Source organism: Eubacterium sp. AF17-7 (assembly GCF_003461285.1).
GTDB classification, from domain to species: domain Bacteria; phylum Bacillota; class Clostridia; order Lachnospirales; family Lachnospiraceae; genus Eubacterium_U; species Eubacterium_U album.
This window is the reverse complement of sequence record NZ_QTWU01000004.1, coordinates 57,672-172,220: the sequence shown is the minus strand read 5'-3', so window position 1 is coordinate 172,220 and position 114,549 is coordinate 57,672. Positions and strand designations below refer to the sequence as shown.

100 protein-coding genes, 1 tRNA gene and 1 riboswitch (1 of these 102 cut by a window edge) are annotated in these 114,549 nt (G+C 32.7%); of the genes, 6 read left to right on the top strand and 95 right to left on the bottom strand.

What is annotated here, in order from left to right; all coding sequences use genetic code 11:
• Nucleotides 1–102 precede the first annotated feature (102 nt).
• The gene (gene aroD / locus DWW96_RS06540; RefSeq protein ID WP_117909852.1) at nt 103–1,365 is read right to left on the bottom strand and encodes a type I 3-dehydroquinate dehydratase; all 1,263 of its coding nucleotides are present in this window, start codon (nt 1,363–1,365) and stop codon (nt 103–105) included.
• A gap of 406 nt (nt 1,366–1,771) precedes the next feature.
• On the opposite strand from aroD, the gene DWW96_RS06535 reads away from it, so the two are divergent.
• The gene (locus DWW96_RS06535) at nt 1,772–2,638 is read left to right on the top strand and encodes a shikimate dehydrogenase (RefSeq protein WP_117909851.1); all 867 of its coding nucleotides are present in this window, start codon (nt 1,772–1,774) and stop codon (nt 2,636–2,638) included.
• 191 nt (nt 2,639–2,829) lie between these two features.
• Here the strand turns inward: DWW96_RS06535 and DWW96_RS06530 are convergent, their stop codons facing one another.
• The 21 genes from DWW96_RS06530 to lgt form a co-directional block, all read right to left on the bottom strand.
• Nucleotides 2,830–3,345, bottom strand: coding sequence for a YqeG family HAD IIIA-type phosphatase (locus DWW96_RS06530; RefSeq protein WP_117909850.1), 516 nt, complete (start codon nt 3,343–3,345; stop codon nt 2,830–2,832).
• Nucleotides 3,346–3,434: 89 nt separating this feature from the next.
• On the bottom strand, nt 3,435–3,884 hold the full coding sequence (gene nrdR, locus DWW96_RS06525; RefSeq protein WP_022088197.1) for a transcriptional regulator NrdR: 450 nt from the start codon (nt 3,882–3,884) through the stop codon (nt 3,435–3,437).
• A gap of 62 nt (nt 3,885–3,946) precedes the next feature.
• Nucleotides 3,947–4,210 (bottom strand): PRC-barrel domain-containing protein, encoded by a 264-nt coding sequence (locus DWW96_RS06520; protein ID WP_117909849.1) that lies wholly within the window; start codon nt 4,208–4,210, stop codon nt 3,947–3,949.
• Nucleotides 4,211–4,389: 179 nt separating this feature from the next.
• Nucleotides 4,390–5,166: an RNA polymerase sporulation sigma factor SigG gene (gene sigG, locus DWW96_RS06515; protein WP_022088199.1), complete on the bottom strand. Its 777-nt coding sequence runs from the start codon at nt 5,164–5,166 to the stop codon at nt 4,390–4,392.
• Between the two features lie 99 nt (nt 5,167–5,265).
• The gene (gene sigE, locus DWW96_RS06510; RefSeq protein WP_243003032.1) at nt 5,266–5,967 is read right to left on the bottom strand and encodes an RNA polymerase sporulation sigma factor SigE; all 702 of its coding nucleotides are present in this window, start codon (nt 5,965–5,967) and stop codon (nt 5,266–5,268) included.
• Between the two features lie 90 nt (nt 5,968–6,057).
• Nucleotides 6,058–6,963 (bottom strand): sigma-E processing peptidase SpoIIGA, encoded by a 906-nt coding sequence (locus DWW96_RS06505; protein WP_117909848.1) that lies wholly within the window; start codon nt 6,961–6,963, stop codon nt 6,058–6,060.
• A gap of 166 nt (nt 6,964–7,129) precedes the next feature.
• The gene (gene pdxT / locus DWW96_RS06500) at nt 7,130–7,702 is read right to left on the bottom strand and encodes a pyridoxal 5'-phosphate synthase glutaminase subunit PdxT (protein ID WP_117909847.1); all 573 of its coding nucleotides are present in this window, start codon (nt 7,700–7,702) and stop codon (nt 7,130–7,132) included.
• A 60-nt stretch (nt 7,703–7,762) separates the two neighbouring features.
• Nucleotides 7,763–8,638, bottom strand: a complete 876-nt coding sequence (gene pdxS / locus DWW96_RS06495) for a pyridoxal 5'-phosphate synthase lyase subunit PdxS (RefSeq protein ID WP_117909846.1) — start codon at nt 8,636–8,638, stop codon at nt 7,763–7,765.
• A gap of 209 nt (nt 8,639–8,847) precedes the next feature.
• Nucleotides 8,848–10,134: a hypothetical protein gene (locus DWW96_RS06490; RefSeq protein WP_117909845.1), complete on the bottom strand. Its 1,287-nt coding sequence runs from the start codon at nt 10,132–10,134 to the stop codon at nt 8,848–8,850.
• Nucleotides 10,122–11,030 (bottom strand): ABC transporter ATP-binding protein, encoded by a 909-nt coding sequence (locus tag DWW96_RS06485; protein WP_117909844.1) that lies wholly within the window; start codon nt 11,028–11,030, stop codon nt 10,122–10,124. Before DWW96_RS06485 ends, DWW96_RS06490 begins: the two co-directional genes overlap by 13 nt.
• A complete protein-coding gene (locus DWW96_RS06480) occupies nt 11,030–11,407 on the bottom strand; it encodes a GntR family transcriptional regulator (protein ID WP_117909843.1) in 378 nt (125 codons plus the stop codon). The genes DWW96_RS06485 and DWW96_RS06480 overlap by 1 nt, the downstream gene beginning before the upstream one ends.
• A gap of 130 nt (nt 11,408–11,537) precedes the next feature.
• Nucleotides 11,538–12,656: a cell division protein FtsZ gene (gene ftsZ, locus DWW96_RS06475; protein ID WP_117909842.1), complete on the bottom strand. Its 1,119-nt coding sequence runs from the start codon at nt 12,654–12,656 to the stop codon at nt 11,538–11,540.
• 170 nt (nt 12,657–12,826) lie between these two features.
• Nucleotides 12,827–14,020, bottom strand: coding sequence for a cell division protein FtsQ/DivIB (locus DWW96_RS06470; protein WP_117909841.1), 1,194 nt, complete (start codon nt 14,018–14,020; stop codon nt 12,827–12,829).
• Nucleotides 14,021–14,042: 22 nt separating this feature from the next.
• Nucleotides 14,043–15,230, bottom strand: a complete 1,188-nt coding sequence (locus tag DWW96_RS06465) for a putative peptidoglycan glycosyltransferase FtsW (protein WP_117909840.1) — start codon at nt 15,228–15,230, stop codon at nt 14,043–14,045.
• A 39-nt stretch (nt 15,231–15,269) separates the two neighbouring features.
• Complete coding sequence (gene mraY / locus DWW96_RS06460) at nt 15,270–16,241, bottom strand: phospho-N-acetylmuramoyl-pentapeptide-transferase (protein WP_022088210.1); 972 nt, start codon at nt 16,239–16,241, stop codon at nt 15,270–15,272.
• Between the two features lie 115 nt (nt 16,242–16,356).
• Nucleotides 16,357–18,078: a penicillin-binding transpeptidase domain-containing protein gene (locus tag DWW96_RS06455; protein ID WP_347496334.1), complete on the bottom strand. Its 1,722-nt coding sequence runs from the start codon at nt 18,076–18,078 to the stop codon at nt 16,357–16,359.
• A 68-nt stretch (nt 18,079–18,146) separates the two neighbouring features.
• A complete protein-coding gene (locus DWW96_RS06450) occupies nt 18,147–20,132 on the bottom strand; it encodes a penicillin-binding protein 2 (protein WP_117909838.1) in 1,986 nt (661 codons plus the stop codon).
• A gap of 6 nt (nt 20,133–20,138) precedes the next feature.
• Entirely contained in the window at nt 20,139–20,624 is a 486-nt protein-coding gene (locus DWW96_RS06445) for a cell division protein FtsL (protein WP_117909837.1), read from the bottom strand.
• Between the two features lie 2 nt (nt 20,625–20,626).
• Nucleotides 20,627–21,562 (bottom strand): 16S rRNA (cytosine(1402)-N(4))-methyltransferase RsmH, encoded by a 936-nt coding sequence (gene rsmH / locus DWW96_RS06440; protein ID WP_117909836.1) that lies wholly within the window; start codon nt 21,560–21,562, stop codon nt 20,627–20,629.
• 30 nt (nt 21,563–21,592) lie between these two features.
• The gene (mraZ, locus tag DWW96_RS06435) at nt 21,593–22,018 is read right to left on the bottom strand and encodes a division/cell wall cluster transcriptional repressor MraZ (protein WP_022088215.1); all 426 of its coding nucleotides are present in this window, start codon (nt 22,016–22,018) and stop codon (nt 21,593–21,595) included.
• A 317-nt stretch (nt 22,019–22,335) separates the two neighbouring features.
• Nucleotides 22,336–23,256 (bottom strand): prolipoprotein diacylglyceryl transferase, encoded by a 921-nt coding sequence (gene lgt / locus DWW96_RS06430; RefSeq protein ID WP_022088216.1) that lies wholly within the window; start codon nt 23,254–23,256, stop codon nt 22,336–22,338.
• A gap of 231 nt (nt 23,257–23,487) precedes the next feature.
• On the opposite strand from lgt, the gene ychF reads away from it, so the two are divergent.
• Nucleotides 23,488–24,585, top strand: coding sequence for a redox-regulated ATPase YchF (gene ychF, locus DWW96_RS06425; protein ID WP_022088217.1), 1,098 nt, complete (start codon nt 23,488–23,490; stop codon nt 24,583–24,585).
• Nucleotides 24,586–24,859: 274 nt separating this feature from the next.
• On the top strand, nt 24,860–25,624 hold the full coding sequence (locus tag DWW96_RS06420) for a phosphatase (protein ID WP_243003029.1): 765 nt from the start codon (nt 24,860–24,862) through the stop codon (nt 25,622–25,624).
• A gap of 472 nt (nt 25,625–26,096) precedes the next feature.
• Here DWW96_RS06420 and hydE read toward each other — a convergent pair whose 3' ends face one another.
• The 35 genes from hydE to rimP form a co-directional block, all read right to left on the bottom strand.
• Entirely contained in the window at nt 26,097–27,143 is a 1,047-nt protein-coding gene (hydE, locus tag DWW96_RS06415; RefSeq protein WP_117909834.1) for a [FeFe] hydrogenase H-cluster radical SAM maturase HydE, read from the bottom strand.
• 14 nt (nt 27,144–27,157) lie between these two features.
• Entirely contained in the window at nt 27,158–27,811 is a 654-nt protein-coding gene (gene rpe / locus DWW96_RS06410; RefSeq protein WP_117909833.1) for a ribulose-phosphate 3-epimerase, read from the bottom strand.
• Between the two features lie 23 nt (nt 27,812–27,834).
• Complete coding sequence (gene rsgA / locus DWW96_RS06405; protein WP_022088513.1) at nt 27,835–28,719, bottom strand: ribosome small subunit-dependent GTPase A; 885 nt, start codon at nt 28,717–28,719, stop codon at nt 27,835–27,837.
• A 52-nt stretch (nt 28,720–28,771) separates the two neighbouring features.
• Nucleotides 28,772–30,796, bottom strand: a complete 2,025-nt coding sequence (gene pknB / locus DWW96_RS06400; RefSeq protein WP_117909832.1) for a Stk1 family PASTA domain-containing Ser/Thr kinase — start codon at nt 30,794–30,796, stop codon at nt 28,772–28,774.
• The gene (locus DWW96_RS06395; protein ID WP_117909831.1) at nt 30,789–31,532 is read right to left on the bottom strand and encodes a Stp1/IreP family PP2C-type Ser/Thr phosphatase; all 744 of its coding nucleotides are present in this window, start codon (nt 31,530–31,532) and stop codon (nt 30,789–30,791) included. The genes pknB and DWW96_RS06395 overlap by 8 nt, the downstream gene beginning before the upstream one ends.
• Complete coding sequence (rlmN, locus tag DWW96_RS06390) at nt 31,529–32,581, bottom strand: 23S rRNA (adenine(2503)-C(2))-methyltransferase RlmN (RefSeq protein ID WP_117909830.1); 1,053 nt, start codon at nt 32,579–32,581, stop codon at nt 31,529–31,531. The genes DWW96_RS06395 and rlmN overlap by 4 nt, the downstream gene beginning before the upstream one ends.
• Before the next feature lie 11 nt (nt 32,582–32,592).
• Nucleotides 32,593–33,945 (bottom strand): 16S rRNA (cytosine(967)-C(5))-methyltransferase RsmB, encoded by a 1,353-nt coding sequence (gene rsmB / locus DWW96_RS06385; RefSeq protein ID WP_117909829.1) that lies wholly within the window; start codon nt 33,943–33,945, stop codon nt 32,593–32,595.
• Nucleotides 33,935–34,663: a zinc metallopeptidase gene (locus DWW96_RS06380; RefSeq protein WP_117909828.1), complete on the bottom strand. Its 729-nt coding sequence runs from the start codon at nt 34,661–34,663 to the stop codon at nt 33,935–33,937. The genes rsmB and DWW96_RS06380 overlap by 11 nt, the downstream gene beginning before the upstream one ends.
• 2 nt (nt 34,664–34,665) lie before the next feature.
• A complete protein-coding gene (gene fmt / locus DWW96_RS06375; RefSeq protein WP_022088507.1) occupies nt 34,666–35,592 on the bottom strand; it encodes a methionyl-tRNA formyltransferase in 927 nt (308 codons plus the stop codon).
• Between the two features lie 85 nt (nt 35,593–35,677).
• The gene (def, locus tag DWW96_RS06370; RefSeq protein WP_022088506.1) at nt 35,678–36,151 is read right to left on the bottom strand and encodes a peptide deformylase; all 474 of its coding nucleotides are present in this window, start codon (nt 36,149–36,151) and stop codon (nt 35,678–35,680) included.
• A gap of 16 nt (nt 36,152–36,167) precedes the next feature.
• On the bottom strand, nt 36,168–38,399 hold the full coding sequence (priA, locus tag DWW96_RS06365; protein ID WP_158562657.1) for a primosomal protein N': 2,232 nt from the start codon (nt 38,397–38,399) through the stop codon (nt 36,168–36,170).
• A gap of 31 nt (nt 38,400–38,430) precedes the next feature.
• A complete protein-coding gene (folD, locus tag DWW96_RS06360; protein ID WP_117909827.1) occupies nt 38,431–39,273 on the bottom strand; it encodes a bifunctional methylenetetrahydrofolate dehydrogenase/methenyltetrahydrofolate cyclohydrolase FolD in 843 nt (280 codons plus the stop codon).
• Nucleotides 39,274–39,397: 124 nt separating this feature from the next.
• A complete protein-coding gene (locus DWW96_RS06355) occupies nt 39,398–41,068 on the bottom strand; it encodes a formate--tetrahydrofolate ligase (RefSeq protein WP_117909826.1) in 1,671 nt (556 codons plus the stop codon).
• A gap of 11 nt (nt 41,069–41,079) precedes the next feature.
• Complete coding sequence (locus DWW96_RS06350) at nt 41,080–43,755, bottom strand: DNA translocase FtsK (protein WP_117909825.1); 2,676 nt, start codon at nt 43,753–43,755, stop codon at nt 41,080–41,082.
• A 78-nt stretch (nt 43,756–43,833) separates the two neighbouring features.
• Nucleotides 43,834–44,706, bottom strand: a complete 873-nt coding sequence (locus tag DWW96_RS06345) for an undecaprenyl-diphosphate phosphatase (protein ID WP_117909824.1) — start codon at nt 44,704–44,706, stop codon at nt 43,834–43,836.
• 181 nt (nt 44,707–44,887) lie between these two features.
• Entirely contained in the window at nt 44,888–45,559 is a 672-nt protein-coding gene (locus DWW96_RS06340; protein ID WP_022088500.1) for an ATP-dependent Clp protease proteolytic subunit, read from the bottom strand.
• Nucleotides 45,560–45,688: 129 nt separating this feature from the next.
• Nucleotides 45,689–46,465 (bottom strand): phosphoribosylformimino-5-aminoimidazole carboxamide ribotide isomerase, encoded by a 777-nt coding sequence (gene hisA / locus DWW96_RS06335; protein ID WP_117909823.1) that lies wholly within the window; start codon nt 46,463–46,465, stop codon nt 45,689–45,691.
• Nucleotides 46,466–46,494: 29 nt separating this feature from the next.
• Nucleotides 46,495–49,665: an ABC transporter permease gene (locus DWW96_RS06330; protein WP_117909822.1), complete on the bottom strand. Its 3,171-nt coding sequence runs from the start codon at nt 49,663–49,665 to the stop codon at nt 46,495–46,497.
• A gap of 25 nt (nt 49,666–49,690) precedes the next feature.
• Nucleotides 49,691–50,389 carry an ABC transporter ATP-binding protein gene (locus tag DWW96_RS06325; RefSeq protein WP_022088497.1) on the bottom strand — a complete coding sequence of 233 codons (699 nt, stop codon included), beginning with the start codon at nt 50,387–50,389 and terminating at the stop codon, nt 49,691–49,693.
• Nucleotides 50,390–50,569: 180 nt separating this feature from the next.
• Nucleotides 50,570–51,850, bottom strand: a complete 1,281-nt coding sequence (locus tag DWW96_RS06320) for an aminotransferase class V-fold PLP-dependent enzyme (RefSeq protein ID WP_022088496.1) — start codon at nt 51,848–51,850, stop codon at nt 50,570–50,572.
• 63 nt (nt 51,851–51,913) lie between these two features.
• A complete protein-coding gene (murD, locus tag DWW96_RS06315) occupies nt 51,914–53,104 on the bottom strand; it encodes a UDP-N-acetylmuramoyl-L-alanine--D-glutamate ligase (RefSeq protein ID WP_022088495.1) in 1,191 nt (396 codons plus the stop codon).
• 4 nt (nt 53,105–53,108) lie between these two features.
• The gene (locus DWW96_RS06310; protein ID WP_117909821.1) at nt 53,109–54,482 is read right to left on the bottom strand and encodes a hypothetical protein; all 1,374 of its coding nucleotides are present in this window, start codon (nt 54,480–54,482) and stop codon (nt 53,109–53,111) included.
• Nucleotides 54,483–54,674: 192 nt separating this feature from the next.
• The gene (locus tag DWW96_RS06305; RefSeq protein ID WP_022088493.1) at nt 54,675–54,878 is read right to left on the bottom strand and encodes a hypothetical protein; all 204 of its coding nucleotides are present in this window, start codon (nt 54,876–54,878) and stop codon (nt 54,675–54,677) included.
• Between the two features lie 21 nt (nt 54,879–54,899).
• On the bottom strand, nt 54,900–56,366 hold the full coding sequence (locus tag DWW96_RS06300; RefSeq protein WP_147339813.1) for a hypothetical protein: 1,467 nt from the start codon (nt 56,364–56,366) through the stop codon (nt 54,900–54,902).
• A gap of 135 nt (nt 56,367–56,501) precedes the next feature.
• Nucleotides 56,502–58,586 (bottom strand): polyribonucleotide nucleotidyltransferase, encoded by a 2,085-nt coding sequence (locus tag DWW96_RS06295; protein WP_022088491.1) that lies wholly within the window; start codon nt 58,584–58,586, stop codon nt 56,502–56,504.
• Nucleotides 58,587–58,929: 343 nt separating this feature from the next.
• Nucleotides 58,930–59,196: a 30S ribosomal protein S15 gene (gene rpsO / locus DWW96_RS06290; protein WP_022088490.1), complete on the bottom strand. Its 267-nt coding sequence runs from the start codon at nt 59,194–59,196 to the stop codon at nt 58,930–58,932.
• A 262-nt stretch (nt 59,197–59,458) separates the two neighbouring features.
• Nucleotides 59,459–60,370 carry a bifunctional riboflavin kinase/FAD synthetase gene (locus DWW96_RS06285; protein ID WP_117909819.1) on the bottom strand — a complete coding sequence of 304 codons (912 nt, stop codon included), beginning with the start codon at nt 60,368–60,370 and terminating at the stop codon, nt 59,459–59,461.
• Nucleotides 60,371–60,393: 23 nt separating this feature from the next.
• Nucleotides 60,394–61,302, bottom strand: coding sequence for a tRNA pseudouridine(55) synthase TruB (gene truB / locus DWW96_RS06280; protein WP_117909818.1), 909 nt, complete (start codon nt 61,300–61,302; stop codon nt 60,394–60,396).
• A gap of 36 nt (nt 61,303–61,338) precedes the next feature.
• A complete protein-coding gene (locus DWW96_RS06275) occupies nt 61,339–62,304 on the bottom strand; it encodes a bifunctional oligoribonuclease/PAP phosphatase NrnA (protein ID WP_313958655.1) in 966 nt (321 codons plus the stop codon).
• Nucleotides 62,291–62,650, bottom strand: coding sequence for a 30S ribosome-binding factor RbfA (gene rbfA / locus DWW96_RS06270; protein ID WP_117909817.1), 360 nt, complete (start codon nt 62,648–62,650; stop codon nt 62,291–62,293). The genes DWW96_RS06275 and rbfA overlap by 14 nt, the downstream gene beginning before the upstream one ends.
• A 25-nt stretch (nt 62,651–62,675) precedes the next feature.
• Entirely contained in the window at nt 62,676–65,561 is a 2,886-nt protein-coding gene (infB, locus tag DWW96_RS06265) for a translation initiation factor IF-2 (protein ID WP_117909816.1), read from the bottom strand.
• Nucleotides 65,562–65,575: 14 nt separating this feature from the next.
• Nucleotides 65,576–65,884 carry a ribosomal L7Ae/L30e/S12e/Gadd45 family protein gene (locus DWW96_RS06260; protein WP_117909815.1) on the bottom strand — a complete coding sequence of 103 codons (309 nt, stop codon included), beginning with the start codon at nt 65,882–65,884 and terminating at the stop codon, nt 65,576–65,578.
• Nucleotides 65,877–66,152, bottom strand: coding sequence for a YlxR family protein (locus DWW96_RS06255; protein ID WP_022088483.1), 276 nt, complete (start codon nt 66,150–66,152; stop codon nt 65,877–65,879). Before DWW96_RS06255 ends, DWW96_RS06260 begins: the two co-directional genes overlap by 8 nt.
• A 15-nt stretch (nt 66,153–66,167) precedes the next feature.
• Nucleotides 66,168–67,379: a transcription termination factor NusA gene (gene nusA, locus DWW96_RS06250; RefSeq protein ID WP_117909814.1), complete on the bottom strand. Its 1,212-nt coding sequence runs from the start codon at nt 67,377–67,379 to the stop codon at nt 66,168–66,170.
• Between the two features lie 82 nt (nt 67,380–67,461).
• Nucleotides 67,462–67,935, bottom strand: a complete 474-nt coding sequence (gene rimP / locus DWW96_RS06245; RefSeq protein ID WP_022088481.1) for a ribosome maturation factor RimP — start codon at nt 67,933–67,935, stop codon at nt 67,462–67,464.
• Between the two features lie 373 nt (nt 67,936–68,308).
• On the opposite strand from rimP, the gene DWW96_RS06240 reads away from it, so the two are divergent.
• Nucleotides 68,309–69,496 carry an N-acetylmuramoyl-L-alanine amidase gene (locus DWW96_RS06240; protein ID WP_117909813.1) on the top strand — a complete coding sequence of 396 codons (1,188 nt, stop codon included), beginning with the start codon at nt 68,309–68,311 and terminating at the stop codon, nt 69,494–69,496.
• A 342-nt stretch (nt 69,497–69,838) separates the two neighbouring features.
• Here the strand turns inward: DWW96_RS06240 and DWW96_RS06235 are convergent.
• Nucleotides 69,839–69,910, bottom strand: a tRNA-Glu gene (locus DWW96_RS06235).
• A gap of 465 nt (nt 69,911–70,375) precedes the next feature.
• On the opposite strand from DWW96_RS06235, the gene DWW96_RS06230 reads away from it, so the two are divergent.
• Nucleotides 70,376–70,795, top strand: coding sequence for a CBS domain-containing protein (locus DWW96_RS06230; RefSeq protein ID WP_022088479.1), 420 nt, complete (start codon nt 70,376–70,378; stop codon nt 70,793–70,795).
• A 177-nt stretch (nt 70,796–70,972) separates the two neighbouring features.
• Here the strand turns inward: DWW96_RS06230 and DWW96_RS06225 are convergent, their stop codons facing one another.
• The 37 genes from DWW96_RS06225 to DWW96_RS06040 all read right to left on the bottom strand — a co-directional run bounded on the left by DWW96_RS06225 (nt 70,973) and on the right by DWW96_RS06040 (nt 114,308).
• On the bottom strand, nt 70,973–72,328 hold the full coding sequence (locus tag DWW96_RS06225) for an ATP-binding protein (RefSeq protein WP_117909812.1): 1,356 nt from the start codon (nt 72,326–72,328) through the stop codon (nt 70,973–70,975).
• Between the two features lie 4 nt (nt 72,329–72,332).
• The gene (locus tag DWW96_RS06220) at nt 72,333–73,004 is read right to left on the bottom strand and encodes a response regulator transcription factor (protein WP_022088477.1); all 672 of its coding nucleotides are present in this window, start codon (nt 73,002–73,004) and stop codon (nt 72,333–72,335) included.
• Nucleotides 73,005–73,107: 103 nt separating this feature from the next.
• On the bottom strand, nt 73,108–74,871 hold the full coding sequence (locus tag DWW96_RS06215) for a Na/Pi cotransporter family protein (protein WP_117909811.1): 1,764 nt from the start codon (nt 74,869–74,871) through the stop codon (nt 73,108–73,110).
• A 161-nt stretch (nt 74,872–75,032) separates the two neighbouring features.
• Complete coding sequence (locus DWW96_RS06210; RefSeq protein WP_117909810.1) at nt 75,033–75,266, bottom strand: hypothetical protein; 234 nt, start codon at nt 75,264–75,266, stop codon at nt 75,033–75,035.
• Between the two features lie 55 nt (nt 75,267–75,321).
• The gene (gene phoU / locus DWW96_RS06205; RefSeq protein WP_117909809.1) at nt 75,322–75,960 is read right to left on the bottom strand and encodes a phosphate signaling complex protein PhoU; all 639 of its coding nucleotides are present in this window, start codon (nt 75,958–75,960) and stop codon (nt 75,322–75,324) included.
• 101 nt (nt 75,961–76,061) lie between these two features.
• The gene (gene pstB / locus DWW96_RS06200) at nt 76,062–76,814 is read right to left on the bottom strand and encodes a phosphate ABC transporter ATP-binding protein PstB (RefSeq protein ID WP_117909808.1); all 753 of its coding nucleotides are present in this window, start codon (nt 76,812–76,814) and stop codon (nt 76,062–76,064) included.
• A 58-nt stretch (nt 76,815–76,872) separates the two neighbouring features.
• The gene (gene pstA, locus DWW96_RS06195) at nt 76,873–77,778 is read right to left on the bottom strand and encodes a phosphate ABC transporter permease PstA (protein ID WP_022088472.1); all 906 of its coding nucleotides are present in this window, start codon (nt 77,776–77,778) and stop codon (nt 76,873–76,875) included.
• A gap of 16 nt (nt 77,779–77,794) precedes the next feature.
• Nucleotides 77,795–78,688, bottom strand: coding sequence for a phosphate ABC transporter permease subunit PstC (gene pstC / locus DWW96_RS06190; RefSeq protein WP_117909807.1), 894 nt, complete (start codon nt 78,686–78,688; stop codon nt 77,795–77,797).
• Nucleotides 78,689–78,797: 109 nt separating this feature from the next.
• The gene (locus tag DWW96_RS06185; protein ID WP_022088470.1) at nt 78,798–79,715 is read right to left on the bottom strand and encodes a substrate-binding domain-containing protein; all 918 of its coding nucleotides are present in this window, start codon (nt 79,713–79,715) and stop codon (nt 78,798–78,800) included.
• Nucleotides 79,716–80,116: 401 nt separating this feature from the next.
• Nucleotides 80,117–80,770, bottom strand: a complete 654-nt coding sequence (fsa, locus tag DWW96_RS06180; protein WP_117909857.1) for a fructose-6-phosphate aldolase — start codon at nt 80,768–80,770, stop codon at nt 80,117–80,119.
• Nucleotides 80,771–80,874: 104 nt separating this feature from the next.
• A complete protein-coding gene (locus DWW96_RS06175; RefSeq protein ID WP_117909806.1) occupies nt 80,875–82,017 on the bottom strand; it encodes a 1-deoxy-D-xylulose-5-phosphate reductoisomerase in 1,143 nt (380 codons plus the stop codon).
• 282 nt (nt 82,018–82,299) lie between these two features.
• On the bottom strand, nt 82,300–82,986 hold the full coding sequence (locus DWW96_RS06170) for a triose-phosphate isomerase (protein ID WP_117909805.1): 687 nt from the start codon (nt 82,984–82,986) through the stop codon (nt 82,300–82,302).
• Between the two features lie 12 nt (nt 82,987–82,998).
• A complete protein-coding gene (locus DWW96_RS06165) occupies nt 82,999–83,520 on the bottom strand; it encodes a YjbQ family protein (protein ID WP_117909804.1) in 522 nt (173 codons plus the stop codon).
• 37 nt (nt 83,521–83,557) lie between these two features.
• Nucleotides 83,558–84,433 (bottom strand): class II fructose-bisphosphate aldolase, encoded by an 876-nt coding sequence (locus DWW96_RS06160; protein WP_117909803.1) that lies wholly within the window; start codon nt 84,431–84,433, stop codon nt 83,558–83,560.
• 81 nt (nt 84,434–84,514) lie between these two features.
• Complete coding sequence (locus DWW96_RS06155; protein WP_243003028.1) at nt 84,515–84,922, bottom strand: hypothetical protein; 408 nt, start codon at nt 84,920–84,922, stop codon at nt 84,515–84,517.
• 147 nt (nt 84,923–85,069) lie between these two features.
• A complete protein-coding gene (locus tag DWW96_RS06150; protein ID WP_117909801.1) occupies nt 85,070–86,425 on the bottom strand; it encodes a PTS transporter subunit IIC in 1,356 nt (451 codons plus the stop codon).
• Between the two features lie 65 nt (nt 86,426–86,490).
• Nucleotides 86,491–86,775 (bottom strand): PTS sugar transporter subunit IIB, encoded by a 285-nt coding sequence (locus DWW96_RS06145; RefSeq protein WP_117909800.1) that lies wholly within the window; start codon nt 86,773–86,775, stop codon nt 86,491–86,493.
• Between the two features lie 52 nt (nt 86,776–86,827).
• A complete protein-coding gene (locus DWW96_RS06140; protein ID WP_117909799.1) occupies nt 86,828–87,295 on the bottom strand; it encodes a PTS sugar transporter subunit IIA in 468 nt (155 codons plus the stop codon).
• Nucleotides 87,296–87,309: 14 nt separating this feature from the next.
• Complete coding sequence (locus tag DWW96_RS06135) at nt 87,310–89,340, bottom strand: BglG family transcription antiterminator (RefSeq protein WP_117909798.1); 2,031 nt, start codon at nt 89,338–89,340, stop codon at nt 87,310–87,312.
• Between the two features lie 280 nt (nt 89,341–89,620).
• A complete protein-coding gene (locus DWW96_RS06130; protein ID WP_117909797.1) occupies nt 89,621–94,048 on the bottom strand; it encodes a PolC-type DNA polymerase III in 4,428 nt (1,475 codons plus the stop codon).
• 3 nt (nt 94,049–94,051) lie between these two features.
• Nucleotides 94,052–95,110 carry a flavodoxin-dependent (E)-4-hydroxy-3-methylbut-2-enyl-diphosphate synthase gene (ispG, locus tag DWW96_RS06125; RefSeq protein WP_022088467.1) on the bottom strand — a complete coding sequence of 353 codons (1,059 nt, stop codon included), beginning with the start codon at nt 95,108–95,110 and terminating at the stop codon, nt 94,052–94,054.
• Between the two features lie 69 nt (nt 95,111–95,179).
• Nucleotides 95,180–96,478, bottom strand: coding sequence for an RIP metalloprotease RseP (rseP, locus tag DWW96_RS06120; RefSeq protein ID WP_022088466.1), 1,299 nt, complete (start codon nt 96,476–96,478; stop codon nt 95,180–95,182).
• 125 nt (nt 96,479–96,603) lie between these two features.
• Nucleotides 96,604–97,431: a phosphatidate cytidylyltransferase gene (locus DWW96_RS06115; RefSeq protein WP_022088465.1), complete on the bottom strand. Its 828-nt coding sequence runs from the start codon at nt 97,429–97,431 to the stop codon at nt 96,604–96,606.
• A 2-nt stretch (nt 97,432–97,433) separates the two neighbouring features.
• On the bottom strand, nt 97,434–98,168 hold the full coding sequence (locus tag DWW96_RS06110) for an isoprenyl transferase (RefSeq protein ID WP_022088464.1): 735 nt from the start codon (nt 98,166–98,168) through the stop codon (nt 97,434–97,436).
• A 120-nt stretch (nt 98,169–98,288) separates the two neighbouring features.
• Entirely contained in the window at nt 98,289–98,843 is a 555-nt protein-coding gene (gene frr / locus DWW96_RS06105; RefSeq protein WP_117909796.1) for a ribosome recycling factor, read from the bottom strand.
• 24 nt (nt 98,844–98,867) lie between these two features.
• Nucleotides 98,868–99,566, bottom strand: a complete 699-nt coding sequence (gene pyrH, locus DWW96_RS06100; protein WP_022088462.1) for a UMP kinase — start codon at nt 99,564–99,566, stop codon at nt 98,868–98,870.
• Between the two features lie 460 nt (nt 99,567–100,026).
• A complete protein-coding gene (locus tag DWW96_RS06095) occupies nt 100,027–101,466 on the bottom strand; it encodes a sodium:alanine symporter family protein (protein ID WP_022088461.1) in 1,440 nt (479 codons plus the stop codon).
• Nucleotides 101,467–101,591, bottom strand: a riboswitch (glycine riboswitch).
• A 144-nt stretch (nt 101,592–101,735) separates the two neighbouring features.
• Nucleotides 101,736–102,476 (bottom strand): LytTR family transcriptional regulator DNA-binding domain-containing protein, encoded by a 741-nt coding sequence (locus DWW96_RS06090; RefSeq protein WP_022088460.1) that lies wholly within the window; start codon nt 102,474–102,476, stop codon nt 101,736–101,738.
• A 189-nt stretch (nt 102,477–102,665) separates the two neighbouring features.
• Nucleotides 102,666–103,025, bottom strand: a complete 360-nt coding sequence (locus tag DWW96_RS06085; RefSeq protein ID WP_117909795.1) for a helix-turn-helix transcriptional regulator — start codon at nt 103,023–103,025, stop codon at nt 102,666–102,668.
• Between the two features lie 418 nt (nt 103,026–103,443).
• Nucleotides 103,444–104,742 (bottom strand): phosphopyruvate hydratase, encoded by a 1,299-nt coding sequence (gene eno / locus DWW96_RS06080; RefSeq protein ID WP_117909794.1) that lies wholly within the window; start codon nt 104,740–104,742, stop codon nt 103,444–103,446.
• 355 nt (nt 104,743–105,097) lie between these two features.
• Nucleotides 105,098–105,712: a YesL family protein gene (locus tag DWW96_RS06075; protein ID WP_022087835.1), complete on the bottom strand. Its 615-nt coding sequence runs from the start codon at nt 105,710–105,712 to the stop codon at nt 105,098–105,100.
• A gap of 12 nt (nt 105,713–105,724) precedes the next feature.
• The gene (locus tag DWW96_RS06070; RefSeq protein ID WP_117909793.1) at nt 105,725–106,753 is read right to left on the bottom strand and encodes a LacI family DNA-binding transcriptional regulator; all 1,029 of its coding nucleotides are present in this window, start codon (nt 106,751–106,753) and stop codon (nt 105,725–105,727) included.
• 121 nt (nt 106,754–106,874) lie between these two features.
• On the bottom strand, nt 106,875–108,365 hold the full coding sequence (gene malQ / locus DWW96_RS06065) for a 4-alpha-glucanotransferase (protein ID WP_117909791.1): 1,491 nt from the start codon (nt 108,363–108,365) through the stop codon (nt 106,875–106,877).
• 20 nt (nt 108,366–108,385) lie between these two features.
• The gene (locus DWW96_RS06060; RefSeq protein WP_347496333.1) at nt 108,386–109,312 is read right to left on the bottom strand and encodes a carbohydrate ABC transporter permease; all 927 of its coding nucleotides are present in this window, start codon (nt 109,310–109,312) and stop codon (nt 108,386–108,388) included.
• Entirely contained in the window at nt 109,312–110,238 is a 927-nt protein-coding gene (locus DWW96_RS06055; RefSeq protein WP_167553901.1) for a sugar ABC transporter permease, read from the bottom strand. Before DWW96_RS06055 ends, DWW96_RS06060 begins: the two co-directional genes overlap by 1 nt.
• Nucleotides 110,239–110,375: 137 nt before the next feature.
• Complete coding sequence (locus tag DWW96_RS06050) at nt 110,376–111,665, bottom strand: ABC transporter substrate-binding protein (protein ID WP_117909789.1); 1,290 nt, start codon at nt 111,663–111,665, stop codon at nt 110,376–110,378.
• Nucleotides 111,666–112,055: 390 nt separating this feature from the next.
• Entirely contained in the window at nt 112,056–114,308 is a 2,253-nt protein-coding gene (locus DWW96_RS06040; protein WP_117909784.1) for a glycogen/starch/alpha-glucan phosphorylase, read from the bottom strand.
• Between the two features lie 131 nt (nt 114,309–114,439).
• Between DWW96_RS06040 and DWW96_RS06035 the strand changes: the two genes are divergently transcribed.
• A protein-coding gene (locus DWW96_RS06035; protein ID WP_117909782.1) for an AraC family transcriptional regulator crosses the window boundary here: on the top strand, nt 114,440–114,549 show its start. The gene runs 772 nt beyond the window's last position; the window shows 110 of its 882 coding nt (coding positions 1–110); it begins with the start codon at nt 114,440–114,442; the stop codon falls past the right edge of the window.

Genomic DNA, 114,549 nt, shown 5'->3' with positions numbered 1-114,549 from the left:
TCTGTACTTATTTTTAGATATTTCATCTGTCTACTTGACAGGGAGCATATCAAAACCTATCGGATTTTCATTTTCTTTCTAATACTATATCTTTATCCTATGCTAAAAACTTATACGCTCTAAAATCTCACCACAGATTTCAACTCTGCTTTTTCCATCTGTTGCTATAGAAACCTGAGCTGCCTTTTGATATCTTTTTTCTCTGTCAGCAATCATTTTTTCTATATATTCTACTGTCATATGATTATTCAAAAGTGGTCTGTCTTTATTTTCGCATATGCGGTCATAAATAGTTTTCGGTTCTGCCGTGAGAAGTACTGTTCTTCCGCCTTCTTTCATTATTTCTATATTTTCATCTTTAAGAACAACTCCACCACCGCATGATACTATTTTTCCTGCATTAATTTGCATCTCTTCTAAAGCTTTTGTTTCAAGTTTTCTAAAATATTCTTCCCCATTTTTTTCAAATATATCACTTATAGACATATTTTCCTGTTCTTCTATGTATTTATCAATATCAACAACCGGCATTCCTGTAATATAGCCTAACGCATTTGATATTGTAGTTTTTCCCGTGCCCATAAAGCCAATCATAAATATATTTTTATCTTTGATATCATCACAATTAATACCTAATATATTTCTAACCTGTTTAATTGTCATTTGTCCCGGTGCTGATGTATTTACACCTGCCGCAAATGTTATTACTGAGCCTGTTGTCTTTCCACATACTCTTGTTACTGCGCCTAATTCTCCCATTGACATTGTAACTATAGGTGCTATCATTTTTTCATTTGCCTCAATAGAACCATATACGAGTTCCTTAACATCCTCTTCGCAACTTGGCATTACTGCCATTTTACATATATCTGCTCCAAGTTCTTCCATCGTCATTAATGTTTCCACTATCTTTTCTCTTGACGGCGTTTCATTAAAATGATGATTTGAACCAATTACTTTTGCTCCCGCCTTATGTATTTCCTCTATCATATCTAAGGCAATTGAATCTTTAGAGTAGGCTTCTACATCTATTAATTCAGCCAGTCCTGTCTTAGCTACCTGAACATTCAAATCATAATAACTGTTGTTTGAGATAAATTTTTTTCCACCTTCGCCATCTGTTCTGAAAGTAAAGATTAATGGTATATCTTTAATTACCTCACGCAAATCTATCAGCATATTCTCCACTTCATCAATATAAACGCTGTCAAAGAAATCACATCTCCATTCGATTATATCCGGATTCATCTCCACAACTTTTTTTGCCTGTTCTATCACTTCATCGTGATTTTCGCCTACTATCGGTACGCACACTTTGGGGTGACCGTCGCTAAGTTCAAGGTTTCCGACCTTAATTTGTTTCATTTTTCTTCTAATTCCTTTTTCGGAATTATTCCTCCTTTTACATTATTTGCCATCTGTTTAAATTACGGCATTTGACGTACATTATAACATATATGATTTTTATATAAAAGAGCAAAAATGTCTAAATGACATTTGCATAACTAACTAAAACTTTCTAAATGCTGTTTGTTATTGAAGTTATTTTACATTTACACGCAGTAATAGCGTATATCATTTAGAAAAATACCCGGCATTTATTAAAACCCACTTCCATTTGTTTTCAAATTTATGTATCATAATATATGGTGTTGAATTAATTCAGCATATATCAACTAAATTAGAATTATAAAAGTATCCAACAATAACCGTAATAAAGTTTATTGAACAAAAATATACCGGCTCAAATAATTACAACGGAGGTACTACAATGGAAAATATAAATATTACAGGGTCAACAAAACTTACAGGACTTCTTGGCAGTCCTGTTGCACATAGCAAATCACCCGCAATGCACAATGAAGCCTTTCGACTTTTAGGTTTAGATTATGTATATTTATGCTTTGATGTGGATGAAAATAATATGGAATCAGCAGTTGAAGGTCTACGAACATTAGGAGTTTCCGGATTCAACTGTACAATGCCTGACAAAATAAAAATGTGGGAATTATGTGATGATTTATCTCTTGCAGCAAAGTTAATAGGTGCTGTAAACACAGTTGTTAATCAAGACGGAAAATTTATTGGTCACAATACTGACGGAATTGGATATATGCAATCTGTTAAGGATGCCGGATTTGATATAATTGGAGGTAAAATGACATTAATGGGTGCCGGTGGTGCTGCATCTTCAATTCTTGTTCAGGCTGCAATAGATGGCGTGAAAGAAATCGATGTTTACAACAGACCCGGAACTAATTTTGATAAAGCTCAGATTTTAATTGACAAGTTGAATAAAGTTACTTCAGCTAAAGTTTCTCTCTATGATTTAAATGACGAAACTTCTTTAAAGAAGTCATTGGATTCAAGCACAATTTTAACTAACGGAACTTCTCTTGGTATGGCGCCAAATACCTACTCTTGTGTTATTAAAGACAGTTCCTTTTTACATCCTGAATTAATTGTTTCTGATATTGTTTATAACCCACTCGAAACAAAACTTATGAAAATGAGTAAAGAAATAGGTTGCCCTGTATTCAATGGTTTATATATGCTTTTATATCAGGGGGCTGAAGCCTTTAAGCTTTGGACAGGGAAAGAAATGCCTGTTAATGAAATCAAATCAAAGTTTTTTTAGAAATATTATCAATTAATTTTGAACAATAAATTTTAAAATGAATTATTTTATTCATTACGGATGATATAATTTTTTCAATATCATCCGTAATTTTTTTATTATTCAATAAAACAAATCTCACATTTTCAATATTTATATAATTTAGGGTTGTATAATCAATTTATCAGACTCATATAAACTTATGATTTATACTATTTACTCATATCGGTTTTAGACATTTTCTTTTTCCAACGCCATAAAATAAATTTTTCAGGAATTCTTTTTAAAACTATTTGAATTTCTTCTTTTTTATCGATTTTTTTAACCATCACACTCTGGATTCCTGTTCTGTTTGCGCCATACACATCTGTGAATATCTGGTCGCCTACAAATATTGTAGAATCTACATCTGTGTGCATTAATTCCATCGCTTTTTTATAGTTCCTAGTTGAAGGTTTATGTGCATCAAATATGTATTTTGACTTAACTGCATAAGCGAATGGCTCAACTCTTGGTTCCTGGTTATTTGAAATAAGACACGTATCAAGTCCTATTTTTCTTAATTTTTCAAAAAATTCAATACTCTTATCTGTAGCGGGATGTCCATGAGGAACTAATGTATTGTCAATATCAAATATCACTCCTCTTATCCCCTGTTTATAATACATGTCAAAATCTATATCTTCTACAGAATTTACATATTCATTTGGGTAAAATCTTTCAAGCATATTTTTCTCCTGCGTTCTATCTTTACTTAACTATGTTTCCACATCATCCAGATGCTCTAATTTAAAATATTTCTACATCATAAGATGCACTAATTTAAAAACTTCTTTAACTCATCCATAAATGTATTTACATCTTTAAATTCTCTATATACAGAAGCAAATCTTACATATGCAACCTGGTCTAATTCTTTTATTTTATCCATAACGATTTCACCGATCTCATTACTTGAAATCTCTTTTTCTTCTTTATTAAATATCTCTGCCTCTATTTCTTCAACCGTAGATACTATCTGATCATAAGATACAGGTCTTTTATGACATGAACGTACAATTCCCCTCTCTATCTTGCTTCTATCATAAGGTTCTCTGTTATCATCCTTCTTTATAACGATAAGCGGTATTGTTTCTACTTTTTCATATGTAGTAAAACGCTTACCACATACCTCACATTGTCTTCGGCGTCTGATAGAATTATTCTCTTCTGCCGGTCTTGAATCAATTACCTTTGTATTTTCTTCTCCACAAAATGGACACTTCATATTCTGCCTCCTAATACTTAATTCCAGTCATAAATTGATTATAAAAAGAATTAGTTATCTGGTCAAGACGTTTTGTACTTATGCTTTACATCATCTAAGTCTACACTAACCAAAATAATATCATCCCCAATCTGCTTTACACATTTTACAGGAATTATATATTCAAAATCGCTACATATAAGATTACAGAATTTTGTAGGCCCGGGCACAATCAGTGCTTCTATACATCCTGTGCAAATATCAAATTCCAAGTCTTCTACCGAGCCTATCATTTTACAGTCACAACAATTAATTACTTCTTTCTGTTTTAACTCACATATTCTCATTTTTGCTCTGCAGTCTTTTTTTTATTTTATGAGAAAAATTTATATTTTATGATTATATCTTATATAGTGTTTTATTATTTTAACTGATATATTATTTTGTATTTCCATGTCATCTATTTTTTTATCATTATTACATATATTGCCTTACATTTTTATCCCATATAGCGTTTTATCACTCCTTATCGCATATAATGCTTCATTGCCTTTATCGCATTTTTTTCAAGTCTGCTTACCTGTGCCTGAGAAATTCCTATTTCATCAGCTATTTCCATTTGTGTTTTTCCCTTAAAAAATCTTAAGTCTATTATTTCTTTTTCTCTTTCCGGTAGCCCTTTAATTGCTTCAGCAAGAGCTATTCTATCTACCCATTTTTCTTCTTTATTTTTTTTATCACTTATCTGGTCCATCACATACAAAGTATCTCCTCCCTGGTCATATACCGGGTCAAATAAAGATACCGGACTTTGTATTGCATCTAAGGCATATATAACTTCTTCAGATGTAGCTCCAATTTCTTTGGATATTTCACTTATGGTTGGTTCTTTATTGCTTGTCTTCATTATACGCTCTTTAGCATAAATAGCTTTATACGCTGTATCTTTTATCGACCTGCTTACTCTGATTGATGCATTATCTCTTAAAAATCTCTTTAGTTCTCCTGCAATCATAGGTACTGCATAAGTTGAAAACTTTACATTTAATGTGTCATCAAAATTGTCAACTGCTTTTATAAGTCCAACGCATCCAATCTGAAACAAATCATCCATATTTTCATTGCTTCCCGAAAATCTCTGAATAATACTTAGCACAAGTCTCAAATTCCCCTGAATGTACCTTTCCCTTGCTTCTTTGTTTCCTTTTTTTATCTCTTTAAAAAGTTCAGTTTTTTCTTCATTTGTCAGTAACGGTAATTGTGTCGTGTTTACTCCACTTATTTCCACTTTAAAAAGAGCCATATTTTCCTCCAAATCATTCAATTACTTCTTATCAACAAACAAATATTTGTCAATTTGTATTACATTTAAATGATTAACAAAAACACGGCTCTTTATACATTATTCATATTTTACAATTTCTTTTTTTAGTCGATTCATTATCTTTTTTTCTAATCTTGATATGTACGATTGTGATATTCCAAGAAAATCTGCGACTTCCTTCTGTGTCATCTCCTCCCCATCTTTATTATTTAGTCCAAATCTCATTTCCACTATTGATTTTTCACGTTTATTTAATTTTTCAATTGCTTTTTTTAACAGACTTTTCTCCACTTCATTTTCAAGTCCTCTTGATATAACGTCCTCATCTGTTCCAAGAATGTCCGAAAGCAAAAGTTCATTACCATCCCAGTCAACATTTAAAGGCTCATCTATAGATACTTCAAGTTTTGTTTTATTGTTTCTTCTCAAATACATTAGTATTTCATTTTCAATACAACGTGATGCATATGTAGCAAGTTTTATGTTTTTATCTGTCTTAAACGTATTTATTCCTTTAATAAGACCAATTGTTCCTATTGATATCAAATCTTCTACGCCTACCCCTGTATTATCAAATTTTTTTGCTATGTATACAACCAGTCTCAAATTATGTTCTATCAACATTCTTCTTGCTGATTCATCATTTTCATTTATTAATTTTTCTAGCTGTTTCGCCTCTTCTTCACCCTCAAGTGGAGCCGGAAGCACATCCGGTCCTCCGATATAATGTACTTCATTAGACTCATCTGAAAGTATCCATCTGGTAAGCACAGGAATCACATTTAAATTTTTAAGCAATTTTTCTCTCCTCTCTTTTATTTTTAATTGTGGACATGCATTGCAATTTCGCAATCATCTATTTACTTTGTTTCAAAATTGTGAGCGTGTATTACAATTCTCGCAATCGCCTATTTGTTTTTGATTTGTTTCACTATTATGTAGAATAAATTCAGAATTTAAAAGCATCTGATATTTTTTATCGTTATTAAACATTCCTTTATAAATTCCTAATACCGGATTTGAAATTTTCAAATTAATGTCTCTATTTTTAATTTCCATATAATCAACAGTAATTCCCGTCAATATTCCATTTTGACTTCCAACTGATTTGAATGGAATAAGAAAACATTTCTCATTTCCGGTTAAAATTTGTTTTATTACATTGTATTGCAAAACAGATACCGGTCTGCCTTTGTACGGTTCTCTTAAACTATTTCCTGTATCTTCTAAAGCGACTGTTTCTATCTTTGAATCGCCATTTACAATTCGTACATTATACAGATTTTTGCGGATCTTGAGTTTGTTTAGCATTTGATAAACTGCCACCTTCATTAACAGACATCCAATTACTATTCCAAACATCAGCATTAGTACATTTAATTTTTTGTGTTCCTGTGTTTTTGCCTGTGCCACTGTTTTCCCCCAAAAACTATAGCTGCTAAGCATTGATACCACCCCATTCAACACAAAAGTAACACAATATACAACAGTCAGCATTTTTATTCCAGATAACTTTCTGTTATTAAACGCAATTCCGGTCATTATGTATGGGACAACCAGCCATGTAAATAATATTTGCAACACTCCGTATTTTACTTTAAGCACTAATATTATTACACTGTAAGTTGCTCCAAATAAAGCTGCGATAACACATCTGATTGCTGTTCGTACCTCTATTTTTCCTTTAAAGTTAAGTATCTGTTTTGCAACAACTAAAATAATAAAATCCATTAGAAAGTTTATTGCAAAATACACGTCTACATATATTACATGCATCCTTCACCTCCAAATGGTAAAGCCATTATATACTTAAATCCCCGAAAAATTTGTCGAACTCTCGTGTAATAAAAAAATACATTTACAAAAAATGTAAATGTATTTTTCTTAAAACGTAAAATCTGATTTCATGACATCTTTAATCTTTAATAAATAAAAGTAAATTTTATTTATTATTTATTATCATATCTACGAAATATTTATGTATTTTATCACTCTCATTTAATTCAGGATGAAATGACATTGCTAACATATTATTGTATTTTACGGCTACAATTTTTTCATTTACCACAGCTATAATTTCTGTGCCACATTTAACTGCTTCCACATATGGAGCCCTGATAAATGTCATTGGGACCTTTCCTATCCCCTTCATTTCTTCTTCCGTATAAAAGCTGCCTAATTGTCTTCCATAAGCATTTCTCTTTACTTTTACAGGCAACAGTCCTAAATGAACTTTATCATCATTTGCTATTTCTTCAGCTAAAAGTATCATTCCTGCACATGTTGCAAGTACCGGAAGTCCTTTTTTTATTTTATTTTTTATTTCGTCTTCCATTCCAAGTTCTTTGATTAATTTACCCTGAACTGTACTCTCTCCCCCTGGAAGTATAATGCCATCAAATTCTTTATCCAAATCTTCTTTTTTACGAAGTTCAATGCATTCTACCCCTAACTTTTCAAGCATTTTTTCATGTTCTATAAATGCGCCCTGCACTGCAAGTACTGCAACTTTCATTGTATGCCTCCTTACATTTTAGTATCAGATATAATCTAAAATTTACATTTTAAAATTATATTATTCTCCTCTTTTTGCCATTAAAAGTTCAATTTCCTGCTCGTTAATTCCAACCATGGCCTCACCTAAATCTTCTGATAATTCAGCAAGCATTTCATAATCATTGTAGTTTGTTACAGCCTTTACTATAGCCTGAGCACGTTTCTTAGGATTTCCTGATTTAAATATACCTGATCCTACAAATACACCTTCTGCTCCTAACTGCATCATTAAAGCTGCATCTGCAGGAGTTGCAACTCCACCTGCTGCAAAGTTAACAACCGGAAGTCTGTGATTTTCATGAACATATAATACTAAATCATATGGAACTCTTAATTCTTTTGCTACTTCGTATAATTCATCTTCTCTCATTGATCCGATTCTGGCAATTTCCTGATTCATCATTCTCATATGACGCACTGCCTGAACAACATCACCTGTTCCAGGTTCTCCTTTTGTTCTAATCATTGAAGCACCTTCATTGATTCTTCTTAAAGCTTCTCCTAAATCCTTTGCGCCACATACGAATGGAACATTAAATTTTGTCTTATCAATATGGAATACATCATCTGCCGGTGATAACACTTCACTTTCATCTATGTAATCGATTTCAATTGCTTCTAAAATCTGAGCTTCAGCAAAATGACCGATTCTGCACTTTGCCATGACAGGAATTGAAACTGCTTCCTGAATTCCTTTAATCATTGCAGGGTCACTCATTCTTGCTACACCACCTGCTGCTCTAATATCTGCCGGAATTCTTTCAAGTGCCATTACCGCACATGCTCCTGCTTCTTCTGCTATCTTTGCCTGTTCCGGTGTTGTAACATCCATAATTACTCCACCCTTTAACATCTGTGCTAATTCCTTATTAAGTTCATATCTTTTATTTGCCATTTTTGCTCTCCTTATAATACCTTTATTTGTATTTATTTTTAGGATTACAAACGCGTCTGTAAATTCAACCTATTCTCTTTTATATTTAGGCTTCTAATTTGATATATCTTTTTTACTTTTACATAATACAAAAAAACTGATACTGTCTAAATATCCATTTTAGCATTTTTAGACAATACCAGTTTTTATTTATTACTATAATTTATGTTTTAATCCCATCCTACACTTTCTTCCTGCTCTATATTTTTTTCAGGAAGATATACATTTACTTCATAACTTGAAAAACAGTAATTTTCAACATCAGTATTATACGAATTAATATTGTGATTAAATATATTTGTATAATTACCTAAAAATACATCATTAGACAATATTAAATACATTTTATTTTTTCGTTTGCTTTTTATATAAAGTTTATTATTCTTTATGTATACATCAAATTCCAAATCTTCATATATATCCTTAACATTATCTTTAGGTATCTCCGGTGCATGTCTTACTATTTCTACATAAGGCTTGGTTTCTCCATTATCCGATGCTGAAACTGTATAACCATGTATCATCATTTGATTTTCAATGTCATCATCAATGCTAATCTTTACATCATTTGAAATGTTTAATTGATATCTTTTAGTTTCTACCGGATTATCATCATAAGTATTAACATTTTCAAAAGTTATATACGATATTCCCATAATTGCTGCCATCAGTACAATTCCAAATAATACTGCACTAATTGCTTTATTATCAATTTTTCTATCTTTAACATTTACTTCAAGCCAAAATCCCGCACTAAAACAAACAACTGATGTAATTAATATTTTACATATGTATAAGCATATATTATTTTCAACACAATAAAAGTTAATTACAGCCTTTGCTATATCAAAAATAATATTATTTTTCTGCCAAATAAAAACCGATACAAATAATGCAATTATTATTACAGAAGCTAATATACTTTTTCTAAATATTGTACTAATTAACTGCATAATACATATAATAAACACTATCAACATTATTCCTGCAATAAAAAATAGCAATACATTTTTTACTACCATTTCATCAACAATAACTAATTTATCATTATAATGTTCTATCAGTTTTGCTACTCCATATCCTAATACCATATTTATCATACATTGTGACAACCACAATATTCCTATTGTATTCATTGCTAAAAAATGGGATAAATATATGGTTTTACTATTACATGGATAACTATTCACATACCCTTTATAAAAAGAAGATGTATATGTCATTACCACTATAAATATAATAGGCAAAGCAATTGCAAACTTTCCGGACAGTCCCACATAATCGAATATTACATCCCTATTTTCTTGGTCAAAATTATATACCAAAAGGCTCAAGATCCAATCTATTTCCATGCAGAACGTTACCGGTATTATAAGCATCATTATTTGTTTTACTTTAAACATCCTGAGTCGTAATTTATACAAATCTAATACATTTTTACGCTCTATTTTTCCCATAATTTTTCTAAATCCTCTCCTAAATTTACAGTTGTCCTATACATATAAAATTCTTCTGCGGATAATCTTTCTGCGATAAGTCCCTTATCTTTAATATCATCCATAACCGCTTTACTGAAATCTTCTTCCACAACAGCCATATTATTAGTCTCACATAATTGTTTAAAAATAACTTTCTTATCTTTTACAAATTCAGTTACCTGCTGTCTTGTTCCTTTTACCTTAAATGCTTTATGTTTCATTTCATCTACATCGCCATTATAAAGAATCTGTCCAGCCCCAATCATACATATATTTGCAAGTATATTTTCCATCTCTGATAGCAAATGACTTGAAATTAATATTGTTCTTGGATATTCTATATAATCACGTAATATAATATCGTATATCTGTTTTCTTCTTACAGAATCCGCTCCCGATACAGGTTCATCTAAAATTGTAATTTCTGCTCTTGAAGCAATTGCACATATAAAATTAAATATTGTTGTCTGACCTTTCGACAAACGTCCTATCCTTTTGTTCTGTTCTATATCAAAAACATCCATTAACTTATTTGCAAAATTAATATCAAAATTCTTATACATTAATTTATGATATTGAAGTATATCTTTTAACTTTGATCTGCTCTCAGTATTATAAGTGCTTGATGCATAGATTATTTTATTAGCAGTCTCAATGTCAGTTGCCGGATCCCTGTCATCAATTAATACACTTCCTTCATCGGGACTGAGTTTTCCTGCTATAAGCTTCATCAATGTTGTCTTTCCTTCACCATTTCTTCCAACTATTCCAACTATTTGTCCCGGTGCTATGCTAACATTTAAACCATTGAATATCTTTTTACTTTTATATCCATATCCAAATTTCAGATTTTCTATTTTAATCTCATTACTCATTACTGCCCTATCTCCTTATATTTTTCTTCTATCAGCTCAATCACTTCCTGTTTAGACATCGATAATCTTTTTCCCCAGCGAACCAGGTCATCTACTATCTTAGTCATCTCTTCTTTTCGTTTTCTGTCTTCAACAAGTTTTTTAGCATTAACTGCAATGGTCATTGCCTGACCTCTTTTCTTAATTAAAATTCCTCTGTTGACAAGAAGATTTATTCCCTTTGCAGCTGTTGCCGGATTAACATGCAATTCCTTTGCCAAAACCAATTGTGAATAACATGATTCTCCTTCTTCGAGTTTACCTGATAAAATATCGTCTTCTATAGCATCTGCAATTTGAACATAAATAGGGACCATACTATTTTCATTAATATCCATTATGTTTCTCCTACTACATTACTCATATAATGTAGCATAGTTGTAGTGTAGTTATTTGTCAAGTTGAACGCAAAAAGAGACAGACCTATATCAAATACGAGTCTGTCTCTTTTATATATTTTAATCTAATTTATTTGTTCTGTAAGAAATCAGGAATCTTTAATTCTCTTGGTTCTACTGTTGGCTGTGGTTTTATCGGCTGGCTTGATGTAAATGGCTTAATTGTTGATGCACCTGATATTCCACCAAAAGGTCTTGTTGTTTTTCCTGTTGCAAATGGATTAGCTGTGATTGCACTACCCTGATCAATTCCTGTAGCCATAACAGTAATTGAACATTCATCAGGATATGTATCATCATAGCGAACACCAAAGATGATATTAGCATCTTCACCTGCTAATTCCTGAACATAACTTGCTGCTTCATTAGCTTCAAAGAGTGATACATCACCTGTAATATTAACGATAACGTGCTTAGCACCTTCAATTGTTGTTTCAAGTAATGGAGATGTTACAGCCATCTGAACTGCTTCGTTAGCTTTTTCATCACCACTTGCTGAACCGATACCGATATGTGCAATACCTGCATCTCTCATAACTGTCTGTACATCAGCAAAGTCAAGGTTAATTAATGCAGGTACATTAATTAAGTCTGTAATACCCTGTACTGACTGCTGTAATACTTCATCAGCTTTCTTTAATGCTTCAGGCATTGTTGTTCTTCTATCAACGATTTCAAGTAATTTATCATTAGGAATAACAATTAAAGTATCAACATTTTCCTTTAATCTTTCTACTCCTGCTAATGCATTGTTCATTCTTGTCTTAGCTTCAAATCTAAATGGCTTTGTAACAACACCTACTGTAAGTACGCCCTGTTCCTTAGCGATTCTTGCAACAACAGGTGCAGCTCCTGTACCTGTTCCACCGCCCATACCACAAGTAACAAACACCATGTCTGCTCCCTTGATTAACTGAGCTAATTCTTCAACATTCTCTTCTGCTGCTGCTTCACCAACTTCAGGCTTAGCTCCTGCACCAAGTCCCTTAGTTACCTTTTCACCAATCTGTAATGTTGTTGGTGCTTTACATCTCTTTAATGCCTGTGCATCTGTATTTACACCAATAAATTCTACTCCACCTATATTTTCATCTATCATACGGTTAACAGCATTATTACCTGCGCCACCAACGCCTATAACGATAATCTTTGCAACTGCTTCTGTTTCATTTGTTGTGATTTCTATCAAGAGCTTGTCCTCCTTCGTTTCATTTCATTCATTATTCTCGATACTCTAACTCAATTAGTATACAACAATGTAGACAAAAAATCTACTTCATTGCATATATTATATATAATATATTCGTTTGAAAAAAATATCAACAAATTTTTTTACAAAATAATAATATTTTTAAATTTTTACCGTTCAACTGCTGTAGTTTCTTCATTTGTTGCTTCATTTGTTGCTTCATTACTTACCGGATTACTATTATTTTGTGTTTCATCCTGATTTGTACTATCCACACTCTCACTTTCACTCTGGGATGATGTCTTAGTTTCATTTTCCTTTAAAGTATATCCGCTTCCATCTGTACTCAAAGACTTCATGTTAAGAGTTCCTTTATACTTAAGAAGTCCTCCATCAATCATATCACTCAAATCTATCATTTTTTCATTTAAGTCTCTGCCTTTTCCAAATTCAATTTTTACTTTCTTTATGTAAATAGAAGCCTGTCCATCTTCTGTAATTTCAATTTTCTTTACATTAAAGTTATATTTCTGAATTGCCTGGGAAACAGTCAGTAGCAAATCATATACATCTTCATCTTTAACTTCAAATTTTTCATACAATTTAGGATTATTAATTTCGATTCCAACAACATTTGGAATACCTTTTATTTTCTCGGTAGCTAATTTTTCTATAACACCGTCTCTGTCAAAATAAATATATATGCCATCTTTTTCCACATAACCAATTAGACTTTTTTCATATACCGATATTTGAAGTTTTGATGGTGACTTCATTTTGACATCATATTTATCTAAAAACGGAATTTCCACTTTTCCCATTCCGGTTTTCGCTTTTAACCAGAATACAAATGTATTTTTATTTTTTCCATCTTTAAATATGTAATCCGTCAATTCCTGCTGTGTGTATATTTCATTTCCTTTCATTTCTACGGAATTTAATTTAAAGCCAAAATATATAATGCAAAATACCGCTGCCACAACTGCAGAAATACTTAAAACAACTTTAAGCACCTTTCTTAAAGTTCTTGTTGCCTTTCTAAATCGCATTTTACGTATTCTTTTTTTACTTTCTTTTTGAATACGCCTTTCTTCTTTCTCCTCGTTCTTTCTTGCTCTTTCCTGTGCTTTTTTCTGCAGAATTCTCTCTTTTTCTTCTGCCTTTTTAGCCTGAAGTTTTTTCTTTCTCTGTTCCTGACGTCTTAGCTCTTCCTGACGTCTTTCATTTCTTTCTCTATTTTCTCTTTCGTTTCTTCGTCTTTGTTCGGTTCTTTCCGCCTGCTGATGATTTTTTATCTGCGTCTGATGTCGATGTTGACGCTGTTTTTTCATCTGCGCACGTTTTCTATCCATTTTTCTGCTCATAAAACTGCATCAACTCCTTTTCTTATTGTATTCTCTTAATCTGTTTTGAGACAGCTAATACAAGTGACATTTCATATAACAGGAACAATATTGATGTTCCTCCATAACTTATAAACGGAAGGGATACACCTGTGTTCGGGATTGAATTTGTTACAACCGCTATGTTAAGCACTACCTGAACTGATATTTGTGCCATAACACCAACAACCAATAATGACGAAAATAAATCCGGTGCATTTCCTGCTATAATTCTCATTCTTCTTATTATAAATGCAAATAAAACAATAATTGCAACTGCTCCAAACAATCCTAATTCTTCGCATACAATTGAAAAAATCATATCATTTGCACTTTCAGGAACAAAACCAAGTTTCTGTGCACTCTGTCCTAATCCTTTACCAAATAATCCTCCTGAACCTATGGCATACAATCCCTGAAGCACCTGAAATCCACCATCAGCCGCATTATCTTCTGGATTTAGCCATACCGAAATACGATTCAATCTAAATCCATCACCATGTAATGTTAAATATGCTCCCATTGGAATTGCTGCTAATGCTACAAGAAATATCGCCTGTTTAACAAATTTCTTTGGCACACCTACTACTAAAATCATAATAGCCGGTATTGTTGCAATTATAATGGCTGAACTTAAGTTAGATGTTAATACCATGATTGAAAGTGTCGCTACAATTGTATAACTATATACGCGCCATATGTTTCTGTAATCCTTTAACGCCTTTTGTGAACATTTTGACAACAGACTTGCAGTAAGCACTATAACCGTAAATTTTACAAATTCTGCCGGCTGGAAAGAAAATATTCCATATCCTAACCATCTTTTTGCACCATTTCTTTCGATTCCAAGAGGTGTTGCCACAACCATTACAACACAAACAATAGAAACTATGTACATTGGCATTGCCATTCTATTCATAAGTGTTATAAAAAACTTTGAATTTTTTATAACAAACCAACCTACAACCCCTCCTGCAATAGTAAATATAATTTCTCTTTTTACATAATAACTTGCATCGCCTTTAGCTAGCTGAGCCGAATAGGAACTTGCACTATAAAGTAATACAAATCCAAGGCAAATCAAAAAAATTAAAACGCATAAAAGGCTATAGTCAAAATAATTTACAGATTTCTTTTCTTTTTTAGTTTTAACAATTTCATCTTCTGAAACTGAATTGTACTCTGTTTTCATATTTACTCCTTTCTAAGCGTTTTAATTTATATTGTCATTTTATAATGCTACATATCCTAAAAGGCATAATACTGCTGTTATAACTGTAAATGCTGCAACTATCTGTGTTTCCATATATCCACATTTTTCAAAATGATGATGTATTGGTGTCATTTTGAAAATTCTTCTTCCCTGACCATATATTTTCTTTGTTATTTTGAAATATGTAACCTGCATCATAACTGTTACTATTTCCATGAGATAAATAAATGCAACTATCAAAATAAATAATGGCATTTTCATCATATATGCTGTTGCAGCAACAAATCCGCCAAGTGCTAAGGAACCTGTGTCTCCCATAAATACTCTTGCAGGATATACATTGAATAATAAGAATCCCATTAATGCACCTGCTAAAGCTGCTGTAACTGGTGCTATTCCACTATTTGTTCCTATTGAAACCACCATGAAAAATACTGCTATCATTAATGTAACACTTGTGGCCAATCCATCTAAACCATCTGTAAAATTAGCTCCATTTACAGTTCCTAATACAACGAAGAACAGCATTGGTATAAACAACCATCCCATGTCAACTGTCTGACCATGTGTAAATGGAATTATAATTTCTGTTCCCATTCCTGAATATTTTACCATATAAAATGCGAATATTGCTGTGATAACAATTTCACACAACATTTTCTGTATCTGATTTAAGCCTTCATTTCTCTTCATAACTACTTTAATGAAGTCATCTAAAAATCCTACAATTCCAAATCCTATTGTTACAAATAATATTGGAACAATCTTTGGATAATCTTTTATAAAAAACAAAGATGTTACGATTAAACTAAATAAAATAATCATTCCACCCATTGTAGGTGTTCCTGCTTTGCTTTTATGACTCTCCGGTCCTTCTTCTCTAATATACTGTCCAAATTTTACTTTTTTTAATATTGGAATTACTATAGGGCATAAAATTATGCTAATAACAAATGACATAATTATTCCAAAAATAATATTTGTATCCATTTTTTCTCCTCTTTCTGTTTTTTTATAATTATAATCACTTCTTTACAAATAGAAAAGCGATTTAATTTACGTGCATTAAATATATATCACATTTTTAATAAGTATGCATTATATTTTATTTAACAACATACGGTAAAATATTCTCATATAGTTGTTTCATTAACGGTCCAACTACTGTTCCTCCATAATATACTCCTTGCGGTTCATCAACAATTATCATCGCAATAACCTGTGGATCATTAGCAGGTGCAAATGCCATAAAAGATGCTATATATTTTCTGGCACTTCTTGGAAGTTTCTGCGATGTGGCGGTCTTTCCACCTATTCTATATCCTTCAACCTGTGCTTTATTTCCCGTTCCTTCAGCAACCACTTTTTCCAAAATATATTTCATTTTTTCTGAAACATCTTTGCTTATTACATTTTTCTTTTCATTATATTTTAATTTTTTAACTGTTTCATTGTTTTCATTTCGAATTTCAACACCAAAATGTGGAGTTACCAAATTACCTCCATTTACTATGGCACTTGCCGCAGTCAAAAACTGTACAGGTGTAATCTGAAACGACTGGCCAAATGACATTGTTGCTAATTCAACATTCCCTACATTTTTCTGTTTATGAATAATTGTTCCTGCTTCGCCAGGCAAATCAATTCCGGTTGTTTTTAAAAGTCCAAGCTTATCCATATAATTATAAAACTTTTTTACTCCAACTCTTAATCCAACATTTACAAATACCGGATTGCACGAATTCATGGTTCCATGTACAAAATCCTGACTTCCATGCCCGGTAGTCTTATGGCATCTTATCCTTCTGTCATCTACAACTACAAATCCCGGACAATTAAATGTCGAATCCAAACTTACAAGATTTTCTGACAAAGCCGCGGTTGCCGTAACAATTTTAAACGTAGAACCCGGCTCATATGTGTCATTTATGCATTGATTTCTCCACATATTATTAAGTAAATCCTGTTTTGATTTTCCGGAAGTATCATTTGAAAATTCTTCTGTAAGAGAATATGGATTGTTCAAATCAAATTCCGGTGCATTTACCATGGCCATTATTTCTCCGTTTTTAGGATTCATAACTATCACCGAAACATAATTTGCCTGCTTTGCTCCTAATGCATTGTAAGCTATTTGCTCACAATATTTTTGAATATTTATATCTATTCCTGTAACCAGATTATAGCCGGGTACAGGTTCAACTCTTTCTTCTAATGCTGTATCTAACTCTATTCCCCTTGAGTCAGTAGGCGTTAGAATGAGTCCGTCCTTGCCCTGAAGATATTTGTCATATTTAACCTCAAGTCCTACAATGCCCTGATTATCCGCTCCGGTAAATCCTAACACTTTTGATGCCATCGAAGAATAAGGATAATACCTTTTGTAATCTTCGTCAACCTTTACGCCGTCAAAATCATAGCTTCGTATTTTATCTCCTATTTCTTTATCCACATTGGACTTTATTTTTTCTCTTACACTTACTTTTTCTACTTTTTTTCTTACTTCTTTTTCTTCTAAATCCAGTTCTTCACATAACATCTTAATTACTGCGTCCGTATCTCTAATCTGTCTGTGAATTACCGAAATCGTACATACAGTTTTGTTAGACGCAATAACATTATTATTTCTGTCTAATATTTTTCCTCTGGCAGCTTTAATTCTACGTTCTCTTTCCTGCACATCCAAAGCTTTCTGAGAATAATATTCACCCTTAACTACCATTATATATACAAGTTTTCCAAATACCCCTAACATCATTATGTATATTATGCAGACATATATAAGCATCATTTTACGTTGCTTGGTTCTTACTTTACCCAGTTTCATAAATAACCATTTTTTTAATGATTACTACTAATATATTCTGTCATTTTAAACATATTCTGTATAAATAATTATTCTTCACCTGTATAATCATTTTGATTTTCTGTCTGTGTTTCTACAGGCATATCCTCCTGTGTTATTCCCTGAGAATAATTATCCTTTATATCACTCTTTTTTGTATTTGTTATATCCTTATCTTTTCCTGCATCTTCAGTCTGAGAAACACCCATATATGGAAGTACCTGTTTCATAATATATGTCCAAAATTCTGTACTAAACGCTGTGGACTGTGTATCCTCTTTTGGAGAATCCATGATTGTATAGCATACTACCTCAGGATTTTCAACAGGTGCACATCCTAAAAATGAAACGATATATTCTCCTGGAATTCTTCCTGTCTTTCCATCTGTATAATGCTTTTCTGCTGTACCTGTTTTACCACCAATTGTATATCCCGGAATAGCTGCTGTTTTACCTGTTCCGTCTGTAACTACAGCTCTTAACGCTTCTTTTATAAAATCAGAAGTTTTATCAGTTACTGTTTCCTTTACTAAAGTCTTTGAATAATTATCAATTAATTCTCCATCCTCTGAAACAACTTCTTTTACTACATGTGGTTCGTAATAATTTCCGCCATTTACTAAAGAAGAAAATCCTGCAACCATTTGAATCATGTTTACATTGATATTCTGTCCAAATGAATTAGTAGCTAAACTTGATGCACCCATATTACTATCATATACAAGTCCTCTTGTTTCACTTGGTAAATCTATACCTGTTTTCGCACCAAATCCAAATCTTCTCTGATATTCAACTAATTTTTTTGCTCCTAAATCAAATCCGATTCTCATAAGAGCATCATTACATGAATATGCCAATGCCTGTTTTGTTGTGATTGTTCCATGTCCTGAAACATCATGACATCTAATAGTAAATCCACCTACAACTTCATATCCATCACAAAAATATGTGCTGTTTCTTGTAGTTTTTCCTTCTTCATATGCCGCAGCAATAGTAAACGGTTTAATTGTTGAACCCGGTTCAAATGAATCACTTACACAAAAGTTTTTCCATCTTGAATTAAGTGCATCAGAAATTTCTTTTTCTGAAAGATTTTCCTGTTCCTGTTCTGTGTATTTAAATGATAAATCCCATGGTTCATTTAAATTAAACGTTGTATTATCAGCCATAGCAAATATTTCACCTGTATTAGGGTCTGCTATTACTGCTGCAAGTCTCTTTGGCTGATATTTTTTCATATATTTCTTTATTGCTTTTTGAACAATTCTTTGTATATTCATGTCTATAGTCGATACAACTGTATCTCCATTAGTAGGATCCTTAATTACAGTCTCCATACTGTTATCTGAATTTACATATCCATATTCTCGTCCGTTAAGCCCTGAAAGTACATCATTATAACTTGATTCAATTCCAATATTCGCACTTCCATCTTTATTAACAAATCCTAAAGTGCTGCATGCTAATGAATTATACGGATACATTCTCTTATATTCTTCTTCAAACCATACACCCTTTACATAAGATATTTCCTTTGCTTCTTCTTTTGATGGTTCTTCCTTATTAATATAATCCTTATACCCTTCTATATCTTTGTATTCTAACTGCTTTAATACTACCCAGTAACTGTTATCTTTTCTTTCTTTTATGCCTTTTGTAAGTTCATCTTTATTCAAGTCAAAATATCTTGTCAAAACATTTACTGTTGGTTCAAGATACTTTTTGTTGCTAAGAATTACCTTTGAATCAATCACAAGATTGTATACTTTAACGCTTGTCGCTAACACATTTCCATTTCTATCTAAAATGTCTCCTCTTTTATAAGGAAGTGTCTTGCTTGTATAACCTTGCTGTGCCAATACCTTAATTGAATATTCATCTCCTTTTGCCTTTGTCAAATATCCAATTCTTATACATAACGCAAATAAAGCTAGGATGATTAATACAAATACAATCGCTAGCTTTTTCTGCATTCCTTTATTAAATTCTGCTCTCTTATATGACCGTCTTGCCGGTCTTCTTCTATTTTCTACCATAATCTTTTATTCTTTCGGAATATCTCCATACTGCACGGTATAACCGCTATCGCTTGATTTGTAGAAAACTATCTGCTCATCTGTAGCCTGCGTCATACCCATTTCCTGTGTTGCCTTTTTATAAATGTTGTTTGTATCCATACAACTGTTTATAGAATAATTTAATGAGTCATTTTGTGAAGCTACTGTGCTAATGTCTGTTTTTAATTTTGAAATTTCACTTCTTGTTTGAGAAATTTCTGACTGTACATATAAATATCCAAAGCACATTGCAAGACATACCGCAAATACTCCTGTAAGGAAAAATACATATGAACCATTCATATGTAATGCTCTTTCCCTTTCTCTTATTTGTCTTTCTGACTCATATACTCTTTTTCCATCTTTATATACTCGTCTTGTTCTCTCTGGAACTATTTCTTCTTTTCTAACTGTATTTCCGTCTATATATGCATTACTACGATATCCGTACTCCCTTTTTTCCTGTTTCATTGCTATCGCCTTTCAAATATTCTTAGTTTTGAGCTTTTTGCTCTCTTATTCACCTCAATCTCCTCTTCAGAAGGGATTATAGGCTTCCTTGTAATAACCTTTCCTTTTGATACTTTTCCGCAAACGCACACCGGAAAATTAGGTGGGCATATACAAGGATTTTCATTTTCCTTAAATTTAACTTTTACTATTCTGTCTTCTAATGAGTGGAACGTTATTATACAAATTCTTCCACCCGGTTTTAAATGATCAATCATTGTATCTAGCGACTGACTCAACACTTCTAATTCTCTGTTTACTTCAATTCTTATTGCCTGAAATGTCTTCTTTGCAGGATGTCCACCTTTACTCTGTACTTTCATAGGTATCGCACCCTTTATAATGTCACTTAATTCTTTTGTTGTTTCGATTTTCTTTTCTTCTCTCGCTTTTACGATATGCTTTGCAATATTCTTTGCAAATTTGTCTTCACCATAATCTCTGATTATTCTGTAAAGTTCCATCTCGCTGTATTCATTAACAACACTGCTTGCTGTTCTGCTTTGTCTTGTGTCCATTCTCATATCAAGTGGAGCATCTGATTTGTAAGAAAATCCTCTTTCCAAATTATCAATTTGATATGAAGAAACGCCTAAATCCAATACGATTCCATCAACTTTTTCTACATTCAAATCCTTAAGTATTGTGTCTATCTCACAATAGTTGCTTCTTACTAATGATGTCTTGTCTTCAAATTCACTTAATCTTTTTCTTGCTGCTTCTAAGGCTTCTCCATCCTGATCAATTCCTATGAATCTACCTTTATTCGACAGACGCTTGCATACTTCATATGCATGTCCGCCTCCGCCTAATGTTCCATCTACATATATTCCGTCTGGTTTTATATCTAAGCCATCAATGGTTTCTTCTAAAAGTACTGACACATGTTTGAAATCCATATGACCCCTCTTTTCTAATTGTTTTATATTCTATATTCCAAGTTCTGACATGTGCTCTGCAATTTCATCCATGTCATCATATTCTGTATTTTCTGCCCATTTATCCGGATTCCAGATTTCTATTCTTTTTCCTGCGCCTACCCATACTATATCTTTTTCAAGTGAGGCATATGCCCTTAATTCTGCAGGTATTAAAACTCTTCCCTGTTTATCAGTCTCAAGGGTTGCTGCCCCCGCGAGGAAAAATCTAACAAATTTACGGACATTTTTGTCTGTTAATGATAGTGACCCAATTTTTTCAGCTAATATATTCCATTCACTTTCTGTAAACCCGAATATACACTGGTCTAATCCTTTGGTAATTACAAACTTCTCCCCAAGTTCTTCTCTAAACTTGGCAGGGACAATTGCTCTACCTTTTGTATCAACTTTTTGATTGTATTGTCCCATTAACATTGAAATCACCTACTTTTTATGGTTTTTTGCTAATTTTTAACCACTTTCAACCACTTTTCTCCACTTTGTGCCACTCATAAGGCTATTTTAGTACAAATATGGGCTTTCTGCAATACTTTTTTTGCTGTATTTGCCATACATTTCTTACAAATTAGTTTTCTTATACAAACTATGCGAAACACGCTTTGCGATTTTCTCAAGTTATCGCGGCAGTCGCCAAGGTCTCACGCAAGCATGGACTTTGGCTCGTTGCTCGTGTAAATAAAAAGCTTCGCCTAAAATAAGACGAAGCTTTTTAAAATAATTACTATTCACTTTTATATTTCAATTTCCGATGTGTCATCAACATCCTTTTTTAATTTATTTCTCATATAAATAGCAAATGCTATTCCTACTATTACAAGTATTAAAGATAATACCTGTGAAACAGGCCATCCTGTAACCGGCATTATAAGTTGGTCAGAACGTAGTCCCTCAATAAAGAATCTTCCTGTTCCATACCCGATTATATACCACAAAAATACCTCTCCATTATATTTCTTCTTATCTCTAAATATAAGTAATATAATTAATAGTACCAGATTCCAACATGATTCATATAAAAATGTAGGATGAACCTGAATGTATCCTATCTGTTCCAATGTTTTGCCAAACATTTTCTCCATTCCTTCTCTTACGGAATCCGGAACCTGAGTTATACTATAATGACTGTCAAAATATATTTTCATTGCGAATGGATTTTTACCTGATGCAACTCCTCCGAACGCTTCTCTGTTAAAGAAATTACCCCATCTTCCAAGTATCTGTCCAAGTATTAATCCTAACACTGCCGTGTCCATTACTCTTGGCATTGACATTTTTTTAATTCTCGTATATACAAAACACGTAATTATTGCTGCAATTATTCCACCATATATTGCAAGTCCTCCACCTCTTATATTTAATATCTGTCCCGGATTTTTCTTATAATAATCCCAACTGAATATTACATAATAAAGTCTTGCTCCAATAACGCTAAATATAATTGCATATATTGCGAAATCAATATAGTCATTTGGATCCTGTCCTGTTCTCTTTGCTTCTGCACACGTAACAATTATTCCTAATATCATACCTGTTGCTATTATCATTCCATAATAAGCAATATCAACTCCAAATATCGAAATACTTTTTCCAACATTATTAAGTTTTATTCCCAAATTGGCAAATTCAATGCTGGTTGCTAAAATACTATTCATATAACTTTCCTTCTTATTCTTTTTATATTCTTATTGCTATTTTCCTATTAATTAATATCATTTTTAATCTAGGCTTTTTTGTCTTCTACGATTATATCTTTGACAATATTTAATGTCAATGTTTACCGCTCTTTTGCCTTCTTTGTTTTAACTGCATTTATTCTTATTTTCAAATTTATAAAAGTATGCTAAACTATGATGTGGTAATACCAAAGAAACGGAGGATTTCATATGAAGTTAGGTATTGTAGGCTTACCAAATGTAGGCAAAAGTACTTTATTTAATTCATTAACAAAGGCCGGTGCAGAATCAGCAAATTATCCTTTCTGTACTATCGACCCTAACGTTGGTGTTGTTGCAGTCCCTGATGAGAGACTTAACAAGTTAGCTGCTTTATACAACTCAGCTAAAGTAACACCTGCAGTTATTGAATTTGTTGACATAGCAGGATTAGTAAAGGGTGCTTCTAAAGGTGAAGGTCTTGGAAACCAGTTCCTTGCCAATATCCGTGAGGTTGACGCAATCGTACATGTTGTAAGATGTTTTGAGGACACAAATGTTATCCATGTAGACGGAAACATTAATCCTTTAAGAGATATTGAAACTATTAATCTTGAATTAATCTTATCTGATGCAGAAATTTTGGAACGTCGTATCGCTAAGACAACAAGAGGTGCAAGAAATGATAAGACTTTAGCTAAAGAACTTGATTTCTTACAGAGATTAAAAGCTTATCTTGAAGCAGGAAATCTTGCAATCGGATTTGATACTGATGATGAAGATGAACAGGCATGGATTAAAGAATATAATCTTTTAACATACAAACCTGTTATCTTTGCTGCAAATGTTTCTGAAGATGATTTAGCTGATGACGGTGCTTCTAACGAGCACGTTGCTGCTGTAAGAAAGTTTGCTGCTGAGAACAATTGCGAAGTTTTTGTAATCAGTGCTGAAATCGAACAGGAAATTTCTGAATTAGATGATGACGAAAAGCAAATGTTCCTTGAAGACTTAGGATTAAAGGAATCAGGTCTTGATAAACTAATCAAAGCAAGTTATTCTCTTCTTGGTCTCATCAGTTATTTAACATCAGGTGAAGACGAAACAAGAGCATGGACAATCAAGAAAGGTACAAAAGCTCCACAGGCTGCTGGTAAAATTCACACTGATTTTGAACGTGGATTTATCAAAGCCGAAGTTGTAAATTATCAGGATTTGCTTGACTGCGGTTCTTATTCAAAAGCAAAAGAAAAAGGTCTTGTAGGCCTTGAAGGAAAAGACTATATTGTAAAAGATGGAGATGTAATTCTTTTCAGATTTAATGTATAGCATTATCAATAAGACCATTTGTTTATCAGATGGTCTTATTTTTATATATAGAAATTCAATCTTTACATTTACCTTTCAATTTGGGATGAATGTAAAACTTAACGAAAGAACGCTCGCGCTGCTTGCCGCTCGTAGCAGTTCTAAATATTCAGCACATATTCTAACTTTGAAAACTGCGTTTTCAGCCAGAATATGCACTGAATATTTGAACCGACGGCGACAAATGCTCTTTCTTTTAAGTTTTACATTCATCCCAAATAAAAACAAATTAATTATGCAATACATATTATCAGGAGATTATTATATGAAAGAAATTAAATTAGATGTTCACACACATACATTAGCCAGTGGGCACGCTTATGGTACAATCAACGAAATGATTAAAGAAGCATCCAATCGTAACTTGGATATTTTAGGCATAACAGAACACGGTCCCGGAATTCCTGGTGCATGCAATCCATTCTACTTTTTCAACATAAAGGTAGTTCCACGTATGCAATATGGAGTTAAACTTATGCTTGGTGCTGAGATTAATATACTTGACTACAAAGGAACCTTAGATTTAAATCCTGAACATATTAAACATTTAGATTTAAGAATAGCGGGAATTCATTTTCAATGTTACAAACCGGGAAGCATCGACGAAAATACTACTGCAATAATCAACGCAATAAAAAATCCTGACATTGACATAATCAGTCATCCTGATGACGGACATTGCCCTTTAGATTACGAAGCTGTAGTAAAAGCAGCTAAAGAATACCATACCTTATTAGAGCTCAACAATAATGCCCTACGTAGTTCTTCCCGTTTAAATGTAGCACAAAATCAGGAGACTCTAATGAAATTGTCAATGAAATATGATGTACCTATGATATGTGGTAGCGACGCTCACTACATGAATGACATTGCAAACTATACTTGCATCGAACCAATTATTAAAAAAGTAAACTTTCCTGATAAACTCATAATCAATTACGACACGAAAAAATTCGAAGATTACATAAATGAAAATACCAAAAACAGATTATACCATTAATTTAAAAATTATAATGCAAATGATGTCAAGGTCACAATATGAGCAAAGAGTGGGATAATTCCCACGATATGCGAATATTGGGTAGGATTGTGGAAGTGCATAGCACGGAATAATCCATAGGCATCAATGTTTGGTGCTTTTGCCCCCCAACATCATATAAATTGATATAACAAAATTTATAATGACTATAAAACTAATAAACTAAATTTGCGATGGCTATAAAACTTAAAAGAAAGAGCATTTGTCGCCGTCGGTTCAAATATTCAGCGCATATTCTGGCTGAAAACGCAGTTTTCAAAGTCAGAATATACACTGAATATTTAGAACTGCTACGAGCGACAAGCAGCGCGAGCGTTCTTTCGTTAAGTTTTACAGTCATCGCAAGGTAAGTTAATTGGTTTGGAACGCTACGAGCGGCAAGCAGCGCAAGCGTTCTTTCGTTAAGTTTTATAGCCATCGCAATACAAGTTAATTATTGTATTCTGCTGTTTCCAATATCAGTTACTATATGATATCCCGTAGATTCCACCCTTAAATTAAGACAATTTCTACACTGTGCCGATTCTTCTCCCGTACAAATCTTATTATCATACAACTCATATTTTTTTCTAACTCTTACAGGAGACAAATTAGGCATTACAACATTTGCTCCTGCCTTTAATCCTAATTCTCTTCCATTTGGGTCTATCGTTCCAAGAGCCGTTGTAGCCGGTAGTAAAACTTTAGGAAATAATAATCTGATTATTGCAAGTAATACTAACGTCTGTTGCAATGATCCATTTTTTTGATTATTAAATGGTGTATTTTTATGAGATAAATATGGTCCTATTCCAATCATATGCGGTCTTAAATCCTGCATAAACCTTAAGTCTTCAACCAAATTATCAGTTGTCTGGTAAGGCGAACCTACCATAAATCCTGTCCCTACCTGATATCCAATTTTTCTAAGACTGTATAAACATTCTTTTCTATTTTCAAGACTCATGTTATATGGATGTAATTTTTTATAATGTACTTCATTTGCAGTCTCATGTCTAAGCAAATACCTATCTGCTCCCATATTCCACCAATATTCGTACTCATCATAAGTTCTTTCACCTACCGACAAAGTAATAGCACAATCAGGAAATTCATTTTTTATGCATTTAACTATTTTTCCAATCTTTTCCTTCGTAAAATAACTGTCTTCTCCACCTTGTAAAACAAATGTCCTAAATCCTAACACATATCCTTCTCTAGCACATTCTAATATTTCATCCAAGGTAAGTCTGTATCTTTCTACTTTATCATTACTTTTTCGTATTCCACAATAATAACAATCATTTTTGCAAACATTGGTAAATTCTATCAGTCCCCTAATATAAACATCATTTCCATATTCTCTCTCCCTCACCCTTCTTGCATAGTAAAAAAGCTTCTCTCTCTCCTCTTCACTTATCGTATTTATCAGTTGTAACAATTCACAATCTTCTAAATTTTGGTTTTCATATAACTTTTCTATTAATTCTGTGTTCTTCATATTATTTATTTGATTTACTTATTAAATATTTCTTTAAATCTTTTTACATTTTCTTCTACGTTTCCTTTATATACAGCTGAGCCTGCAACAATTACATTTGCTCCGGCTTCTAACGGGACATTTACATTATCTAATGTAACCCCACCATCTACCTGTATAGCTAAATCCATATTATATTCTTCTTTTACTGCTCTAAGCACTTCAACCTTTTCAGTACATTCATCTATATATGACTGTCCTCCAAATCCCGGATTTACTGTCATAACCAAAATCATGTCTACCATTTCCATATATGGAATTACTTCATCTACTGCTGTTGGTGGATTTAGGGCCAAACCGACTTTAAGTCCTGCTTTTTTTATTGCCTCGATAGTAGTTTTTACATCTTCACAAGCTTCTACATGTATAGTAAGAAGGTCAGCTCCTACCTCTTTAAACTGTTCAATATATCTTATTGGTTCTTCTATCATCAAATGAACATCAAATAATTTATCAGTACATCCTCTTATAGATTTAATAACAGGTATACCAAATGAAATATTTGGTACAAACATTCCATCCATGACATCTATGTGTATCCAGTCACATCCTGCCTCGTCTATTCTTTTTACATCTGCTCCTAAATTTGCAAAATCTGCTGATAAAATTGATGGTGATAACTTATTCATTTTCTTTTCCTCTCCATATATATTTAATATTTATTTCTTTCCATTTCTTCTAATTCTTTATAAAGTAAAATATAATTTTCATACCTTGTCTTAGAAATTTTCCCTGAATTCACTGCTTCTTTAACCCCACATATAGGTTCATTTATATGTGCACACCCTCCAAATTTACATTCCGGCTCATACTGTGCCATTTCAGGAAAACAATCCTGCAACTTTTCTTTAGTCATTCCAGGTACAAACATCGAACTAAAACCGGGAGTATCTACGATATATGACTCTTTATCCATGTTAAATATTTCTGAATGCCTTGTTGTATGCTTACCTCTGCCTATTTTCTCGCTTATTTTACCTGTTTCCATTTTATCTTCATTTGTAAGCGCATTTAACATTGAAGATTTACCTACACCTGACGGTCCGGCTAAAACAGTTGTCTTTCCATATAGTAGTTTCTTTATTTCTTCCACGCCTTCATTTTCCGTAGCGCTTGCAAATAAGACCTTATATCCTGCATTGTTGTATGTGTTCTTTAATTCTTCCATGAATTTTTCATTTCCAATGTCTATTTTATTAAAACAGATTATTGTTTCAATATTCTGATATTCCATCATTACTAAGAATCTGTCCAATAGATTTAAATTAGGATCAGGTTTTTTTACTGCAAATACTATCATTGCCTGATCTACATTTGCAACTAATGGTCTGATAAGATCATTTTCCCTTGATAAAATTTTTACTATATTTCCTTTTTTCTCTAAAGAATCCAATATATCAACTTCTACATTGTCCCCTACTAAAGGTTTTATTTTATTATTTCTAAATTTTCCCTTTGCCTTGCATTCATATATTCCATAATCTTTTATGTGAACATAATAAAATCCCGCAATTCCTTTTATTATTTTTCCTGTCATTCTTCACCTATACAACTTAATAGGGGACTAAAAAGTCCCCTATTGTTATTCATCATCCACCTGCGTTAATTTTAACTATACGACTACCTATCATTAATGTGTACGTACAATCTGTTCCATCCTGATTTGTTGGAACATTGATTATTGTAGTATCCCATGTTGATGCATCGTCTGTAGCTTCTGTTTGTCCATTACTATATGTTACCGTAATAACACCGCCTGTAACAGGTGTGTTGTCATCTTCAAAATATAACTGTGATTTTACTAAAACAGCCTGTTTAGATTCATTTATAACCTGTTGTGTAGTTGTCTCAGGTACAGTTGTTACTTCAACCGGTCCTAAACTTACTACAAGTCCTATTGTTGTACCCTTTGGAATTGTTCCACCTGATTTAACCGTCTGTCTTATTACTTTTCCATTAGCAACGGATTCATCATTTACATATCGTATTTCTCCAACTTTTAATCCTGCTGCTGAAATAGAACTTTTAGCATCTTTCTCTTTCTTTCCAATCAAAGACGGTACAATAGTTGTTGTTGAAATTTTAGTTCCTCTGCTTGCCTTAATATGAACCGTATCTCCTTTTGAAACCGGTGCTCCTTCACTCGGATTAATATCTAATACAGTATCAACACTTGCTGAATTATATTCGTATTCTATTTCCCAGTTTACTCCGATTTCATCAAGTTTTGACTCTACATCAGCTAGTTTTTCTCCAACTAGTTCCTTAGGTATTTCTAATTTTTCAGAACCTTTACTTACCGTTAAGATTACTGTTGTGTGCTTATCAATTACACTATCTGCATCAACGGACTGCTTACATATGTATCCGCTTTCATATTCATCATTATAAACATAGCCTTCATATTGGTATCCTAACGCCTTATCATGTAATGCTTCCTGTGCTTCATCTTCTGTCATTCCTACTACATTAGGAACTATTGTCTGCTTTGAATCAATAGTAGATGATTCTTTTTGAGGTGTTGTAGGTATTTCTACGTTATTACTTTGTACAACTACTGTTATAATTATAACGATTATAATAAACATTATTATACCTGCAATAATTCCACCTACTGTAATTAACTTATCTAACTTAGGATCAACAGCATCTATATCATTGTTATCCTGTATTTTTTCAATCTTTTCATCAACTACTTTACCATCATCAGGATTTATTTTCTTAATTCCCGAATCAGTAATTAATGTTGTTTCACTTAAATCTTCATTTGAATCAAATCTTACAAAATCATCATAAGGATTTAATAATGACTTTTTCAAATCTGCTATAAGTGATGATATTTTAGGATATCTTCTGTCTGGTTTATTCTGTGTACATTTAAGGACTATTTTTGAAATACTTACCGGCATTTCAGGAATTATGCTTCTTATGTCAGGAACATTATTCTGAATGTGCTGTAATGCAATATTTACAGTATTATCTCCATCAAACGGTACTTTTCCTGTAAGCATTTCATACATTGTAATGCCTAGCGAATAAATATCACTTCTCTCATCTACATAACTTCCCTTTGCCTGTTCAGGAGATATGTAATGAACTGAACCCATGGCATTTCCATTTATCGTATTTGCTGAAGCAGCTTTAGCTATTCCAAAATCAGTTACTTTTACTTTTCCTTCTCTTGAAATAATAATATTCTGCGGCTTTATATCTCTATGCACTATCTGATTGTTATGTGCACACTCTATGCCCTGTGCAATCTGGATTGCAATACTTGTAGCTTCTTTTACTGAAAGCCTTTTCTTTCTTGCTATATATTGCTTTAATGTAATTCCTTCAACAAGTTCCATTACAATATAATAAAGTCCTGCATCTTCTCCTACATCATAAACATTTACAATATTTGTATGTTCGAGTCTTGCAGCAGACTGCGCTTCCACTCTGAATTTTGATACAAAATTCTTATCTTTACTAAATTCATGTTTTAATACTTTAATAGCTACAAATCTATTTAACTTATGGTCTTTTGCTTTATAGACATCCGACATTCCACCGGAACCTACTTTATCTAAAACCTCATACCTGTTTCCAATAAACATACCCTTCTTAATCATTGTTACACCTCATCACTCCCGGCTCAACAAGAACAACCGATATATTATCTTTTCCACCGTTCTCATTAGCCTGATCAATAAGTCTATGGACTGCTGATTCAATATCATCGCTAGATTGAACTATGGTTTTTATCTCATAATCCTCAACCATGTTAGTTAATCCATCTGAGCACAACAAAAGCTTATCATTTGGCTTTGTCTCAATCTCAAAAATATCTGCTGTCACAGCCTCTTCTGCACCTACCGCGCGTGTAATAATATTCTTTTTAAAATGAGTTCTGGCTTCTTCCTTTGCCAACTGACCTAATCTGACCATTTCTTCTACTAAAGAATGATCTCTTGTTATCTGTTGTATATCCTCATTTACAAGGTATAGTCTACTGTCACCTACATTTGCAATATAAACATGATTCTCAACAATTGTAGCTGCTACAAATGTTGTTCCCATACCTGAATAATCTTTATTAGACTTTGCTAAATCAAGAATTATTTTATTTATCTCCATAATCCCCGAATCGAGTATATTAGCCGGATCTGTCATATTAGTTGTGCATACATATTTAATAAATTCTTCTATGCTTTTCCTAGACGCAACATCTCCTGCCTTATGTCCGCCCATGCCATCGGCTACAATGAATAAATTTGGAAGTTTTCCAACGGAACTCATTGATACAAATATACTATCCTGATTAATTGTTCTCATTAATCCAACATCGCTTTTTCCATATGCTTTCACTCCAAATCCTCCTTTCGCTGACTCATTGCTTCGTTTCGAAGTTGACCACAGGCTCCATTTATATCTCTGCCCATCTCTCTTCTTATAGTAGCATTTATTTTATATTTTTCAACTCTCGATTTAAATTGTAAAACAGCTTGTTTTGCAGACTGACGGTATTCTCTTTCTTTAATTGGATTTACCGGTATCAGATTAACATGACAATTCAAATCTGATACAAGTCTGCCTAATTTATCCGCCTCTTCTATTGTATCATTTACACCTGCAACAAGACTATATTCAAATGTTATTCTTCTTCCTGTTTTATTGAAATAGTATCTGCATGCATCTAAAACTTCTTCTATTGTATATTTATTTGCAATAGGAAGCAATTTCTTTCTGGTTTCATCATCTGATGCATGTAAGGAAATTGCCAATGTAATTTGAAAATTCATATCTGCTAATTCCTTAATTTTTGGAATCAGTCCGCATGTTGATAACGTAATATTTCTCTGGCTTATATTTGCACCATTCTCATCTGTTATCATTCTAAGGAAATTAGTCACATTCTCAAAATTATCTAAAGGCTCGCCACTTCCCATTAAAACTATATTTGATACTCTCTCATCTATATTTTTTTCTATCTGATAAATCTGTTCAAGCAGTTCAGATGTAGTAAGATTTCTATCTAATCCATTTAGCGTTGAAGCACAAAAGCGGCATCCCATACGACATCCTGACTGTGTTGAAATACATACTGAATTTCCATGATGATATCTCATTAACACACTTTCAATTACTGCTCCACCTTTTATTCCAAATAAATATTTTCTTGTTCCATCTATTTTAGAAATTAAGACCTTTTCAGGTTTAAGAGTGATTATCTCATACTTTTCATCTAATTTATGTCGCAAATCTTTTGACAAATTAGTCATTTCGTCAAAGCTTGAAACTCTGTCAATATGAAGCCATTTATATATCTGTCCTGCTCTAAAAGGCTTCTCTCCCATCTGACTTAATTCATTCTTTAATTGTTCTAAATTATATGATTTAATGTCTAATTTTGTCATATCTTTTCATCCTATTTATCTATTCTTCTAAATGCCGAAATAAAAAATCCATCCATTCCATATTTTCCCGGAAGAATCTGAACATAATCATGTTTGTTGTCAATTATCTGTTCCGGCAGTTTTTTATTTAATGACTGTAATTTAAACGGAAGATTTTCTTCTATCCATTTTACATTATCTTCATTTTCTTCTTTTGTCACAGTACAAGTACTATATATTAATGTTCCACCCGGTTTAACATATTTGGAAACCACGCTTAATATTTCTTTTTGCAATTTTGCAAGCTCATTTATCTGTTCAATACTTGTGTTATATTTTATATCAACTTTATTTCCTATAACTCCAAGTCCTGAGCAAGGCAAATCTGCTATAACAATATCTGCTTTACCTATGACATTTTTATCTAATTTAGTTGCATCTTTACATTCAGCAAAAATACAGTTAAATCCGGTTCTTTTTATATTTTCATTAATAAGGCCTACTTTATATTCAGTTAAGTCTCTTGCCCTAATTTTACCTTTATTATGAATCAAATCAGCTATATGAAGGCTTTTTCCTCCAGGTGCCGCACACACATCAATTATGTAGTCCCCTTCTTTAGGATTAGCTGCCATTCCTACAAACATTGAACTTAAATTCTGTACTACAATGTTTCCTTTATTAAAATCATAAAAATCTGCAATCTGATTATAATCTGATATTTCTAATGCATTGCTATACAATGTAGAGCGTTTTACTTTTGCTCCTTCATTTTCAAGTCTTACTACTACTTCGTCAACTGTAGTTTTTGACGTATTCACTCTAATAGTTGTTGTTTTTTTATTATACACACTTTTAAGTATATTTTTTGTCGTTTCAATGCCAAATCTTTCAATCCACATATCAACAATCCATAAAGGCATTGAATATTCAATCTCAAGTCTTTCATTTTCTTTTTCAGGATATTTTATGGAATCCATATTTCTGGCTATATTTCTAACAACACCATTTACAAATCCACTTAAATTAGAAAATTTTCTTTTTTTTGCTAATTTAACTGCTTCATTACAAACTGCCGATTCAGGAACACTGTCCATATATTTAAGCTGGTAAACAGACATTCGTAATATATATCTGATTACCGGCTTCATTTTATTAACTTTTGTTTTAGAAAACAAGTTAATTATATAATCTTCTTCAATTGTTCTTTCTATAGTTCCCTGAAACAGGCGTGTAATAAAAGTTCTTTGATTTTTATCAAGATTTTTATTTTCATCTAATGTATCTTTAACAATTAAATGACTAAGTCTACCTTTATTATTTTCTAAAAGCATATTTAAAACTATATTTCTAAGATTAACTTCCGGCGCTTTATTAGTCGTCACGTCTTCTTCCTCCGCCAAATAATACAATAAGTCTCAATAACTGCAAAATAGATGAAGCTGCTGCCGCAACATATGTCATAGCCGCTGCTGATAAAACTTTTCGTGTATATTGTAGTTCCTGTGTTCCAAGAATTCCTGTTGATTCGAGTATTTGCATTGCACGTGATGATGCATTAAATTCTACCGGCAATGTAACGAGCTGGAATAATACGGCTAATGAAAATGCCCATATTCCTAAATCAATAATCATCTGCGATGAATTGCCGCCTATAAACAATCCTGCGATTATTAATATCCATGAAAGTCTTGAGCCCCAATTTGCAAATGGGACTAATGCGCTTCTAATTGAAATAGGTGCATATCCTTTTGCATGCTGTATTGCATGTCCACATTCATGTGCTGCTACTCCGACTGCTGCAACGCTGTCACTTGCATAGGTTGCATCTGACAAACTTAAAACTTTATTTGCCGGATTATAATTATCTGTCAGATTGCCTCTTATATGACGAATCTGAACATCTGTAATTCCCTGAGATCTTAATATTCTTTCTGCAGCCTGAGCTCCTGTAAGTCCTGACATACTTCTATAATTGGAGTATTTATTATATGTTGAATTTACTCTTGCTGAAGCTATCATACATATAGCTGCACCAATAATTAAGAAAATATAAGTTGGATCAAAATAATAATATCCATATCCATAATATGCTAAAATCATATTTATCCCTCCATTCTATCAGGAATTTTAGCTCCATTTAGGAAATCTCTTGTTTTCATTCTCTTTTTGCCCTCTAACTGTAGTTCTAAAATTTTAAGGCTTCCCTTTCCCGTTGCAACACGGATAAAGTCTTTACCTACTTCAGTAATTGTTCCTGGTGCAGAATCATTTTCAGAATCGTCCACATCTGCATCCCATATTTTTAAAGTCTTACCATCCATTTTTGTATACGCACTTGGCCATGGATTCAACCCTCTTATAAGTCTCTCAATTTCATTTGCAGATTTATTAAAGTCAATTTTTCCTAACTGTTTATTAATCATACCTGCATAATTTGACTTACTGTCATCCTGCGGAGTTCTTACTGCTGTTCCATTTTCAAGTTCAATTAATGTTTTTAAGATTAATTTTCCACCCTCTATTGCTAATTTATCAAATAAGCTTCCGCCGGTTTCTTTCTTATCAATCGGGACAACTACTTTGTCTATAATATCCCCTGTATCTAATCCTTCATTCATATACATTGTTGTAACACCTGTTTCTTTTTCGCCATCAATAACTGACCACTGAATAGGTGCTGCTCCTCTGTATTTAGGAAGTAATGATGCATGTACGTTTATGCATCCATACTTAGGCATATCTAAAATTGCTTTTGGTAAAATTTGTCCAAATGCAATTACCACAATTGCATCAGGATTCATTTCTTTTAACTTTTCAATAAATTCAGTTTCTTTAACTCTTTGTGGCTGATATACATCAAGTCCTAATTCCAATGCTTTTTCTTTTACCGGTGTGTATTGCATTTTTCCACCACGTCCCTTTGGTTTATCAGGTTGTGTAATTACACCAACCACATCATGACCTGCTTTTACAATATTTTCTAAAGCATTAACTGAAAAATCGGGAGTACCCATAAACACTATTTTCATCTTATTTCTCCTCTAATAATATGTATTGCCCCTCCCTTAGGTCGGTGGCTTGTCGTCGGAAAGATTTATTAAAATGAATTTTTCTTTATTCATCTTCTAATTCTTCATTGTCATATATTCTTCCTTCAACCTTGTCTACATACATTATTCCGTCTAAATGATCACATTCATGCTGTATTGCTCTTGCTAGTAATTCTGTTCCCTCTAATTCATATAATTCCATATTTTCATCATATGCTCTTACAACAACATGGTTGCTTCTTGTGACTACCCCTGATTTTCCTGGAAGGCTTAAACATCCTTCATACCCTGTCTGTTCTCCATCTTTTTCTATAATTTCAGGATTAATCATGATAATCGGGCCATCTCCTATATCTATTACGACAATTCTTTTAAGAACACCAACCTGAGGTGCTGCAAGTCCGACACCATTTGCCTCATACATAGTATCAAGCATATCATCTATAAGAATCTTTGTTCTAGCATTAATATTTTTTACTTCTTTACAAACTTTTCTTAAACATGGATCTCCTAATTCTCTAACATTTCTAAGCGCCATCTCATTTCTCCTTTTATCACTCTCTCACATTAAATTGTAAAGTTATACCTTTAACTTTTTGTGAAGTATTTATTAATTCTTGTATATAGTCTGACATTCTAATAAGTTTTTCTTTATCAAGACTTTTTAAATATATCATTCTTCTATATACATCATTTATCTTTGCCACCGGAGGTTTCGCCGGTCCAATTATCATTAACTGTTTAAATTTTGCTTCTTTTAATTTGTTTATATATTTAGTAAGGGCATCTGTAAATCTGTCTAACAACTCCTCATCTTCAGATTGAATTAAGATTTCAGTCATTGCCGCTACAGGTGGATATTGCATTAATTGTCTATATGCTAATTCTTCCTGATAGAATTCTTCATAATCCTGCTTTGCTGCTGATTCAATACTATAATTATCCGGTGAGTATGTCTGAATTACGACCTGTCCTTTTTCTTTTCCTCTTCCTGCTCTTCCTGCTGCCTGCGTTAGTAATTGAAATGTCTTTTCAGCCGCCGTATAATCACTCGCATATAATGACATATCCGCTGCTAATATTCCAACTAATGTTACATCAGGAAAGTCATGTCCTTTTACAATCATCTGAGTTCCAACGAGGATATCTGCCTGATGATTTGCGAAAGCTGACAGTATTTCTTCATGACCACCTTTTCTTGATGTTGTGTCAAAATCCATTCGCAATACTTTGGCCTGTGGAAATTCTTTTTTTATCATTGTTTCAACTTTTTGTGTTCCTATACCAAATCCGGCTATATATTTAGAACCACATTTTGGGCATAACCTTGGAATCGGTTCTTCGTAACCGCAATAATGGCACACCATTTTTCCATTATTATGGGCTTTTAATGTCACATCACAATGTGGGCATTTGACTGCCTCTCCACACTCCCGACACGACACAAATCCTGCATATCCTCTTCTATTTATAAACAACATAGTCTGCTGTTTTTTTTCTAATCTGTCATTAATCAGCTGCTTTAATTCCATACTAAACATTGACTTATTGTCATTCTTTAGCTCTTTCCTCATATCAACTACTGACACCTGTGCCAATTTGCCTTTTTCTCTGCTTGTAAGTCTGTGTAACTTATATTTCCCTGTCTGCGCATTAAAATATGATTCTAAAGAAGGTGTTGCTGAGCCTAAAACTAATGTTGCTCCTGTAATATTGCATAATTTTGCAGCCACCTCTCTTGCATGATATTTAGGAACATTTTCACTTTTATATGCTCCCTCATGCTCTTCATCAATTACTATAAGGCCTAAATTTTCAAATGGGGTAAAAAGCGCAGATCTTGGACCTATGATTATACTTATTTCTCCTCTTTTTGCCCTTTCAAACTGATCATACTTTTCTCCTGCTGACAGTTTTGAATTAATTATTGACACCTTATCTTTAAATCTTCTCGTAAATCTCTTTACTGTCTGATATGTTAAAGCGATTTCAGGAATTAAAACAATCGCCTGTTTCCCATCGTGGATAGTCTTGTCTATAATATCCATATAAACTTCTGTTTTACCGCTTCCGGTTATCCCATAAATCAAATGAACATTTGCTTTTTCACTTTTTTTATAATCCATTGTCTTTTTAATACCGTCTGCGACAGCTTTTTGCTGTTCATTTAATATTATATCATAACGCTCAAGATTATTAAAATTAACAGGATTTCTATAGCTGTTTTCAATTTCTATCAAAATATCTCCTGTAGATTCAAGTGCCTTCAGAGTACTTGGCGATATATTTAATTTGTCTACTACAAGCTCCTTTGACATATGTTTTATATCTTTTAGTTCCTGTAGTAATCTGACCTTTGCCTTTGCATTGGACTTTTTATATTTTAATATCTTTTCTTCTGCTTCTTCTTCACTTATATTAAGCGTTATTGTCTTCTTTTGTATATTTTTTATTTTCTTTTTAACAGGTATAACTGTTTTTAATGCCTGATTCATTGTACAGCTATACTCTTTCTTTATCCACCAGGCTAACTCTATAAGTTGTTTTTCAACCGTTGCCGCGCCTTCATTTGCACGAATAATATATTTCATCTTATTTATATCAAATGACGGCTTGTCTGTTATCTCGATTACATATCCTGTTATCTCTCTGTTTCCTTTTCCAAATGGAATAACTATCTGAGTACCTATAGATATCTTATCTTCTAATTCTTTCGGTATTATATAACCAAAAGGGCGGTCCAATTTTTCATGTGAAATATCAACAATAATATTCGCAAATTTCATTTGACACCGCCCTTTCATATCTTATTTATCTTTATCTAAATAACTTTGCACTTCTTACGCAATTTGCCAATAACATTGTAACAGTCATTGGTCCAACGCCACCCGGTACAGGTGTTATTGCATATGTTTTTTCACTTACTGAATCAAAATCCACATCTCCACAAAGCTTGTTATCTTCATTTCTATGGATTCCTACATCAATTACAACCGCTCCTTCTTTAACATAATCAGCTGTAATAAACTTTGGCTTACCTATTGCTACAATTAAAATATCTGCTCTTTTTGTAACTTCCTTTAAGTCTTTTGTTCTTGAATGTGCAATTGTTACTGTTGCATTTTCTTTGAGCATAAGCATCGCCATTGGCTTTCCTACAATATTACTACGTCCTATTACCACACATTCTTTTCCTGAGATTTCGACACCTGTTCTCTTTATAAGCTCAACAATTCCTGCAGGTGTACATGGTAAAAATGTTTCTTCACCAATCATCATTTTTCCGACATTCATTGGATGGAAACCATCAACATCTTTCTTGCTGTCAATTCTGTTTAGCACTTCTGTTTCGTCTAAATGTTTTGGTAATGGAAGCTGTACAAGAATTCCATTAATTTCTTTGTCTGCATTTAACTTATCTATTAATTCAAGAAGTTCCTTCTGTGTAGTTTCTTCCTTTAATGCATATGTAATTGATTTTATCCCTACATATTCACATGCTTTTTCTTTATTTCTAACATACACAGCTGATGCAGGGTCTTCTCCAACCTTTACGACTGCAAGTGCTATGTCAATCCCCTGTTCTTTTAACTTTGCAACTTCTTCTTTGATTTCATCTTTAATTTCACCTGAAATCTTCTTTCCATCAATTAATTTCATTACTTTATAAACGCTTCCTTTCTTCGCAGTAATTATTATAGTTAAGGAGCAAAATGCATTTTGCTCCTTATTGATACCTACGAATTAATTTTAATTCATTGCATTTTATACACGGCATCATTTATTAGAATAATCCTGTAATCTTTCCATCGTCTGTAACATCAATATCGTATGCTGCAGGATGTTTTGGAAGTCCCGGCATTGTCATTACATTTCCAGTTAATACAACAACAAATCCTGCTCCTGCTGATATATATACGTCACGAATGCTGATTTCAAATCCTTCCGGTCTTCCTAATTTATCTTTATCATCTGATAATGAATACTGTGTTTTAGCCATACATACAGGAAGATTTCCATATCCCATATCTTCAATCTTAGCAATTGCCTTCTGAGCTTCAGGTGAATAATTAACTCCATCTGCTCCATAGATTTCTTTTGCAACTGTTTCGATTTTTTCTTTGATTGGTAATTTGGTATCATATAATGGTTTAAACTTAGATTCTTTGTTTTCTAATGTTTCAAGAACTTTATTAGCTAAATCTATTCCACCTTTTCCACCTTTTTCCCATACTTGTGCTAATGCAAATTCGCATCCTCTGTCTTCGCAGAATTTCTTAATATATTCATATTCAGCTTCTGTATCTGTGATAAATGAATTTAATGTTACAACTACAGGGACTCCAAATTTCTGAAGGTTTTCAATATGTTTTTCAAGATTAACAATACCTTTTGCCAATGCGTCTAAATTTTCTTCTGACAATTCACTCTTTGGAACTCCACCGTTATATTTTAACGCTCTTACTGTTGCAACTAAAACAACGCAATCAGGTTTAAGTCCTGCCTGACGGCACTTAATATCCATGAATTTTTCTGCTCCAAGGTCTGCTCCAAATCCTGCTTCTGTTACTACTATATCAGCCATCTTTAATGCTGTCTTTGTTGCTCTTACTGAGTTACATCCATGTGCGATATTTGCAAATGGTCCACCATGAACAAGTGCTGTTGTATGCTCTAATGTCTGGATTACATTAGGTTTAATAGCATCCTTTAAAAGTGCTGCCATTGAACCTACTGCCTGAATATCCTTTGCAGTTACAGGCTTACCATCATATGTATAAGCAACAATTATTTTTCCAAGTCTTTCTTTTAAATCTGCTAAATCATCTGCAAGGCAAAGAATTGCCATAATTTCTGATGCAACTGTAATTACAAAATGGTCTTCTCTTACTGTTCCATCAACCTTTCTTCCAAGACCTACAATAATATTTCTTAATACTCTGTCATTGATATCCACACATCTCTTCCATACAATCTGATTAGGGTCAATTCCGAGTACATTTCCCTGCTGAATGTGATTATCAAGCATTGCTGCTAATAAATTATTAGCTGATGTAATTGCATGGAAATCTCCTGTAAAATGAAGATTTAAATCTTCCATAGGAACAACCTGTGAATATCCACCACCTGCTGCTCCCCCTTTAATACCAAAGCAAGGTCCAAGAGATGGCTCTCTAAGTGCAATTACTGCTTTTTTATTTAACTGACCTAAAGCCTGTCCTAAACCAACAGTAATTGTTGTCTTTCCTTCTCCTGCAGGAGTTGGATTGATAGCTGTTACAAGTACAAGTTTTCCATCTTCATTATCTTTTATTTTATTCCAATATTCATTTGAAATTTTTGCTTTATATTTACCATATAATTCTAAATCATCTTCTGTTAACCCAATTTTTGCTGTTACCTCTTTAATTGGAAGCATAGTAGCTTCCTGCGCAATCTGAATATCTGTTTTCATTTTCTTCTCCTTTATTGCTCCTCTTTTTTATTATTACCTGAAATATACTCATCAAATTGTTCCATGCTCATAAGTATTTTTCTAGGTTTATTTTGTTCTTCCTGTCCAACAATACCGGCATCGTATAATTGTTCCATTATACGTGCTGCTCTATTGAACCCAACTCTGAACTGTCTTTGCAGCATACTTGTAGAACCTTTGTCTTTTTCAATGCATAATCTTGCTGCCTGTTCAAAGTATTCATCTCTTCCATTTTCTTCTCCATCTTCTTTAGATGGTTCCGATAATTTTTCTTCAATGGAAGTTTCGTAAACAACCTCACTGCTATGCGATACAAGGTATTGAACTGTCCTTTGTACCTCTTCATCAGATACATATGCTCCCTGCAATCTTACAGGTTTAACATAGCCTGATGGATAAAACAGCATATCACCATTACCAAGCAGTTTTTCAGCTCCGTTCATATCTATAATTGTTCTGGAATCTGTTCCTGATGAAACAGTCAATGCAACTCTAGATGGAATATTTGCCTTAATAAGACCTGTAATAACATCTACCGAAGGTCTTTGAGTGGCAATAATCAAATGAATTCCAGCTGCACGTGCAAGCTGTGCAAGTCTGCATATCGCATCTTCAACTTCTTTTGCTGCAACCATCATAAGGTCTGCTAACTCGTCAATTACTATTACAATCTGAGCCATCTTTTCAGGTGGTTCATCTCCTTCGTAATCTCCTGCTTCAATTTTTGCATTATATCCTTTCAAATCTCTTGAGCCTGTTTGCGAAAATTTCTTATATCTTTCTGACATTTCAGCCACAGCCCAATTCAATATACCTGCTGCCTTTTTAGGATCTGTAACAACGGGATATAATAAATGAGGTATTCCATTGTAAACCTTAAATTCAACTACCTTAGGATCAATTATAATCAACTTAACTTCATCAGGTGTCGCTCTATATAAAATACTCATTATTATTGAATTTGTAAATACTGATTTTCCCGAACCTGTTGTTCCGGCTACAAGCATATGTGGCATTTTTGCAATATCTGCAACTACAACCCTGCCTGCAATATCCTTACCTGCCGCAAAAGCAATCTTTGAAGAATTCTCTTTTAGTTCTTTGGATTCTAATAATTCTCTTATATAAACTGTATCTCTTCCTTTGTTAGGGACTTCAATTCCAACTGCTGCTTTTCCCGGAATCGGAGCTTCAATTCTAATATCTGCTGCGGCAAGATTTAATTTGATATCATCTGTAAGTGCAGTTATCTTGCTAACTTTTGTTCCCATTTCCGGTTGTAATTCATATCTTGTAACCGAAGGGCCTTTACTTACATTTGTTACTGTTACATTAACTCCAAAATTCTGAAGAATTTGTTGCAATTTATTTGCTGTTTCCATAAGTTCCATTTTTGATGTTGGATTCTTACTTCCCGGATTTTTATTTAAAAGACTATATGTTGGTTTAGTATATTTCATCTTTTTCTTAACCGGTGCAATAATCTTTCCTTCTGATGATGCTTTTTCAGGTACTTTCGTCTGTGGATTAATTTCCTGTGCATCCATCGTTTCCTGTGAAGGTTTAATTTCCTGCATGCCATAAGGCTTTCTATTCATTACTTCTTTTGCTTCTTTTGAAACAAATATTCTTTCCTTAGGTTTAAACTCTCCATCATTTGCATGTTCATCCGCTATCGGAGTTTTATTAATAGGCTCTTCTTTAAGTTTCGCCGTAACACCACTTTGTTTTCCATATATAAACTGACCTGTCGGTTCTTCTTCTAAATCAATATGTCCACTATATTCCGGTTCTAATCCTTCTATATTAATTTCATGTACATTCTGACTTTCTTCTTTTATTCCTGAGACATTTATAGCATCTAAATCACTAAAATTGACAGGCTTTGCCTTTTCCATTTTTTTCTTTTCAACTTCCTCAGCCCTTACCTTAGCTTCAATCTCCCGATGAACTCTCTGAATTTCCTTTTCCTGTCTGTTTATTTCTTTTTGCTTCTTTCTTTCTATTCTTGCAACTTCCTGCTGTTGCTGAATATCCTTCATATCATCTCTTGCGCTTTCGTAAACGCTGATTCCATGATTTTTAAGCATATCTAAAATAGATTTTTCAGTTAATATAACAATTGTTATAATTGCAATTATTATTACAAACACATAGGTTCCTGCTATTCCAAATAAAGTTTTAAGGCCATCTCCTATGGCTCCACCTATAATTCCACCACCTATTTTATATTCACCACAAAAAGAGTAATATTCACTAACTGTAGTCTTTTGTACATTCAAAATCAAATGTGCAAAAACACATGCATCAAAATAAAGAATTAATGCAGTTACACTTTTAGCAACCGCTCTAACATCGCCTAAATTTACAAACAATATACCTGCTATAAAAAACAGCACAATAGGGAATATATATGCCGGTACTCCAAATGCTCCAAACATAAAATAACTAAGCATATTGCCTACTACCCCGCAAACTCCAAAATTACTTAAAAAAAGTAATAATGCTACCGCAATTAGAATCCATATGTAAATTTCTGATATTATTCTTATCTGTTCACTGGTTCTCGAATTTTTTGAATTGCTCTTACGGGTACCGGTGTTTCGTCCTTTATTTGTTGTTTTTTTGGATTTGGTACCACTTGTTCTTTTTTTAGTAGTAGCCATCATTACCTCCATCAAATTTTTATTATTCAATCAATTACTCTATTTCAGTCATTAAAATAATTACGTTAATTTTTCTTTTTATTTTACAAAATAACCAATAACAGCTATAGCGCCAACTAAATAGCAATAGTATGCAAAATATTTAAATTTCTTATTTCTTACAATAACAAGCATTGTCTTAATACAAATATAGCCTACAACTGCCGCTACTAAAGCTCCGGCGATGTAGCATCCTAAATCTGAAGATGTCATTCCATCTTTTCCAAAATCTGCGATGTCTAGCACTGCAGCACCCATTATTGCCGGAATTGACATAATAAATGAATATTTAACTGCAAATTCTCTTTTTAATCCACATAACAGACCCGCTGTTATTGTAGTTCCAGATCTTGAAAGTCCTGGTAAAGTTGCAATTCCCTGACATGTTCCAATAAATAGTGCATTTAAATAGCTTGTTTTCTTTGGTTTCTTTTTTCCATCAGGAAGATTATCTGAAATAAGAAGAAGTGTTGCTGTTATAATAAGACATATTCCGGGAACTAAAAGAGTAGTTCCTGCTTTTTCAACTAAATCTTTTCCAAAATAACCGATTATACCTGTTGGGATTGTAGATACTATTACCAGCATTGCGAATTTTCTATAACCATTACATATTACTTTTCTGTAAAATGGCTCATCCTGCATTTTTTTGCTGACAAAAAACTCTTTTATATTAAAGCAAACATCAACAATAATTCCTATTCCATCTACTATAAGACGTCCTATATCTCTCCAGTAAACTAAGAATACTGCCAGCAATGTTCCAACATGTAAAATAATATCAAATGAAAAACCGATATCTTCCATTCCAATTAATTGCTTACATATAGTCAAATGTCCTGAACTACTTACAGGTAAAAACTCTGTCAGTCCCTGCACAATTCCTAATATTATTGCTTTAAATAATCCCATGTATCCACCTACTACTTTCCAAATAGTTTTATCCTTCTAAAATCCATAAGTACATTTCATTTTACTATTTTTTCAATCTTAATTCAAGTTATAATACATATTAATGCTTGGCAGCTATAAAAGGTCTAAGCCCACTTATGAACAAACTCACGCGGACTTAGACCTTTTGCCCCTGACACCATTATATTTTTTTATCATCTATCATGGATTTTAATTTATTCATTGCCTCCTTTAAGCCACCAACTTCGTTTATTATTTTTTTATCCACTGTTTCCTTTCCAACAAGAATACTTCCAACATCTTTTGTAAGCACTTCAGTTTCTGTCATCAATGTTATAAATCTATGCTCAGTTATCCCACAATGATTAACAACAAATTGGTTTATTCTTTTTTGTATTCTCATAAAATAATCATATGTTTGTGGAACACCAATAAATAATCCATTCATTCTTACAGGATGTATTACCATTGTTCCGGTCGGAACAATAAATGAATAATCCGTAGAAACAGCTAATGGCACTCCTATTGAATGACTTCCTCCAAGGACAAGTGAAACTGTAGGTTTACTCATACTTGCAATCATCTCTGCTATTGCAAGTCCACACTCCACATCTCCACCAACAGTATTTAATATAACAAGCAAACCGTCTATTTCATCATTATCCTCAACTTCCGCAATCGTTGGAATAACATGTTCATACTTTGTTGTTTTCGTATTACTGCTAAGACAATCATGCCCTTCTATTTCACCTATAATATTAAGCAAATGTATTTTCTTATGTTCTTTATTTTTATCTAAATCAGTCTGCCCATATTCTATGATATCGTCATTTTTTTCTTTATTTTCACTCATAAAAAACCTCCATACTACTTTCTATAAATAGTATGGAGATTTTTCAAAATAATATTATAAACCACTTAAAAGATGCCAATCATAAAATGCTATACGATTGCACAAGAATAAAAATGTAACCTATCATTTTTATTCATTATATTTAGCAACTATTTCCTGATATGATAAATGTCCACCAAAAATATCCAATGCACTTCCTATTGTAAAATCTAATTTTGCATCACATATTTTTTTGAAATTATCTATCTGATCTACACTTGCAATTCCGCCTGCATAAGTAATTGGGTTTTTCTCCCACTTTGAAAGCAATTTTACTAACTCTTCTTCCATTCCCGAACCTTTTCCCTCCACATCAACTCCATGGATTAGAAATTCATCACAATATTTGGAAAAATGCTCCATTGTTTCTTCATTTAATTTAATGTTAGTAAATGTCTGCCATCTGTCTGTAACTATATAATAATCATTGTTTTTCTTTCTGCAACTTAAGTCCAATACGATTTTACTTTTACCTACTGTCTTTACAAGTTTGTCTAAATTTTCGTAATTTACTTCTCCATTTTTGAATACATATGATGTAACAATAACATGACTTGCTCCATTTTCAATATATTCAGCTGCATTTTCTGCATTAATTCCTCCACCTATCTGCATTCCTTCCGGATAAGCAGCAAGCGCTTCAAGTGCCTGCTTTTTTGAAGCCTCAAAATACTCGGAATCTGCTGCATTTAAAATAATAATATGTCCACCTTCAAGATTGTTATTTTTATACATATTTGCATAATATGCTCCACCTTTTTGTGACACAAAATTTTCCTGTGCCTTATTGCCTTTATCTTTAAGCGTTCCACCTACTAACTGTTTTACTTTCCCATTATGAATGTCTATACATGGTCTGAATTTCATTTTTTCTTCCTATCTTTCTTTTTTATTTACTATTCTCCACTTTTTAGTGATGTTGCCATATCAACTTTTTTCAATTTAAAATGCATCGAAATATTAATTATTACAGCAAATAAAATTGTTAATAATGTGCTATAAATGTAACCACGCGTTCCAATATTTCTTCCAAACATAACCATATCAATTTCTGCCGTCTGAATTACAAATTGGTGCAAAATTATTCCAAATCCAATGCCTATTATAATTCCTAAAATTGTGATAATGACATTTTCTCTGTAAATATAACCTGACACTTCCATATCATAAAAGCCAAGTACTTTAAATGTTGCCAATTCTCTTCGTCTTTCAGCAATATTTATATTGTTAAGATTATAAAGTACAATAAATGCAAGTAGTCCTGCCGAAAATACAAGTACGATTACAACCGTATCCATACTTTTCATCATTTCACTAAAACTATTATATGTTGTCTGTAAGAATGATACTCCTGCAACACCATCATTACTCATTATTTTATTTCCTATTTTATCGTCTATAACTCTGCCTTTTTTCAGGATACAAAAAGCAGTATTCATTTTTGCATCTTTCCCGGTTATCTGTTTATAATATTTTCCGGTCATATACATATAATGATAACTATAATTTTCGATTATTGCACTAACCTTTACATTATATCTTACAGTATCGCTTTCTTTGAAATAAATTTCATCGCCTACTTTGGCTCCGATTTTCTTAGCCATTTTTTCAGATATAAGCACACCATCATCATTTAACTTATATTTTTCATTTTTAGTTCTGCTCTTAAATGTAACGTATTTAGATATATCATCTGTGCTTTCAGGTATAACTATGTATGTACTTACCGTACTATTTTCCTTTCCAACATCATAATTCAATACATCTGCCTGTAAATTATCTTTTATATCCGAATTGCTGTTGAGAATCTTTTTAAGTTCATCCGTTCCATTCTTCTTAGTCCATTCATCATCGTATGTAACTGTCAAATCATAATGGAATAAATCATCAAACTGTATTGTTAATATTGAATTTATGGAATTTTTAACGCCAAATCCAACAAGCATTAAAGCCATACATCCACCTATACCAAACAAAGTCATGAACAATCTTTTTTTGTATCTAAACAGATTTCTAAAAGTCGATTTTATATTAAAACTTAGATGATTCCAAATAAAAGGTATTCTTTCAAGCAGCACACGCTTTCCGGCTTTTGGAGCTTCTTGCTGCATAAGTGATGCCGGTTGTTCCATAAGTGCTTTATAACACGCAAGTATTGTTGCACCTATTACACTTACTGCTGCTGCAAGACATGCTGTCACAAAATAATATCCATTTATAGGAATTTCTATTATATATAAATTCTGATACATCAATCTATACGCAGTTATTATAATCCATGGTAAAGTTTTGCTACCTGCTATACCTCCAATTATGCCACCTGCAATTGTTGCAACTGCTCCATATGCGATATATTTTCCGGCTATGCTTCCTTTTCCATAGCCCAGTGCCTTAAGTGTTCCAATCTGAACTCTTTCTTCCTCAACCATTCTTGTCATAGTCGTCAAACTTACCATTGCTGCAACCAAAAAGAATATAAGTGGAAATACTTTTCCTATATTTCCAATACGCTCTGCGTCCTGACCAAATTCAACAAATGACACAACCGTTTGTCTGTCCAGCACATACCATTCTTTCTTTTCTATCTCATATACTTTATCTTTTGCCTTATCTACTTTTCTTTGCGCTTTGTTAAGCTTTTTCTGAGCCTTAGCAAGCTTCGTATATGCCTTATCAACCTTTTTTTGTGCCTTTATAATCTCATTTTTACCATCAGCAATTTCTTTTTTTCCATCAGCTAGTTTTTGCTTTCCGGTTTCAAGTTTTTCTTTCGTATTATCTAATACTGCTCTTGATTTTTTTAATTCCTGCTTTCCAACAATTAAACTTTTCTTTGCTTTATCAAGCTTCTTTTTACTTTTATCCAGTTTAATTTTTGCTTTATTTAATTGTCGCTCATGTTTAGAAATCTCTGACTGTGCACTTTCAATCTGGCTCTTAACCTGCGGCACATCACTCATTCCCATTGCAGCAAATCTTTTTTTAGTGTTATTTAAATCATTTTTCCCACTTTCAAGTTCTTTTACTCCTGTTTTATATTTAGCATATCCACTTTCATATTGTTTTTGACCATTTTTATACTCTTTTTCACCTTCTTTCAATTTTACGCTGGCAGATTCATATTGCTTTTCCCCTTTATTGTATTGTTCAACTCCACTTTTATATTCTTTTTCCTGCTTTTTTAATTCACTTTCTCCCTCTTCTATTTTTTTACTATTTTCTTCTATTTCCTTCTGTCCATCATCCGCTTTTTTCAAACCTTTTTCGTATTTTTTATAATTTTTATCTATCTTTTCCTGAGCTGACTGAATTTCTTCATTTGCCACGTCAACTATTTCTTCGTATCTTTTTTGTTCCATAGCAGGCGCAACTTTTTTAATTTTATTTGTCACTTTATCAACATACTTTTCATATTTTGTTCCATAGCTGTCTAACTTTTTAGCACCTTTTAATGTAATATAAATATCAGAGAAGTTATCCATATCAAACTGATTTTTATTAATAATTATTAATCCATCAAGTTTTCCTGAACCTACTGTACTGCTTCCTTTGTGAAATGATAAATAATTACCTGTACAAAAAGTTCCTTTTACGGTATATTCCTTTCCCTTTACGTATTCATTATCAACTGTTATCTTGTCCCCTACCTTAATGTAATTATGTTCAGCTAACTGTCTATCCACAAGGCACTCATCATCTGACAGTTCATTCACATTTGTTTTCACTTTATTAATTGTATCCGTTCTAGACATCATTTTCACGGTATACTCTGTTTCTCCATTCTTAACTACCTGATCCACATTATATATACCTTCGATGTCTTTTATTTCATCTATAGACTTTAATGCATTAATATCGTTATTAGTTACTCCAAGTTCACTTACAACTCTAATATCATAAATGTTTTCTTTATCATAAATTGCATCCACGGATTTTCTCATGTCAGGTTCCGTAGAACGTATTCCAGCATAAAAAGCCACACCAAGGGCAACAATTAAAAGCAGGGATAAAAACCTGCCAAATGTCTTTTTTATTTGAACATAAAATTCTTTTCTTAATGCCTTCATATAGCTACCTCTTGATACTTAATTTTTACCATTCAATTTTTTCTACCGGAAGTGGATTTTCATTTATTGTCATATCACTGACTTTACCGTTTTTGATTTTAATTATTCTGTTTGCCATTGGTGCAATTGCCTGATTGTGCGTAATTACAACAACTGTCATACCTTTTTTACATGTATCCTGCAATAATTTTAATATAGCTTTTCCTGTCTGATAATCTAATGCTCCTGTCGGTTCATCTGCCAATAATAATTTAGGATTTTTTGCAATTGCCCTTGCAATAGATACCCTTTGCTGCTCTCCTCCTGAAAGCTGTGCCGGGAAGTTTTTCATTCTTTCCTTAAGTCCAACGCTTTCAAGAACTTTTTTTGCATCTAACGGATTTTTGCAAATCTGACCTGCCAGTTCTACATTTTCTAATGCTGTAAGATTTTGCACCAGATTATAAAACTGAAAAACAAAACCAATATCATGTCTTCTATATGTAGTTAACTCCCTATTGCTGTATCTGCTTATATCTTTTCCATCAACAATAACGTTACCGGAAGTCAATTTATCCATTCCACCTAAAATATTAAGTACGGTAGTTTTTCCTGCTCCTGAAGGTCCGACAATAACAACAAATTCTCCTTTTTCAAATGAAAAATTCATTCCATCTGCCGCCTTTATTGTTATTTCTCCTGTTTTATATTCTTTTACAACATCTTTTATTTCAACGTAACTCATAAATCGCACCTCCTAAAAGCATGTTTCATACTACCATCTACCATCTAAAATCTAATTTCTCTTATATATATATTAACTGACATTTTTTTTTCATTCAAGGGCAAAGTAACTTTGTTATCTTTAATAAAATTAAAGGTCTTCATGTTTAATCCATGAAGACCTTTGTTTTGTTTAATACATTTAAATTCTATTTAAAGCCTGTTCTAAATCGTTAATAATATCATCAGCATTTTCTATACCGATTGAAAATCTAATTAAATCCGGTTGAACTCCTGCTTCAATTAACTGTTCATCTGTCATCTGTCTGTGTGTATGGCTTGCAGGATGAAGTACACATGAACGTGCGTCTGCAACATGAGTAACAATTGTAATAAATTCAAGGCTGTCCATAAATTTAATTGCCGTTTCTCTTCCACCCTTTAATCCAAATGTAATTACACCACATGTACCATTTGGCATATATTTCTTAGCCAAATCATAATATTTGTTTCCTTTTAGCATCGGACAGTTAACCCACGCTACTTTATCACTGCTCTGAAGGTATGTTGCCACCTTTATAGCATTTTCACAATGACGTGGCATTCTTAAATGAAGTGTCTCAAGTCCTACATTTAACAAAAATGAATTCATAGGTGCCGGAATCGAGCCTAAATCTCTCATAAGCTGAGCTGTTGCCTTTGTAATATAAGCTCCCTTTCCAAATCTTTCAGTATATACAATTCCATGATATGAATCATCAGGAGTTGTAAGTCCCGGGAATTTATCTGCATGGGCATTCCAATCAAATTTTCCACTATCAACAATCGCTCCACCTACTGCCATTGCATGACCATCCATATATTTTGTTGTTGAATGTGTAACAATATCCGCTCCCCACTCAAATGGTCTACAGTTAATCGGTGTTGCAAAGGTATTGTCTACTATAAGTGGCACTCCGTGTCTGTGGGCTGCCTTTGCAAACTTTTCAATATCTAATACAACTAAAGATGGATTTGATATTGTTTCGCCAAATACCATTTTTGTATTAGGTTTAAATGCAGCTTCTAATTCTTCTTCTGTACAATCAGGATTAATAAAAGTTACATCTATTCCTTGTTTCTTCATTGTAACTCCAAAAAGATTAAATGTTCCTCCATAAACATGTGCTGAACATATAATATGGTCACCTGCTTCGCAAATATTAAATGCTGCATAATAATTTGCTGCCTGTCCTGAAGATGTAAGCATACCTGCCACACCACCTTCTAAATCACAAATTTTCTGTGCAACAATATCATTTGTAGGATTCTGAAGTCTTGTGTAAAAATATCCTTCTTCCTCTAAGTCAAATAATCTGCCCATCTGTTCCGAATTGTCATACTTATATGTAGTACTTTGATAAATAGGAAGTACTCTTGGCTCTCCATTTTTAGGCTGCCATCCTCCCTGTACGCATATAGTGTCTAAGTTTCTCTTTTCCATTTTGTAACCTCACTAACTTTATTATTAGCACATACTTTGTGTTTACCATCCCCGTATAGTTTTTTATAAACCTAAAGTGTGTTTGTACAAATCACCACGCTCTTCAAAATTCTTAAAATGATCATATGAAGCTGCTGCCGGTGACAATACACACGCTTGTCCTGATTTTGTAATTTCTTTTGCCTTATTTGTTGCCTCTACTAAGTTATTACACATATAAAGATTTTCTCTGCCTGATAACATGTCATAAATTTTTTCACCTGAAGCATACATGCAAATAACATTTACCTTCGTATTCTTTTCAAAATAATCACAAAGAATCTGATAATCAATTCCTCTATCCATTCCACCGATAATAATAGTTCCAATATTTTCAATACTTTCTACAGCCTGAATTGCTGACTGACATATTGTCGAAATTGAATCATCATAATAAGTAACTCCGTCTATTTCCCCTAAACGTTCCATTCTATGTGGAAGCCCTTCAAAAGATTCGATGTATTTTGTTACTTCTTTTTCATCTAATCCAAAGCACTTTGTAGCAATATAATATACTACATTTGCATTGTATTGGTTATGTATTCCTCTTAATTTAAGGAAGAAATCTTTTGCTAAATTTTTATCTGACATAACAACTTTTCTTGCATTTACCGGTATATCTAAATCGATTTCCTCATTTACAATAAAAGTATCTGTAACTCTCTGATATCTGAAAATATTAAATTTAGCATTTTTATATCTTTCCATTGTATCGTAGTAATCCAAATGTTCTTCATATAAATTAAGAAGGACTGCTATTTTAGGTGATGCCTTTGCATGTGCCAACTGATGGCATGACATTTCATACACTATTGTAGTATCATCTTTTATTTCGTCATATCTCTCAAGACATGGTCTTCCTATATTACCAACTAATACACAATCTACTCCACAATTCCTTAAAGTTGTGTACAACATAGATGCTGTAGTACTCTTTCCCTTTGTGCCTGTAATACCAATTATATTTTTTGCAAATTGTGCTAACATCAATTCCGTCTGTGAAGTAAATTTAATATTATCTTCATGGCATTTTATGCCCGGACTTTTAACAATTATATCATATTTATCACAATCGATATCTTCATATTTACCTTCAAAAATATCATATTCACAATCAATATTATGGTCTAAAATGAAATGTTCTGTTGATTTACCTTCTCTTCCATATCCCCAAATTAAAATCTTTTTCCCTGTTAAAATATCTGCTATTTTCATATAACTACACCACTTTCCTTATTTCCTTTACAAAATTATCCGGCACAAGATGCTCATCGCACCATTCACCTAGCAGTATCTTTAAATCTTCTCCATTATTCACAATATAGTCTTTATATTTTTCAGTAAGTTTTAGTTTTTCACCCTTTTCAATAATATATTTCAAGCTTGCCACAACTTCACTTCGTGTTCCCACACACTCAAATGGTTTGTTCTCATCTATTCCTACAAGTTCTCTGAAATACTTTTCTAAGCTCTCTTTGTTTAATAAATTTTCACCAAATACTTCTGTCAATCTCTCCTGACTTAAGAATGGTGAAAGAATTATATATACAAATAAACATTTTGGACAATCGCAACACCAAATACCTTTTTTACTTCCTGCATTACAGCTTCTAAATATTTCAAGGTACTTGTCACTTGATGCAAATATTTTTGCAATCTGTATTTCTGTAAGTGGTCTTAATAAACTAAAGTATCTTATGTCTGACTCCACTATGGTTGCAATGTAATCATTAAAATCTAATTCAAATTCATAACTTTTTGAATATTGATGATTTACTTTTGAATCTTTAACCGTTGATTCGTTTGCGCTGTTTTCATTTGACAAAGTTATATATTTCTGTCCGTTTAATGCAGCTGTTAATACTGAAGAAAATGCAACAATAGCAGAAAATGGTGTATGTCCATTAATATATCCCTCACTATTTAACTGTAACATTGTTTTATCTAATGTTCTCCTACAAAGAATATCTCCAATTTTATTATCAGTTACATCTATTACTTTCTTTACGGCTTCAATTCTGTTTACGCTGTAAGTTGTTATTTTCTCATCTTTAATTCTTTTAAGCACTTCTAATGAAACACATGAATCTTTTCCACCACCAATAGGCACTAAACACCCTTCATATATCCCATGCAATTTAACTGGCTTTGTACAATCTGTCTGTTCTTTACTATAATCACAAACTAAATGCATGAATTCTTTTTCATACGCTTCAATGCCATTAACATAAAAGCATTCGCCTAAGCCATTGTAATATAGTTTCTTCCACCATTGTAACTGTGTATCAGTCAATACTCCACACTTAATAATAACATTCTGTGGACATGCAATTTTCCAATAACTGACTAATTCTACCATTCCCAGATTAAAAATTAGTCTGTTTATTGCATCTTCATTTGTATCTTCAATATTCTTAAATGGTATCTTCCATGTTGGATGAAACTCTGCAAGTCCCGGCACAACAAAATTATATTTAATATCTAGCTCATTGCTATTTTTTTCAACTTCATAGGAATCAAAAATAAAATCTTTATATTCACTTCTTAACAAATCATATTTTTGCTGTCCTGTCAGTTCTTTTAGATTCTGCATATTTCTCTCCTACCTTACCGACAACTATTCATAATAATTAACATATGCTTATTTTTTGCTATTGAATTTGATTATACCATTATCAATATAGTAATTGCAATTGTTTGTGAAAAAATTCACAAAAAAAATGCAACAGTCCAACCAAATAGCTAAACTATTACATTTTTATATATTTTTTTATATTTTTTTATACTATTCCGGATTATAATCCTTCAGCATTATATGAGCAACAATTGTGCATATAGTAAATAATATAAAAAGTACTGCCATTAAAACTATAAACTGTGTTGTAGTCATTGGTATTCCTGCAAATACTACAACAATAAATACCACAAATATAATTGTAGCTATTATATTTGCTACTTTTCCTATTTTTATCTTTGTTTCCTGTGACATATTATTTTCTTCTTTCGTGTACTATTTTCTTTTCATCAATACAAAGCTGTCATTTCTTCCTATTTCTTCATATTTCTCGTCTATTATGTAATCTAAATCATTATCTGTTCCATCATTTTCATTATAAATATTATTTTCTCCATTTTCGACTATGTATTCTGCCTGCCCTGATTCAATATATTCCTTGAATTCTTCCTGCATTTCGTCATTTACACTGCACATCCAATCCTGTAGCATAAAATATTTATAGCATGGGACTATATCCGTCACAATATAATACTCTGATTTGACGTTATATGCCAACACGCTGTTTCTTGATTTTTCAGGAATTAATTTCGTTATTTCTTTTGCATCTTTTTCTATACCTGTTAACTTATTTACGTCATAACTAATCATGGATTTTGTAAAAATAAAAGCACATGATAAATTTAAAATGATTAAAATCAATGTAAATATTCCAAACACTTTATTAATAATCTTATTATTCTGCACCAAATCTGCTGTCATACCACAAGCTACTATATAAACAGGAAACCATATATACATATAATTTAAATTTGGCCTCATTCCTAATTGAACTACAATACCAACAATTGCAGATATCATAAGAGAAAGAGAAACAATTCTCTCTTTCTTATTTGTCACAAAATTTGAAATTGCTATCAACAATGACATTAGTAAATTTAAATTTACAATTAAAATTGTAAACACTCCTGCATTTAATAAAATTCCGTTTGTGTTTAGTGTATATTTTATATTATGTATAATCGTTCCATAAAACATTTCATATATCGCATTCTTTTTTATGTAATAAATTACAAAAGGCACTAGTACCAAAACTGCACCTATTATAAAATCCACAATATTTTTCAGTATATTGCTCCACTTTTTATTAACAGCTAATAAAACCGTCCCCGTTATAATCATCACACTTATTGGTAAAAAATTAGTCATTCTTATCAATACACAAACCATAAATGTAATTCCATAAAAAAAAGCATATTTAACATTATGTTCTATATCATTATCTATGTCGCATTTAAAATATTTGACTACAAAATACATACTCCATACCAAAAATGGTATACAGTAATCCTCTGTCATATTTCCTGCAAAATATATTCGATTTAATAGTAATGCAATTATTGTAATTATTATTGATTTTCTTTGGTCATTATAGAAAAGATCAATAATCTTATAACTACCATATAATGTTACTGTAAGAAAAGGTATTTCAATTAAAAGAAATCCTATTTTATTACCGGTCAACATCGCTCCCATCCATTGTATTACAAACATCAATGGTCCCTTATGTTCAAAAAAGTCAATATATGGAACTAATCCCTTTTCAACTAATATTCCCTCTAGCATATAATTAGCTGTATCACTATGACACCATTTATATAAAGGTGATGTATCATATGAAAACAATAGTAAAAAAACAAATGCTACAAAACTAAAAACAATTATTCTATTTACTATATGCATAGTTATATCTTTTTTTTGCTCTCTCATCCCTTCTCACTTTCCCTTTTACATTTATATTCATTAATACAAAATCTCCCGACTCATATCTATATCCGCAATAGAAAAATATTTGTCGGGAGATTATTATTTTTTTATTTACTGAGCATCTTTAATTGAGAAGCTTATTCTTCCCATCTTATCCTTGCCCAAGCATTTACATTTTACATGATCTCCAAGTGTAAGATAATCTTCAACATGTTCAACTCTTTCTTTTGAAATCTTTGAAATGTGAACCATTCCTTCTTTTCCCGGAGCGAACTCGATAAACGCACCAAATTCCTTAATGCTTACAACTGTTCCTTCAAGAATCATTCCTTCTTCGAAATCTGTTGTAATGATCTGGATATATTCAATTGCCTTATCAATCTGTTCTTTGTCAACTCCACATACAGATACAGCTCCATCATCTGTTATATCAATCTTAACGCCTGTTTCTTCAATTATAGCATTAATTGTTTTACCCTTCTGTCCTACAACATCACCAATCTTAGCCGGATCAATATGAATCTGAACAATCTTAGGAGCATATGCACCTACTTCTTTTCTAGGTTCTGCAATTGCAGGTTTCATACAATTATCCATAATGAAAAGTCTTGCTTCTCTTGTTCTCTGGATTGCACCTTCTACGATTTCTCTTGTAAGTCCATGAATCTTAATATCCATCTGAATAGCTGTAATACCTTCTGTTGTTCCTGTTACCTTAAAGTCCATATCGCCAAAGAAATCTTCGAGTCCCTGAATATCTGTTAATAATACATAATCATCATCTGTATCTCCAGTAACAAGACCACATGAAATACCAGCTACCATAGCCTTAATTGGAACACCTGCTGCCATAAGCGACATACATGATGAACATGTACTAGCCATTGATGTTGAACCATTTGATTCAAATGTTTCTGAAACTGTTCTGATTGCATATGGGAATTCTTCTTCTGAAGGAAGAACAGGTACTAATGCTTTTTCTGCTAATGCACCATGTCCGATTTCTCTACGTCCCGGTCCTCTTGATGGTTTTGTTTCCCCAACTGAGTATGATGGGAAGTTATAGTGATGCATATATCTCTTTACTGTTTCATTTTCATCTAATCCATCAATTTTCTGTGATTCAGATAATGGTGCTAAAGTACAAATGTTACAAATCTGTGTTTGTCCTCTAGTAAACATAGCTGAACCATGAACTCTAGGAATAATATCAACTTCTGCTGCAAGTGGTCTTATCTGATCTAAAGCTCTGCCATCCGGTCTCTTATGATCTTTCAAAATCATTTTACGTACTGTTTTCTTCTGATACTGGTAAAGAGCTTCTCCAAGTACTGCAAGCCATTCTTCATTTTCTGCAAATGCTTCTTCAAGTCTTTCTCTAATCTTGCTTATATTTTCTTCTCTTACCTGTTTAACATCTGTAAATACAGCTTCTTCCATCTCTGCAGGTGGAACAATCTCTTTTATTGCTGCAAATAATTCTTCAGGTATTGTAAAACTTTCATATTCATGTTTTGGCTTACCAACTTCGGCAACAATCTTATTTATAAATTCGATAATCTTCTGGTTAACATCATGAGCCATATAAATAGCTTCAATCATTTTAGCTTCAGGAATAATGTTGGCACCTGCTTCAATCATTATAACTTTTTTGCTTGTTGAAGCAACTGTTAACTGTAAATCTCCTTCTTTCCACTGTGACTGTGATGGATTAATGATAAATTCTCCATCAACTAAACCAACCTGTGTCATTGCACATGGGCCATCAAATGGAATATCTGAAATACATGTTGCGATAGCTGAACCTAACATAGCAACAATTTCAGGTCTGCACTGAGGATCAACTGATAATACTAAGTTATTTAATGTAACATCATTTCTATAATCCTTAGGGAATAAAGGTCTCATAGGTCTGTCAATAACTCTTGAAGTTAAAACTGAGTTTTCACTTGCCTTGCCTTCTCTCTTATTAAATCCACCCGGAATTTTACCTACTGCATACATTTTTTCTTCGAATTCAACTGAAAGTGGGAAGAAATCAATTCCCTCTCTTGGTTTTTCTGATGCTGTTGCTGTAGATAATACTGTTGTATCTCCATAATGCATTAATGCTGCACCATTAGCCTGAGCAGCAACACGTCCAACATCTACTGTAAGTGTTTTACCACCAATTTCAATACTAAAACTCTTGTACATTTTCGTCTCCTTTTCTCTATCTTCGTACCATCTCACTGATACATCTTTCCGACACATATAATGTGTCCTTTGAATGTCTTATATATCCGGCAAACACCGAAACTACTGAAAAAAGGGCGAATTACTTTTCGTCCGCTTTTTCAGTGGTCTCGGGTTTCAGTTTGCCAATTGGATATATTAACTAAGCAATCTTTTTTATTATAAACAATACGATACAAAAAAGCAACCAGACATTTACCATGATATGACTCTGTTTCATACTATAAATTGTCTCTTTGCATCAAAAAACTGCATCTTAACAATATGATTATCGTTAAAATGCAGTCTTTAAATAAAACTTATATTACTTTCTAATACCAAGTTTAACAATTAATGCACGGTATCCTTCAAGATCTGTTTTCTTTAAATAGTCAAGTAAACCTCTTCTCTTACCTACCATCTTAAGAAGACCTCTTCTTGAATGATGATCCTTCTGGTTAACTTTTAAATGTTCTGTTAACTCCTGGATTCTTGCTGTTAAAATTGCAATCTGAACTTCAGGTGAACCTGTATCGCCCGGTTTTCTTGCATATTCGTTAATAATTGCTGTTTTCTTTTCCTTTGTTATCATTACGACAACCTCCTTAATTATTTTAATATCGCCATACACTTAAGTAACGGTTGGAGTATCCAATACTTAGTGTAGGTTCGCATACCTTGCTATGTTATCATACATTGCAAGGTATGTAAACTAAATCTTTGTAAATTAGCGAAAATATTTAAATATCCTTCTATAACATACTAATATCTTTTATTCATCTTCTTTTTTTAATCCAATTATTCTTAAATAGAATTTTTTCAATTATAAAATGATATTTAATATTTTTATTAAATTATATTTTCATTTTTATTCTGTCATTTATATCCATAGTTATTTGTTTTTTAAGTTGTTCTATATCATCAAATTTTCTTTCACCACGCATAAATTCGTAAAATGAAACTTCAATAACTTCTCCATATAAATTGCCATGAAAATTTGCAACATATGTTTCAACCTTTGTAGGATTATTTTCCGAAATCGTCGGATTAATACCTACATTAGTTATTGAGCGATAACTTTTTCCATTTATGTTAGTTCTTGTTGCATATACACCATTTGGTGGCAATAGTTTTGTTGCTGCCGGCAAAATATTAGCCGTAGGAAAATTTATCGTTCTTCCGATTTTCTTTCCTTCTTCAACCTTTCCAATAACACTGTACGGATGGTCAAGCATCTCATTTGTTTCCTCTATCCTGCCTTCTATAATACTACTGCGTATTCCTGTACTGCTTATATCTTTGTCATGATATTTTTCTTTTTCAATTACATACAACTCATATCCGTATTTTTCTGTGTTTTCCTTCAGGTAATCAACATTTCCTGCACCCTTATTTCCAAAAGAGAAATCCGGTCCGCACACAATCGCTGTAGCCCCTAATTTTTTTTTCAAAAATTCATTTATAAATTCATCAGGTTCTAATGCCAAAAATTCTTTTGTCATTGGCATACTGCAATAAACATCAATTCCCTGTTTCTCACATAGAAGTCTTTTTTCTTCATCTGTTACAATTGTTTTTACTGTCTGATTATTCAATACATCTTTAGGTTCCGCAGCAAATGTCAGGACAACTTTACGTCTTCCATTTGCCTTTTTAGTCAATTCACTTAATAACTTTTCATGACCCTTATGTAACCCGTCAAATTTTCCAACAGTTACTATTGTATTGCTTAATTTTATCTTGTCTGTTGCTGACATGTTTATCATAATCCTACGACTCCTGTATGTATTTACAAAAATATCTTAACTGGTTTATATATCTGCTTATGTGCATCAAATTCATATATACCGATAAAATCTCCATTTTGTGCATAAACTCTTACTTTTTGTTTATCTTCAAAATTCATTCTTAGCAATGTATTTCCGGCTGTAAACTTGTTTCCATTATATATTAATTTGTCAAATTTTTCTGACACAATACATTTAGAATATTTATCAAGCATTTGATCCACGGGAACGATATAATCTTTTAATCTTCCATCATCTCTTGCCTTTTCTATCTGTTCAAGAGTAATACTTTCTTCAACTTTAAATCTTTCGACTCTTGTTCTTTCCAGTTTATCCATGCATCCATAAACACCAAGTTTATTTCCTATGTCATGACATAAAGTTCTGATATAAGTACCTTTTGAACATGTAACAATCATTTCGACTCTGGGAAGGTCAACATCAGTTATAGTTATATCAACTATCTTACATTGTCTTGCCGGTCTTTCAACTTCTTCGCCTCTTCTTGCTAAATTATAAAGTTTCTGACCATTTATTTTTATTGCCGAAAACATTGGTGGAATCTGTGCATAATCACCTATAAAACTTTTAATTGTTGTAAAGACTTCTGTCTGGTCTAAAGCATTCAATTTATCTTCTTCAGCTTTATTTATTATATTACCTGTACTGTCCTGTGTATCTGTTTCCTGTCCTAGTAACAAAACAGCTTTATACGTTTTATCTTTTTCTGATAAAATATCGCATAATTTTGTTCCCTTTCCAAGACACACCGGCAATACTCCAACGGCATATGGATCTAGAGTTCCCATATGTCCTATCTTTTTCTGTTTCAAAATGCCTCTTAATTTTGCCACTACGTCATGAGACGTATATCCCGGCTCCTTATAGACATTTATTACACCACTTATCATTCATTCCTCCTGTAATGGTAAGTCACATTACTATATTTATGACATTTGCTTTTCAATCTGTTCTGAAATGTTATTGATGATATCGTGTACATCTCCTACAGTATCAAATCCGGCAGCTCTTACATGACCGCCTCCACCAAAATATGATGCTATGACACTTACATCTACTAAATCCTGAGATCTCATACTTACCTTGTATTTCATTTCCCCTATCTGATACATAAATATTGCAACCTCTATTCCTTCAATATTTCTAAGCTGTGCAACTACTGAATCTAAATCCTTTGTCGTTACACCATAAAAATCCATAAGTTTTGTTGTTGCGTATGCAAATATGCATCTATTATCCATAAACCTTACACTTTCAAGCTGAAGTCTTCCTGCAACCTGAGACTGTGCATAAGTTTTTTTATAATATGTTTCTTCAAGAATCTTATTTGCATTAATTCCAAAATCCAACATTTTTCCTGCAACATTCATTGTTTTAGAAGTTGTGCTCTGGAATCTAAACACTCCTGAATCATGGGCAATTCCTGTATACATTGGTTCTGCAATAGATTTATCAAATAAACTTACATCTAACAAATCATATAAAACTTCACATGCCGAACTTGCATTTGGAAGAATATAATTATAATCTGCATATCCTCCATTACTGATGTGATGATCAATACATGCTGTTCGCTTTGCATGTTCAAAAAATTCTTTATTTAAACCTAATCTTTCTAAATCAGCACAATCAAGTGAAAAGAATAAATCGTACTCTGTTCCGTCGTACCCATTTGAATCTATTTTCTCAGAGTTCTTTATAAATAAGAATTTATCTTTAATTTTTTCCAGATATACTTTTACCTGTATATCCGGAAAATTTTTCTCAATGTAATTATAGAGTGTCATGCATGAACCGATGCAATCGCCATCCGGTCTGATATGTCCTGCTATTCCAATAGTTTTTGCATCGCCAATCAGTTCCTTTATAGGTATAGGATTATTCATTGTCATCTGACGTCACCTCATCAATCATTTTTGACATTCTTACGCCATACTCTATAGAATCATCTAAAATAAATGTAATCTGTGGAGTATTTCTTAAATTTACGTTTTTTGCAAGCTGATGTCTGATAAATCCAACTGCACTCTTAAGTCCTGCTAATGTATCAGCCTTTGTCTCTTCATCGCCTAACACACTTACATACGCCTTGCAATATTTAAGATCAGGTGTTACCTCTACATGGGTAACACTTGTCATTATTCCTACTCTTGGGTCCTTGAGTTCTCTGATTATATTACATAATTCTCTTTGAACTTCTCCATTAATTCTTGTATTTTTTATGCTGTTCTTTCTCATATAATTCCTTTCCGGTTAACTAGTCTTATCTAGGTACCTCAACCATCATGTACGCTTCTACAGCATCTCCTTCAGCAATATCATTGAATTTTTCAAATACAAGACCGCATTCATATCCTGCTTTAACTTCCTTAACATCATCTTTAAATCTCTTAAGTGATGCAAGTGGTCCGTCAAATATCTGCTCTCCATCACGTGTAATTCTAGCTGAGCATCCTCTCTTGAATGAACCATCTAATACATATGAACCTGCGATATTTCCAACACCTGAAGCCTTGAAAATCTGACGGATTTCCGCATGACCAATAACTTTTTCTTCGTAAATTGGTTCAAGCATTCCCTTCATAGCTCTTTCAATATCTTCGATTGCATTGTAAATAACGCTATATAATCTTAAATCAACCTTTTCTCTTGTAGCAATTTCTTCTGCCTGAGCATCAGGTTTTACATTAAATCCAATAATAATTGCATTTGATGCAGAAGCCAAAATAACATCAGATTCATTAATTGCACCTACACCACCATGAATAACTTTAACTTCTACTTCTTCATTTGAAAGTTTTAACATACTCTGTTTTACAGCTTCTACAGAACCCTGTACGTCTGCCTTTATGATGATATTTAATTCCTTAAGGTTACCTGCCTTAATCTGACTGTTAATATCATCAAGAGAAATTCTGTACTTAGTTCCTTCAAGAAGTTTTTCCTTGCTATCTGCAATAAATGTTTCCGCAAATGCTTTTGCTTCATTTGCTGTTTCCTTAGCAACAAATACTTCACCTGCGTTTGGTACTCCGCTCAATCCTAAAATTTCTACTGGAGTTGAAGGTCCTGCTTCTGTAATTCTATTTCCTCTGTCATCTGTCATAGCTCTTACTTTACCGTAATTTGCTCCTGCTGCAATATGATCACCAATATGAAGTGTACCTTTCTGTACAAGTACAGTTGAAACAGGTCCTTTACCTTTATCAAGTTTTGCTTCAATTACGATACCTCTTGCCATACGGTCAGGATTTGCCTTAAGTTCAAGTACATCTGCCTGTAAAAGAACCATTTCTAATAATTCTTCAATTCCTTCTCTTGTATGTGCAGATACAGGAACCATTTCTGTATTTCCACCCCAATCAGCTGCTAATAATTCATATTCAGCTAATTCCTGTTTTACTCTTTCGATATTTGCACCCGGTTTGTCAATCTTATTAATAGCTACAATTATTTCAATTCCGGCTGCTTTTGCATGATTGATAGCTTCAACTGTCTGAGGCATTACACCATCATCTGCAGCTACTACCAAGATTGCAATATCTGTTGACTGAGCGCCACGCATACGCATTGCTGTAAACGCTTCATGTCCCGGAGTATCAAGGAAAGTAATCTTTCTGTCATTAATCTTAACAACAGAAGCACCAATATGCTGTGTAATACCACCTGCTTCACCTGAAATTACATTTGTTTCTCTAATTGCATCAAGAAGAGATGTTTTACCATGATCTACATGACCCATTACACATACAACAGGTGGACGACTTGTCATGTCTGCTTCATTTTCTTCTTCTTCCTTAAGAAGTTCTTCAATCATATCGACCTTAACTTCTTTTTCACACATAATTTCATATTCAAGGGCTATTTCTTCTGCTCCGGCAAAATCAATTTCAGTATTAACTGTAACCATCTTACCTTCTAAGAAAAGTTTCTTAATAATTGTTGATGGCTGCATTTTCATCTTTTCTGCTAATTCACCAATTGTAAGTGCTTCAGGGATTGAAATAACTTTGATTTCTTCTTTCTTTTCTTCCTTCTTCTGAGGTTTCTGTAATACCGGCTTGCTCAAATCAACTCTACGCCCATTCTTGCCTTTTCTTCCGCCATTACCATCTTCGTAATTCTTTCTTCCTCTTTCCTGCTTATCCTGGCGTAACTTGTTTTCTCTCTTATTACGATCTTTGCTCTGAATTATATCTGCAGGTGCACTCTGCTTCTGGTCATCTCTTCTTCTGTCATTTCTTCTGTTGTTGTCATTTCTGTCAAAATCTTTATCCTTATTATAACCATCATTATTTCTATTATTGAAATTACGGTTATTGCCATTTCTATTATCTCTGTTAAATGACTTTCCATCATTGTTTCTGTTCTGACCATCTCTGTTTCCAAAGTTTCTGTTCTGACCATCTCTGTTATTTCTATTCTGTCCGTCCCTGTTGTTTCTGTTCTGACCATTTCCATTTCTATTCTGTCCATCTCTGTTGTTTCTATTCTGGCCATTTCTGTTATTTCTTCTGTCATTGTTTCTGCTCTGTCCACGGCTTTCAGCAATTGCTGCTGCTTTTGCTGCTATCTCAGCTGCTTTTCTTGCTGCTGATTCTGCTGTAGGAGCCGGTCTCTTTGGTTCATTCTTAGCAACCTGTGTAACTACAGATTCAACCTTTTCTTCTTTTGGCTGTGCATTATTTTCTACCGGCTTATTTGCACTTTCATTTTTTTCCTGTTCTACAGGTTTTGCTATCTGTTCATTTTCTTTCTTAACTGTTTCTGTTTTTTCAGTTTTCTGAGTGGCTGCATTCTGATTTTCACCTTCAGGTCTTGGACGACGTTTTTTCTCACCATCAGGTCTTGGTCTTCTTGGTCTTTCTTCGCCATCACCTTTAAGGCGAACCATTCCTCTGCTTGTAATAATTCTCTTATGTTTCTTTTCTTCTTTGACTTCTGTTTTTTCTGCAGGTGTCACTTTTTCAGCTGTTTTATCTTCAGATGTCTTGCTCTTGCTAAATTTATCCTTTATGTATTTTACTTCACTGTCATCCACTGAGCTCATTGCTTTTACGTCAATGCCTTTTTCTCCCAATGCTTTTACTATATCTGCACTTTTTATATCTAATTCTTTTGCTAATTCATGTACTCTCATTTTTGCCATTCTATAACCTCCGATTATTTTACTTGATTATCTAACATTTTTATGATTGATTTTGAGAATCCTTCGTCAACTACTGCCAATGACATTCTGGTTTTATTTCCTGTAGCTTTTCCTAAGTCCTGTGTTGTTCCATAATAAAACAACGGTATTTTGTAATATTCACATTTATTTTTAAACATCTTCTTTGTATTATCCGATGCTTCTACAGAAACAATAACTGCATGGGCTTTATTTCCCTGAATCGCTTTTTCTACTGAGAACTCTCCTGATACAGTCTTGCCGGCTTTAGTTGCTAAACCAATCATAGATATAACCTTATCCATTGATTTCTCCTAACTCAGCCTTTAGCTGTTCATATACTTCTTCCGGAACCTTTGCCTTAAGTGTTCTTTCAAGACCTTTGCTCTTCATAGCTTTTTCAAGGCATTTTACATCCGGGCAAATGTATGCCCCTCTGCCATTTTTTCTACCCGTAGCATCCATAGAAATATTTCCTTCTTTATCACGGATAACACGAATCATATCTTTTTTATTTTTCACTTCATTGCACCCGGTGCATTTTCTTAATGGAACTTTCTTTGTCTGGCTCATATTGACCTCTCTTACTTATTCTTCTGAATCATCCTCACTGTCAGCTTCATTTTCATCGAAGTTTTCTTCTAAAGTATCATCAGTTTCATTTTTTTCTTCATTATATTCGTCATCATCATAGTATTCGTCGTCATCATAATACTCATCTTCATCATAATATTCGTCATCATCGAATATATACTGAATTCCGGCTTCTTTTGCCTGTGTTTCACTCTTGATATCAATCTTGAATCCTGTAAGTCTTGCTGCAAGTCTTGCATTCTGACCTTCTTTACCAATTGCTAAAGATAACTGATAATCAGGGACGATTACCATAGCTTCTTTTTCATCAGGATCAGCTAATACCGAAACAACTTTTGCAGGGCTTAATGCATTTTCAATTAAAATCGCAGGATTTTCATCCCAATTTATAATATCAATCTTTTCACCACAAAGTTCATCTACGATTGCATTAACTCTTGCTCCATTTACACCTACACATGCACCTACTGCATCTACATTAGGATTGTTTGAGTAAACTGCCATCTTTGTTCTTGAACCTGCTTCTCTTGAAATACTCTTGATTTCAACTGTTCCGTCCTGGATTTCTGAAACTTCCTGTTCAAATAAACGCTTTACTAATCCCGGATGAGTTCTTGAAACAACGATTCTTGGTCCTTTATTTCCATCTTTAACTTCTGTAATATATAACTTAATTCTGTCTGTTGGTCTAAAATGTTCTCCTGGTACCTGTTCCTTTTCCATTAAAACAGTATCTGTCTTTCCAAGATTTACGCTAATATTCTTTCCATTAATTCTTTGAACAATACCTGTAATAATGTCATTCTGTTTTTCATAGTACTGTTCAAATACGCTCTTTCTTTCTTCTTCTCTGATTTTCTGTAAAATACCATTCTTAGCACTCTGTGTTGCAATTCTTCCGAAGTCCTTTGACTGGATTTCTACATTAACCATATCTCCGATTTCGTATGTTCCCTTAATTGCTCTTGCATCTTCTAATGAAATTTCAATTACAGGATCAAATACTTCTTCAACAACTTCCTTCTGTGAATAAATGTGGAAATCTCCTGTTTCTCTGTCAACATTAACAATAACATTGTCAGCTTTATTAAAATTATTCTTATATGCAACTACAAGCGAATTTTCGATTGCTTCAAATAACACTTCTTTACTAATTTCTTTTTCTTTTTCCAGTACATTTAATGATTCAATTAATTCTTTATTCATTTTCCTTTATCCTCCTAATTATCTCTACATACTGTTGTCCTTCATCGGACTATTTTCTGTTCTATTTGATACAAAGTAATTGTTAGAAATCAAATGTCAATCTTACGAGTGCAACATCAGCTCTGTTAAACACCGTTTCTTCGCCGTCTTCTAATTCAACTGTAAAAGTATTCTCTTCTTTGTTGAATTCCTTTAAGATTCCCACAAATTCTTTTTGTTTGTTTATAGCTCTATATAAATGAATTTCAATTTCTTCACCTATACTTCTTACAAAATCCTTATCTTTCTTTAATGGTCTTCCAAGTCCCGGAGAACTTACTTCTAATATATAAGCATCGCTTATAAAATCTTCCTGGTCTAACTTTTCACTGAGTTCTCTGCTTATCGGTTCAATATCATCTATAGATATTCCGCCCGGCTTATCTATAAAAGCTCTCAAATACCAGTTACTGCCTTCTTTTACATACTCTACGTCAACTAATTCGAATCCTCTTTCGTCAACCATTGGCTGAAGTAGTGCTTCTGTCTTTGCTTCGTATTCTTCTCTTCTTGACACGCTTTCTCCTCAACTTTCTACTATTATTATGTCTTTATTTAAGACTTTTTAACAATAACAAAGAGTGGACCTCTGGTCCACTCCTTATCATCTAGTCAATATTTACGTTAAACAGTATAACTCTGCTTTTATTTTGTGTCAAGCAAATGGCGTAAAAATGGCGTTTTAATGGCAATTTAATGACATAAAACCAGCGTAAAAGCAACACAAAACTATCTCATAAAGAATTTTTTAAATGCTTTTTACCACATACTCTTCTTTTTATTTCATGGATTTTGCATAATTTTACAATTTTTACCTATTTAGTAATGTAATTTTTATAATAATCATTTATACTTATACAGGAAAAAATCATTGGAAGGTACATATTATAATGAAAAGGATTTTAAAACACACACTAATTTTATCAATGCTTACATGCACTTTAACATTTTCTACAAATACAAAGGCTTCTGTTGCAGATACTTCTTTAAATGAAAGTACTACAAATGAAGTCACTACAACTTACAACTTATCAGAAACTTCTTTAAGTAACAATACTAAGGCCGTCTCTTTACCTTCAGATAAATCTGATTATATTAAATCTGACTTATCGCCTTTAACTTCTAAGGTCATAGTTCTTGATCCCGGTCATTGCAAAAAGCATATCGGTGCCCGTGGATATGGACTTAAAGAAGAAGATATTGTACTTGATATTTCTAAAGCATGCAAAAACAAATTAGACAATTATGGTGACATTACAGTTTATACGACAAGAACAACCAATAATTGCCTCTCTACCCTCGGACTTGGAGACTGCCTTACAGCAAGAAACAGATATTCAAAAAGACTTAATGCTGATTTTTTAATAAGTCTTCATATCAATGCTAATGAAAATAAAAACAAAACCGGTGCTTTAATGCTTGCAGCATATGGCTCCGGTTATAATAAAAGAATTCATTTACAAACTACCTCATTTGGTAAAATTGCCTTAAATAACTTACATTCCTTAGGATTAAAAAAACGTGGTTTTTGGATGCGAAAATACAAAGGTTTGCATTACAAAAACGGTTCTAGAATGGATTATTATTCTATTGTCAGAAATGGTGTTTTATACAATATTCCAAGTGTTATTATTGAGCACGGATATATCACAAATAAATCTGACTGCAAAAAATATTTTAATACAGTAGCTAAAAGATACCTTCTTGGTAAAAAGGATGCCGATTCCATCATTTCATATTTTGGACTAAATAAAGAAATAATTTCCGGTAAATTTGTAAAAGACGGTAAGGATACATATTATTTAACAGGCGACAACAACATCGTAACCGGTTGGGTTAAATACTCCGGTAAATGGTATTATTTTGACACTGTTACCGGAAAAATGAAAACAGGTTTTTTAACTGTAGATAACAGGAAATTTTACTTAAGCCCTTCTACCGGAGAAATGTGTACAGGTTGGATTACCGTTAAAGGAGCAAAATATCTTGCAACAGGAAATGGGTCTTTAGTAACAAATACATATTTTAATGATGGGATAAAAACTTATAAATTTAACGCTTCCGGCAAGAAGATGTAAGTTTTTCATTTATTCTTTTTATATGCCTATAATGAATTTTATATATTTTTCATTTTTAGAATTATTGTTTTTTTTATCGCCTATATTAAAATTATAAATAGTATGGCATATTATGACTTACAGATATTATTAATTATGGATAGTGGATTTTTTATGGAGTTACTACAATTAAAATATTTTAAAGATGCCGCTGAACTTGAGAATTTTCCTTAATTGCTAAGAAAAATATGGTTCCTCACCCCTCTATAAGTTACGCAGTAAAGAACTTTGAATACTTCGTTCCATAAGTAAAATCTTATCTCATACAAAAAAATCACAGAAATAATTCTGTGATTCTACAAGCAGCCTGTACGGGAATTGAACCCGTGATTCCGCCTTGAGAGGGCGGCGTCTTAACCTCTTGACCAACAGGCCTAAAAAATATTACTGTACTATTATAACAAGAACCGTCAAATTTGCAAGCACTTTTATTATTTACACTTTTATTATTTACACTCTTCTTTTTCCTAACTTTATCTTTAATAATCTTTCATAAAATTATCAAACTTTCTTTTAATTTTGTACACATTCTTCAATTATCATAAAATCATAAAATCGAAACACTCTTAAACAAAATTTTGTTTGTGATACATGTCTGGTTTGACGAAAGTGCATTTGACGCCGTCGGTTCAAATATTTAGTGCATAGGCTGAATGAAACCGCAGGTTTCAAAGTCTGTCTGTGTGCTGAATATTTAGAACTGCTACGAGCAGCAAGCAGCGCGAGCGTTCTTTTGTCGAACCAGACATGTATCACAACAGAAATTTTATAATTGTTTCGCAATTTTAGTTTTTGAATAATTGAGAAAGGGTTGCAGAATATCTGCATAGTATAAATTATATGAACGTTTTAATGTTATTAAAAAATAAATCAGAGGTTTCCTACATATATGACACATTTACATTTGAACAGGGATTAGAAGCTATGAAGGAACATGGTTATACCGCTATTCCGGTTTTATCAAAGGATGAAAAATATGTAGGTTGTGTTAGCGTTAGTGACTTTTTATGGAGTCTTGTTGACTATATGAACAATAAGGTAAAAAGTGAAAAACCTTATTTGGTTAAAGATATAATAAAGAAAAATTATAATCCTGCAGTTCGCGTAGATGTGAAAATGGATGAGCTGTTAAATCGCTCAATGAGCCAGAATTTTATTCCTGTTACAGATGACAGAGATTATTTTATTGGCATCGTAACAAGACAGGACATAATCAGAAGTTTTGTTGGTTCAACACAACCTTCTGAAAGCAATGCATAAAATGACTATTATCTTAAATTTGTGAACACATTTTTCAACTTTTCTTTGTGTTCAAATTTTTTTCATACTTTTTTCTCTTATAAAAGGCTTATAATACAGAAGTATTCGATTCTTCTATATTATAAGCCTTTTCATTTACATTTCTTTATACTTTTATTCTAACCATCGTTCATCCGGCTACCGGATTTTATTATTGATTAAGCCTTTTTTTTGTGATGGTTGGAAGATTACTGTTATATGAGTTCCCTTTCCTTCGGTACTCTCGAGTTCAAGCTGTGCATTATGTTTTATCAAAATATGCTTAACTATTGCTAGTCCAAGTCCTGTTCCACCTGTTGATTTTGACCTGCTCTTATCAACTCTGTAAAATCTTTCAAATATTCGTTTCTGATTTTCCTTTGAAATTCCTATTCCGGTATCTAGTACCTCAAGATTTACTCTATCTAATATTTTATTAACACGTACAGTGGCACTTCCACCCTCTCTGTTATATCTGATAGCATTACTCAGAAGATTATACACTAATTCTTCCATCATCATCTTATTAGCAGTTATATTACATGGTGTTCCTTCAAATTTTAAATTGACTCCATGATCTTTAGCATTAAATTTAAGCATTTCCACACAATTTTTTGCAATGTCGTATATATTTACTGTTTCCATTGCAACTTTGCTTTCTGACGAATCAAGTTCAGACAATTCTATGATGTCATTTATAAGTGTTAGAAGTCTTTGAGAACTTTTGTGTATTTCTCCTGCAAATCTTATAGTATCTTCCTGTGTTGCCATTCCATTTTCAATTAATTCCGAATATCCTGAAATGGATGTAAGAGGAGTCTTTAATTCATGCGATACGTTCGCTGTAAATTCCTGCCGCACATGAGAATTTTTTACTATATCCTCATGTTGTTTCTTTATTGTATCGATAAAAGGCTGTATCTCTTTATATGTTTTTATATCTTTTATTTCATCAATATTATTAGCAAGTTCTTCTACCGGTTTTACAATACTTTTTGTAATATAATGAGTAATAATTCCAACAGAAAAAAGCATTAATATTATGATTCCTAAAATAAGCGGAAGCACTTTTATAAAAATATTCCACACACTACTAGCTTCTTTTGCAATTCTTAAAACCTGTCCATCATCCAAAAGTACTGCATAATAATATGTGCTCTTATTAAGAGTTGAAGATTTTCTAACATCTGAGCCCTCACCATTTTTGAGCGCCGATTCTATTTCAGGTCTGTCTTTATGATTATCCATTTCAATATCATTTGCTTCATTATCATAAACAACAGTTCCATCTGCATCTATTATTGTTATTCGCAAATCTTCGTTTTTGAGATTTAATTTTTCCTCATTAGACGCATTAAACACCCCTGCACTTCTAAGTACATGGGTGTATGCTTTCATGTCATTTCTCATTTCTTGTACAAACAATTCATAAAATGTTCCTACAGACAAACTCATAGTTAATATAATAGCAATAAATGAAACTATAATAAATTGCGTATTTATTTTTTTCTTCATTACATTACTCCATCCTATATCCTACATTTCTTACCGTCTTAATTCTATTTCCTGCCTCTTTAAGTTTGTGTCTTAAAGTTTTTATATGCATGTCTAATGTTCTTGATTCACCTTCGTAATCTGTTCCCCATACGTCTGCCATTATTGTATCTCTATGTAATACAATTCCTGCATTAATCATAAGTAATTTTAATAGTTCAAATTCTTTGTATGTAAGTTCACAAGGCTCATCATTTACATAAACAGCTCTTTTTTCAGTATCCATAAACACATTACCTATAGATATCATTTTTTCTTCCTGCAGATTTCTGCTTCTTCTAAGAAGTGCCTTTACCCTTGATATAAGTTCCATTACTCCAAATGGTTTGGTTATATAATCATCTGCTCCCATATCAAGTCCTTTTACTTTATCTATTTCTGTAGTTTTAGCTGTAACCATGATGATTGGCACTCTCATGGTATCCGGTCTTTTTCTTAATTTTTTTACTATTTCAAGACCATCTTCATCCGGAAGCATCACATCTAACAACACAAGGTCCGGAAGTTTCTCATACAGCCTTTTGTAAAAATCTCCGGCACATTCAAATCCCTCTACAGCGTAATCTATGTTTTTTAATGCAAACATTTCTATTTCCTGTATGTTTTTATCATCTTCAACAATATATATTAAAGCCATATCTTCCTCCTTGTGTTTATCATAAAACTATTTCTGTCTAATCTGCATACTAATATTATGCTCATTTTTTATTCACATAACATAACTAAAGCATATCATATTCTTAGTTTAAATAGTACTTTTCTTTATATTCCTGATATAATTTTTTAAACTGTGTATCATCATGTTTAACATTATCTAAATATTCATGTGTTCCATATTCATCTTCTCTTACCTGCAACATACATACTGCTACATTTGAGCAATGATCTGCAACTCTTTCGTAATTAGTAATTGTATCTTCGAGAATTAAACCAATATCTATTGTACATTCTCCATTTTGTAATCGTTTAACATGATTTTTCTTTATCTTAGAATTAAGTCTGTCTATTACTTCTTCAAGTGGCTCTACCCTTACAGCCTCATCCAAATTATCTGCTGTAAACACATCTACAGTCATATTCATAATCTCTTTAAGGGCATCTCCATACACCTGAAGTTCCTTTGAGGCAACATATGAGAATTTCAATCCTTTACTGTGCATATCTTCTGCCTTTTTACTTATATTAATCGCATAATCTGCGATTCTTTCAAAATCCCCAATTACATGAAGCATAATTGATACTGTCTGGCTATCATTTAAGGATAACTGCTTACTGCTTAATTTTACTAAATATGTTCCAAGCTGATCCTCATACTGGTCAATTTTATTTTCCAGTTTTACTACATCTTCAGCTGTTTTTTTATCATAATTTTCAAACAGACTCATTGCCTTAAATAAAGCATCTCTTGACAATGAAGCCATTTTCTTTGTAACGCTTACACTTTGTACTACAGCAAATGCAGGTTTTTCAAGAAAACGAGCATCAAGCATTTCTAATGTTTTATCTTCTGCAATATCTTCTGATTCTTTTTCATCTCTTACCGTAAGTGTTGCAAGCTTAACAAGAACCTTACCAAAAGGTAAAAGCAATATTGTTGCACCTACATTAAATAAACTATGAACTATTGCTATTCCTGCTGCATTTGTTGCATCACCTAAAAATGAGAAATGCACAAATCCATTTACAAGGTAAAATACAATCATAAATACTGTAGTTCCAATTACATTAAAATATAAATGTACAAAAGCTGCTCTCTTTGCGTTTTTCTTAGCACCTATACTTGAAATCAATGCTGTAACACATGTTCCTATATTCTGTCCCATTATAATCGGTATTGCAACTCCATATGATACAAATCCCGTAGCACATAATGCCTGTAAAATTCCTACTGATGCCGATGAACTCTGAATCACCGCTGTAAGAACTGCACCTGCCAACATACCAAGTATTGGATTAGAAAACATAGTAAGAATATTTGTAAATTCAGGAACATTCGCCAATGGTTTTACTGCTGCGCTCATTGTTTCCATTCCAAACATTAAAACGGCAAATCCAAGAAGAATTGTTCCAATATCATGTTTCTTTTCACTTTTTGTAAATAATAAAAATACAATACCTATAACAGCTAATATTGGTGAAAATGATGACGGTTTTAACATTTTAATCCAAAAATTATCACTTTGAATTCCTGATAAACTAAGAATCCATGATGTAACTGTTGTTCCAATATTTGCACCCATGATAATTCCAACTGCCTGCGTCAGTTTCATTATTCCCGAATTAACAAATCCTACCACCATAACAGTTGTAGCTGATGAGCTTTGAATTACTCCTGTTACAGCAGCACCTAAAATAACGCCTTTTATAGGTGTTGATGTAAGTTTTTCCAATATTTTTTCTAATTTTCCACCTGCTGTCTTCGCAAGTCCATCACCCATAACATTCATTCCATAAAGAAATAACGCTAATCCTCCAATAAGGGACAATACATTGAAAATATCCATAAATTTCCTCCTGTGTTTTACCTAAAGCCTTACTGCCAAATATATTTGTTAAACTACTTAGGCTTTATGTCTTACGTTTTTATTTACATTCTTTTTACATTTGCATTGTATTTTAGCAGTGTAAAGTCAGAGGGATATTCATGTAAAATCTATGTAAAATTTCAATCTTTACGATATAAATATATTGTTCCACCAAATAATCCGCAAAATGTTGTCGGATATCCTACAATAATTGCCATTATCTGCCAGGAAATCTTACCTGTTATAAAAAATGGAACTGCTATTACAGACATTCCAATTAACCATATCACTACACTTAATACTAAAAACATCTTATATGTACTAATATTTTTTCCCTTTGTAATTTTCTCGGCTATTAAATAAATGCTATTCATAATACACTCCATTCCGCCTATTTCATCCTTTGGCTTAAACTGTAATTTAATGTTTTTATCTTTTTCCTGTAATTGAATAAATTACCCATTCGGATATATTTGTTGCATGGTCGCCTATTCTTTCCAAATATTTTGCAACCATTAATAAATCTGCCATCTGTTCTCCATCTTCCTCATCATCTTTTATGGCAACAATCAGGGCTTTTTTTACTTCGTCAAATAATCCATCAACTATATCATCATGATTTATTACCGCTTTAGCTTTCTCAATATCCTTGTTAACATATGACTCTATACTTTGGACAAGCATTATCATTGTTTCTTTTGCCATTTTCTCAATCTTTTCTAATTTACATCTATATGGCTTATCTGCCATCATTATTGTTATTTCTGAAATATCTGCTGCATGGTCACCTATTCTTTCCATATCGGTAACCATTTTTAAAGCTGATGAAACCGTACGTAAATCACTTGCTACCGGTTGCTGGCTTAGTAAAATTTTCATGCACATGTTTTCAATATTCTTTTCCATTTCGTCAATTTCAGCATCATATTCAATCGCTTTCTTTGCTGTTTCAACATCCTGTCTTACTAATGCAGAAATCGCATTCTCTATAGATTTTTCAATCATTGCCCCCATTTCAATCATATTGTTGTTTAAGTTTTCCAACTGTTTCATATATTTATCTCTCATTTTCGTCCAACCTCTCTTTCCATTGATAACATTCATATGCCTTGTAGAACATTTGCTCTTTTAGTATATATTCGATATATAACGACCAACGTGTTATAAAATCAGCCAAATCTTCCTGTAATGTACTCTTCTGTCTTTTTATTTTTAGGCATTGAGAATAGTTTTTCTGTATTATCATATTCAATTACTTCTCCAAGTAAAAAGAAGGCTGTATTATCTGAAATTCTTGTTGCCTGTTGCATATTATGAGTTACCATAATAATTGTATATTTATCTTTAAGCTCTAATTCTAAATCTTCAATCTTTGATGTAGAAATAGGATCAAGTGCTGATGTAGGTTCATCCATTAAAATAACTTCCGGTTCAACTGCTAATGCCCTTGCAATACATAATCTTTGTTGCTGTCCACCAGATAATCCTAAAGCTGATTTTTTCAATCTGTCTTTTAATTCATCCCAAATTGCAGCCTGTCTCAATGACTTTTCTACTATTTCATCTAATTTACTTTTTGAATGGATTCCATGTGTTCTTGGTCCATAAGCTATATTGTCATACACACTCATTGGGAATGGATTTGGATTCTGAAATACCATTCCTACTCTTTTTCTCAAAAGATTTACATCCATATTTCCATATATATCTTCACCATCTAACTTTATATCACCTGTTATTTTGCATCCTTCAACTAAATCATTCATTCTGTTTAATGTCTTAAGGAAAGTTGATTTTCCGCATCCTGAAGGTCCGATGAATGCTGTAATCTGTTTTTCAGGTATTTCCATATTTACATTTTTTAGGGCATGATATTCGCCATAATATAAATTCAAATTTTTTACATCAAATTTACTACTCATTTCTTTCTCCTTTAAATTCATTCGGAATTCTTTTCATTTTTTTTATTATTATTTAGCTTTATTTTTCTCCGCCACTTGCCTTTTCAAATTTCTTTGCAATAAGTCCTGATGCTCCATTTATAAGAAGTACCATAATTAAAAGTACTACTGCTGTAGCATATGTCTGGTCTGTATGTAATCCTTCTCTTGAAAGGCTGTACATATGAACTGCTAAAGTTCTTCCTGATTCAAATAACCCTCCTGCTACCTTTGTAGCTGCACCTGCCGTATAAATTAAAGCTGCTGTTTCACCTACAATTCTACCTATTGCAAGAATAACTCCTGACAGAATTCCGGGAATGGCTGACGGTAAAACTACCTTAAATACTGTTCTTAACTTTCCTGCTCCAAGTCCGAAACTTCCTTCTCTATATGAATCCGGCACAGACATTAATGCTTCTTCTGTTGTTCTTAATATTACAGGAAGTACCATAATCGCCAATGTACATGCACCTGCCATTAATGAAAGTTTCCATTTAAGAGTTGAAACAAAGAATAATGCTCCAAATAAGCCATATACAATAGAAGGAATTCCTGTTAATGTTTCTGCTGTTATTCGCATAATTCCAACAAGTTTATTTCCTCTTTTTGCATATTCCACAAGATATATTGCTGAAAATATTCCAATTGGTGCTGAAAAAAGAAGTGACAACAATGTCATTGATATAGTATTTATAATCGCCGGCATCATTGATACATTTTCTGAATTATATTCCCATGCGAATAAATCAGGTGTAAGGTTTGGTATACCTTTAATTAATATATAGCAAACTATAAAACCTAAGCATAATGTTGTTGCTAGTGCTGCTAATCCAACTAATAATAACAATATAAAGGAGCCCGGTTTTCTTTTATAACTTTTTAATCTCTGTAAAAAGGAAACTTTATTTATTCCTTTTATTTGTGATAATTTGTCATTATTCATAATCTACTTTACTCCTTTAATATTGATGTTTTTCTTTATTTTTTATAATTGAAAACAGTAGATTGATTATAAGAATAAATACAAACAGAACAACACCTGTTGCTATAAGTGCCTCTCTATGTAATCCCGCAGCATATCCCATTTCCATTACTATATTTGTTGTTAACGTTCTAACACCTTTTAACATACCCTCCGGCATTCTTGGCTGATTTCCTGCAACCATAATTACTGCCATTGTTTCTCCTATTGCTCTTCCTACTCCTAATATAACCGCTGCCAAAATTCCTGATTTTGCTGCCGGAACAACAGTAAGAAAAACACTTCTTTCATGTGTTGCACCAAGTGCTAATGCCCCTTGATAATATTTATCAGGTACGGCCCTTATAGATGACTCTGATACCGAAATAATTGTTGGTAAAATCATCATTCCAAGTAACATGCTTGCTGTTAGCATACTAAGACCATCACCACCAAAATTATCTCTTACTGCCGGTACCAAAACAACCAATCCAAAGAAACCATATATTACCGATGGGATTCCAGCCATGAGTTCAATTCCAGGTTTAAGTATTTTGTACAAAGGCTTCGGACAAAATCTTGCTAAAAATATAGCTGTTAAAAGCCCAATTGGTACACCTATAATCAATGCTCCGGCTGTAACGTATATACTTCCTACAATCATTGGTAAAATACCATATATGTTATTCGTCGGACGCCACTGTGTACCAAATATAAATTTAGTAAATCCAATTTCTTTTATTGCCGGTATTCCATTTGCAAATAAGAATATGCAAATCAAAGCTACCGCTGCAATTGACACACAGGCTGCAATCAAAAAAATTATTTTCATAAATAACTCTTTGAATTTTTTCCATCCTGTATTTGTGCCTACATTATTTTTTTCCTGCATTTCTTTTCCTCATATATTTCTTAAGCCTGACTTACCAATTAATACTTTGCTAGCCAGGCTTAATTTCACTTTTTATTTTTTCAAATTCTAAGCTTTGTTGATTTTCAAATTATTTAACATCTGCCCAAGTTGTAACTGCACCTGTAAAAATATCTTTAATCTGATCTACTGTTAAGTCATCAATTGTGTTGTTATTATTAACAATTACTGCAATACCGTCTTTTGCAATTGCTGTTGCCTTAACTCCTTTTTCTTCATCCTTTAAATCTCTTGATGCCATTCCGATATCACATGTTCCTTCAATTGCTGAATTAACACCTGTTGTAGAATCACTTTCCTGAATTTCAATTGATGCATTTGAGTTAACTTTGGCATAAGCTTCTTTTAATTTTTCCATTACAGGAGTTACTGATGAAGAACCGGCTACTACGATGCTTCCTTTTACTTTGGATGATGTAAAACTTCCTGTATTTTCTACTTCGATATAACCATTGTCTGAAATAATTTTCTGTCCATCTTCACTCATAATATAGTTAATGAAATCCTGTGCTACTTCACTTACGCTATCACCTGTTACGATGTTAAATGGTCTTGCAAGTGTATATGTACCTGCATTAATGTTATCTGCTGTAGCTTCAACTCCACCTACTTTAACTGCCTTAACTGTGTCATTTAATGAACCAAGTGAAGCATAACCGATTGCGTAATCATTTCCTGACACCGTTGTCATCATTACTTCTGTGCTGTTTGTAATGCTTGCATCTAATGTTGTGTTATCAACCTTATTTCCATCTGCATCTTTTTCTTCAACACCTGTTAATTCAATGAAAGCTCCTCTTGTACCAGAACCATCTTCTCTTGAAACAACTGAAATATCTTTAGATGTATCAAATCCTGTTTCTGAACTTGCGCTTTTATTTGTTCCTGCATTATCAGAATTCTTTGCGTCTGAATTTGTAGAACCACAACCTGTCATTGTTCCCATAACTAATGCTGCACTAAGTGCTAAAACTGCTAATTTTCTCATTTCTTAATTCCTCCATAATCTGACGATTTATTTCATCGCTCTAATTTACATTTTCTTTTATTTAGTTTAAAAATAATTAACTAAATATGCGCATTTGTTAATTCTTCTTAATCATAAATGCCCAATGTAAAATCCATAACCATCTCTAAGTAAAAAATACGTAAAGTTCGATTGTAACGAGCCACGCAAATAAAGAAAGACCAACACTACGTTTCAAGCTTGCTTGAAAACTCGTGTTGGTCTTTCTTTATTTATGCGGCGACAGCCGTAACGAAGAAGATGCGCAGCATCTCTGAGTTCGGCTCGTTACAATCGAACTTTTTTATTCATCCGCGACAGCCGTAACGAAAAAGATGCGTAGCATCTCTGAGTTCGGCTCGTTACAATCGAACTTTTTTATTTTATTCTCCAAATACAGCTTTATAATCTGCCTGGAATTTAGCTATTCCCTGATCTGTCAATGGATGCTTTGTCATTGTTTCAATTACCTTATAAGGAACTGTAGCAATATCAGCTCCTGCTAATGCACAATCCGTAACATGAATTGGATTTCGTACAGATGCAGCTATAATTTCAGTTTCATATCCGTAAATATCAAAAATTTCTGCTATTGTTCTTATTAAATCAATTCCCGGCTGATTAATATCATCAAGTCTTCCTAGGAATGGTGATACATATGATGCACCTGCCTCAGCTGCAAGTATTGCCTGATTTGCTGAAAAAATCAAAGTAACATTTGTTTTAATTCCTTCTTTTGAAAGTACCTTGACAGCCTTCAAGCCCTCGACAGTCATTGGAATCTTTACAACCATATTCGGATGAATTGAAGCTATTTCTCTTCCTTCTGCAATCATACCCTCTGCATCAGTTGTTGTTGCTTTAACTTCACCGCTTATAGGTCCATCTACAATAGTAGTAATTTCTTTAATAACTTCGTTAAAATTTCTTCCCTCTTTAGCAATCAATGATGGGTTTGTAGTTACACCACAAATAACTCCCATATCATTTGCCTTTCTGATATCATCTACGTTTGCTGTGTCAATAAAAAACTTCATAATGTTATTTGTATGAGACTTTTCATATATCTCATACTCTCCTTTCTTCATCCCATTATCCCAAATCTGTTTATTTTCAACCTACAATACGCAAATTAATTATGTTACCATCTTTTATCGACTATTTCATCCACCCATTGTTCAATATCCAATATCTGTTGTACCGTCGGATTATGAATAGTCTGATGATAACTCATACAATATTCAATAATTTCCGTAATTTCCAAAAAACTTATCTGTCGGTTTAAAAACATTGCAACTGCTTTTTCATTTGCTGCATTAAGAACCGTAGGCATAGAACCTCCTATCTTTCCTGCTCTATATGCAAGTGATAAACCTTTAAATTTTTCAAAGTCCGGGTCTTCAAATGTAATTTGGGCTATTTTTCCAAAATCTGCTTTTTCTCCGGCAAGATATCTTCTCTCCGGATAATAAATTGCATATTGAATTGGTAATTTCATATCTGGCAAACCTAATTGGGCCATAACAGCACCATCATTAAACTGAACCATAGAATGAATAATGCTCTGAGGCTGAATTACTATCTGAACATCATCTACATCCACGTCAAATAACCATTTTGCTTCTAATACCTCTAAGCCTTTATTAACCATAGTTGCTGAATCAATTGTAATCTTTGGTCCCATCTTCCAATTAGGATGTTTTAAAGCATCTTCAATGGTAACGTTTTTCATTTTTGATTTTTCCCATGTTCTAAACGGACCGCCTGAAGCTGTTAAAATTATCTTATCAATTTCTTTATGGTTTTCTCCATTTATTGATTGAAAAATTGCACTATGCTCACTATCTACAGGTAATATCTTTACGTTATGTTTCTTTGCTAAATCCATTACCAAATGTCCTGCAGTAACAAGAGTCTCTTTGTTAGCTAATGCAATATCCTTTCCGGCTTTTATACATTCTAAAGTAGGTATTATTCCTATCATTCCCACAAAAGCCGTTACAACTAACTTAGCCTTATCATATGTCGCTGCTTCAATTAATCCATCCATTCCTGTTACTATCTTTACATTCTTATCTGCAACAGAAATCTTTAATTGTTCAGCTGCATCTTCATCATATACACATACAATTTCAGGATCAAATTCTCTAATCTGTTCTTCAAGTTTCTTTATATTTTTCTTAGCTGCAATTGCAACTACTTTTAAATCATTATTAGCTCTTACAATTTCTAATGTCTGAGTTCCCACTGAACCAGTAGACCCCAATATTGAAATATTCTTCATGATACTCCATTCTGTCTCCTTCATTTAAGGAAACATCATTATATATTCTTTCTCTATTATTTCTTAATCTCTTATATTTATCTTTTATTTTATTATTTAAAAGTATAATTTTTGTAAAATTAAGCAAAATCTAAGACAAGAATATCACATTTTTTGTAAAAAATAAAGTAGTTGCCCCTCAAACCAGATGTTAAGTATATAATTTATGCAAAAAGGTAGGGAGTAATAAAAATTATTTAGTATTACTCCCCAAATTATGAAAGACTAGTTATGTCAATGTGGCTATTTCTCTTTTTTAGCTTTAACGATTGCCTCAGCCATTTCATGTACTCTCTGTGCCGGAGATGGTGCATTTAAAATACCTGATGTAGCACCTGTTCCATCTGCTCCAAGTTTTACTACATTATAGCAATCATCTGCTGTGCTTACTCCTGATGCAATCATTACTAATACATTAGGATTAACCTCGTGAAGACCCTTTACTGTTTCAATAGTATATGAGTCATCTGCTACCTTTCCTGTTCCAATCAAATCTGTTGGTTCTGCTAATACTATATCAGGATCCATACATGCAACTGCCTTTGCCTCAACTGTTGAATCTGCACAAACTATTGTAATCATTCCTAATTCTTTTGCTCTTTTAATTGTTGCATATAAATCTGAAACTGTTTTAGGATTTTCAGCATGATTTAAAAATACTGCCTCTGCTCCTGCTTCCTTTAATGATTCAGGAAGTACATGTCCCATTCCTCTTCCAGGAGTCAAAGGATCCATTGATTGAGCACACACAATAAGATTTTCTGTATTTTCCTTTATTAATCTTATGTCAGCATATGGGCATGTAAAATAAATCTGAAGTCCTGTTTCTTTTGCAGTTTTATCTGCTGCCTTTGCTAATTCCAAACTTTTTTCACCATATAAATATGACTTTGGATTAACAATCAAAAAAGGTGATTCTGCTTTTGCCATTTTACTCTCCTCCTATTCTCCTATAACAATAATTTTACATTTTCTTGTTCTTTCTCTTGTTCTGTCAAAATCTACAAAATAAACATATCCCGTAGGTCCTACACCCAATTTTCCATCATCAACTTCCAATGTGGCACTTGAACCAACAAGTGTAGATCTTAAATGGGCATCTCCATTAAATAAGGCTGTTCTATCACCATTTGGTAAATATGTAGCTGCATCAGGCCATGATTCAACAGCTTTATAATGTTCTTCACCAGGATAATTATACTGATCTGCATTTACATGATCAGGTATGATTTTCTTTAATACATCATTCAAATCTTCCTGTAAAAATTCATCTCCTGCTTCATTGTAATCATGTACAAATTCTTCAAAAAATACTGAGCATGTTGTATGTGGTGAAATTGCTACACAAATTCCATTCTTTATTCCACTTTTCTCTATTGCTTCTCTAACCTGTGGTGTAATATTTACATATGTTGGTGTACCACCGTGTGATTTTAACATAATTGTTTCTTTATATACTGCCATCTATACTCTCCTTTTCATAAAATTAAGTAGTAGTTAATTATTTTATTTTCTGAAATACCTTTATTGCACGCTTTACATCCTCTTTAATTGCTTCTGTTGCAACTAATGACATTGAGTCATAGAACAATGGCTTACTATCATCCTGCCAATATTCCTTTGATGCTTTTCCACCTGCTGTATTCATATATGTATAGTAATTAACTTTACAAATTCCATTTTCAATAGCTACAGCATAATCCTCATCTGATACTCCTGAACCACCATGCATAACCAATGGAATGTTTGTTGCTTCTCTAAGTCTTGCAACTCTAGGTAAATCCAATTTTGGTTCAGTCAGATATACTCCGTGTGTCGTACCAAATGCAACTGCAAGGCAATCTACATTTGTCATTTCAACAAACTTCTTTGCTACTTCAGGATCTGTATATATGTTATCTAAGTCTTCATAATCATCAGTGCTATCAGCTCCTGCTCCTTCACCCTGTACGACTTTTGATGTGAAAATATGTCCCAATTCAGCTTCAACACTTGCTCCAACTGCATGTGCAATTTTAACTATTTCTGCTGTTTCTGCTGCATTTTCTTCAAAACTTTTAGCTGATGCATCATACATAACGGATGTAAAGCCTAATTTTAAAGCCTGAACACATCTATCAAAACTTGAACCATGGTCTAAATGTAATGCAACAGGAACTTTCGCCCTTTCAGCATAATACTTCATAACCGGTCCTATCTCTTCTAAATCAATTAAATCATCATGGCTTTGTGCATGCTGTAATATAACAGGTGAATTAAGTTCTTCCGCCGCCTGAATAATTCCTCTGATTGCTTCTAGTGTTGTACCGTTAAAAGCTCCAACTGCCTTATGTTCTACTTTCGCTTCATCAAGTAATTCTTTTAATGTTACCAGCATTACTATCCCTCCTATCAATCCTATGGATTAAATAAAATAATCTATTTTAATTACATTGTTTTCAAATTTACTATATACTAATTAATTTTTAACTAATTTCTTACTGATTTTCTTCTGTTTTTCCAGTTCTTTTTTCTGAGCTAATCTTTCTCTACCTTCTTTTCTTGCTCTGGTAACAACAGAATCCGGATTAACTTTTTCATCTAAATCATAAAAATAATCTACTATTTCATCCTGTTCTTCAAATTCAGATACTCTAATCCAATATCTTCCTTTTAAAATCCCACCTTTATTTATATTCATATATATTGATGTATTTCCTGCAACCATTCTCATTGAGAAATTTGTCATTTCACTTATCTTATAAGTATGTTCCTGTTTGTATGCACGAAAAGTTACACTGTCTTTTCCCAATTCAAATTCATACGGATTACTTAAAGATATAAATTCATTCCACACATTATATACACAAATGATTAATATAAACATCAACAAACCACTAAATCCGGTCATCACCTGCCTGATTAGGCAATAAAGCCCAATCAGGAGTGTGAATAACCCCGGTAAAGTATGTTGAATGAAATAGTGTGATTTATTATACACATAACTTTTCATATATACATTTACCTTTCATTTTTATTTTTCTTCAGCATGAGCTGCTTTAATAATACGCTGTCTGTTTAAGAAAGCTAATGCAAGTGCTACAATTCCCACAACCACTAATGCTATAATGCTTAAGTTACCTGCTCTGTAAATAAGCCATGTAAGTGGGTTTGCACCATCACAAATTGATGAAATCTTTGTAACACCATCATATGTAGCTGCATCTACTGTATGAGCTACAGATGTAGTAACTGCTGCAAGGTCAGTTGAAATATATAAACCACCGATTAATGCAACAATACCTGTTATAATTGCACGGAATCCATTACCACCAACTAATGGTACAATTAATACGAACATATATGGTAATACTGATAAGTCAGTCATTGGAAGTACTGTGTTTCCAGGAAGAATAACTGCAAGGAATACAGCAACCGGTACAAGAATAAGTGATACTGTTAATGTAACAGGATGTCCTACACCTACTGCTGAGTCAAGTCCAATATAAATCTTTCCTCTGTTTGAGAATCTCTTTGAAATAAATCCCTGAGCTGCTTCTGAAATTGGCATAAGACCTTCCATAAGTAATGCAGCCATTTTTGGAATAAGTACTAATGCAGCACCTAAGTAAATACCACATGTTAAAATGTCTTTTAATGGATATCCTGCTAATACTCCGATAACAAGACCTAATACTGTACCAATAATAATTGGTTCACCAAATACACCGAATTTCTTCTGTAATTTTTCAATATTAATATCGATCTTGTTAACTCCCGGAATCTTATCGATAATCCAGTTAACTACGATTGCAAATGGAACAAAGGCTGCTGTAAATCCATGAGGAAGTGAAACGCCCGGCATTCCTAAAACTTCTTCTGCCTTTGGTGCTGTGTAGTCAGCAATTACAAATACTATAATAATATTAATAACAGCTGCTATAATACCATATGCAAGGTTATCTGTTACAATAGCAACTAATGAACCTGTAAATGCGAAATGCCAATAGTTCCAAATATCAACGTCGATTGTCTGAGTTGTATTTGTAAGTAACATAATAATGTTAACAATTAAACCAATTGGAATAATTATAAGACCAATTGTTGTACCCATAGCAATCGCTGCTGCTGCAGGCCAACCTACATCTACAGTTGTAAGTGATAAATGGAATCTGTCGGCCATTTCCTGAACTGCCGGTGCTAAATAAGTACCAATAAGTCCTACTGCAAGGTTAAGTCCAATGAAACCTACACCTACTGTTAATCCACCTCTAAGGGCTTTACCAAACTTTGCTCCTAAAATAACACCAAAAATTGTTAAAATAATTGGCATCATTACGCTTGCACCTAAACCATTAATGTAACTAAAAAAATCAATAATATATTGCATGCTTTTTCTCCCTTCTTAATCTCATTTGAAAATAATTTCAAATATTTTCTTACGTGTTACTTTTTCTACTTTTTCATCTGTTCTTCTACATCACTGAACAATTTGTCAACTCCGATACCTGTCAATAATGGAAGTCCAGGTATTACAGGACAAGGAATGTTTCCACCAACTACTGTTGTAGCAATGGCAAAGTCAGCATTTTTTGCTTTTTCTGCAAGTTCAGATACCTGACACTGTTCAATCTGGTATTTTCCTGCATATCCGTGCTCATTAAGATACTGAGATACCTTCTGGTTTGCAACTGTTGATGTTGCTACTCCTGATCCACATGCGATAACTATTCTTTTCATATCTGTTTCTCCTTTCATATAATTATTTGCCTTTTGGCAATTTATTAAGTTCCTACCCCTCTACAAGAGTGGTCATAACTTCATTAATTTTGTCCATGTCCTGTGCCATAATCTCTTTTAATGTATCTTGATTCTGGCATACGGTTATTAATTTCTGGAGCATATCCATTTGATCTTCTTTATGTTTAATTGAAAGCATAAACAATATTGAAACATCAGTTGTTTCTCCCTCCATTCCCATTACATTAAATGTTACGGGTTTGTCTAAAATTCCAAGACAAATTGCTGCATCATTTACATGTTCAGGATCTGTATGTGGAATTGCCACACTTATTTCTCCAACCGGAAGACCTGTAGGATAAACTTCTTCTCTTTTTAGGATTGCCTCAGGAAAACTATCCTTTACATATCCTTCCTCCTGTAATGCTGAAGCCATCTGTGTTAAAACTTCTTTGTCATTTTCACCTGATAAAGTAACTGCTAAATAATGTTTTTCTTTATTGCTTGTTATCTTTTTCATCTTTCTCTCTCCTTTTACTTTTTTTCAAAACTCTTTATCATATCTAAAACTGATTGTTCATTAGGAAGTTCATCAAACTTCCTGATATTATTTTCGTCTCCAAAAATCATCATCATGTCATATATTGCCTGATTAATGCTTTCAGCATCCTTAATACTCATTCCTATTACATATCTTACCGGATCGTTAAATTCACTTCCGAATTCTATTCCTTTTTTTAGTCTTACAAATGAGGCTGCCTCTTTTATAACTCCCTTACTACTATCAGCATGTGGAAGTGCCATTCCCTTGCATACTACAATATATGCTCCATGTTTTTTTACATTGTTAACCATTTCATCAATATACTGACCTGTTACAGTTCCTGAATCACGGAGTAACTGTCCTGCACATTTTATTGCCTCTTCCCAATCTTTAGCCGGATAATCAAGAACAATTCTATCTGTTGAAAGTAATTGATAAAATGCTCCTTGTATGTCCTTTCCGGTATTCTCATTTATATCTTTTATATTAGGCAATTCCATTTCTTCTTTATTCTGTCCCTTAAGTTCAAATACTTTTTGTTGAATATTCAGTATATCCTTGTCATCTAGCATTGGACTTCTTATGACTACACTCGGTAAAACTGCATCCGGTAAAGGAATTGTTGAAATAATCATCTTAGCTCCCGATTGTTCTATTTCCTTCATATTATGATGTGACGATACACTGACAATTTCTATAATATCATCAAGTATTTTTAACTTTGCCAACATAAATTGAACTGTTCCTCTTCCTGTTGCACAAACAAGTGCTACCGGAATTTTTTTATTTTTATTGTTTTCAACTTTTTCTTTTTCAATTACTGATGCAAAATACAAAACAAGAAATAATACCTCATCTTCCGAAAATTTCTTTCCTATAAATCCTTCCAGTTTTTCTAATTCCTTATGTACAATCTTCAGTATTTCAGGATAATCGTTTATAATTGCTTCTTTGAACGGATTTACTAAAACTTCTCCATTCATAACTCTGTAGACAGCCGATTTCATATGAGCAACCATCAAATCATACAATCCAAAATCAAGATAAAAATCTATTCCTAATTTTCCTGATATCGAATGAATTGCTTCTGCAATCATTACCTTTATATCCAAAGAATTTGCACTGTTTCTTTCACCCTTAAGATATCTCTTTCTTCTCAGGCACTTAGTAAACATAAGTATTTCTTCTTCTGTTATTCTGATGTCATATTTTACTGCTATTTTATTGAGCACCGATTTACTAAATGGATACTTTGAACTAATTTCAATTTCTTCTCTTCCACTCTCTTCAAAAGAAGTAAGATATTTCTCCCGACTCATTCTGTTTACCATTATTACCAATTCAACAATAGCTTCATAAAATGAGTAATCTTCTAATATAACTCCTGTATCTTCCTCTTCCTCTAAAAGAATACTTTTCAAATAATCAAAACTCTGTGCATAATCAACTTGTTTCAAAAGTAGATTCCAATAAATATTAAGCATATATCCGTTTTGATAATATTCTTCACTGTTAATTTCCAATAACTTCAAAATATTCTCACGAATCTGTGATTCTGATGCTTCAATTGTATAACCCACATGAGCTTTGGCTTTTAAATTCATATCCCTGTCTTCAAACCATATTTTCAATTCCTGTAAATCACTTAAAATTGTATTTCTACTTACACCAATTTCTTTTTTTAATTTATCAACAGTTATGTATTCTCTTCCATTAAGAAGTATCAATGCCAAAACAGTGTGTCTTTCATTTTTAGTCATTGTATATGAATAAAAATCATAATTTGTAATAAATTTTTCAAATTCTTTTATATTGATTTGTCTCTTATTTTCTAGCTCTAATTCTCCCTCAGAATTTTCGGAAATAACCGGCAATCCTGCTTTTTGCAAGTCATCATTTATTCCCTTAATATCCAGTCGTATGGAGCGTTCCTGAACATTATATTTTTCTTTAAATTCTGATATGTTCAGTTTTTCATTCCAAATTAATTCGTTTAATATTTTATTGCCTCTTCGGTTCATATTCTCACCTTTTCCCCTTCGACTTAATTTAATTATAATTTGTTTATTTTTATTTTGAAGTCCAACTTTGCACAGATTTTTTTCATCAAATTGTACTATTTATTATTATTATCCAACATTTTTTTGTATTTTTCTACCAAATTCTTTTATTTATCGGTGTTGAAACGTTTCTATTTTTTTCATATTATTTCATTATTTATCAACCTGTAAATATTGATTTTTACACAAAAAAACATGCAGCTATACAAAAATATTTTTGTATAACTACATGCTTAATATTTTACAAATCAAATATAGATAACTGATTTCCTTCAGGCATTCCATCAAGCAAACCTAGGTCTGACATTGTTTCCACAACTGTCTTACTTACTTTTGCCCTTTCTCTCAAATCATCTTTTGAAAGGAATTTTCCATCTTTTGCTGCCGCTTCAAGCATTTCTGCAGCTTTATCTCCCATTCCTTCTATTGCACTAAATGACGGCATTACCTTTCCATCAATAACCTGAAACTCTTTTGCTTTTGCTCTGTAAAGGTCAATTGGTTCAAATTCATATCCTCTTGCATACATTTCCTGTACTACTTTTAAATCCCCAATTGTATCTTCATCTTTTTTACTTGTTTCATTATTCTCTTTCTTACGCATAAGATTGTCCAGATAATACTCGCAACGTTCCTTACCCTGACACATTAGTTCATAGTTAAATGCCTTTGCTCTTATGGCAAAATAAGCTGCATAATATGCCTGTGGGTAATAAACTTTATAATATGCAACTCGAAGAGCCATCATAACGTAAGCTGCTGCATGGGCTTTCGGGAACATGTATTTAATCTTTTTACATGACCATATATACCAATCAGGCACACCATTATCAATCATAATCTGCTCATTTTCAGGAGTAAGTCCCTTACCTTTTCTTACAGCTTCCATTATCTTAAAGCTAATACCCGGGTCAATTCCTTTGTCAATAAGATAAGTCATAATATCATCACGGGTACAAATTGCTGTTGAAATAGTACATTTGCCCTGTGCAATTAACTCCTGAGCATTTCCAACCCATACGTCCGTACCATGTGACAATCCCGAACACCTAATCAAATCGGCTATTGTTTTTGGCTTTGCATCAACATACATTTGAATAACAAAATCTGTTCCCATTTCAGGAAGACCCAGCGTCCCGATAGGACATCCTCTTATCTGTTCAGATGTTACTCCTAATGCTTCCGGGCTTTCAAATAAAGACATAAGCTTCGGATCATCAAACGGAATCTCTACAGCATTCGTTCCTGTTAACTTTTCAAGTCTTCTAATCATTGTCGGATCATCATGTCCAAGAATATCAAGCTTAAGAAGGTTAGCATCTATGGCATGATATTCAAAATGAGTTGTAAGCGTATCTGTCGTCATATCATTTGCAGGTTTTTGGATTGGTGTAAATTCATATATTTCCTTATCTCTTGGGACAATAACAATACCACCCGGATGCTGTCCTGTACTCTTTCTTATACCGGTACATCCTCTTGCTATTCTGTCGATTTCAACATAACGCTTATGTATATCATGCTCTTCAAAATAATTCTTTACATAACCAAATGCTGTTTTATCAGCTACACCTGTAATGGTTCCTGCTCTGAAAGTATGTCCTTTACCAAACATAACTTCTGTATATGCGTGGGCATTTGCCTGATATTCACCCGAAAAGTTTAAGTCAATATCAGGTTCCTTGTCACCGTTAAATCCAAGGAAAGTTTCAAATGGTGTATCAATTCCATCTTTATGAAGCGGTGCCCCACATCTTGGGCATTTTTTATCCGGCAAATCCCAGCCTACACCACCATTTAATGAACGTATTTCTTCAGAATCAAATTCCGAATACTGACAGTTAAGACAGTAATAATGTGGTTTAAGTGGATTTACTTCCGTAATTCCTGACATAGTTGCCGCAAATGATGAACCTACGGAACCTCTTGAACCTACCAGATATCCGTCTTCATTTGATTTTAAAACCAAACGTCTTGCCATTATATACATAACCGCATAGCCGTTACCAATAATAGAATCCAATTCTTTTTCAAGTCTGTCGTGAACTACTTTTGGTACAGGGTCACCATATATTTCTTTCGCTCTTGCATGACACGAATTTCTAAGTTCCTCTTCTGAATTATCAAGCACCGGTGGACATTTATCCGGATGGATTGGTGAAATATCCTCAATCATATCACTAATCTTTGCCGGATTTGTTATAACAATTTCTTCCGCTAAATCACTGTCAAGATAACTAAATTCATTAAGCATTTCATCAGTTGTTCTTAAATAAAGCGGTGGCTGTTCATCTGCATCTTTAAATCCGTTACCATACTGAATAATTCTTCTGTACATTTCATCTTCAGGATCAAGGAAATGTACGTCACATGTAGCAACCGTAAGTTTTCCGAGTTTCTTTCCAAGTTCAATTATCTTTTTATTTATATTAATTAAATCTTCATTTGAATTGAGAAGTCTCTTATCATCCTTTTCAGGGTCGCCTGTCTTAACCATAAACTGGTTATTTCCAAGAGGCTGCACTTCAAAATAATCATAGAAATCAGCTATTCGCATAATTTCCTGCTGACTATGTTCATGTAATATTGCCTGATATAATTCTCCTGCTTCACAGGCACTACCAATAATCAATCCTTCTTTATATTTCAAATAGTCACTTTTATGAATTCTTGGTTTACCATTTGCAAATGTATCTATATGAGAAATAGATATAAGCCTATACAAATTTACTCTTCCTATGTTATTTTGTACTAATATAATGGCATGATGGGCTTTCGCTTTCTTCATTGCATTTTCAGACATTTTTCCGGCTTCGTTAGCCTTGTCTAAATCATGAATATCTTTTTCTTCAAGCAAATCACACATTTTTAAGAAAATGTGAGCCGTACATTCAGCATCATCAACAGCTCTATGATGATTTTCCAAGGAAACACCTAATGCCTTTGCAACATTATCAAGTTTATATCGACCTAGTCCTATTATAAGGAATCTTGCCATTAACAATGTATCCACAACTGTAAAATCACATGGTAATCCCTGCCGTTTTGCATTTGCCGAAATAAAGCTCATGTCAAAATCTGCATTGTGTGCAACCATAATTGCGCCTTCGCAAAATTCTAAGAACTTTGGAAGTACTTCTTCAATTTCAGGAGCATGGATTACCATATTATCATTTATACCTGTAAGTTTTTCTATTCTAAAAGGAATCGGTACTTTAGGATTTACAAAAGTACTAAACCTGTCCACAATCTGACCATTTTCAACTTTTACTGCGCCTATTTCAATTATTTTATCAAGAGATGGAATAAAACCGGTTGTTTCGATATCAAATACTACATATCTGTCTTTAAGGCTTTGTCCTCTTGGATTTGTTATCATATCCTTCAAATCATCTACAAGATATGCTTCAACACCATATATTACTTTAAAGTCAAATTCTTTTCCCTGCTTTTTACACATACTCTTGATATCGCAATATTCATGCCATGCATCAGGGAAGCCCTGAACAACACCGTGGTCAGTAATTGCAATTGCTTTGTGACCCCAGTCATAAGCCCTTCTGACAATTTTTCTTACATCACTTACACCGTCCATATCGCTCATTTTTGTATGGCAGTGTAATTCAATTCTCTTATCAACTGCTGTGTCATGTCTTATTTCAACAAAATTTGATATAAGCTTCATTCCAAAGATGTGTCCAACATTTACTTCCTTATCATATGGATCATAAGCTGCTCTACCTTTAATTCTTACAAATTTGCCTTTACCTACACGACTTTTAAAATCTGCCAAAACCTCTGTATTATCTAAGAACAATTTAACCATTACACTGTCTGTAAAATCAGTTACAGATAAAGAAACAATAATCTTTCCTTTTCTTGTTTCTCTTTCATCCATATTAAATATCTGTCCCTTAATAACTACTTCACCTGAGTCATCAAATAATTCTGCAATTTTAGTTTCTTCATCAAATTCGAAATCTCTACCATATACGACATCAGGGTTATCCGAGCGGGTTGATTTTACAATCTTAGGTCTTTCAGGTGTTTCCTGTGCCTTTTCTTCCTGTTTTTCAGGCTTATTGCTCTTATTTCTGCTCATTAAGATTTCAACTTCATTTCTAAGTTTCTTTTCTTTCTGTTCTTTAAATTTGTCCTTTTGTGCTTCAACTTTCTTAATTACAACTTTTAGCGGAATATTAAAACGAATATTGTAAATATTCTCAATTGTATTTTTTATGACATTCATACGTTCCTCTGTCATAAGATGCGTTTCAAGTTCCATCTCTAAAGCTGAATCGGACAAGAACTGAAATTGTGCCTTTTTATACATTGTCGCTATCAGCGCACTTTTTTGGGAAAGTTCTGTATAAATACTATCCTTATATATGTCAAATAAATTTTTTGGAGTATATTGTTGTGATAAACTGTAATGCTCCATTATCTGAACGGATATTTTCTTTCCCATCTTTAATTGTCTGCATAATTCATTTTCTACAGATAAAATAGCAGGCTTATTAATAAGCCTGCTGCTTTCTATATAAATACGCAATTTTGTTCTGTCTCTGTTAGCAGTAATTCTTGTAACTTCAACCTGTTCAAATATTTCTGTTAATTCACTATTAAGTTTTACATCTGGAAATACTTCAAAAAAAGTTTTTCTTTCCATATATTACTCACTCCAATTTTTCAATTCGTATTCTAATGCTTTAAGTAATTCTTCTTCAGGAACCTTTTTAATTATTTCACCTTTTTTCATAAGGATACCGACACCATTTCCGCCTGCTATTCCCAAATCTGCTTCTTTAGCTTCTCCCGGTCCGTTTACAACACATCCCATAACAGCTACTTTAATATCAAGATTCTGGTATTTTTCCACTAATTTTTCTACTTTTGTTGCAAGTCCTATTAAGTCAATCTGTGTTCTTCCACAAGTAGGGCATGAAACTACAGAAATTCCTCCCTGCTTTAATCCTAAAGTCTTTAAAATTAAATTAGCACTTCTTATCTCTTCAACAGGATCTCCTGTAAGAGAAACTCTTATAGTATCTCCTATTCCCTGACTCAAAATAAGTCCTAATCCAATTGCAGACTTAATGTTTCCTGATGTAACTGTTCCTGATTCAGTTATACCAACATGTAATGGATATTTAGTTTTATCAGCAATCAGTTCATGAGCTTTTACACACATTAAAACATCTGATGATTTAATGCTTATAACAAGATTATCATAGCCTAAATCTTCTATTATTTTAACTTTATCAAGTGCACTCTCCACAATTCCTTCTGCTGTCACTCTTCCATATTTTTCTAATATATGTTTTTCTAATGAGCCGCTGTTAACACCGACACGGATAGGGATATTTCTTTCCTTAGCCACATCTACTACAGCTTTAACTCTATCTAAGCTGCCGATGTTTCCCGGATTAATTCTTATCTTATCTGCACCATTTTCCATTGCTGCTATTGCAAGTCTATAATCAAAATGAATATCTGCAACTAATGGAATGGATATTTGTTTTTTTATTTTCTTCAAAGCCTTAGCAGCCTCCATTGTTGGAACTGCACATCTTATAATATCGCATCCTGCAACAGTTAACTCCTTTATCTGCTTTACAGTTGCCTCTACATCTTCTGTTTTAGTATTCGTCATTGACTGAATAAGGATTGGATTTCCTCCTCCAATTACCTTATCACCTATTTTTATCACTTTTGTACAATCTCTATACATATTCAGACTCCTAATTTTTATTTCAAATAAGATGCATTATACAAATTTATTCACATTACTTACCGTTAATTACAATAATTTTCTTACATCATTAAAGATTAAGAATAGCATTAATACCATCAATAATGCAAATCCAATGAAATGTACCATTCCTTCCTTATCTCTTGATACAGGTTTTCCCTTAATAACTTCAATAATGCAAAATACAAGTCTTCCACCATCTAATGCCGGCAAAGGTAAAAGATTCATCACACCTAAGTTTGCACTCAACATTATAGCCATATTGATGAGACTTAAAAGTGCCCTGTATGCACCTTCTGATTTACTTGCTTTATAAGTATCACCAATTGCACTTACAATTCCCACCGGTCCTGATACTTCATTTGCTGAAACCTTTCCGGTAACAAGCATCTTTAAACTCTTTAATACTGTATTAATCTGGTATTTTACTTCTACAAAACTATATTTTAAAGTTCTTCCAAATGACATTCTCTTTCTTGCAAGATTGTACTCAAAACCTTTTGAATAAACCGTCTGATACTGAGGTGTCATCTTAAGTTCCTTAGTCTTTCCATTTCTATTAACCGTTATCGTAACTGTATTATCACCAAATGGATTTTCTTCAATATATTTCTGTAACTCATCACCTGATTTAATTTCTGTTCCATCAACAGCAACCACTACATCTCCCGGCTGAGCTCCTGCTTCATCCATTGCACTGCCGGCTGTTACATTTCCTATAGTCGCCTCTGTATCACCGGAATTATATGACATACCAACCATATATTTCTTTACTTCTTCCGGCTTATAAGAAATTTTCTGTTTTTTTCCATCTCTTATGAATGTAAGTTTTACATTATCCGAACCTAAAGGATTAACAAAATCTTCTAAATACAATTCTCTACCGATACTTACTCCTGTACCATTATATTTAGTAATTATATCTCCTTTTCTAAGCCCTGCTTCATAAGCAGGTGATGACTTATCCACTGCCGTTACATAAGATTTATCTGTTCCAATTGCTGCTATAACAATGACTGATAAAACAAATGCAAGAATAAAGTTAAAGAAAGGTCCTGCAAAAACTACTGCCATTCTTGCCCACACCGACTTTGAATTAAATGAACCTTCTACAACTGTATCTTCATCTTCTCCTAACATGGCACATGAGCCACCAAATGGAAGACATTTAATTGAATACTTTGTTCCACCTTTTTCAAAACTACAAATTCTTGGTCCCATTCCAATAGAGAATTCATTTACTACTATTCCATTTTTCTTTGCTACAATAAAATGTCCAAATTCATGTATTAATACTAATACGCTGAAAATTATTAATGCTATTATAATACTGATAATATTTGACATACTGTCATTCCCACCTATTCTACAATTATTTTTATTTTACCTGCACCATAAAATTATCATAAATGATATTTTATCTAATGTATATGTTGTAATTGTTAACATTTAAGTTTTTTCATATTAAAATTTTAGAAGAAATTTATTAAGAGCCATACTATAGGTGCAACAAATATTACGCTGTCAAACCTATCCATTATGCCACCATGTCCCGGTATAAGTGTACCATAGTCCTTAATATCATGATTTCTCTTTATTGCTGATGCAGCTAAATCTCCTGTCATTGCAATAAGACTTCCTGCTGCACATACGATTGGATATGCTATTCTAGGGTCTAAATATCTCATTTCTATATTATTCTGAAATACTGTTGCATAAACAAATCCTAATACAGCTGCTCCAAGTATTCCACCTATAGCACCTTCTATAGATTTCTTCGGGCTTAGCACCGGTGCCATTTTATGTTTTCCAAATGCAACACCAAATACATATGCACATGTATCACTTCCCCATGAGCATAAGAATATTAACCATACATTATATGCGCCATTATTACCCATTCTTACTAAATAAACAAAAGACAACATAACTGCTACATATATTGTTCCAAAAATTGCTGCCATTACCTGTTCAGTCTTGCATTTTGGAAATTCAAAAACATAAATAGCCATGCATGCAATAAGTAATGCAACTATTAAAAATGGAACATATGTCATCATATCAAAACGAAGCATTGCATAATAAATAATTACTGCAATATATGATAATATTCCGGTAGCATATTTTTCAATACCAAACACTCTGTTCATTTCATATAAACCAATTAAGGAAACAATTCCAACTGTAACAAGTAAAACATCATTTCCTAAAATAATGGTTATAAGTGCAATTATCACCAAAATTATTCCGCTAAAAAGTCTTTCATAAAAAGATTTATTCATAAATTTACTGATTACCATCTTTAGTTCTCCTCAACTTTTCCAAATCTTCTGTCTCTTTCATTATACTTAGCTATAGCTTTTTTTAATTCCTCTTTATTAAAATCAGGCCATAAAACATCTGTAAAATAAAATTCTGTATATGCAAGCTGCCATAAAAGATAATTTGACAATCTTAACTCTCCACTTGTTCTGATTAATAAATCAGGGTCAGGAATATCGTGAGTATCTAAAAAACCGTTAAACATATCTTCTGTAATATCTTCCGGAGCAATTTTGCCTTCAGCACATTCTCTAGATATTTTTCTGATTCCTCTTACAATTTCATCTCTTGCTCCATAATTAAGTGCAATGATAAATGTAATACCTGTATTATTTTTTGAACACTCTTCTAATTCTTCTATTTTTTCAACAATCTCAGGTTCTAATCTGCTTCTTTCACCTATAACTCTTACTCTCATATTGTTGCTGTTTGCTCTTTTAATACAGTCTTTTAAATAATTTTTGAGAAGTTTCATTAAAGCTGCAACTTCATCATCAGGTCTGTTCCAGTTTTCTGTTGAAAATGCATATACAGTCAAATACTTAACACCTAAATCATATGCGTCTTCTATTATTTTTTCTACCGTCTTTGCTCCTGCCACATGTCCTGCATTTCTAGGTAAAAATCTCTTTTTTGCCCATCTTCCATTGCCATCCATAATAATGGCAATATGATTAGGTATATTCATTCCTGTTAAATCTATACTCTCTGCCATACTTCCTCCGGTTTCTGTATACATTCTAAAATGGCTTTTGCACAGAATCAATTTTTATTCTTTGCAAAAGCCACTTATTAATACGAAATTGTTTTTGCTAAGGATTTATTAACATTTCTATTATACTGTTAATATTTCCTTTGATTTTTCTTCTACTGCTGCATCAATCTTTGCAACATATTTATCTGTAGATTTCTGAACATCATCCTGATATTCCTTAATTTCATCTTCTGAAATTCCATCTTCTTTTCCTTTTTTCTTAATTGCATCCATTGCATCTCTTCTAATATTTCTAACTGCAACTTTTGCATTTTCACCTTTTTTCTTAACATCCTTTACAAGTTCTTTTCTTCTTTCTTCTGTTAATTCAGGGAAAACAAGTCTAATCATCTTACCATCATTAGTTGGTGTTAATCCTAAATCAGACATTAAAAGTGCCTTTTCAATATCTTTCAAAATTGATGCTTCCCAAGGCTGAATTACAATCATTCTTGCTTCAGGTACAGAAATATTACCAACCTGCTGAAGTGGTGTTGGTGTACCATAATAATCAACTGTAATCTTATCTAAAATATGTGGATTCGCACGTCCTGCTCTAATAGATGTGTATTCACTATATAAATTGTCTAATGACTTTTCCATCTTATCTTCATATGTCATAATTAATTCTTCCATGTTAAAACTCCTTCATTCTATAAATTATTCTACTGTAATTTTTGTTCCTATTTTCTCGCCTGTTGCTGCCTTAATAATGCTATTTTCTTCATTCAATCCGAATAAAAGCATTGGCATTTTATTTTCCATTGCCAAAACACTTGCTGCAAGATCAATTACTCCAAGTCTGTCATCTACAATCTTACTTATTGGTAATTCATCATATTTCTTAGCATCCGGGTTAACAGCAGGATCACTATCATACACACCGTCAATTGCTTTAGCTCCTAAAATACAATCTGCTTCAATTTCAATGGCTCTTAAAACCATTGTCATATCTGTTGAAAAATATGGATGACCTGTTCCTCCGGCGAAGAAACAAACCTTACCTGCCTTTAATCCATTAACAGCTTCATCCTTTGAAAATAATTTAGTCCATGTTCCGCATGTAAATGGTGTAAATACATCTGTGTCCATTCCTTCTGTTCTGAATATTTCTGACACATACATACAGTTCATAATTGTGGCAAGCATACCGATTCCATCTGCCTTAGGTCTGTCAATCTTTTCACTTGTACGACCTCTCCAAAAATTTCCTCCACCTATAACTATTCCAACTTCTATATTCTTATCTACAAGTTGCTTAACCTGCTTAGCAACTGCAACACAAGTTGCCTCATCAAATCCGGTTTTCTTATCACCGGCTAAAGCTTCACCGCTAAGTTTAAGTAACACTCTCTTCATTGTTTATTCCTCTTTTTTCTATTATTATTTCGTATGTTTATCTGTATCATTCCACAAAATGGGCGCACTAATACAAAATCTGTAACTAGAATACCATAGTTACTAAAAAAATTCAATTATACCTTTGTTGTAAAACATCCATATTTACAAAAGATTTTCTTATTATTTTTCTACTCAAATAATTTCTTAATTATAATGCAGAAATCATTTTAAACAAACTATGTTTTTGTTTGACTTCCCCGTGTTCTTTCATTTAAATAAATAGGTTAAGAACATAACTTAAATTATATTTGTAAACTAATCTGAATATACTTATATCTTGCGTCAAAATGCATATACTTAAAAGGCAGTCTGAATCATTATTATATGTATCCGAAATTTCTCGTACATATAATCAGCATTCAGACTGCCTTCTTATTTTTATTGTTTTATATCTTCCTAAAATATTTATTAAGATACTCTATTTATTATTCTGTTTCTTTTTTTCATCAAAATAATCTTTTGTTTCTTTTGCAACTATACCACTTAATACAAACAATGCAATAATATTTGGAATGGCCATAAGTCCATTAAATATATCTGCAATTGTCCATACTGCCTTAACAGTCATATATGGTCCGATAAATACTGCTAAAATGTATAACCATCTATAAACCTTTACAGCAGTTTTACTTTTATTTGATAAATATTCCAAACATCTTTCACCATAGTAATCCCATCCAAGAATAGTTGTGAATGCAAAGAATACTAAACATACCATTAATATGAATGCTGAAACTTCTGCCGGGAGAAAACTTAATCCTTTCTGGAAAGCATATGTCGTAACCTGAACGCCTTCAAGTCCAACAACTTTGTATGCACCCATCATTACAATTGAAAGACCTGTTAATGTACAAACAATAATTGTATCTATGAAAGTACCTGTCATTGTTACAAGTCCCTGACGAACAGGATCTTTTGTCTTTGCTGCAGCTGCTGCTATAGGTGCTGAACCAAGACCTGCTTCATTTGAGAAAATACCTCTTGCTATACCTTTTTGCATTGAAATTGCTATAGATGCAAATACACCACCTGCTACTGCTTTTGCACCAAATGCATATTCAACTATTGTCACTATTGCTCCAGGTAATTTTGTAATATTAGTTACGATTAAAACTAATACTGCAACAATATATAAAACAGCCATAAATGGTACAATTACCTGTGATACATTAGCAATTCTCTTAATACCACCAATTACAACTAATCCTACACAGATAGCTAAAACAAAAGCTGTGATTACAATAGCAATTGAATAATCATTTCCTAAAATACTAACTGTATCTTCTTTATTAGGGTCAAAGAATGACTGGACCGCTGATGCAATTCCGTTAACCTGTGTAAATGTTCCGATACCAAATAAACCTACACATGCTCCAAAGAATGCAAATATCTTCGCAAGCCATTTCCATTTATGTCCCATACCATTTTCTATGTAATAGAATGGTCCACCAAGTACATGACCTTCTTCATCAATCGTTCTATAGCGTACTGCTAAAAATCCCTCTGAATATTTTGTTGCCATTCCAAAGAAAGCAGCTACCCACATCCAAAATAACGCCCCCGGTCCACCTACTGCAGTACCAAGTGCTGTACATCCAATAGCTGTTGCTACACCTACAATGTTACCTGTACCAATTGTTGCTGATAATGCTGTACATAGTGCTCCAAAACTACTAACTTCCCCGTGTCCTTCTTCTTCGTTCTTAAACATATACTTAAGTGCCTTAGGCAAATGCACTATCTGTAATAGTCTTAACCGAAAAGTAAGGTAGATGCCTGCTGCAAGAATCAACACAATAAGTGGGATTCCCCAAACTAAATCATCTACCTTAACTAAAAAATCCGTAAAATTGCTCATAATATTCCTCCTGTCCTTTTGCCTGAGAGATTAGTGATGCTTCTAAAAGTTTAAATATCACCTTACACCTTCGGCGTCTGTATAACTGTTTACCTCAGCTATCAGAACTCTCCAGTTGTCACCCTTAATCTTATCTTTTGTGACACTATCATATTTATTTTAGTAAGGTAAAGCGATAAAATCAAGCACTTTTTTTATAACTTTTTATGTCATTTCGTTTTTTCTATGATTTTCCCGACCCATCTTTATTATTTTATATGTAATTTAACTTACCTGATAACTTTATATATATCTAAGTTAAATAAAATATTTAATTCATTGATATCCTGTATAAATTGCTTTTTAATACTACTTCCAATTTCTATCTTTTTATCAAATTCCTTGATTTCAATTATTCCTTCATCACTAATATTTACTATATGAGCTGCATTTACTATACCATTTCTGCTACACCGTACAAAATCTTTACAACCTAATCGCTCTATAATACTGTCACATGTTTTATACCCTATGTTTGTAACCGTATCATTACTATATATCTTAACCTGTCTGTTGCTGTTTTCTATATATTTTATTTCGGATTTATTAAAAAAATAAATAACACCATTGTGCTTAAATTTAACTTTGTCACTCTTTCTTTTTACAAATTTATAATTATTTAGTTTCTTCAATATTTCTTTTAGTCCTTCCATGTCATATGGTTTTCTCATAAAAGCATAGCATCTGACAATTTCATATGCTTGAAAAATAAGTTTCTCATTATCAGCCATAATAACAACCGGAATAAATCTATACGCCCTCTGTTTTCTTACATCTTTCGCAAATTCAAAACTATCGTTATTTGAATTTATTTCAATAATAAACAAATCAACATCATTATTAATTATAACTGAATTTGCCTCTTTTTGCGTTTTAACTGATAATATACAAATATCACTATTTACTTCATTTACCACCATACTTACTTTTTTCAGGCTTTCATCACTTACCCAAATTAAAATCTTTTTCATTCATTTCTCCTATACATAAAAACACAACATCATATTCATTCTACGAATAATGACATTGTGTTATATATATTTCTTCTTTCGTATTTTATAAATTATTCCCTATAATTTATAACTAAGCAAAACCTTCTCCACATAAACACATTTAAAATATTTTGCTAAATATATTAACTTTTTCGTACTATCCTTATTTTAATTATCACATATTTTATTCTTATATTTTTTTATTCTCTGTTCAAAACCTTCTTCAGCCTGATATTTCTTTATTCTCTGTTCAAAACCTTCCAATTCATTTCTAAGTAATACATCTACATCCAAACATTTATCCATATCACTTTGTACATTTCCACATATAATAAAACTTGCTGAAATATCAAATTTATTTTCTAATTCATATAGTATTTCAATCGGAATGTTTACCTTTCCAACCTCTATTCTTCTATAAGCTTCCGTATTCATATGTAACTCTTTTGCCAACTCTGCCTGTGACATTTGTAGCCATTCTCTTACAATTCTTAATCTTTTTTTGCTTTCAGTCTGTATATTCGTCACTAATACCTCCTATCAGCCATTAGGAATTTACATTTATTTCCAATTTTACTTTTTTATGACAAAATCCACTAGAGTATATTTTGTTTGGTAGTATTCACTTTTGTTTGGTTTTAAATCAAAGACCTAACTTTATATTCCTATTTTGTTGTGTAATTTGAAAGGAGCATTTATTTTGTCACTTTTTAATAAAAATTTTTTTACATAATAGGATTTCTAAGAAATTTTCTATATTAAAAAAATCCCTTTCAGGCATCTTCCATGCCTAAAAAGGATTCCTAATATTCATTGTATAAAATATTCATATATTTTTAATACAATAAAGCTATACAATTATGTCTAAGGTAAAAGCCCCGACTTTAATGCTCATATAGGCTCAGACCTTTCACATCTGACATCATACAATATGTTTAATGATTAATTATTTTACATTAAATGCACCATCTCCGGGATATACAGCACTTGCACCAAGTTCTTCTTCGATTCTTAAAAGCTGATTATATTTAGCAACACGTTCACTTCTGCTAGGAGCACCTGTCTTAATCTGACATGTATTAAGTGCAACTGCAAGGTCAGCAATTGTAGTGTCTGCTGTTTCACCTGAACGATGTGATGAAATAGCTGTGTAGCCTGCTTTATGAGCCATCTTAATTGCTTCTAATGTTTCTGAAACCGAACCAATCTGATTTAATTTGATAAGGATTGCATTACCAGCTCCCATCTCAATACCTTTTGCAAGTCTTTCAGTATTAGTAACAAATAAGTCATCACCTACTAACTGAACTTTGTCACCAAGTCTGTCTGTAAGCTTCTTCCAACCTTCCCAGTCTTCTTCATCAAGACCGTCTTCAATTGAAATGATAGGATATTTTTCACATAACTTAGCCCAATGTTCAATAAGTTCTTCTGCAGTGTATTCTGTTCCTGCCTTTGGAAGTTTATAATATCCTTTTCCTTTTTCGCTCTTCCATTCTGATGATGCCGCATCCATTGCAATCTTGAAATCTTTACCAGGTTCATATCCTGCTTTCTTTACAGCTTCAAGGATAGTTTCAATAGCTTCTTCATCAGATTTAAGTGCAGGTGCAAATCCGCCTTCATCACCAACTGATGTTGCTAATCCTTTTTCTTTTAAAATTCCTGCTAAAGCGTGGAAAACTTCAGAACACCATCTTAAACATTCCTTAAATGATGGTGCTCCAACAGGCATAATCATAAATTCCTGTACATCTAATCCCGATGATAAAGCATGGCATCCACCATTTACAATATTCATCATAGGTACAGGTAATCTGTTTCCTGAAATTCCGCCTAAGAATCTATAAAGAGGAATATCTAAGGCAATTGAAGCTGCCCTTGCTGTTGCAATCGATACTGCAAGAATAGCATTTGCCCCTAATTTTGTTTTTCCTTTTGTACCGTCTGCATCAATCATAGCCTTATCTACAGCATAAATATTTGATGCATCCATTCCTGTAATTGTATCATTTATAATTGTATTAATATTTTCTACGGCTTTCTGTACACCTTTTCCTAAATATCTATTTTTATCACCATCTCTAAGTTCTAATGCTTCAAACTCACCTGTTGATGCTCCACTTGGTGCCGTTCCTCTTCCAATTGTACCATCTGCTAAATATACTTCTGCTTCTACTGTTGGATTTCCTCTTGAATCCAATATTTCTCTTCCAATTATTTTTTCAATCTGCAAATAATTCACTATCCGCATCTCCTTTCTGTTGACTAGGACTCTATACCGAAAGGTAGCTATCCTTTCGGTTAGTATTTCTAAAAGAGTCCAAATGATTTATTTGTTGAAGTTAGTTATTTCTAACTATAATCATACTATACTAACTCAGTGATAATTTCAAGTAATTTTTGACTTTAACAAGAATTTATTTTTGCTTTCTATTCTTCTCTCCCAAATAATTGCAAAAAAAATCCGCCCCTGATGATATTTCTATCAGTGACAGATTTTTTTCTTTATCATATATAATGTTAACACCAAAACATTAACTTTACATTTTTTAGTCGAACATTTATAATCATCCTCGACTTAAGTATTAAATATTTGTTTACATATATTTTTTGAAAATAAAATTTAAAATATATGAGTTTAAATACGCCAACAAAGCAAATCCGGCAAATAGCATAATATAAATAATACTTACGGCATCTTTACCTAAAAATATAATTAAAATAACCGGAAGTAACGTTATACAAAGTATCAATAAAGTCCATGGAAAATGCCCGATACCCATAAGCAATGCATTTTTCAAAGTAGTTTTAATTGTATTTTCAAAAGTACTTTGCAATGCCATTGCGTAAAGAAACACAAACAGTATTGCAAGCGCAAATCCAAGAAGCAGTCCTTTCAATGCTGTAACTACTATCCCTTCCTTTAAACTATTCACTATGTATAAATCAAGTGTAGGAATTATTGACAACATCAATAAAATCAGCCACATTGCAGTTGACTGTTTAAAATTTTCTTTAAATAACTTAAAATAAGTTCTTACTATGTATCCTTCTCTATTATCTGCCATCTTCTTAGTAACACCAAAAAGTGCCGTCGTCGATGCTCCAATAGTAAATATTGGCAACGAACAAAGTACAAACAATAAATTCAAAATTACCAAATCAGCTATTGCTGAAACTATTTCATAAAATTTGCCATCAATTCCAAACACCTATAGTTCTCCTTAAATTTCTTTTACAGAATCTCTCTCAAGCAATTCTGCTTCAAAGATTAATTGTTTCTTTTCGTTATTTCCATTTATCTGTTCCATTAATAAATCTATTGATGATTTTACCATTTGTTCACAAGGCTGTTTCATTGTTGATAATGACGGTTGAAAATACTTTGACATTTCAATTCCATCAAACCCTAAAACAGAGTAATCATCAGGTATTGATTTACCCTCTTCAGATATTGCCTTGTATGCTCCAAAAGCTGTTAAATCTGATATTGCATATAATGCAGTAAATTCTTCTTTTGACTTTAACAATTCTTTTGTTACTTCATATCCATTTGCTACTGTATATTCAGGAATATCATCTTTCATGTATCTGATTAAGTTATCATTTATGTCTATGCCATTATCTTTTAATGCTCTCATATAGCCTCTTAATCTAAGTCCACCTACAGCCTGGTCATTATTTTTTCCTGAAATCATTGCTATTTTTCTGTGCCCTTTTTTGCACAAATAATCAACCGCCCTATAACTTTCTTTCTCATCGTCTATAGATACTGACGAGCAGTTTCTCTTTGGTGCCATCATATTTACTGCTACAGTGCATAATACATATGGAACACCTATTTCCTCTAATCTTGTATCCAAATAATCCATTTGACCTCCAAGAAAAATAAGTCCCTTTAATCTTTTTTCCTTTGCTAACTGAGCTGCAACACTAACATCATCCTGATCTTCACCTACTGCATGTAACAGAAATGTATATTCTAATTTTTTCAATTCTTCTTCAAATATTTTTAACATTCCCTGAAAGAACTGGTTATCAATTCCCTTTATAAGTAATGCTATTGTATTTGAGTCTGTCATTTTTAAATTTCTCGCACTATTGTTAGGAACATAATTACATTCTTTTATAACTTTTAAAATTCTCTTCCTGGTTTCCTGATTAATACCTGGGTCATCATTAATTGCTCGAGAGACAGTGCTAATTCCAACTCCACATATTTTTGCTATGTCTTTAATAGTTAAATTTGCCATGTCTTTCCCCTTTCATTCTACATTTACTAAATTTTTCACGGTTTAGTATTTTATCACAAACATTCTGTTTATGCAAAAAGCTACGAAAAGAATATATCCATCGTAGCTTTTATATGCTATGTTAATCTCTGCCATAAAGAACTGTTAATTCTTTAATTGCATTTGTTAACTTTTTAGTAATCTGAGTAGATTTCATGCGCCACATCCAATTATTTCCTAACGTAGACGGAGTATTCATTCTTGCTTTGTTATCTAAATGCAGATAATCCTGCATAGGAATAATACATGTATTAGCAGTAGATGCCTGTGCCATTCTTATTATTTCATCCACAAGTTTTGTTTTGTTCTCTACCGTTCTTCCCATATATTTCTGAATCATTTCTATCTCTTCTGATTCAATGCTGTCTAGCCATCCTTTTAAGGTTTCATTATCGTGAGTTCCTGTATAAACCACACAATTTTTATCATAATTATACGGTAAATAATCCTTAGGTCCTGATGAATCTCTGCTATCAAAAGCAAATTCTAAAACTTTCATATTTGGAAAACCTGAGTCTTTAACCAACTGTCTTACTGTATCAGTTATGTATCCTAAATCTTCTGCTATTATATTTACATCACCAAGACAATATTTAATTGCATTAAATAAGTCAATCCCAGGTCCCTTTTCCCAATGTCCGTTTGTTGCATCTTCATCCTCAGCGGGAATTGAATAATACTCATCAAACCCTCTAAAATGATCAATCCTTACAACATCGTATAGTTTGACACTTCTTTCTATACGCTTTATCCACCAATCATAATTTGTTTGCTTATGATAATCCCATCTGTATAATGGATTTCCCCATAATTGTCCTGTTGCTGAAAATCCATCAGGAGGACATCCTGCAACTGCAACCGGTTTTCCATTTTCATCCATTTGAAATAATTCAGGATGTGCCCATACATCAGCACTGTCATAAGCCACATATATTGGAATATCTCCAATAATCTTTATGCCATTTTCGTTAGCATACTTTTTTAATTTATACCATTGCCTGTAAAACTCATATTGAATGAATTTATAAAATTCAATTTCATCCTTTAATTCATTCTGATAATATTCCATTGAATATTCCCATCTGAGTTTTATATCTTCAGCCCATTTATCAAAGCTTTGACCATTAAATCTGTCTTTTATGGACATAAACATTGCATAATCATTTAACCAATAACAATTCTCGCTTTTAAATTTGTCAAAATCTTCTTTTTCACTTATATTGCTCTTTTTATAAGCCTTCTTTAAAAGCTTAAATCTACCGTTATACAATTTTTCATAGTTAACTTTGTCTATTCTGTTACCAAAGTCCACCTTATCACATTCTTCCTCAGTTAACAGTCCTTCTTCAATCAATTCCTCTAAACTGATAAAATAAGGATTTCCTGCATAAGTAGAAAATGACTGATAAGGTGAATCTCCATAACTGGTTGGACCTATAGGCAATATTTGCCAATATTTCTGATGGGCATTTTTCAAAAAATCTACAAACCTATATGCTTCTTTTGAAAAACTTCCAATACCATATTTTCCCGGCAAACTGGAAATCGGTAATAAAATTCCACTAGCCCTCATAGTTCCTCCTTAAATATCATTTAACCTTTTACTGCTCCTGCAGCCACACCTTTTATAATATGTTTCTGACATGTCAGATAGAATATAATAACAGGTATAATACTTAATATAATAAGTGCCATTATAGCTCCTAAATCAACTGAACCATAACTTCCCTGTAAGTACTGGATATGAATAGGAATTGTTCTATATTTATCTAAGTCAAGAACTAAATATGGAAGTAAGTAGTCATTCCAAATCCACATTATTTCAAGAATTCCAACTGATATAAGCGTTGGCTTTAACATTGGGATAATGACAATAAAAAATGTTCTTATTGGTCCACATCCATCAATTGCTGCTGCTTCTTCAATTTCAAGCGGTAAACCTTTTATAAATCCTGTAAACATAAATACTGCCATTCCTGCTCCAAATCCCAAATATATAATTGGAATTGACCAAGGTGTGTTAAGTCCTAATGAATCTGCTGTATTTGACAATGTGAACATTACCATCTGAAATGGCACTACCATTGAAAATACAAATAAATAATAAATTATTTTGCAGACTATGCTATCAACTCTTGCGATATACCATGCTGCCATTGATGTACAAATTAAAATCAATGCAGTTGATATTACTGTAATCACAAAACTATATAATACCGATTTAAAAAACGGATAATTTCCAAATGTAAAACCTTTGATATAGTTTGCCCAACCTACTAACGCCTCACCAGTAGGCCATGCAAATGTGTCTGTTTTTACAAAGGTGTTAGCTTTGAAAGAGTTCATTAACACAATAAATATAGGACTAACATAAACTAAAGTTACAATTGTCATTATTGCAGTCAACAGTTTTCCATGTTTTAATGGAATTTCACTTGTCTCTTTCATTTTTTTCTTTTTCGGTGTAGCTTTCACTGTAGAATCTTTAATTGTTGAATTCACTGTTTTCCCATTGTTCATTACTGCTGCACCTCCTTAGATCTTGTTGCCTTAAGCTGGATAATTGATATACCTGCAACTAAGATAAAGAATATAACGGCTTTCGCCTGGGCAACTCCCTTACCTGTAAGAGACTGTCCGTAAAATGTGTTGTAAATGTTAAGTGCCAACATTTCTGTTGTCTTTATAACTGAACCATCCTTTAACTGTTCAAACGGCTGTCCGTTTGTTAAAGCTAAGTTCTGATCAAAAAGTTTAAATCCATTTGTTATTGTTAAGAATAAACAAATTGTAATTGATGGCATAATATTTGGGATTGTAACTCTTGTCAATGTCTGCCATTTGGTTGCTCCATCAATTTTTGCTGCTTCAATTAATTCTCCCGGAACTGCCTGCAAACCTGCAATATATATAATCATCATATATCCTACCTGTTGCCAGCACATAAGAATAATTAATCCCCAAAAGCCATATCTTGTTTCCATAAGAATTGAAGTATTAATTTTTCCTAAAACGCCATTAAAAATCATACTCCAAATATAACCAAGAACAATACCACCTATAAGGTTAGGCATAAAAAATGCTGTTCTGAATAAGTTTGCTCCCTTAATCCCCAATGTTAATAAATATGCTATTAAGAAAGCTAAGACATTTATTATAAATAGGGATACTATTGCATACAAAGCTGTATACCAAAATGCATGTATAAATGACGCATCATTAAATGCATCCATATAATTTCTAAAACCTACAAAAGAAGCATCACCTATTGTAACAAATTCACAAAATGATAAATAAATACCTCTCAAGAAAGGATATATAAATCCAATGCAAAATGCTAAAAATGTAGGTGCTAAAAATAGAAGAAAGCATCTTTGAATAGGTTTGCGAAGAAGTTTAGAATTTACAGATGTTCCACCATTATGTTTTTTCTTTTTTCCTTTCACTTCAATCTCCTCCTAATTCTTATTCAAAATAGAATTTTCAATATTTTTCTATTTTTTAATAAAGGGGCAGACACTGCCTGCCCCACAATGTGTTAATAATTTAATTATGATTTTATACTTATCAATCTAAAACCTTATTACTTGTTAGCTGCTTTGTACTGAGTAGCCCAGCCCTGAACGAATGCTGTCTTAACATCATCCCATGATCCGCCTGCATCATATTTGTTCATTGCTGCTACAAGACTTGCTCTCCATTCATCTACATTTGGTGTGTAGTTAAATGTCCAGTCTACGTTGTAATTTCCTGCTTCAAGTAAATCATTTGCATTCTTTAAGAATACGTTACCACTGTCTGCTGCTTTCTTGTAAGGAATAGCACCGAACTGTTCTGCCATAACTTTTGTTCCTTCTTCTGATGTTACTAACCATTTCATAAATTCAAGTGTTGCCTTCTGATCTTTTTCTGAAGCTTTTGCATTAACTGCCCAACAGTTTTCTGTTCCTGAGCAAAGACCAGCTTTTTCTTCTCCTTCAACTCCACAGTAAATTGGAATCATCTGCATATCATCATCTGAAATTGACTTTTTCAACTTATCATATTCCCATGTACCATTCTGGAAGAATACTGCTTCTCCATTCTTGAATTCTGCTTCAGCATCATATCCACCTGTTGCTAAAGAATTCTTGTCATATTTACTATTGTTAATATATAAATCCCATACTTTTTTGTAATTGTCTAAGTATGTTCCTTTAATTTCTGAAGGAGCTTCTGTCCATCCTTCATCTCTTCCTTCATAGAATAAAGGCATATTTGCTAAATGTCCTGTAAATCTCCATGATGATGAATCATCCATGCCTGATGATGTAAATGCATCAAATCCAAGTTTATCAGCTCTCTTATGAATATCTTCTGCAACTGATTTTAATGAAGCAAAATCTTTAATATCTGTTACTTCATAACCTGCTTCCTTAAGCAACTTCTTGTTTACGATAATTCCATAACTTTCATAACAGTAACCAATTGAGCAAACCTTTCCATCTGCATCTGTTAAGTTGAATGCATCTGTATTCAATTCATTATAAACATCTGTATCCTTAAGATCTAAGCAATAATCATCCCATGTCTTTACTGCTGCCTGATTTCCAACTACGAATAATGTTGGGGCTGCTGATTTTCCCATTTCAGATGTCAATGTTGAATTGTAATTTCCTGAAGCTGCTGTAACTACTTTTACTTTAACTCCTTTTTCTTTTTCATAAGTCTTAGCTATATCCTGTAAAGCTTCATCCGCTTCAGGTTTGAAGTTTAACCAGTAAACTGATCCTTTAGCACTTGACTTATCACTGCTTGAACTGTTTCCACATCCTGCAAATAAACCTGCTACCATTGTTGCGCATAATGCTACGCTAAATAATTTTCTACGCATATTTCTTTCTCCTTTTCAAATAAAAAAATAACTAAAGGTCTCCGTTGTTTCCTTCTCAAAGTTTTTCATTTAACTTCGTTTTGGAAACGTTTCCCATGGCTTGATATTAGCACTTTTCGGAAACGTTTTCAATGGTATTCTGACCATTTTCGGTCTTTTCAGCCTTTTAGCTAATTTTTCGTGTATTTTTTGTGCATTTTTCACATCTATTGCAACGTTTTTATATTTTTTTTATACATTTACCACAGTTTTTCTGCATTTTGTCACTCTTGTTAAACACTTTCTTTTTGCCATTTTGCTGTCTATTTTTCTGACAAATACGCAATAAAAAAGTACCGTAAAAAAGTTTTATAACCAACCATTTTACGGTACTTTTATTTCTATATATTTTTATAATTTCCAAATATCTCTGTTATATTCTTCTATTGTTCTATCTGATGAAAAATATCCTGCCTTAGCAATATTAACAAGCATCTTCTTTGCCCATTCGTATCTGTTTTCATAATCAGCATATGCCTGCTCTCTTGTCTTTACATAATCATTGAAGTCTGGGAATGTCATAAACCAGTCTTTCCAAATAAGTTCATTTGAAAGTCTTTCTAAACGTTCCTTATCACCTACTGCCATAAGTTCCTTACCTGTTATAAAGTCTACAGCTTCTTTTATTTCTGCATTTTCATTATAATATTGCGCTGCATTGTAACTTCCGTTTGCATATCTTTCTACAACAGTTTCACTTAAATCGCCAAAAATATAGATGTTATCATCGCCTACAAGTTCATGTATTTCTACATTTGCACCATCTTCAGTTCCTAATGTAACTGCTCCATTAAGCATAAACTTCATATTGCCTGTACCACTTGCTTCTTTTGATGCAAGTGAAATCTGTTCAGAAATATCACATGCCGGAATTAATTTTTCTGCCCATGTAACATTATAATTCTCAACCATAACTACATTAAGATATGGATTAACCTCAGGGTCATTGTTTATTAGTTCCTGCAAGCAAAGAATAAGGTGTATAATATCCTGTGCAATGATATATGCCGGAGCTGCTTTTGCTCCGAAAATTACTGTTATTGGAGTTGTTGGCTTTTTACCTGCTTTAATTTCCAAATACTTGTGAATCACATATAAAGCATTTAACTGTTGACGTTTATATTCGTGAAGTCTTTTAATCTGAATATCAAATATTGAATTTTCATTAATTGAAATATTCTGTCTATCACGTAATACATTTTTCAATTCCATTTTCTTAGTGTCTTTTATTTCAAGTATTTTATTTAACACTTCTTCATTATCTTTATATTCTAAAAGTTTCTCTAATTGTGTAGCATCCTTTTTATATCCGTCTCCTATAAGTGATGTGATAAGTTCTGTAAGCTGCGGATTACTATGAAGTAGCCATCTTCTAAAAGTAATTCCGTTAGTTTTATTATTGAACTTTTCTGGATAAATCTTATAAAAGTTATTTAATTCAATATTTTTTAAAATCTCTGTATGAAGTGAAGCAACACCATTAACACTTGAAGAATAATGAATATCAATATGAGCCATATGAACTCTTTCCTCACCATCAATAATATATAAAGATGCGTCATTATATTTTCTTCTTACTTTATCATCTAACACTTCAATAATAGGCATCAACTGTGGAACTGCTTTTTTAAGATATGAAACAGGCCATTTTTCTAATGCTTCAGCTAAAATTGTATGATTTGTATATGCACATGACTTAGTAACTGCTTCTATTGCGTCGTCCATTTCTAATCCACGTTCTACCAACAAACGAATAAGTTCAGGAATAACCATTGTTGGATGTGTATCATTTATCTGGATTACAGCATAGTCTGATAAATCATAAAGTTTGCACCCTTTTTCAATACACTCATCTAAAATAAGTTGCGCCGCACTTGATACCATAAAATACTGCTGATAAATTCTTAAAATTCTGCCTGCATCATCACTGTCATCAGGATAAAGGAATAAAGTAAGATTCTTTTCTATATCTTCTTTATTAAAATTAATTCCATCTTCTACAATGTTTTCATCAACACTTTCAATATCAAATAAATGAAGCTTATTTGTTGTGCTGTTATATCCTGTAACATCAATATCATACATTCTTGAAGTAACAGTCATTCCTTTAAATTTAACCTTATATGTTACATCTGTCTTATTTAACCAGCTTTTCTTAGTAAGCCATGGATCGGGTACTGTAGTCTGGGCATTATTTTTAAATATCTGCTTAAACAAGCCAAAATGATAATTTAATCCTACTCCATCCCCGTTAAGGCCTAATGTTGCTATTGAATCTAAAAAGCATGCCGCAAGTCTTCCAAGCCCACCATTTCCAAGAGACGGCTCTTTTTCAAATTCTTCTATTTCACATAGATTTTTCCCATTATCTGCAAGTTCTTTTTTTACATCATCATAAATTCCAAGATTTATAAGATTATTTGATAACAATTTTCCTATAAGAAATTCCGCTGAAATATAATATAGTTTCTTCTTAGAATTTTTATGTTGTTTACTTTCAGCCATATTTTTGACTAAAGTAAGTAATGAATAATAAATCTCCTCGTTTGTACATTCTGAAATTGATTTATTATATTCTGTTTTAATAATTTCCGAAAGTTGCATTTTTGTACCTCCTAAAATATTATGGTTTTATTTTTGTGTTTATATTATAATATTGTCATCTTATAATTTATTGCATTATTCTTTCGATTATTTGCACAATACTATCCTTTTTTTATTTTGGAGGTTATTTTATGAATAAAGATCAATACAATATATATCACGAAACTAAAACTCATACACCGGACGATTTCCCATACAACACATATCTCTGTTCTATTCCTTTAGATTTCAAATCTGTTAA

Bases quoted from the DNA above. Each gene is read 5' to 3' on its own strand.
- aroD (WP_117909852.1), bottom strand. From the start codon at position 1,365: ATGAAACAAATTAAGGTCGGAAACCTTGAACTTAGCGACGGTCACCCC.
- DWW96_RS06535 (WP_117909851.1), top strand. From the start codon at position 1,772: ATGGAAAATATAAATATTACAGGGTCAACAAAACTTACAGGACTTCTT.
- DWW96_RS06530 (WP_117909850.1), bottom strand. From the start codon at position 3,345: ATGCTTGAAAGATTTTACCCAAATGAATATGTAAATTCTGTAGAAGAT.
- nrdR (WP_022088197.1), bottom strand. From the start codon at position 3,884: ATGAAGTGTCCATTTTGTGGAGAAGAAAATACAAAGGTAATTGATTCA.
- DWW96_RS06520 (WP_117909849.1), bottom strand. From the start codon at position 4,210: ATGAGAATATGTGAGTTAAAACAGAAAGAAGTAATTAATTGTTGTGAC.
- sigG (WP_022088199.1), bottom strand. From the start codon at position 5,166: ATGGCTCTTTTTAAAGTGGAAATAAGTGGAGTAAACACGACACAATTA.
- DWW96_RS06505 (WP_117909848.1), bottom strand. From the start codon at position 6,963: ATGCATGTAATATATGTAGACGTGTATTTTGCAATAAACTTTCTAATG.
- pdxT (WP_117909847.1), bottom strand. From the start codon at position 7,702: ATGAAAGTTGCAGTACTTGCAGTGCAGGGCGCATTTATAGAACATGAA.
- pdxS (WP_117909846.1), bottom strand. From the start codon at position 8,638: ATGGCAAATAAAAGATATGAACTTAATAAGGAATTAGCACAGATGTTA.
- DWW96_RS06490 (WP_117909845.1), bottom strand. From the start codon at position 10,134: ATGGGAAAAATAGAGCGTAAAAATGTATTAGATTTGTATAAATTACGA.
- DWW96_RS06485 (WP_117909844.1), bottom strand. From the start codon at position 11,030: ATGAGTAATGAGATTAAAATAGAAAATCTGAAATTTGGATATGGATAT.
- DWW96_RS06480 (WP_117909843.1), bottom strand. From the start codon at position 11,407: ATGGATATTAATGAAAATAGTATGGTCCCTATTTATGTTCAAATTGCA.
- DWW96_RS06470 (WP_117909841.1), bottom strand. From the start codon at position 14,020: ATGAGCAGAAAAATGGATAGAAAACGTGCGCAGATGAAAAAACAGCGT.
- DWW96_RS06465 (WP_117909840.1), bottom strand. From the start codon at position 15,230: ATGAAAACAGAGTACAATTCAGTTTCAGAAGATGAAATTGTTAAAACT.
- mraY (WP_022088210.1), bottom strand. From the start codon at position 16,241: ATGGATACAAATATTATTTTTGGAATAATTATGTCATTTGTTATTAGC.
- DWW96_RS06455 (WP_347496334.1), bottom strand. From the start codon at position 18,078: ATGAAACTGGGTAAAGTAAGAACCAAGCAACGTAAAATGATGCTTATA.
- DWW96_RS06450 (WP_117909838.1), bottom strand. From the start codon at position 20,132: ATGGTAGAAAATAGAAGAAGACCGGCAAGACGGTCATATAAGAGAGCA.
- DWW96_RS06445 (WP_117909837.1), bottom strand. From the start codon at position 20,624: ATGAAACAGGAAAAAAGGGAGTACGGATATCGTAGTAATGCATATATA.
- rsmH (WP_117909836.1), bottom strand. From the start codon at position 21,562: ATGGATTTCAAACATGTGTCAGTACTTTTAGAAGAAACCATTGATGGC.
- mraZ (WP_022088215.1), bottom strand. From the start codon at position 22,018: ATGTTAATGGGACAATACAATCAAAAAGTTGATACAAAAGGTAGAGCA.
- lgt (WP_022088216.1), bottom strand. From the start codon at position 23,256: ATGAATAGTATTTTAGCAACCAGCATTGAATTTGCCAATTTGGGAATA.
- ychF (WP_022088217.1), top strand. From the start codon at position 23,488: ATGAAGTTAGGTATTGTAGGCTTACCAAATGTAGGCAAAAGTACTTTA.
- DWW96_RS06420 (WP_243003029.1), top strand. From the start codon at position 24,860: ATGCAATACATATTATCAGGAGATTATTATATGAAAGAAATTAAATTA.
- hydE (WP_117909834.1), bottom strand. From the start codon at position 27,143: ATGAAGAACACAGAATTAATAGAAAAGTTATATGAAAACCAAAATTTA.
- rpe (WP_117909833.1), bottom strand. From the start codon at position 27,811: ATGAATAAGTTATCACCATCAATTTTATCAGCAGATTTTGCAAATTTA.
- rsgA (WP_022088513.1), bottom strand. From the start codon at position 28,719: ATGACAGGAAAAATAATAAAAGGAATTGCGGGATTTTATTATGTTCAC.
- pknB (WP_117909832.1), bottom strand. From the start codon at position 30,796: ATGATTAAGAAGGGTATGTTTATTGGAAACAGGTATGAGGTTTTAGAT.
- rlmN (WP_117909830.1), bottom strand. From the start codon at position 32,581: ATGACAAAATTAGACATTAAATCATATAATTTAGAACAATTAAAGAAT.
- DWW96_RS06380 (WP_117909828.1), bottom strand. From the start codon at position 34,663: ATGATTTTAGCATATTATGGATATGGATATTATTATTTTGATCCAACT.
- fmt (WP_022088507.1), bottom strand. From the start codon at position 35,592: ATGAAAATAGTGTTTATGGGTACTCCCGATTTTTCAGTTAATGCTTTA.
- def (WP_022088506.1), bottom strand. From the start codon at position 36,151: ATGGCGCTTAGAAATGTTAGAGAATTAGGAGATCCATGTTTAAGAAAA.
- priA (WP_158562657.1), bottom strand. From the start codon at position 38,399: ATGAAATTTGCGAATATTATTGTTGATATTTCACATGAAAAATTGGAC.
- folD (WP_117909827.1), bottom strand. From the start codon at position 39,273: ATGAAATTAATTGATGGAAAGAAGATTTCAGGTGAAATTAAAGATGAA.
- DWW96_RS06355 (WP_117909826.1), bottom strand. From the start codon at position 41,068: ATGAAAACAGATATTCAGATTGCGCAGGAAGCTACTATGCTTCCAATT.
- DWW96_RS06350 (WP_117909825.1), bottom strand. From the start codon at position 43,755: ATGGCTACTACTAAAAAAAGAACAAGTGGTACCAAATCCAAAAAAACA.
- DWW96_RS06345 (WP_117909824.1), bottom strand. From the start codon at position 44,706: ATGGGATTATTTAAAGCAATAATATTAGGAATTGTGCAGGGACTGACA.
- DWW96_RS06340 (WP_022088500.1), bottom strand. From the start codon at position 45,559: ATGAGTGAAAATAAAGAAAAAAATGACGATATCATAGAATATGGGCAG.
- hisA (WP_117909823.1), bottom strand. From the start codon at position 46,465: ATGAAATTCAGACCATGTATAGACATTCATAATGGGAAAGTAAAACAG.
- DWW96_RS06330 (WP_117909822.1), bottom strand. From the start codon at position 49,665: ATGAAGGCATTAAGAAAAGAATTTTATGTTCAAATAAAAAAGACATTT.
- DWW96_RS06325 (WP_022088497.1), bottom strand. From the start codon at position 50,389: ATGAGTTACGTTGAAATAAAAGATGTTGTAAAAGAATATAAAACAGGA.
- DWW96_RS06320 (WP_022088496.1), bottom strand. From the start codon at position 51,850: ATGGAAAAGAGAAACTTAGACACTATATGCGTACAGGGAGGATGGCAG.
- murD (WP_022088495.1), bottom strand. From the start codon at position 53,104: ATGAAAATAGCAGATATTTTAACAGGGAAAAAGATTTTAATTTGGGGA.
- DWW96_RS06310 (WP_117909821.1), bottom strand. From the start codon at position 54,482: ATGCAGAATCTAAAAGAACTGACAGGACAGCAAAAATATGATTTGTTA.
- DWW96_RS06305 (WP_022088493.1), bottom strand. From the start codon at position 54,878: ATGTCACAGGAAACAAAGATAAAAATAGGAAAAGTAGCAAATATAATA.
- DWW96_RS06300 (WP_147339813.1), bottom strand. From the start codon at position 56,366: ATGCATATAGTAAATAGAATAATTGTTTTTAGTTTTGTAGCATTTGTT.
- DWW96_RS06295 (WP_022088491.1), bottom strand. From the start codon at position 58,586: ATGTACAAGAGTTTTAGTATTGAAATTGGTGGTAAAACACTTACAGTA.
- rpsO (WP_022088490.1), bottom strand. From the start codon at position 59,196: ATGATAACAAAGGAAAAGAAAACAGCAATTATTAACGAATATGCAAGA.
- DWW96_RS06285 (WP_117909819.1), bottom strand. From the start codon at position 60,370: ATGATAAACATGTCAGCAACAGACAAGATAAAATTAAGCAATACAATA.
- truB (WP_117909818.1), bottom strand. From the start codon at position 61,302: ATGATAAGTGGTGTAATAAATGTCTATAAGGAGCCGGGATATACGTCT.
- DWW96_RS06275 (WP_313958655.1), bottom strand. From the start codon at position 62,304: ATGACAATGAATAATCCTATACCTATAAAGGAACTGATTGGCGATGCA.
- rbfA (WP_117909817.1), bottom strand. From the start codon at position 62,650: ATGAGAAAGAACAGCATAAAAAATACAAGAATTAATGGAGAAGTTCAA.
- infB (WP_117909816.1), bottom strand. From the start codon at position 65,561: ATGGCAAAAATGAGAGTACATGAATTAGCAAAAGAATTAGATATAAAA.
- DWW96_RS06260 (WP_117909815.1), bottom strand. From the start codon at position 65,884: ATGGATAAGGTTATATCTATGATTGGTTTAGCAACTAAAGCCGGCAAG.
- DWW96_RS06255 (WP_022088483.1), bottom strand. From the start codon at position 66,152: ATGAGCCAGACAAAGAAAGTTCCATTAAGAAAATGCACCGGGTGCAAT.
- nusA (WP_117909814.1), bottom strand. From the start codon at position 67,379: ATGAATAAAGAATTAATTGAATCATTAAATGTACTGGAAAAAGAAAAA.
- DWW96_RS06240 (WP_117909813.1), top strand. From the start codon at position 68,309: ATGAAAAGGATTTTAAAACACACACTAATTTTATCAATGCTTACATGC.
- DWW96_RS06230 (WP_022088479.1), top strand. From the start codon at position 70,376: ATGAACGTTTTAATGTTATTAAAAAATAAATCAGAGGTTTCCTACATA.
- DWW96_RS06225 (WP_117909812.1), bottom strand. From the start codon at position 72,328: ATGAAGAAAAAAATAAATACGCAATTTATTATAGTTTCATTTATTGCT.
- DWW96_RS06220 (WP_022088477.1), bottom strand. From the start codon at position 73,004: ATGGCTTTAATATATATTGTTGAAGATGATAAAAACATACAGGAAATA.
- DWW96_RS06215 (WP_117909811.1), bottom strand. From the start codon at position 74,871: ATGGATATTTTCAATGTATTGTCCCTTATTGGAGGATTAGCGTTATTT.
- DWW96_RS06210 (WP_117909810.1), bottom strand. From the start codon at position 75,266: ATGAATAGCATTTATTTAATAGCCGAGAAAATTACAAAGGGAAAAAAT.
- phoU (WP_117909809.1), bottom strand. From the start codon at position 75,960: ATGAGAGATAAATATATGAAACAGTTGGAAAACTTAAACAACAATATG.
- pstB (WP_117909808.1), bottom strand. From the start codon at position 76,814: ATGAGTAGTAAATTTGATGTAAAAAATTTGAATTTATATTATGGCGAA.
- pstA (WP_022088472.1), bottom strand. From the start codon at position 77,778: ATGAATAATGACAAATTATCACAAATAAAAGGAATAAATAAAGTTTCC.
- pstC (WP_117909807.1), bottom strand. From the start codon at position 78,688: ATGCAGGAAAAAAATAATGTAGGCACAAATACAGGATGGAAAAAATTC.
- DWW96_RS06185 (WP_022088470.1), bottom strand. From the start codon at position 79,715: ATGAGAAAATTAGCAGTTTTAGCACTTAGTGCAGCATTAGTTATGGGA.
- fsa (WP_117909857.1), bottom strand. From the start codon at position 80,770: ATGAAGTTTTTTATTGACACAGCAAACGTAGATGATATCAGAAAGGCA.
- DWW96_RS06175 (WP_117909806.1), bottom strand. From the start codon at position 82,017: ATGAAGAATATTTCAATATTGGGGTCTACTGGTTCAGTGGGAACTCAG.
- DWW96_RS06170 (WP_117909805.1), bottom strand. From the start codon at position 82,986: ATGGCAAAAGCAGAATCACCTTTTTTGATTGTTAATCCAAAGTCATAT.
- DWW96_RS06165 (WP_117909804.1), bottom strand. From the start codon at position 83,520: ATGGCAGTATATAAAGAAACAATTATGTTAAAATCACACGGTGGTACA.
- DWW96_RS06160 (WP_117909803.1), bottom strand. From the start codon at position 84,433: ATGCTGGTAACATTAAAAGAATTACTTGATGAAGCGAAAGTAGAACAT.
- DWW96_RS06155 (WP_243003028.1), bottom strand. From the start codon at position 84,922: ATGTTTATATTAATCATTTGTGTATATAATGTGTGGAATGAATTTATA.
- DWW96_RS06150 (WP_117909801.1), bottom strand. From the start codon at position 86,425: ATGCAATATATTATTGATTTTTTTAGTTACATTAATGGTTTAGGTGCA.
- DWW96_RS06145 (WP_117909800.1), bottom strand. From the start codon at position 86,775: ATGAAAAGAATAGTTATCGCATGTGGATCAGGAGTAGCAACATCAACA.
- DWW96_RS06140 (WP_117909799.1), bottom strand. From the start codon at position 87,295: ATGAAAAAGATAACAAGCAATAAAGAAAAACATTATTTAGCAGTTACT.
- DWW96_RS06135 (WP_117909798.1), bottom strand. From the start codon at position 89,340: ATGAACCGAAGAGGCAATAAAATATTAAACGAATTAATTTGGAATGAA.
- DWW96_RS06130 (WP_117909797.1), bottom strand. From the start codon at position 94,048: ATGGAAAGAAAAACTTTTTTTGAAGTATTTCCAGATGTAAAACTTAAT.
- ispG (WP_022088467.1), bottom strand. From the start codon at position 95,110: ATGTATAGAGATTGTACAAAAGTGATAAAAATAGGTGATAAGGTAATT.
- rseP (WP_022088466.1), bottom strand. From the start codon at position 96,478: ATGTCAAATATTATCAGTATTATAATAGCATTAATAATTTTCAGCGTA.
- DWW96_RS06115 (WP_022088465.1), bottom strand. From the start codon at position 97,431: ATGGTAATCAGTAAATTTATGAATAAATCTTTTTATGAAAGACTTTTT.
- DWW96_RS06110 (WP_022088464.1), bottom strand. From the start codon at position 98,168: ATGGCAGAGAGTATAGATTTAACAGGAATGAATATACCTAATCATATT.
- frr (WP_117909796.1), bottom strand. From the start codon at position 98,843: ATGGAAGAATTAATTATGACATATGAAGATAAGATGGAAAAGTCATTA.
- pyrH (WP_022088462.1), bottom strand. From the start codon at position 99,566: ATGAAGAGAGTGTTACTTAAACTTAGCGGTGAAGCTTTAGCCGGTGAT.
- DWW96_RS06095 (WP_022088461.1), bottom strand. From the start codon at position 101,466: ATGAGCAATTTTACGGATTTTTTAGTTAAGGTAGATGATTTAGTTTGG.
- DWW96_RS06090 (WP_022088460.1), bottom strand. From the start codon at position 102,476: ATGAAAAAGATTTTAATTTGGGTAAGTGATGAAAGCCTGAAAAAAGTA.
- DWW96_RS06070 (WP_117909793.1), bottom strand. From the start codon at position 106,753: ATGGCAAATTTAACTATTAAAGACATAGCAAAAATATGTGGAGTTGGA.
- malQ (WP_117909791.1), bottom strand. From the start codon at position 108,365: ATGAGGGCTAGTGGAATTTTATTACCGATTTCCAGTTTGCCGGGAAAA.
- DWW96_RS06060 (WP_347496333.1), bottom strand. From the start codon at position 109,312: ATGAACAATGGGAAAACAGTGAATTCAACAATTAAAGATTCTACAGTG.
- DWW96_RS06050 (WP_117909789.1), bottom strand. From the start codon at position 111,665: ATGCGTAGAAAATTATTTAGCGTAGCATTATGCGCAACAATGGTAGCA.
- DWW96_RS06040 (WP_117909784.1), bottom strand. From the start codon at position 114,308: ATGCAACTTTCGGAAATTATTAAAACAGAATATAATAAATCAATTTCA.